This is a genomic window from Stappia taiwanensis, assembly GCF_014635285.1.
Classification (GTDB): domain Bacteria; phylum Pseudomonadota; class Alphaproteobacteria; order Rhizobiales; family Stappiaceae; genus Stappia; species Stappia taiwanensis.
In genome coordinates this window covers 504,178-615,137 of record NZ_BMCR01000002.1, presented here as the reverse complement: position 1 = coordinate 615,137, position 110,960 = coordinate 504,178, and the positions used below count along the sequence as shown (strand labels likewise).

The window sequence follows — 110,960 nt, the reverse complement described above, 5'->3', positions numbered from 1 at the left end:
GAGACCGGTCAGCACGGTCAGTTCCGCCGTGCCGGCAATGGCGCCAAGATCGGCGACGAACCGGGCGCTGCCCTCGCCGCCGATACCGTCCGACAGCCAGACGACGGCGGCGGGCGGGAGCTCGGCCGCCGCCTTGCGTAAGGACAGGGTGAGGGCACCGCGCGCGGTCGGCCAGGAGCGTGGCTCCAGCGCGCGCAGGCGGTCGAGCGCGACCGAGGCGGTGTCAGGCTGTAAGGGCTGGTCGGCCCCTTCGGCGGTGGCGGCAAGAAGCACCGGCCGGCCATTGGTCTCCGCATCCCGCAGCAGGCGTTCGGCGGCGGCGCGGCGCACGTCCCAGCTTCGCGCCGAGGCCCAGCCATTGTCGAAGAGGACCCAGAGCGGACCATCGCCGGCGGGCGGTGCACTGACCGGTCGCCAGACCGGCCCGGCAAGTGCCACGATCAGGCTTGCCGCCAGGAGCAGCCGCAACAGGGTCAGCCACCAGGGGCTCTTGTCCGGGGTCTCCTCATGCCGGTCGATATCGGCCAGAAGCCGGACCGGCGGAAAGGCGACCTGCTTGGGGCGCGGCGGGATCAGCCGCAGCAGCCACCAGATCACCGGAAGCGCCAGCAGCGCGGCGAGCATGAACGGGGCGGTGAAGCCCAGGGGCAAGAGGCCGCTCACCGGACAGCTCCGCCGGTTTCCCGCTCCATCCGGCCGCTGAGCCGGCTGTGCAGCACCAGAAGCGGCTCGGACGCCGGACGGTCGGTGTGATGCAGGATGAAGGTCCAGCCCGCCTTGCGCGCCTGGTCGCGGATCGCCTCCCGGTGCGCATCAAGCCGCAGGGTATAGGCCCGTTTCCACTCCTCCGCCTTGCCGCTGGTCAGCCGGAAGCCGCTTTCAGGGTCAAGGAACTCGGTGCGTCCGGTGAAGGGAAAGGTCTCCTCCGCCGGATCCAGCACCATGACCAGATGGGCGCGGGCGCCGGTGGCGGCGACACTGCGCATCCAGGCAAGGGTGTCCTCGATCGGGTCGAGCAGATCGCCGATCAGCACCACGTCACAGAAGCGGCGGATGTCATGACTGTCCGGCAGGGCAAGGGGCACATTGGCATGGGTCAGCGAGGCGGCGATCTTTTCCGCCGCATGCCGGTCGGCGACCGGCTTGCGCACGCCGGGAAGCCCGACCCGCTCGCCGGTTTCCCCAAGAAGATCGGCCAGCGCCAGCAGAAGCACCAGCGCCCGGTCGCGCTTGGGAACCGGCGCAAGCGGTGAGCGATAGAGCATGGAGGGCGAGAGGTCCGCCCAGAGCCAGACCGTGTGCGCGGCTTCCCACTCGCGCTCGCGCACATAAAGATGGTCGTCTCGGGCGGAGCGGCGCCAGTCGATCCGCTTGATCGGCTCACCGGCCAGGAACGGGCGGAACTGCCAGAAGTTTTCGCCCGAGCCGGCACGGCGGCGGCCATGCCAGCCGGCATTGATGGTGTTGGCGACCTGATTGGCCTCGACCAAGAGGTCGGGCAGGGCGTCGGCGAGGGTCCGGGCGGAGGCAATGGCGCGCGGCCAGTCCGTCGCCGTTTCCTCTGTGCCCGTCCAGCCGCGTTTTGCTCCGGTTCCAGCAAGCTTTGCCATTGCCGGCCCCTATCCGATCCGCGCCTTGACCTTGCCGATCAGCCCGCGAATGGTGTGCCCGTCGGCGCGGGCGGCGAAGGTCAGCGCCATGCGATGTTGCAGCACCGGCTCGGCGAGCGCGAGTACATCGTCGACCGAGGGCGCCAGCCGGCCATCGACCAGCGCACGGGCGCGCACCGTCAACATCAACGCCTGGCTGGCGCGCGGTCCCGGCCCCCAGGCGATCAGGCTGGAAAGCTCGTCATCGGTCTCGCCCTCGCCCGGACGGGCGGAGCGCACCAGATGCAGGATCGCCTCGACCACGCTTTCGCCCACCGGCATGCGGCGGACAAGCTGCTGACTGGCGGTCAGATCCTCGGCGCTCATGATGGTGCGGGCCGCGGTCTCCTCCGCGCCGGTGGTCTCCAGCAGGATGCGCCGTTCCGCCTCGCGGTCGGGATAGTGAACGTCGATCTGCATCAGGAAGCGGTCGAGCTGGGCTTCGGGCAGGGGGTAGGTGCCTTCCTGCTCCAGCGGGTTCTGGGTGGCGAGCACATGGAAGGGGCGCGGCAGGTCGTGGCGGTGGCCGGCGATGGTGACGTGATATTCCTGCATCGCCTGCAAGAGGGCCGATTGGGTGCGCGGGCTGGCGCGGTTGATCTCGTCGGCCATCAGGACTTGCGAGAACACCGGCCCCTGAATGAAGCGGAAGGAGCGGCTGCCATCGGGCGCCTGGTCCATCACCTCGGCGCCGAGAATGTCCGAGGGCATCAGGTCCGGGGTGAACTGGATGCGCCGGGCATCAAGGCCGAGCACGGTACCGAGGGTTTCCACCAGCTTGGTCTTGGCGAGGCCGGGAACGCCAACGAGGAGCCCATGCCCGCCGGAGAGGAGCGTGATCAACGCGCGCTCCACCACGCTTTCCTGCCCGAAGATGACCCGGGCGATCTCATCGCGCGCCGCGGCGATTTTCTCAACGGCGGCTTCGGTTTCGCGCAGCACCTCGTTCGGATCAGCCTGAGGGGGTGTGAGCGAGCTCATGGTCGGCCTGTCCTTCTTCCTGCTGCCTTGCCCGCCGGCCCGGACATGCGTCCGCCAGCGGAAGGGCGCTGTGCGCTCGCCCGGTTTGACAGCCTTGGCATCGAACCTTAAGCCGTTAGGACCTGGTGCCCGCGCATGTCGTGCGGCTGCCAGCGAAATTCCTGCTCGGCGGTCCTGGTTCGTGCGACACTGGTGTCGAACCGGATCGACTCATTGTCATGACAGGGTATGGGCCAAATCATGGCGGCGACAACGGATTTTAGTGAAAAAGACGGACAGGACCCGGCCGGACGGACCGGGGATGCGATGCCGGCCGGACTGGCGGCGCTGATCGCCCGCGCCGGCAAGAGCCGCTCGGCGCCGCCGGTGGAGCGCTGGAACCCGCCGTTTTGCGGCGACATCGACATGCGCATCGCCGCCGACGGGCGCTGGTACTACCTCGGCAGCCCGATCGGACGCGAGGCGTTGGTGCGGCTGTTTGCCTCCGTTCTGCGGCGCGAGGAAGATGGGCGCTTCCTGCTGGTGACGCCGGTGGAAAAACTCGGCATCACCGTTGAGGATGCACCGTTTCTCGGTGTCGAGCTGCATGCGGAGCAGGAAGAGGCAGGGGCAGACACGGGCCAGGTGCTGACCCTGCGCACCAATGTGGGCGATGTGGTGCGGATCGGCGCCGAGCATCCGCTGCGGTTCGAGCAGGAGGTGGGAACCGACGGCCTGAAGCCCTATGTGTTGGTGAGAGGGCGGCTGGAGGCCCTGTTCTCCCGGCCGCTGCTTTATCAGCTTGTCGAGCTTTTCGAGGAACGGGACGTGGACGGCATCAGGATGCTTGGAGTGATGAGCGACGGCATGTTCTTTCCCGCGATGGCGGTGGATTTCTTTCCCGCGATGGCGGTGGATGCCGCCAGCGAAGGCGAGGCGTGAGCATGTCCCTGTGTCCCGATGACCTGAGAGGCGGCGGCGCGGGCGACACACGCCGCGGCGCGCTCTCCCGGCTCGATGCCGGTCCCTTCATCGACCGGGCGCGGAGCCGGCTGGCCGAGCCGATCGAGGGCGAGGCGGGTGATCATATTCTCAATCCCGAACTGGGGCCGTTCGCCTTTGCCGCCCGCGCGCCGCGCGATGCGGCGGTGCTGATCCCGGTGGTGGAACGGACCGGCGGCGCACGGGTGATCCTGACCCTGCGTACCGATCATCTGCCCTCGCACGCGGGCCAGATCTCGTTGCCCGGCGGCAAGATCGATGCCGAGGACGCCGGACCGGTCGAAGCGGCGCTGCGCGAGGCGGATGAGGAGATCGGCCTGCAGCCGGATCTGGTGACGCCGATCGGTGTGCTGCCGCAGTATCTGACCGGCTCGGGCTACCGGGTCGCGCCGGTGCTGGGGCTGGTCGATTCGCGCGCCGGGCTGACGCCGAACCCGGGCGAAGTCGCGGATCTGTTCGAGGTGCCGCTCGGGTTCCTGATGGACACCGCCAATCACCAGCGGCAAAGCCGGATCTTCGCCGGCAAGCCGCGATACTTCTATGCCATGCCCTATGGCGAGCGCTACATCTGGGGGGTGACGGCCGGCATCCTGCGGCTGCTTTATGAAACGGTCTGGCGTTGAGCCTCAGGCGCGGAATGGCTTCGCGATGTCCTGAGGCTACACCTTAAGTTGATCGGATAGATTGCCCATGTTGCGTGTCATTTTAACTCAACTTCTGCTGTTTCTGCTCCCCTTCCTCGGTTTTGCCATCTGGCTCGCCATCAACAAGAAAGCGCAGACTTCCAAGAACTGGCGGGAGGGGCCGATGGTCTGGCTGGTGATCGCCGGCATGGGGCTGGTGATTGCCGGACTGGTGGGGCTGGCCACCATCGAGGGGCTGCCCGAGGGGCAGGTTTACAAGCCGGCGGAACTGCGCGACGGGGTGTTGATCCCGGGCCATTATGAATAGGCTTCTCCCATCGGCGGAATGACAATGAGCGCAAGGATAACGGATGACTGGCTGGTCGCGCCGAGCCTGCAGGCGGTGTTCGCCGCGCTGGAGACGGGCGACGACCGGGTGCGGGTGGTTGGCGGTGCGGTCCGCAACACCCTGCTCGGCCTGCCGGTGACCGACATCGACCTGTCGACCACCGCCGAACCCTCGGTGGTGATGGCGCGGGCAAAGGCGCATGGGCTGAAACCGGTGCCCACCGGCTTCGACCATGGCACGGTGACCATCGTCAGCGACGGGGTGCCCTATGAGGTGACCACCCTGCGCGAGGATGTGGAGACGCACGGACGCTCGGCGACGGTGCGGTTCGGCCGCAACTGGCAGCATGACGCGGAACGGCGCGACTTCACCATGAACGCGCTTTACGCCGACCGGGACGGTACGGTGTTCGATCCGGTCGGCGGGTTGCCCGATCTGAAGGCGCGGCATGTGCGCTTCATCGGCGATGCATCCCGGCGCATTGCCGAGGATTACCTGCGGATCCTGCGCTTCTTTCGCTTCCACGCCCAGTATGGGGTGGGGGAGCTGAATGCGGAGGGATTGCGGGCGGTGACCGAGGCCCGGGCCGGCCTCAGCCATCTGTCGGCGGAGCGCATCGGCATGGAACTGCGCAAGCTGGTCAGCGCGCCGGGGGCGGCCGATACGGTCGAGGTGATGCACGACGCCGGGATCTTGCAATATGTGCTGGCGACGCCAGCGGGCACCAAGCCATTCCGCGCGCTCAGGGCATTGGATGCCGTTGCCGCGGAGAGCCGGGATCCGGCGCTGTGCCTTGCCATCCTCAGCGATGGCGGCACCCGGGAATTGCAACAGCTCGCCGATCACCTGCGGCTGTCGAACGCCGAGCGCAAGCGGATGATTGCCAGCCTTGAAGCCGGGCGGGCGATCCGCGCGCGGTTGGAGGCGGGGGAACGGGGCGTGCTCGACGAGCTGGGGCTGGCCGAGTTGCTTTATCGCCATGGCCGGGCGCTGGCGGTCGACGGTCTGCTGTATGCCTGGGCGGAGGTGGATGCCGGGCCGGAGGATGCGGGCTTCCTGCGGGCGCTGGAACGGCTGCGGGTGATGCCGCTGCCGGTTCTGCCTGTCTCCGGGGCCGATCTGATTGCCGCCGGTGCCCGTCCAGGGCCGGATCTGGGCCGCCGTCTGAAACAGGCGGAGAGCCTGTGGCTTGCCAGCGGCTTCCGCAAGGACCGGGTGGCGCTGATCGCCGAGAGCGCCGAGAGGACCGGCGACTGATCCGCTTGGCCGAGCCTTAGTCCTCAATGAATTCCCCGGTGATCTTCAAGCCTTCGATGCCGGTGGCCCCGCCCGTCTTGTGAATGACGCGCGGGACCGCGCCGGCATGGCGGGCGAGATGGCCGGCAAACTCTTGCGAATGGGTGACGATCCAGATTTGCGCCCGCTCGCTGGCACGGGCCACCACCCGGGCCAGCGGCTCCAGAAGATCCGGATGCAGGCTGGCTTCGGGCTCGTTGAGGGCGATGAAGGCCGGTAGGCGGTAGGCCAGAAGCGCGCCGATCAGGGCGAGATAATTCAGCGTGCCGTCGGACAGCTCATGGGCGGCAAACGGCCGCTGGAGATCGGGAAAGCGCATGGCGAAGGCGCATTGTGCCTCCTCGATGAAGACGTCCAGATCGGAGCCGGGGAAGGCGTCGGCGACCGCGTTCCGGATGTCGGTCGGATCCTCCCGCACCTGCCAGAGCGTTGCCAGCACCGCCGCCAGATCGGCGCCATCGGCCGCAAGGGTCGGGGTGGTCAGCGCCAGGGCGGGGCGGCGCAAGGGCGAGGCGGCATCGGTGCGGAAGCCATGGTAAAAGCGCCAGTCCGTGAGGGTGCGGCGGAGGATGTCCAGTTCGGGAAAGCGGGCGCCATCGCGGAAGGCGAAGAGCGCGGTCTCCGATCCCAGCAGCTCGTTGTCATAGGTCAGCCGCTCGCCGCCCGCCGTGCGCAGCCAGGCGGTCGGTCCGGCCCGGTGCATCAAGGCCACCTCGCGCCGGCCGGCGGCAAGGGTCAGCTTCTCTTCCTTCACCAGCGGTTCCAGCGGCAGGGCGGCATCGCTGCCCTTGACCGGCAGGCCGATGGCGATCGCATAGGTGAGATCGCCAAGCCGGGCGGAAAGGCGAAGCTGAACCGGAGCGCGCTTGCGCTCGCCGGCCCACAGCACGCTCTCCACCCCGCCTTCTTCGGCGATGGCGCGGGTGATGCGCCCATGCGCCGCCTGCTGCAGCAAGGACAGGGCGCGATAAAGGTTGGTCTTGCCGGTGCCGTTGCGGCCGACGAAGACATTCAGCGCCCCGACCGGGCAATGCAGCGCCCGCACCGAGCGGTAATTCTCGATGGAGATGAAGCTGAGCGGCGGCAGGGACATGGGGCGCCTCGGAACGTCAAATCATTTGCGGCAGGTCACCGGGGGCAAGTCAGGGCCATTTGACCACCGGCGGCATGGAGGACAGGATCGAGGCGACATTGCCGCCGGTTTTCAGCCCGAAGATGGTGCCCCGGTCGTAGAGCAGGTTGTATTCGACGTAGCGGCCCCGGCGGATCAGTTGTTCCTCGCGCTCCGCCTCGCTCCACGGTTTGCCGAAATTGCCACGCACGAGCTTCGGGTAGATGTCGAGGAAGGCCAGGCCCACATCGCGGGTGAAGGCGAAGTCCTTCTCCCAGTCGCCGGAGTTCAGGTAGTCGTAGAAGATGCCACCGATGCCGCGCGCCTCGTTGCGGTGCTTGAGGAAGAAATACTCGTCGCACCAGGTCTTGTAGCGGTCGTAATCGGCGACCTCATGGCCCGCGCAGGCCGCCTTCATCGCCGCATGGAAGGCGATGGTGTCGGGATCGTCCTGGCTGCGCCGGGCGTCCAGCACCGGGGTCAGGTCGGCGCCGCCGCCAAACCACTGGCGGGTGGTGACCACCATGCGGGTGTTCATGTGCACCGCCGGCACATGCGGATTGTGCAGATGGGCGATCAGCGAAATGCCGGAGGCCCAGAAGCGCGGGTCCTCGCTGGCGCCGGGGATCTGGCCGCGAAACTCCGGCGAGAACTCGCCGTGCACCGTGGAGACATGCACCCCGACTTTCTCGAACACCCGGCCCTTCATCATCGACATGACGCCGCCGCCGCCCTTGGCGCCGGTGGAATCGGTCCGTTCCCAGGGGGTGCGCACGAAGCGCCCGGCGGGCACGTCGCGCAAGGCCGGCGGCAGCGCCGCATCGGTTGCCGCCTCGTCCTCGATGGCCTCGAAGGCCTTGCAGATCCGGTCGCGCAGGCTGGCGAACCAGGCGGTCGCGGTCTGCTTCTTGTCCTCGATGCCGTCGGGGATCGGGCCGCCCTTTACCGGGGGCTGCTTGGCCGTGGTGTCGTTCATGATCCGTCCCATGTTCATTCAGGTCGCGTTGTTCCTTGCCGCCTTCATGGCAGATGCGGGCGGGATGGAAAAGAGCCGGTCTGCCGCAGGGCCTCGCCCAGCACCATCGCCGCCGACACCGCGACGTTGAGCGAGCGCATGCCCTCGGCCATCGGGATGGTCAGCCGGGCATCGGCGCTCGCATGCACATCCGCCGGCACGCCAGCGGATTCGCGTCCGAGCATCAGGAGGTCGCCGGGCGCGAAGGCGAACTCCGCGTAGCTGCTGGCCGCGGCCGTCGTCAACAGCACCAGTCGGCGGCCCTGCGCGCGGCGCCAATCTTCGAAAACCGGCCAGTTGAGGTGGCGGACGAGGGCCGCACGCTCCAGATAATCCATGCCGGCCCGCTTCAGGGCGTGGTCGGACAGGGGAAAACCGGCGGGCTCGATCAGATGCACGCAGACATCCATGCAGGCGGCGAGCCGCAGGATGGTGCCGGTGTTCTGCGGAATGTCGGGCTGGAAGAGAACGAGGTCGGGCATCGGTGGTGAGGCGATCCTGGCAATGAGTGGAGCGGGTGCTGCCATGGGTGGTAAATGGATGGCTGTTTCCTGTCATCCCGATTCGGTGCGATGGTACGCGCGCCGCCGGTCGGCGCTGCGGAAGGTCCGATGGCCGTGATCGAGCGCATCTTCACCTGGTTCGAGGGGCGGATCGACCCGCTGGCGCCGCTGCCGGACCGTCCGGTGCCGCGCGGCGCACTCGGATATCTCTGGTTCTTCGTCTCCCAGGCACGCTGGGCCTTTCTCGCCATGCTGGTGCTCGGCGGCATCACCGCCGTGATCGAGGCATCGCTTTATGTCTTCGTCGGCGATCTGGTTGACCGGATGCAGGCGGGCGCGCGCGACAGTTTCCTGCGCGACAACGGCCTGGTCCTTGCCCTGATGGGGCTGACAATTCTGGTCTTGCGCCCGCTTGCCGCCTCGCTCACCGCGCTGGTGGAAGAGCAGATCGTCGTTCCCGGTTTCTTCAATCTGGTGCGGTTCCAGGGGCATGAACAGGTGACGGCCAAGTCGCTGGCGTTCTTTCAGGACGAGTTCGCCGGCCGGATCTCGCAAAAGGTCTGGCAGTCGGGGCAATCCGCTGGCGACTTCATGGTCAGCCTGCTGCAGATCATCTGGTTCATCGTCGTCTTCGCGCTGTTTACCCTGTCGCTGGCCTCTGGTCTCGATGGGGCGGTCGGGGTGGCGGTGTTGATCTGGCTGGTGCTCTTTGGCTCGGCGGCGTGGGTGTTCGTGCCGCGCATCCGCAAGGGGGCCAAGGCAAGCGCGCATGCCGCGTCGGGCGTGACCGGCCGGCTGGTCGACAGCTATGGCAACATCCAGACGCTGAAGCTGTTTTCCGATGCGGCGCATGAGGACGCGGGCACTCGCGCGGCCTATCGCGATTTTCTCGCCTCGATCCGCCGGTTCACCCGCACGCTCACGGGCATGCGGATCGCGGTCAATCTGCTCTCCGGGGTGATGCTGACGGTGATTGCCGTCTTGATCGTCTCCGCCTGGCAGGCGGGTACGGTGACAACCGGCGGCGTGGCGTTGGTGCTGGCACTGGTGCTGCGGCTTCAGGTGCTGCTCGGCCGGTTGATGGGGCAGCTCAACGGGCTGTTTCGCGCGCTGGGCTCCCTGCATGACAGCGCCGAGACGATCACTCGGCCGGTGACGGTGACCGACCGTCCGGACGCGCCGGCACTCACCGTGCACGAGGGCCGGATCGAATTTCGGAACGTCAGCTTCCATTATGGCAAGGATGGCGGGGTGATCGAGGGCCTGTCGGTGACCATAGCGCCGGGCGAGCGGGTGGGCATTGTCGGCCGCTCGGGCGCGGGCAAGTCGACCCTGGTCAACCTGCTGCTCAGGTTCTTCGATCTGGAATCCGGCCGCATCCTGATCGACGGGCAGGATATCGCCCTTGTGACCCAGTCGAGCCTGCGCGCCGCCATCGGTCTGGTGACCCAGGATACCGCGCTGCTGCACCGGTCGATTGCCGACAACATTGCCCTTGGCCGCCCGGAGGCGGGCGAGGAGGCGGTGCGCCTTGCCGCCGCCCGCGCCCACGCGGATGGGTTCATTCAGGAGCTTAGCGATGTGCGCGGCCGGCATGGCTTCGCCGCTCATGTGGGGGAACGCGGGGTCAAGCTCTCCGGCGGTCAGCGTCAGCGGATCGCCATTGCCCGGGTGCTGTTGAAGGATGCGCCGATCCTCATTCTGGACGAGGCGACCTCGGCACTCGATTCCGAAATCGAGGCGGCGATTCAGGATAGCCTCAACAGTTTGATGGCGGAGAAGACGGTGATCGCCATCGCCCACCGCCTGTCGACCATCGCCGAGATGGACCGGCTTCTGGTGATGGACAAGGGGCGGATCGTCGAGGACGGCTCGCATGAGGCTTTGCTGGCCCGGGGCGGGCTGTACGCGGAGCTGTGGCAGCGCCAGTCCGGCGGGTTCCTGGCGGCGGACACGTTTGCGGGCGAGGTGGCACCGGCATGATGGCAGCGGGTTAAGTTGTATTAACCGTTAAGACATTTTTAAGAGGTTAGGTCCGATATGAAATACGCCTTCTGGTTGTGACCTGCTGCCTTTAGGCCAGCAAAGCGGGGGAGTTTGCGATGTCGGTCCTTTCCATGCTCCAGACCGTCTCGGCGTTTGCCGGGCTTTCCGGGCGGTCCGGTCAGGATCGCAATGACCGGAACGCCGGCCTCTTCGCCCAGCAGGCGAACGCGACCCTCGACAAGCTGGCCGGCAGCGGCATCGCGCTGGACAAGGACGCCGTTAAGGAGATCAAGGACAGCGTCGAGATCAGTCAGAGCCTGCAGCGCATGACGGAGTCGATGAAGGACGGTGCGCGTTCCAATCGGGTGTCGGAGATCAAGCAGAAGATCGCCGAACTCAAGCAGCGCCTGCAGTTCGCTACGCCTCAGCAGGCCAAGGCCCTGCTGAGGGAACTCAAGCAGCTTGCCCAGGACTTCAAGGGGGCCGCCTCGCAGCTCGGTTCCGATGCATCGGGGCTTTCCGCCAGTGGAACCGGGGTTGCCGGAGCGCAGGCCATGGCCGGAGCCGGCGAGACAGGTGCCACAGTTGCTGCTGGTGCCGAGGGGCAGGCCGGCGAGGGCGGCGCGAACGCGGATACGGAAAGCGAAACCGTCACGCCGTTTGTCATGGTGTCCTCGCACGGGGGCGCCGGGAGCGAAGCCGGACCTGGCGATAACATTGGCTCGGGCGAGGGTGCGGCTCCGGGCGAGGAGACGGGCCCGAACCAGGAAGAGCTCAAGTCGGGTCTGCAGGCCTACATTGGCGAGCAGGAGGCCGAGGAACAGGCGGTAACACGGTCCCGTGCGGAGAGCATGAAGCGCGAGCGCGATACGCTGAAGGAGATCGGCGAGGAGCTCAAGCAACTCGCCGAAAAAATCGAGGCTCTCTCCCGCCGGGATCGGTCCGACGAGGCGGGCAAACAAAGCGACGCGCGGGCCATCGACCGGGCCATCGACGAGGGGGACCGGGCGCTCGACAATCCCGGTCTCGTGCAGGCGCTCTCCGGGCCGTCTCCAGAACCTGCGGGCGTTTCGTCACCCTCCGTTGCGGCCCCCGCCCCTTCGATGGCGCCGGGGCAGGCGAGCCTGGCCTATACTGCCAGCGCGCCGGTGCAGGTCGCCGTTCCCGGCTCGGTCCAGCCCGTCGCCGCGTTTGTTGTGTAGCGGAAAACGCCGCCCCTCAAAGCCACGGTATTGCGGGCCGGTACCGTATCTGTTGCGGTCGGGCCATACATGCGTGCAATCCGCCGGGCTGTGCAATTCCCCGGCTCCAAAAGCGGCGGTTTCCTGGCGGCGGAGGAGCCTGCCTGAAGCGGTGGTCGCCGTGCAGGCAGGACACAGGTTTGTTGCAGATGGGCAACAATGCGCGGCAAGGTTGGCTGCTGTGTCAAATCTCGCTGTTCTTTTATGAAAGCTTGGGTATTCTCCTCCCTGTCAACGCCCGTTGACGTTTGGCCGGGTCCGCTGCCCCCCCCTGCTTTTTCAGGTCGCTGCGGATGCCTTCATCAATCCGATTGCCGGTGCCTTGCCATCGGCTCACGCCAGGAAAGGGAGATCGCATGATAAATGCCTGTGCATTTCAGATCTGCATCGCTGTTCTCCCGGCATTCGCAGGGGCCACACCCCGCGCTGGCCACCGAGGATTGATGCCGCGCGTCGCGTGATGCGCCCCACCGGAATTCTTCCCTTCGACTGATCTCAGTGCGCTCGGCACGAGCGCCCAACATCATTGCCACGCGATAAATCCGCGACCCTCGCGGATGCAGGTGCATTGCCGCCTGTGCGATCCGTCCGGCACCCCCGTTCCGCAGGTTTTCTGCAGGAGTGACCGCTATGACTTCCCGTTTTCCGCTCGATCCGTTCGCGCGGCCCAAGCCGCCGTTTTCGGCGGCGTCTGACGATATAAGTGTGCCGCCGCCGGGCCGCTGGCGTCTTCGCGACGTTCTGCTGGTTGCCGCTGCCGGCATGGTCCTTACCTTCCTTCTGGCTGTCGTCCTGTTTCTGCCCGTGTTGGCGCATGAACTGGATACGCTCGATGCCGTGGTCGTTGCCGGGGTGCCGGAAACGGCGCCTGCGTTCTTCCGCCGCCTGACCGACCTGTTCCTCGGTCTGGTGGTGCTGGCGGCGGCGGTGTCGAGTTTCGTGCTGTCGTTGCTGCTCACCACGCCTTCCGCCCGTCCGCTGTTGCCGGCGCGGCGGCGCTGGTCCGTGGGCGGGGCGTTGCGGCAGGCTGGCATCCAAACCGCAGAGGTGCGCAATGTTCGCCCGCTTTGAAAAGATCATCGACCCCTTCCGTTCCGGTGAGGTCAAGGCGCCGCCGGCAACGCTGTTCGGCTTCTGTTGGTACTACACCAAGCCCGTCTGGCCGGTGCTGGCGGCGGTGTCCTTCCTGGGCGCCGTCGTCGCGATCTTCGAGGTGATGATCTTCTCGTTCCTCGGCGATCTGGTGAACTGGCTCTCCACCGCCGAGCGGGAGACCTTCTTTGCCGACAACGGCTGGTCACTCGTGTGGATGGGGGTGGTGATCCTCGTCATCATGCCGATCCTGTCGGTCCTGTGGGAGCTGGTGTTTCATCAGGGGTTGATGGGCAATTACCCGATGGTGATCCGCTGGCAGGTGCACCGCTACCTGCTGCGCCAGAGCATCGGCTTCTATCAGGACGATTTCGCTGGCCGTATCGCCACCAAGGTGATGCAGACCTCACTGGCGGTGCGTGAGGTGGTGACGCGGATCCTCGATGCCCTTGTCTATGTGGCGGTCTATTTCCTGTCGGCGCTGGCGCTGATCGGCGATGCCAGTCTGGAGCTGGCGGTGCCGCTGGTTCTGTGGCTCATCGCCTATATTGCCGTGCTGGTGGTGTTCGTGCCGCGGCTGAAGGTGGTGTCGAAGACCCAGGCAGATGCCCGCTCGCTGATGACCGGGCGGGTGGTCGATGCCTATACCAACATCGCCACGGTCAAGCTCTTCTCCCACACCGACCGGGAGGAGAGCTACGCCCGCGCCTCCATGTGGGAGTTCCTGAAGACGGTCTACCGGCAGATGCGGCTGGTGACGGTGCTCAACACGATCCTGCATGTCATCAACCTCCTGTTGCTGTTCACCACCGGCCTGCTGGCCATCCTGTTGTGGCAACAAGAGGTGGTGACCACCGGCGATATTGCCGTGGCAATGGCCCTGGTGCTGCGGCTGCATGGCATGTCGCAGTGGATCCTGTGGGAGGTCTCGGGCCTGTTTGAAAACATCGGCACGGTTCAGGACGGCATCTCCACCATCTCGCGCGAGCGCGATGTGACGGATATCGCCGGGGCCAGGCCGCTGGTGGTCGGGCGCGGCGGCATCCGCTTTGAGGATGTGCGCTTCCACTATGGCCGGGAGGCCGGGGTGATCGAGCGGCTTTCCCTGGACATTCGCCCGGGGGAAAAGGTCGGGCTCGTCGGCCCCTCGGGGGCGGGCAAGTCGACCCTGGTCAATCTCCTGCTCAGGTTCCACGACCTGGAGGGCGGGCGCATCCTGATCGACGATCAGGACATCGCCCGGGTGACCCAGTCGAGCCTCAGGGCGAACATCGGCATGGTCACCCAGGACACCTCGCTGCTGCATCGGTCGGTCCATGACAATCTCGTCTATGGCAAGCCGGATGCGGATGAGGCCGAGGCGATGGAGGCGCTGCGGCGTGCCCATGCGGCCGGTTTCGTCGCCGATCTGGAGGACCCGTCGGGCCGCAAGGGGCTGGAGGCCCATGTGGGCGAGCGCGGGGTGAAGCTCTCCGGCGGCCAGCGCCAGCGAATCGCCATTGCCCGGGTGCTTTTGAAGAACGCGCCGATTCTGGTGCTCGACGAGGCAACCTCGGCGCTGGACTCCGAGGTGGAGGCGGCCATTCAGGACAGCCTCAACACGTTGATGTCCGGCAAGACGGTGATCGCCATCGCCCACCGCCTGTCGACCATCGCGGCGATGGACCGGCTGGTGGTGATGGACAAGGGGCGGGTGGTCGAGGACGGTACCCATGAGGAGCTGCTTGCCCGTGGCGGCCTCTACGCCCGGCTTTGGAGCCGCCAATCCGGCGGTTTTATCGACAGTGTGCCGGGGGTGGCGTCGGCCGGTTGAGTCAAGAGTGGAAACGCGCCGGGCCGGGTTTCATCCGGTCCGGCGCACGTCCTGCCGTTGTGCCGCAGGGGCATCGGACAAGGGTAGCATACTGCTTTGGTCCCAGTTCGCGGAAAAACCGCGACAAAGCGTCGTTTCCCGCAAGGCTGATCTGGACAAGTCGCGCCAACGGTGCAAAAACACGCGCGCTTGGAAAAGTGCGAGAAGCCGCACTTGCCGCCCTGTCGATGCGCTCCGCCGGCCATTCCTCCCAAATCGGAATACGGTCGCAATCGGGCGCCGTCGCCGTTGGGCAGATGGTTTTGAAGAGGACGCGACCTTGGCACAGCAGGATACGGTCGAACCGACACGCCGCGATTTCCTCTATATCGCGACCGGTGCGATGGGTGCGGTTGGCGTGGGTGCGCTGGCCTGGCCCTTTATTCACCAGATGAATCCCGATGCGTCGGCGCTTGCGCTGGCGTCGATCGAAGTCGATGTCTCCTCGATCGAGGAAGGGCAGTCGATCAAGGTGATGTGGCGCGGCAAGCCGGTGTTCATCCGCTACCGCACCGAAAAGGAAGTGGGCGAGGCCAAGGAAGTGCCGATCGCCGACCTTCCGGACCCGATGGCCCGAAATCTGAACCTCGGGCCGGACGCGGATGCGAGTGATGTAAACCGTGGCGTCGAGGGCAACGAGGCCCTGATCGTCATGGTCGGCGTCTGCACCCATCTGGGATGCATTCCGCTGGGCGAGGCTGGTGATTTCGGCGGCTGGTTCTGCCCCTGTCACGGGTCGCACTACGACACCGCAGGACGAATTCGCAAGGGCCCCGCGCCCGAGAACCTGATGATCCCGCCGTTCGAGTTCATCTCGGACGATGTCATTCGGATCGGCTGATAGCGGCAGTTTAGAGGAGACAGCCATGGCTGGACATTCCAACTACGTGCCGCAGAGCGCGGCGGCGAAGTGGCTCGAGAGCCGCTTGCCGGTGATTTCGCTCGTTCGCGGCTCTTTCGTTGACTTTCCGACCCCGAAGAATCTGAACTACTGGTGGACCTTCGGTGGTATCCTGTTTTTCGTGCTGATCGCCCAGATCGTCACCGGCATCGTGCTGGTGATGCATTACACGGCCAGCACCACGGCGGCCTTTGCCTCGGTCGAACACATCATGCGCGATGTGAACTTCGGCTGGCTGATGCGCTACCTGCACGCCAACGGCGCGTCGATGTTCTTCATCGCCGTGTTCATCCATATGTTCCGCGGCATGTACTACGGCTCCTACAAGGCGCCCCGCGAGATTTCGTGGATCCTCGGTGTCGTGATCTTCCTTATCATGATGGCCACCGCCTTCATGGGTTACGTGCTTCCCTGGGGCCAGATGTCCTTCTGGGGCGCCACGGTGATCACCAACCTGTTCTCGGCGCTGCCGCTCGTCGGTGAGCCGATCGTCAACTGGCTGTGGGGCGGTTTCGCCGTCGACAATCCGACGCTGAACCGGTTCTTCTCGCTGCACTACCTGCTGCCGTTCATGATCTTCGGCGTGGTTCTGCTGCACGTGTGGGCCTTCCACACCAGCGGTAACAGCAACCCGACGGGCATCAATCCGAAGACGAAGCAGGACACGATCCCGTTCCATCCGTACTACACGGTCAAGGATCTGTTCGCGATTGTCGTGTTCATGATCTTCTTCGCGTATTTCGTCTTCTACATCCCGAACTTCCTCGGGCATGCGGACAACTACATCGAAGCCAACCCGCTGGTGACGCCGGCGCATATCGTTCCGGAATGGTACTTCCTGCCGTTCTACGCGATCCTGCGTGCGGTGCCGGACAAGCTCGGTGGCGTGATCCTGATGTTCGGTTCGATCGCGGTTCTGTTCGTGCTGCCGTGGCTCGACACCTCGAAGGTCCGTTCCGGTACCTACCGTCCGCTGTTCAAGCAGTTCTTCTGGATCTTTGCCGCCGTCTGCGTGGGTCTCGGCTATCTCGGCGCCATGCCGGCCGAGGGCATCTACGTGACGCTGGCCCGGATCCTGACGGCCTATTACTTCGCCCACTTCCTGATCATCCTGCCGCTGCTCGGCTTCCTGGAGAAGCCGAAGGCTCTGCCCGCGTCGATTTCCGAAGCGGTGCTGGCCGGATCGGGTGGCGGTCAGCCGGCCGGTGCGGTGTCCGCGCCGGAAACGAAGTGACCCACGAGCGAACTTGGGAGTTCTCATTGATGAAAACGATGATCAGATCCGCTCGTGGAGCCTTGCTGGCAGTGGCGGCGCTTGCCGTCGCCGCCCCGGCATTGGCTGCCGGCGAAGGCCCGCACATCGAACGCCAGCAGTGGTCGTTCAGCGGTCCGTTCGGATCCTATGACCAGGCGCAGTTGCAGCGCGGCTTCAAGGTGTTCAAGGAAGTCTGCGCGTCCTGTCATGGTGCGAAGTTCCTTGCTTTCCGCAACCTTGCGGAAGAGGGCGGACCCGGCTTCACCGAAGATCAGGTGAAGGTGATCGCGGCCGAGTACGAGGTGCTGAAGGGGCCGAATGACGACGGCGAGATGGAAGCGCTTCCGGCGATTCCGTCGGACCGGTTCCCGTCGCCGTTCCCGAACGAGCAGGCCGCCCGCGCCTCCAATGGCGGTGCCTATCCGCCGGACTTCTCGACCCTTGCCAAGGCACGGGCCGTGGCCAGTGGCTTCCCGGGCTTCGTGTTCGATATCTTCACCCAGTATCAGGAGCACGGTCCGGACTACATCTACAACCTGCTGACCGGCTATGAAGAACCGCCGGAGGGTGTCGAGGTTCCGGAAGGGCAGTACTACAACCCGAGCTTCATCGCCGGTAAGTCGCTGGCGATGGCTCCGCCGCTGTTCGAAGAGGCCGTTGAGTACACCGACGGTACGCCGATGACGGTCGAGCAGTACGCGCATGACGTTGCGGCGTTCATGATGTGGGTGGCCGAGCCGAAGCTCGAGGAGCGCAAGAACCTCGGTTTCCGGGTGATGATCTTCCTCGTCATTTTCGCCTCGCTGCTTTACTTCACCAAGAAGTCGGTGTGGCGCGACGTCGATCACTGATCGCGGCGACAGAGACGTTTGACATGGGCCGCCGGGGCAATCCGGCGGCCCTCTTTTTTGAGCACAGGCGGTTCAGGAGACACGTGACATGGGCAATGCGGTTCTTGGGGTGATCGGTGGGTCCGGCCTCTATGACCTGCCGGAACTGGTGGGCGCGGAATGGGTGACGGTGGACAGCCCCTGGGGCGAGCCGTCCGATGCGGTGCGGATCGGTGAGGTCGATGGCTTGAAGGTGGTGTTCCTGCCCCGGCATGGCCGTGGTCACCGCTATGCGCCGTCCGATATCAACTACCGGGCAAACATCGACGTGATGAAGCGCTGCGGCGTGACTTCGCTGGTCTCGGTCTCCGCCTGCGGCTCGCTGAAGGAAGAGATGGCGCCGGGCAGCTTCGTGCTCGTCGATCAGTTCATCGACCGGACCTTCGCCCGGGAAAAGAGCTTCTTCGGCAAGGGCTGCGTTGCCCATGTGTCGATGGCCGATCCGGTGTCGCCGCGGCTGGTGGAGCATATCGCGGCGGCGGGCGCGGCCGAGGGGCTGACCCTGCATCGCGGTGGCACCTACCTTGCCATGGAAGGGCCGCAGTTCTCCTCGCTGGCCGAAAGCAAGCTCTACCGGTCCTGGGACTGCGACGTGATCGGCATGACCAACATGCCGGAGGCGAAGCTCGCCCGCGAGGCTGAGATCTGCTACGCGACGGTGGCGATGGTGACCGATTACGACAGTTGGCATCCGCATCACGGAGCCGTCGACATTCAGGAAATCATCAAGGTGCTGCACGCCAACTCCGACAATGCGCGGCGACTGGTGGCGCGGCTGGCGAAGGATCTGCCGCGTCAGCATGAAGCCTGCCCGGTCGGCTCAGACACGGCGCTGGAATATGCGCTGATGACGGCACCGGAGATGCGCGATCCGGCGCTGGTGGCAAAGCTCGACGCGGTGGCCGGACGGATGCTGTCCCGCTAGGCGTCACGGACAGCCGGCGGCCGGCGAGGGGCCGCGGCGGCTCGCAAGACAAATCCCGGCACGGCGGAGACTCCGTTCTTCGCTCCGGATGACATCACAACAAAGGGCTGGAGCGGCGCCGGGTGTTCGTGACACCATGGAGCGCTCCGAGAAAGAGGCTGGGCAATGGTGGCAGAAACTGTTTCGGATGAATTGCTGGCGGCGATCCGCACGATTCCCGACTATCCGAAAAAGGGCATCCTGTTTCGCGACATCACCACGCTGCTGGGCAATGCGCGCGCGTTCCGCCGTGCGGTCGATGCGCTGGTGCAGCCCTGGGCGGGATCGAAGATCGATCAGGTCGCAGGGATCGAGGCGCGGGGCTTCATTCTCGGCGGTGCGGTCGCGCATCAGCTCTCCGCCGGCTTCGTGCCGATCCGCAAGAAGGGCAAGCTGCCGCACGAGACCGTGCGCATCGCCTATTCTCTGGAATACGGGCTCGACGAAATGGAGATCCACAAGGACGCGGTCAAACCCGGCGAGAAGGTCATTCTTGTCGATGACCTGATCGCCACCGGCGGCACGGCCGAAGCGGCGACCAAGCTGTTGCAGCAGATGGGCGCGGAGGTGGTTGCCGCCTGCTTCATCATCGACCTGCCGGATCTCGGCGGCCGTGCGCGGATCGAGGCACTGGACGTGCCGGTACGCACGCTCGTCGATTTCCCCGGACACTGAGGTTCGCGTGTCGGGGCCGGGCGAACCCTCCTTCGATGCGGGCTTTCAGGCTTGCTTCCTGGACCTGCTCGCCTGGCGCCGGGATGTGCGCCGCTTTCGCACCACGCCGCTCGAGCCGGCGCTGGTGGAAGATCTGCTGGCGGCGGCGCACATGGCACCCTCTGTCGGCAACAGCCAGCCCTGGCGTTTCGTGCTGGTCGGCGAACCTCAACGCCGTGACAGGGTGCGGGAAAGCTTCCTGCGCTGCAATCAGCGGGCGCTTGAGGCCTATGATGGCGAGGCGGCCGCGCGCTATGCCCGGTTGAAGCTGGAAGGGCTGGATGCGGCGCCGGTGCAATTGGCGGTGTTCTGCGACGAGGGCACGGATCAGGGGCGCGGGCTTGGCCGGCGGACCATGCCGGAGATGCTTGCCTACTCGGCGGTTTGTGCCATCAATACGTTGTGGCTGGCCGCCAGAATGCACGGTGTGGGTGTGGGCTGGGTGTCGATCCTGGAACCGGATGTGGTGACCGAAGCGCTCGACGTTCCGGCCTCTTGGCGCTTGATCGCCTATCTGTGTCTGGGATATCCGGTGGAGGAACATCGCGATCCGGAGCTGGAACGGTCCGGCTGGCAGGCACGGCGCGGGCTCAATGAGCGGATCCTGCGGCGCTAGGGCAAAGGGCTGCCCGGCGCAACGAGCGGGTCTTGCAGGGCAGCGCCCTGCGAATGAGAGATATGACAGCGCTATGCGGCCTGGGGTCGATCGCGCGGAAAAGGAGACGTCCATGGCGGTTAGCATTCGACCCACGCGGGAGGAGGATCACGCGGCGGTCGTTGATCTCCTGACGCGGCGCTGGACCAGCCCGGAAATCCTGATCGAAGGCGAGATGATCGACGGATCGCGCCTTCCGGGTTTCATCGCTGAAGATGATGGCGAAATGGTCGGGCTCGTGACCATCATCAAGCGGGAGAGCGAGTGGGAGATCCTGACGCTGGATTCGCTGAACCGCTGGGGCGGGGTCGGGACCTTGCTGCTCAATGCGGTGGTCGGCTCGGCGCTGGAAAACGGCATCCGCCGGCTGATGGTGCGCACCTCGAACGACAATCTGGATGCCTTCCGCTTCTATCAGCGGCGCGGCTTCCGGCTGGAAAAGGTGGTGTTCGGCGCGATCGACGAGGAGCGGCGGCTGAAGCCGGAAATCCCGCTCACTGGCGAGTACCGCATTCCCATTCATGACGAAGTGGTGTTTGCCCGCACGATCTGAGCCGATCAGAGGATGCCAGTCGTCCCCGGGTCGTCGGCCCGGGGGCGGGCGGCTGGCGTGATGGCGGGCCTCAGGCCTCGTCGGCGGGCTTGCGGGCGACGAAGACCTTGCCGATGAAGGAGAACACCAGAACTCCGTCCTGGTTGACGCCTTCGTTCCGGTGCTGCACCAAGCCCCATTTCGGCCGGCTGCGGATCTCCGTCTTCTCCACCAGCGTGGAGGAATAGGTGATGGTGTCGCCGGCAAACACCGGCTTGATCCACTTCAGGTCGGTGAAGCCGGGGGAGGGGCCCAGCCGGGCGCTCGGCCCGCCGCCGGCGTGCTCAAGATCGAGCGAGGCCACCATCAGCTTCATCCAGACCGAGGCGGTGTGCCAGCCGGAGGCACAAAGCCGTCCGAAATGGGTCTTGCGCGCTTCCTCGTCGGAAAGGTGGAACCGCTGCGGATCATAGGCCTTGGCGAAGCGGATGATATCCTCGGCGGTGAAGGTAAAGCTGCCGAGGTCCCGGCGCTCGCCGATCTGCATGTCTTCGAACCAGTTCATGCCGCAGCCTCGCGCCGTTCGAACAGGATGGTGTTTTCCTGGGTCATGACGGCATGCCCGTCCTGATTGACGAGGGTCATCAGGAAGGTGACGACGCCAAGGGTGGGGCGCGAGCGCAGCGCGCGGGTCGACATCACCCGGGCGGTGGCCGTCAGGGTGTCGCCGGGGCGCACCGGGCGCATCCAGCGAACTTCCTCCACGCCGGGAGAGCCGTTGCAGCTGGAGTGCAGCAACAGGCCGTCGCAGAGCATGCGCATCAGCATGGCGATGGTGTGCCAACCGGACGCGGCAAGCCCGCCCAGCAGCGATGTTTCGCCGGCGGTCTCGTCGAGATGAAAGGGCTGCGGGTCGAATTCGCGGGCAAAGGCGATAATCTCGTCCCGGGTGACGGTTTTCGATCCGAGCACAATGTCCTCGCCCGGATGGAAATCCTCGAAGCTGCGAAAATCACTCATGAGACTGGATGTATACGCTGCCCCGGCCTCCTGTCGAGCGCAAAGGCGGTGCCCGGCACATCGGGCGTCGGGTGAGCCGGAAACGGGGCGGCATGGGCCGCCCCGTCTCGTGTCGTCTTGCCATGTCCCGCCGCTGTGGGGCGAGGAGGCAAGGCAGATTACTTCTTGGTGTCGGCCGACATGAATTCGAACGGCTTGGCTTCCTCGAAATGCTCTGCCGCGTTGCCGGAGTAGTAGTGACCGCCGGCGATCTCCAGCTTCTTCGGCTTGGCTTCCTCGGAGAAATCGAGATCGGCGAAATCGACCCAGAAGGTGTTCGGGGTGGTTGCGGAATCGAAGAAGTAGACCAGGTTGGTCTGATCGGCGGCAACCCGCCACAGGGTCGAGGCGATGTTCGGCTCGCCCGGGGTGCTGATGCCGAGCGGGACGCTGACGCCGCGCATGATGGAGAGCGACTGGGCAACCGCCTGGTTGGCGTAGGTCTTGCCCGGGACAGCGTTGATGAAGTTCTTGTCGATCTTCTTGGTGGTCGCGTCCAGCAGGAAGGATGCCCGCACGAACCGGTCAGCCGCACTGACGGTGCCCGGCAGGAAGGCGTTGCCACCGATCTTGTCCCAATAGGTGTTGAGCGCCAGCTGCTGTTCGAAGACCGGCGAGTTGGTCATCACCTTGTAGTCCTTGCTGTGATGGATGACGAGTTCACCCTTCACATATTCGAAGATGGCCGAATCGCCGCTGGGATCGGACACCGACAGATGCAGGGCGGCCGCCGAGCCGTTCGGCAGCTTGGGGGCGATGATGTGCAGCGGCGTGTCCTGCAGCGCCTTCACCGTTTCGGCAACGGTCGCGAAATTGTCGAGCACATACTGTGCCCACAGGCCGATCACCATCGGCGGATGGCTGTTGTCGTTGCCGTAGTCGCTCTCCGCCAGATAGAGGAGATTGGCGACAAGGCCCTTCTCGTTCATGCCGTCGGCGCTGGCGGTGTTGTAGCCCGATGCGATGACGCTGCCGTATTTGGCGGTCCACTCCGGGGAACCGGGGCCGGCGTTGCCCGTGCGCTTCATGCCGCGCGGGAAGACCCACAGATCGGTCTGCATGTCCTCCATCCAGTCCATGTTGCGGCCGGTGATGACCGTGTTGTCAGCGCCGACATAGACGGTCCGGGTGCAGGCAAGCGCGGTCTGCGGCAGGACGCTGGCGCCGAGCATCACAGCGGCTGTGAGGGCGGAAAGGACTTTGGACTTGGACATACGAGGCGATCCTTGTTCACGTCTGGAAACGAAATGGATGCCTTCCGCTGTACCGGTCTTTTCTTAAGAAACGAAAAATGCTCAATGAAATTAAAGTGTTAACCAAGTTTCTGTTTGCGGCTCGATGCCGTAGCGGCAAGTTTTTTCTCCCGGACAGCAAAAAGCCCCGCCGAAGCGGGGCTTGAGGGAGGGCGCCCATGAGCGCTGGCGCCGGGCCGAAACCGGCGCCGCAAAGGCGCGGGCGGCCAACGTCAGGTGTTGAACTTGAACAGGAGAATATCACCGTCCTTGACGACGTATTCCTTGCCTTCGTCGCGGGCCTTGCCGGCTTCCTTGGCGCCGCTTTCCCCGCCAAGGGTGATGTAGTCCTCGAAGCCGATGGTCTGGGCGCGGATGAAGCCACGCTCGAAATCGGTATGGATCACACCGGCGGCCTGCGGTGCCTTGGTGCCCTTGCGGATGGTCCAGGCGCGGGCTTCCTTCGGGCCGGCGGTGAAATAGGTGATCAGGTCGAGAAGATCGTAGCCGGAGCGGATCAGCCGGTCGAGGCCCGGCTCTTCCAGACCAAGGGTCTCAAGGTATTCGGCCTGTTCGTCTTCCTCGAGCTGGGCGATTTCCGCCTCGATGGCGGCGGAAATGACGACGCAGGCCGCGCCCTGTTCCTCGGCCATGGCCTTGACCCGGTCGGACTGGCTGTTGCCGGTGGCCGCCGCGCTTTCCTCCACATTGCAGACATAGAGGATCGGCTTGGTGCTCAGAAGGTTGAGCCCGTCGAGGATCTTGCGCTCCTCCGGGGTGGAGACCTCCACCAGCCGGGCCGGCTTGCCCTCGCGCAGCAGTTCAAGGGCCGCCTCCATCACCGGGATCACGGCCTTGGCGTCCTTGTCGCCGCCGGTGGCCTTCTTCTTCAGCGGCGCCAGCCGCCGTTCCAGGCTTTCCAGGTCGGAGACCATCAGTTCCGTTTCCACGGTCTCCGCGTCGGCGATCGGATCGATGCGGCCGTCGACATGGGTGATGTCGTCATCCTCGAAGCAGCGCAGCACATGGGCGATGGCATCGACCTCGCGAATATTCGCCAGGAACTGGTTGCCAAGCCCTTCGCCCTTGGAGGCGCCACGCACCAGACCGGCGATGTCGACAAAGGTCAGCCGCGTCGGCACGATGTTCGCCGACTTGGAAACCTTGGTGATCTCCCGCAGGCGCGGATCGGGAACGGCAACCTCACCCGTGTTGGGCTCGATGGTGCAAAAGGGATAGTTGGCGGCCTGGGCGGCGGCCGTTTTCGTCAGTGCGTTGAAGAGCGTGGATTTGCCCACATTCGGCAAGCCGACGATGCCACATTGAAAGCCCATCTAGTCAGTTCCCTTTTTTCCAAGAAGTCGCGCCAAACCTTCCGCCAGCGGACCGGCCGGGCGGGGGGCTTGTGCGTTGGCGCCGCTCGCCGCAGCCTTTTGCGTTCGTGGCGAGGAAGACGCAGCCGGCGCGCCGGCTGACGGTCGTTTCGGGGCCTGTCCCTTGCCGCCAGCCGGTGCCAGCGCCAGGTGCAGGCGATTGCAGAACTCCGCCGGCTTGTCGGACAGGAGCAGGTCCGCTTCCCCCGCCAATGCGTCGAGTAGCGGTTCCAGCCATGGCTGGTCGGCCTTGGCGAAGTCGCCCAGCACATGGGCGGTCACCCGGTCCTTGTGGCCGGGGTGGCCGATGCCGAGGCGAACCCTCAGGTAGTCCTTGCCGATATGGGCGTCGAGCGAGCGGATGCCGTTGTGGCCGCCGCTGCCGCCGCCGGTCTTGAGGCGGACCTTGCCCGGCGCAAGATCGAGCTCATCGTAGAAGACGATGACGTCGGCCGGGGTCAGCTTGTAAAAGCGCAGCGCCTCACCAACGGCGCGGCCGGATTCGTTCATGTAGGTGGCCGGCTTCAGGAGAAGAACCTTCTCGCCGGCGAGCATCCCTTCGGCGACCTCCGCCTGGAACCGTTTGCGCCAGGGGCCGAAGCCGGGATGGCGGTCGTGGAGCGCATCCACGGCCATGAAACCGATGTTGTGTCGGTTGCGTGCGTAGCCTGATCCCGGATTTCCAAGACCGACGATGATCCGCATGGGGTTCCCCCGTCATCTCGTGATCCGGTTGTGATCCGGGCTGGCGGCGCCAGCCCGGACCGGGATCGAACAGGGCCGAACCGGCCCGGGCAGCGTGCGATTATTCCTCGCTCGCAGCCTCTTCTTCGCCTTCTGCAGCTTCCTCGTCCGCGCCGGCGCCACCGCCAGGAGCGGCGATCGTCGCGATCGTGAAGTCACGATCGGTGATCGTCGGGGCGCAGCCCTCGGGGATCTCGACCGCGGAAATGTGGATCGAGTCGCCGACATTCGCCTTGGCGAGGTCAATGACGAGCGCGTCCGGAATGGCCTCGGCCGGGACGGTCATCTCCACCGTGTGGCGGACGACGTTGAGCATGCCGCCGGCCTTGATGCCCGGGCAGGTCTCTTCGTTGAGGAACTGGACCGGAATCTCGACGGTCAGCTCCGAGCCCTTGGCAACGCGCAGGAAGTCAACGTGGATCAGGTCGTCACGGACCGGATCGAGCTGGTAGTCCTTGGCGATCACCAGGTGCGACGTGCCGTCGACGTCGATGGTGCCCAGGTGGGTCATGAAGCCGCCGCGATGCAGGGCGATCGTCGATTCCTTGGCCGGAATGGCGATCGGCAGGGCGGGTTGCTTGCCACCATAGATGACAGCGGGAACGAGGCCTTCGCGACGGAGTGAGCGAGCGGCCCCCTTGCCAACCCGATCTCTCGCCGATGCCTTCAGCACATAGCCTTCAGCCATGGCAATTCTCCTTCAAATGTTATGATGAAGGCTGGGGCTTCCGATCAAACGTTTTCGCGGAAACGGTCCAGCCCGGTTGCGCCTCCTCCAGGGGTGCAGGCACGCGCGTGCCGTATAGCCGAACCGGGCAAAAAGGGCAAGATGCCTGCGCTCCGGCCGGGTCAGGACGCTCGCGCGACAGGCGATCTTGCGGGAGATCCCACCGTCACAATGACAGGCGCGATTGACAATCGGCAGGCGGTGGGCTCACCTGCGGCGAATTTTTGACGCGAGAACAGCGTCTAGGCCCAGCGAAAGAGCAGCATCAGGAGACACGGCATGGGGAAGCGGACAGGAGCGGGTGCGCGCGATACGGGTGGAATCATGTCCCGATGGACGCGGCGTGGGTTCGCCAAGGCGGCCGTTCTTGCATCCCTGGCGCTGTCGTCGGCGGCGATGACGCCGACGGGCGTGCTGGCCGCCGACAAGGTTACGGTCGGCGCGCTGCGGTTTACCTCGCATGCGGCCAGCTTCGTTGCCTTTGAGCGCGGCTATTTCACCGAGGAAGGGCTGGAGGTCGAGTTCAAGTTCTTCCAGGCGGCCCAGCCGATGGCCGTGGCGATTGCTTCCGGAGATGTGGACTTCGGCGTGACGGCGATTTCCGGCGGGCTGATCAACCTGGCCGAGAAAGGTGCCATCAAGGTGGTCGGCGGCGCGCTGCAGGAAGAGCCGGGCGTCGATGGTCAGATGATTCTCGTCTCCAAGGGCGCCTATGACGCGGGCGTGACCACGCCGGCGGCGCTCAAGGGCCACAGCTTCGGCATCACCCAGGCCGGGTCTTCCTTCCATTACATGGCGCACAAGATCGCCGACAAGGAAGGGTTCGACCGTGCCGAAATCACCTTGCGTCCGCTGCAGAAGGTGGGGGCGGTGATCGGCGCGCTGAAGACCGGCCAGATCGACGCCTGGGCCATCGTGCCGCATATCGCCAAGGGCCTGGCCAAGGCGCCTGAGGTCGAGGTGATCGGCAAGATCGCCGATTACATCCCCGGCTATCAGGTGACCACCGTCTTCACCTCCACGCGCAATGCGAGCGAGCGGCCGGAGCTGGTCAAGCGCTTCCTTGCCGCCTTCTCCCGGGGCGCCGACGACTTCAACGCCGCCCTGGTCGACAAGACCCTGAGCGCGGAGGAGCAGGAGGCGATGGTGCGCCTGATCCACAAATACGTCTATGCGGACCGGCCGTTCGAGAAGGCCGAAGGCTCGATCCGCAATGGCGCCATGCGCATCAACAAGGGCGCGCGGCTCAATCTCGCCTCGGTCCAGGATCAGCTCGACTGGTTCAAGTCCGAGAAACTGGTCCCGGCCAGTGTGTCGATGGAAACGCTGGTGGACACCAGCTTCGTCGAAACCGACTGACCATGGACCTCTTGCTACGCGGTATTTCGCATCGCTACGGCGGGACCGAGGTGATGCGGGATATCAATCTTGATATCCGGCGGGGCGAGATCGTCTGCATCATCGGCCCGTCCGGCTGCGGCAAGTCGACCCTGTTGCGGTTCATCGGCGGGCTGGAACGGCCGGACGCGGGCGAGGTGCTGCTCTCCGGTCCCGAGCCGGAAGGTTCTCTCAACCCGCTGACCTATGTGTTTCAGGATTTCGCCCTGCTGCCCTGGCGGACCGTGGCCGGCAACATCTCGCTGGTGCTGGAAGACCATGGCCTTGGCAAGCAGCGTGTCGCGGCGATCATCGAGGACGTGTTGGCGCGTACGGGGCTTTCGGAGTTTCGCGAGGCGCTGCCACGTCAGCTTTCCGGCGGCATGCGGCAGCGGGTGGCGATTGCCCGGGCGCTGGCCGTGCGTCCGGCGGTGATGCTGATGGATGAGCCCCTGTCCGCCCTCGACAGCCAGACGCGGGAGCTCCTGATGGACGATCTGGTCTCGCTGTGGCAGCGGGAGCGGTTCACCGCCTGTTATGTGACGCACAATCTGGCCGAGGCGGTGCGCCTGGGGCATCGGGTCGTGGTGTTGTCGCGCCGTCCGGGGCAAATTCGCACGGTGGTGGAGATTGACATGGAGCTTTCCGAGCGGGGGCCGGGCCATCCGGAACTGGAGGCGATCCAGAGCCAGCTCTGGACGCTGCTGCGCGACGAGGCCCGGGCCGCGGACAGGGAGATTGCCGATGTCGCGGAGTGATGTGGCCGAACGGACGGACATGACCGAAGCGGCGAAGAACCTTCGCGCCGTCCCCTATCGGGGCGGTGGGTTCCGGCCGGGCCACTGGCGCTTTGTCGGGCCGCTGGTCTTCGCCGTGCTCCTGCTCGGCTGGGAAGCGGGCTCGCGCAGCGGCGTGATCAGCAATCTGGTATTGCCGGCGCCGAGCGAGGCGCTGGAGGCGCTCAGGCAACTGGTGGAGACCGGGCAGCTCTGGCTGCATCTCGGCGCGTCGTTGCAGCGGCTGGTGATCGGCTGGAGCCTCGGGGTGACGCTGGGCGTCGCCGTCGGGCTGATGGTGGGGCTGTTGCCGCTCGCCCGGGCGGGTCTCCTGCCGCTGGTGTCGGCGCTGTTTCCGATCCCGAAGATCGCGCTGCTGCCGCTGTTCGTCATCTGGTTCGGCATCGGCGAGGGCTCGAAGGTGGCAACCATCCTGTTCGGCTCGTTCTTTCCCACGGTGATCGCCACTTATGGCGGGGTCGACAACGTCGACCGCACGCTGGTGCGCATGGGTCAGTCCTTCGGGTTGGGCTGGTGGTCGATCGTGCGCAAGATCATCCTGCCGGGGGCGATGCCGGCGATCCTGTCCGGCTGCCGGATTTCCGCCTCCATCGCCATCATCCTGTTGGTGGCGGCGGAGATGATCGGCGCCGAATACGGCGTCGGTGCCTATGTGCTGATGGCCGGCAGCCTGTTCGCCACCGATCAGTTGCTGGCCGGCGTTGCCATGCTGTCCGTGCTGGGACTGGTGGTGAGCTGGTTGATCGGCCGGGCCGAACGTCGGCTGTTGCGCTGGCGCGGCTGAGGTTCGCCGGAGGGGCATGGTTATGCGATTGAACGACAAGATGCGTGCCGGTCGGAGCGGATGGCATCGGGCTTTGGCCTTTTGCCTGATGGTCGTTGCCGCAAGCTCGACCGGGCGGGCCGGAGACGACACGTCGGCAGATGGGCCGGTCCCCGGGCCGGATGCCTACGCCAGGGTACGCAGCCTGGGTGCGCCGCTTCTCAACCGGACGGGCGAGCGGCTTTATGCGGGGATCTACGATCCGGATCGCGGCGCTCATATCATTCGCTATGACCTTGCCAGCGACCGGATGACCTCGCTGTTTTCCATCGGCGCAGCCAAGGGCGACAACCTGCTGGTCGATGGCAATGAAACGCGCATGGCCTTCACGCTGGACGCGCAGGGTGACGAACAAACCAAGCTGCATATCGTCGATCTGGATACCGGCGCCTATCGGGTGCCGACGCCGCGCGACAAGCTCGACCTGCCTTGCGGGTTCTCGCCCGATGGGGCCGATCTCTACACTGCGCGCGGTGCGCATATGTGGGGCGAAAAGGCGATCTTCCGCATCGATGCGGAGACCGGCCGTTCCGAGATGCTCTATGCGGAGCCGGGGCGCTGGCTGCAATGCCTGGAGGCGACCCCGGATGGCAAGAAGCTGATCCTCCTGCGCTTCGTCACCAATGACGAGCAGCATCTGGGGCTACTGGATCTGGAAAGCGGCGAGACCGACTGGTTCCTGGAAGAGGCGAATGTGCGGGTGGTCGGTGCGCAGGCCTATCGCGGTGGCTACTACATTCTGGCGAACCGGGAAGGCGGACCGATGCGTCCCTGGATCTATGACGGGGCGGGCGGTTTCAGCGCGCTTGACGTTCCGGTCGCGGGGGAGCTTACCGGCTTTGGCATTGGCGAACCGGGTATGATGGCGCTGATCTACCGCGATGGGCTGAAACCGCGTGTCAGCCTTTATGCGGCGGATGAGGCGACGGGCACAAGCGGCTGGACACCGGTGGAGGTCGATCCCGCGGTGGGGGATGTCACCGCCTTCATCGTGCCGCGCGGGACCCGCGAGCGGTTCTATTTCCTCGCGGAGGATGGGCGTCCGCCGGTCCTCTATGTTCAGGAAAAGGGCAAGGCTCGTCCAGTGCTCGACACCAATGTCACCGGCTTGCCCGACAGTGCGTTCGCCCGGTATCGCTCCGAGTTGATCCTGAGCTTCGACGGCACGCCGATCCCGACCCACATCATGATTCCGGATGGGGCGAGCGCCGACAATCCAATGCCCATGGTGATGGTGATCCACGGCGGGCCGCAGGATCACGTGGATCCGCTCTATTCCTCCGGCAACCAGATGCTGGCAAGTCAGGGTTTCGTCGTGGTGCTGCCGAATGTGCGTGGATCGAGCGGCTTCGGCAAGGCGTTCATGGACATGGACAATGGCGACTGGGGTGGGGGGCATATCCGGGACATTCTGGCGGTCGCCGACCATGTGGCGAAGATGCCGGAGGTGAAGGCACGCCCACGCTTCATCATGGGCGGGTCGTTCGGTGGCTTCTCGGTCCTCTCCGCGATCACCCAATATCCGGACGCGTTCGACGGGGCGGTCGATATCTTCGGCATCAGCGATGTGACCACCTTCATCGAGGGCATGCCGGAACAGGTGCGTCCCTATTTCCTGGAGGAACTGGGGTTCGATCCGCGCAAGGATAGGGAACGGGCGCGGGCGCTGTCCCCGCTTTTTCAGGCGGAGCGGATCCGTGTGCCCTTACAGATCCACCAGGGCGCGAACGACCGGCGGGTGTTGCCGGAGCAATCGCGTCGGCTTGCTGAGACCCTGCGCAAGGCCGGGATCGAGGTGGAGTACTTCGAATACCCGGATGAGGGGCACGGGTTCGACCGGCAGCACAACAACAACCTGTCGCGCCAGCGGATGATGGAGTTCCTTGTGCGGCTGCGGGACCGACTCGCGCAGTAGGTTCCCTTCCGGTTGGTGGCCGATAAGCGGCCTCCTTCCGTCTTGCCTTTCCCGCCGATCCTTGGTCAGCTTGGAGCTGGTGGCATTTGCCGCCGGTTTCGCTCCATCCGCGTCCTTGCACCGGGAGAGATCATCATGCGTTTTCTGAAAGCGGTTACACTGTCCGCCGCGTTGCTTCTGCCTGCCGCAGCGCTTGGCAACGACATGCGCACGCCGGCGCCAGAGGGGGCGCGGGTCTATTTCATCACGCCGGCCGATGGCGATACGGTCAAGAGCCCGGTCTCCGTCCGCTTCGGGCTGGAGGGCATGGGTGTGGCGCCCGCAGGCGTGGAGAAGGAAAAGACCGGCCATCATCACCTGTTGGTGGATCAGGCGCTGGAGGATCCGGACAATCCGATCCCGGCGGATGAGCATCACCGCCACTTCGGCGGCGGCCAGACCGAGACGAGCATCGAGCTGGCGCCGGGCACGCACACGCTGCAACTGCTGCTGGCCGATCACAACCATATCCCGCACCAGCCGCCGGTCCTGTCGGAGGTGATCACCATCACCGTCGAGTAACGCCGGCCGGATACGAAAAAAAACCGGCGAGGGAGGCCCTCGCCGGTTCTTGTCAAAAGGCTGCGAGACGGGGGAACCCGTCCGCCTTGATCAGTTGAACAGGCTCGACACCGACTGCTCCAGCGCGGTGCGCGAGATGGCCTCGCCCATCAGCGGAGCGATCGACACGGTGCGGATGTTCGGGGCTGCAAGCACCGCCGCCGAGGGCTCGATGGAGTTGGTGATCACCAGTTCCTTGAGCTTGGAGGAGGTGACGCGGGCCACCGCGCCGCCGGACAGAACGCCATGGGTGATGTAGGCGGTGACCGAATTGGCGCCCTTGGCCAGCAGGGCTTCGGCGGCATTGCACAAGGTGCCGCCGGAATCGACGATGTCGTCGACGAGGATGCAGTCGCGGCCGCTCGGCTCGCCGATGATGTTCATGACTTCCGACTCGCCAGGCTTGTCGCGGCGCTTGTCGACGATCGCCAGCGGCGCGTCGATGCGCTTGGCCAGTGCGCGGGCGCGGACCACGCCGCCAACGTCGGGCGACACCACCATGACGTTTTCGGTCGAGTACCGCTCCTTGATGTCGCGGGTCATCACCGGTGCGGCAAACAGGTTGTCGGTCGGAATGTCGAAGAAGCCCTGGATCTGGCCGGCGTGCAGATCGAGCGTCAGCACCCGGTGGGCGCCGGCATGGGCGATCAGATTCGCCACCAGCTTGGCGGAAATCGGCGTCCGGCCGGAGGCGCGCCGGTCCTGTCGGGCATAGCCGAAATAGGGCATCACGGCGGTGATGCGCTTGGCCGAGGAGCGGCGCAGCGCATCAATGATGATGAGCAGTTCCATCAGGTGGTCATTTGCCGGGAAACTGGTGGACTGCAGGACGAAGACGTCCTCGCCACGTACGTTTTCCTGGATTTCGACGAAGATTTCCTGATCGGCAAAGCGGCGCACCTGGCATTTCGCCAGCGGAGCCCCGAGATAGTTGGAAATTTCTTCGGCAAGCGCGCGATTGGAATTGCCCGCGACGATCTTCATGGCCCGCAAGTCCTTTTTTGGTCCGTCGCCGTTCAGCAAAGGCAGCCCGGGCGAGGCAGGGTCACACGTGGTCTGTCCGTTGTTCATTCGTGGCCATGTCACGCGGCGCGTCCGGCGGGGGAGGTCTCCCGGGCCCGGCGCCTTGCGGCAGGCGGCGGCGTTTTAGCAACCGCACCGCCGAATAACAACCGGCCTGTGCCTCCGAAATGCCAATTTCGTTACCCGGCGCTCCTTGGGGGAGCTGCCGGACACGCTCTAATGCCTGACGACTAACGGCGAATCCAGGCTTTCAGCTCGGCGACGGCGCGCTTGGCCGCCCGTTCCAGCGTTTCGTCATCGACGCCTGCCCAAGGGTCGCCCGAGGCGCCGGGGGCGTCCTCCTGCCCGAGAATGCGGTGCACCCGCTGGCCGTTGGCGTCGACCACGTCGAAGACATAGAACATGGTGGTGGACGACTGATCGCCGGCGGCGGTCAGGTACCCGTTGATCCGGTAGGTCGCCGGGGCGCCGACGCGCCGCACGAGGGTCAGGTTCTGGGCGACGGCCTCGTTGCCGATCTGGCGGGACAGCGAATCGGCGATGTTGCCGGGCGCTCCGGTGAAGGGCTCGAAGGCCACGGTTACCTTGTCGGGGGAGACCCGTGGTGCGCTGGCGACCGGGGCGGCATTGTCCGAGACCAGTCCGGGCGGGACCGGGTCCCCGGCGCAGGCGGTCAGCAGGAAGGCCGCGACCAGGAGCGCGGTGCGGGGGAGACGCTGTCGGGAGGGGGCGAATACGCTCATCGGGCTTCGTCGGCCTTGTCTTGCTATCAGCTCTGGCGGTCTGCTCTTGCGGCTTGCGCGCGGCGCGAATGTGTCCCGTTCGTTTAGCCCGCCTTGACCGGAAGGTCGAGGGGAAGGTTGGAAAGGCATTCCGGTGCGCCATTGGTGGTGAGATAGGTCTGGCCGAGGGTCATGGCGGTGCCGCTGTCGGAATCCATCAGGATCATGTGCATGAAGATCACCATGTCGGGCACGATTTCGGCGCTGTTGCCGGAATAGGCCATCGGCCAATCCATCCAGCTGGGCGAGAACCGCGCGCCAAGGGAGTACCCGCAGGCATTGAGCCGGTGCGGCGTCAGCTTGTGCGCGTCGACCACGGCGGCATGAGCATCGAACACATGGCCGAAGGTGCAGCCGGGGCGCAAGTTGGCCTCTACCGCCGCCAGCGCCTCGCGCGCCGCCGTGTGCAGGGCGACATGCCGCGAGGTCGGTTCGCCGACCACCACCGTGCGCATCGCCGCCACGTGGTAGCGGCGATAGACGCCAGCCCATTCCAGGGTGATCTGGTCATTGGCCGCAAGGACGCGGCGGCCGGACTTGTAGCGGCACAGAAGGGCGTCCTGACCGGAGCCGATGATGAATTCATTGCCGGGGTAGTCGCCGCCGCCGGCAAAGACCGCCCCTTGCATGGCGGCGAGAATCTCGCCCTCGTCGGCGCCCGGCGCGATTTTCTCAAGGCCGGCGACAAAGGCGGCGTCGGTCAGTTCGGCGGCGCGGCGCACATGGGCGATTTCCGCCGGGCTCTTCACCGCCCGCAGCAGCGGCACCAGCGCCGAGGCATCCTGCAAGGTCGCGAAACTCGCCAGGTGCTGGTTGATGTCCAGCGCCACCTTCCCGGTCATGCCATGGGTGTCGTATTCCACCCCGATCCGTCCGCCGAGAAGATCGAGCTCGAACAGCAGTTCGCGCAGTTGCAGCACCGGCGAGGCGCCGGCCCGGTCCTCCCAGATCCGAATGTCGCCGACGACGGAGGTGTGCTGCGCCTGCCGCAGGTCGGCGGACCGGGTCAAGAGGACGATGCGTTCGTCGCGGGTGACCACCATGGTCTGGAAAAAGCAGAAGCCGAAGGTGTCGTAGCCGGTCAGCCAGTACATGCTTTCCTGGGCGAACAGCAGCATGGCGTCGAGCTTCTGCTCGGTCATCAGCGCGCAGAGGGCGTCGAGCCGGGCGCTGAATTCCTGACGTGTGAAGGGCAGCGGCATGGTCGACCCCATCGGCTTGAGGTGGGCGGGTGGTCTCCGGCGTTGTGCGTCAGCCTCCGGAAAGGGCGATGGCCGACATCAGCCGACCATAATCCGGCTCCCCGGCATGGGTCGTCCGGCGGTAGGAGTAGAACAGCTCCGGCTCCGCGTAGGTGCAGCGGCCGAGATCGCAGGCGCGGCCGACCCCGGCCCGGCGCAGCCGCTGGCCGATGAAGGCGGGCAGGTCGAAGCGGAAATGATCGGGCCGGTCGGAGGGCACGAAGAAGCGTTCGTTGTCGGCATCGGCGGCGGTGAACCGGTCGAGGAAGTCCCGCCCCACTTCGTAGTTCTTCTGTGAGATCGTCGGCCCGAGCACGGCGATCACCCGGGTGCGGTCGGCGCCGAGGGTCTCCATCTTCACCAGCACGGCCTCGAGAATACCGGTGAGGGCGCCGCGCCAGCCGGAATGGGCGGCGGCGATCACCCGCGCCTGCGGATCGGCGAACAGCACCGGTCCGCAATCGGCGGTGGCAATGCCAAGGGCGAGACCCGGGCGGTCCGTGACCAGGGCATCGCCCTTCGGCTGGGCGTCGGCGGTCCAGGGCACGGAGACGGGAATGGCGTCCGCCGAATGATGCTGATGCGGCGAGACCAGCATCCCGGGCACCACCCCGAGCATGGTGGCGATGCGGGTGCGGTTCTCGATCACCGCTGCACGATCGTCGTCGGAGCCGAGACCGACGTTGAGCGAGGCATAGATGCCGCGCGAGACCCCGCCTTCGCGGGTGAAGAAGCCGTGGACGATGCCATCCAGCGCGGCAAGGTCGGGAGATGTGAGCATGTGATTCCGATCAGCTTTCGTACTGCGGTGATGGTGGGCGCGGCGCTGTCGGCTGTCAAATGCCGGCGTCGAATGTCAGGTGTCGAATGCCGGCAAGGGAATATCCGCCCGAGCGACCGCCAGCACCTTGAACAGGGTGCCCATCTCCTCCGGCCCGGCAAGCCGTTCCACCTCGCCGCGGATCCGCTCCTGGGCGTCGGGGGACTTGCCGGCGCCAAGCCGTCCGGCCCGTTCCAGAAGTCCGAGCCGCAACAGGAAGTCGCCCTGGGTGATCGTGCCGCGCGGGGCGAGCGGGGCAATTTGCATGGCCCGGGCCAGCGCCTCGAAATTCACATGGGCGGTCAGGTCCGCCGTGCCGGGGTGGGCCAGCACCGGGTCGTAGGCGTGGCGGCGCACCGCCTGCAGGGTGTCGCCGACGGCGGTGCGGGTGGTGCCGTAGTCGATCACCAGCGCCGCGCCATCCTGCCGGGCGATGCGGGTTGCCAGCGTCTCGGCCAGGGCGTTCGACAGGGGCTGGGTCTCGATGATGGCGCCGAGGGGCGCGTTGCGCAGGTCAGCCGGCAGCGGGCGGATGTCGAGTTGGCCCGGCCCGGTGACGAAGGCCAGGTCCCCGGCCGCGTCGAGGCCCACGCAGCGCTCGCACCACGCCTTGCCGGTGTTGACATACTGATGGATCGGCAGGGCATCGAAGAACTCGTTGGCGACCACCAGCAGCGGCCCGTCCTGCGGCAGGCTGTCCAGGCTGTCGTGCCAGACCGGGGTCGCCCCGCTTTCGGCGAGCGTTTCGGCCTGTACCGCGCGCAGGCGCTGGCTGGTCTCCACCAGATGCAGCGTCAGCGCCTCGCGAAAGGCGGGCCTGAGGCCGGTGACCCGCAGGATGTCGCGGGACAGGGTGCCGCGCCCGGGGCCGAGCTCGACCAGATGCACGCGGGGCGGGGACTTCAGGGCGGTCCACACATGCAAGAGCCAGGCGCCGATGAGTTCGCCGAACATCTGGCTGACTTCCGGTGCGGTGATGAAATCGCCGGAGGCGCCGAACGGCTCGGCGGACATGTAATAGCCATGTTCCGGATCGGCGAGGCACCGGGCCATGTAGTCGGCAACGGTGATCGGGCCGTCGTTGGCGATCCGCTGCTTCAGCCGGTCGGCCAACGGTGTCGTGCCGGTATCGCTCACTTGGCCGTCTCCTTGCCTGCCTGGGCGTTCTCGGCGGGGAGGGGGGCTGCGGGGGCGTTGCGCAGGGCGCGGAGGATGGCGTAGAGCCCGGCCAGTACCATCGGCACCGACAAGATAATGCCCATGGTCAGGCCAGAGGCCAGGAAGCCGATATGCGCATCGGGCATGCGGAACAGCTCGGCCACCGAGCGGGCAAGGCCGTAGCCGAGCGCGAAGGTGCCGGCGATCAAGCCGGGCCGGCGCAAGCCCTTGAACCGCAGGGCGATCAGCAACACGATGGCGAACAGGACGATCCCTTCCAGTGCCGCCTCGTAGAGCTGGCTGGGGTGGCGCGGCTGCGGTCCGGCATCGGGAAACACCATCGCCCAGGGCACGTCGCTGACCCGGCCCCACAATTCGCCATTGATGAAGTTGGCGACGCGTCCGAAGAACAGGCCGATGGGCGCGACGATGCCGGCAAGGTCGAACAGGGTCCAGAGCGGCAGCCCGCGCCGCCAGGCAAACAGCACCATCGCCGCGACCACGCCGAGGAAACCGCCATGGAAGGACATGCCGCCGGACCAGACCGCCAGCGCATCGAGCGGGTTTTGCAGGTAATACTCCGGCGCGTAGAACAATACGTAGCCGAGCCGGCCGCCGAGAATCGTGCCAAGGGTAGCCCAGACGACGAAATCGTCGATGTCGATCAGCCCCGGCCGCTTTTGGGCGCCCCACAGGGCGTCCCGGGCGACGATCCGGCGCATCAGGCGCCAGCCGAGCAGCAGCCCGGCGATATAGGCCAGCGCGTACCAGCGGATCGCGAAGGGGCCGAACTCGATCAGCACCGGGTCGATCGTGGGAAAGGGGATGGCGAGGAACGGCATGGCTTCTCCGGGCGCGGGCGGCGGGGCGGGATTTCGCGCGGCGACGTTGACGATGTTTGCCCACATCCGTCAAGGCGGGGCGGGCGGACGCGGTGATTTGTCGGCGTTCGGGTGTTTCACCGAACGGCAAAGCGCATTAGTTAAGGTGGTGAGCGGGCACCCTCAAGGTGTTCGGGTTCGGCCGCGCGGGGACCGGCGCTCCGCCACCTGCGCAACAAATGACGAGGACAGGATGACACAGGGCCCCAATCGCGTTCTGGATGATTTCGCGAAGCTGATGACCGATGTCGCCGGCGTGGCGCAGGGCGCCCGCCGCGAGGTCGAAACCGCCTTCCGCGCACAAGCGGAGCATTTCCTCGCCGACATGGATCTGGTCAAGCGCGAGGATCACGACGTGGTCAAGGATATCGCCGTGAAGGCGCTCGACGCGGTCGAGGCGCTGGAAGCGCGCGTCGCCGAGCTGGAAAAGGCGGCTGGGAACGCGGGCAAGAGCGAGACGGCGACGGACGCCGGCACTGCCGGGGAGACGAAGGACGGGGCCTGAAGTCTCGTCAAAGACGAATGGCGTGCCGGCCAGCGGGAAAAGCCGGCGCGCCATCCACAGGTTCGAAAGCGTTAACGAAGTGTGAACGTATCTTCTTCGGGCGAACTGCCTATATACTGAAGTCAAGCGAAGATTCGCGGCTGGATGTCGATTTGTCCCTTGGGGACGTTCCGGCGCGCCAACTTCGCCAGCGGCAGGCCAGGCCTCCTGCGGACCGCTATGGGTGGAAGCGCCTCTCAGCCGAGGGGGCGAAGTCCCGCAAGCCGAGAGGAACGTTCATGAGCCTCATCGACATCGAATTCGAACGGCCCGCGAACCCGGTCGACACCATCGAGCATATCGCTGCCATCAACGATTGGTCGTTTGAACGCTCCTGCGACGAGGAGATCACCATCTCCGTCGCCGGTCACTGGTGCGACTACCATGTCTCCTTTTCCTGGATGGAAGATCTGGAGGCGCTGCATCTGGCCTGTGCCTTCGATCTGAAGGTTCCCGAGCCGCGCCGAACCGAGGTGGTCCGGCTGCTGGCGCTGGTCAACGAGCAGCTCTGGATGGGCCATTTCGATCTGTGGAACCGGGAGGGCGTGGTGATCTTCCGCCAGTCGCTGCTTCTGGCCGGCGGCGCGGAAGCCACCTCCAAGCAGATCGAGGGGCTGATGACCAACGCGCTGGAATCCTGCGAGCGCTACTATCAGGCGTTCCAGTTCGTGGTCTGGGCCGGCAAGTCCGCCTCCGAAGCCATCGACACGGCCCTGTTCGAAACCGCGGGGGAAGCATGACTTTTTCGCCCGAACGCCCGCTTGTGCTGATTGGCGCGGGCAAGATGGGAGGCGCGATGCTGGCCGGCTGGATGGCGCGCGGCGTCGATCCGGCAGCGGTGCTCGTCGTCGATCCCGGCCCTCCGCCCGAGATCCGGGAACTCCTGTTGCGCCATACGATTCGCCTTGAAAGCGCGGTGCCCGACGGGGTCAAGGCCGGCGTTCTGATGCTCGCGATCAAGCCGCAGATGATGGATGCGGTGTTGGGGGGGCTCGTCGGCGCCGTCGATGGCGACACCCTGGTGCTGTCGATTGCCGCCGGCACGCCGGTGGGCCGGTTCGAGCAGGCCTTCGGCCAAGTGGCCATCACCCGGGTGATGCCGAACACGCCCGCCCAGGTCGGGCGCGGCATGAGCGTTGCCTTTGCCAATGGCGCGACCAGCGCCGCGCAGCGGGCAACGGTCGATGACCTGCTCGCGGCGATCGGCGCCTCAGCCTGGATCGAGCGGGAAGAGCAGATGGACGCAGTGACGGCGGTCAGCGGTTCCGGTCCGGCCTATGTGTTCTATCTGGTCGAGGCGATGGCGGCGGCCGGTGAGCGGGCGGGTCTCGATGCGGATCTGGCGATGCGGCTGGCGCGGCAGACCGTGTGCGGCGCCGGCGAGTTGCTGTTCCAGTCGGAGCTGGAGGCGGCGGAGCTGCGGCGCAACGTGACCTCGCCGAAGGGCACCACCGAAGCGGCGCTCAAGGTTCTGATGGCGGAAGACGGCTTGCAGCCGGTGTTCGACCGGGCGGTCGCCGCCGCCAAGCGCCGCTCCGAGGAACTGGCCGGCTGACAGGCAAGCCGCCGGTTCCTCGCTTTCGCCGCGTTTCGCCCTAGGATCTTCAGTCAGGGGTCGCAAGGGCGACAAGACGTGGCAACAGCGGGGTGACAGGAATGGCGAGCCAGAAAATCCGGCAGAAGGTCGTCGCGGCCTTTCTCGATTTGCTGGGCGAGAAGGGATGGCATGGCTTCGAGATGGCCGAGCTTGCGCTGGCCGCCGATGTGAAGCTGTCGCTGCTGCGCACCGAATTCCCCTCCAAGGCAGCCTGTTTCAAGGCGTTTCTCGCCGAGATCGACCGTAAGGTGCTCGACGCGGTCGATCCGGACATGGCCGAAGAACCAGCCCGGGACCGCCTGTTCGATGTGCTGATGGCCCGGCTCGATGCGCTGTCGCCGCATCGGGACGCGGTGCGGGCGCTGAGACGCGCGGTGCGGCAGGATCCGCAACTGGCGGTCTGCCTCAACGGCTGCGCGCTCACCTCGCAGCGCTGGATGCTGACCGCCGCCGGCATCACCGCCTCCGGCCCGAAGGCCCAGGCGATGACGCAAGGGCTGGTGCTGGCCTTCGCCCGGGTCGTCGATGTCTGGCTTGATGACGAGGATCCGGGGCTGGCGCGCAGCATGGCGGCGCTCGACCGGGAACTGGACCGGGGCGAAGTCTGGCTGCTGCGGCTGGACCGGGTGGCGCGGTTCGTCCGGCCGTTCCTGAAACGTCGGCGATCCGGCTCCCGCCGCCGGCATGCGGCGCCGAGCGCCACCGGCGAGAGCGAGTCGCCTGCCACCTGAGCCCGGCCCCGGCCTGACCACTCAACCTGACCACTTGCGCCCATGGGCGCGCGACGACTGTGCTTTTGCAACCGCACCTGACACGGAAGCTGTGCCCGGATACGTCGGCGGCTTGCGCCGGACCGGGATGGGCGCCTATCGTTCGGCCCGAACAAGAGAAAGACAGGATCGGACGATCCGCCAGGGGAAGGCAGTGTGCGACGTGACGCAGGACGGCAACGGGCAGGATTTCATTTCATTCGGCGATTTTCTGAAGGTGGATATCCGGGTGGGCCGGATTGTCGAGGCGGAGCCCTTTCCGGAAGCGCGCAAGCCGGCGATCCGGCTGAAGATCGACTTCGGTCCGGAGATCGGCATCAAGAAATCCTCCGCCCAGATCACTCACCACTATGCGCCGGAAGATCTTGCGGGCCGCAAGGTGCTGGCGGTGGTGAACTTTCCGCCGCGCCAGATCGGACCGATGATGTCGGAGGTGCTGACCCTTGGCGTGCCGGACGCGAGCGGCGAAGTGGTGCTGCTGCGCCCGGATCTGGAGGATGTGCCGGTCGGCGGCCGGCTGTTCTGAGCCTTCGGGCCGGGCCGGGTGGCCGCACGGCTGCCGGTCAGACCGGGATGCGGACCCGCACCTTGAGACCGCCAAGGTCGACGCTGTCGTCGAGTACGATGTCGCCGCCATGGGCGCGGGCGATGTCCCGGGCGATGGCCAGGCCCAGGCCGCTGCCGCCGGCGTCCTGATTGCGCGCCTGATCGAGGCGGTAGAAGGGGCGGAAGACGTTTTCCCGCTCATCCTCGGCAATGCCGGGGCCATCGTCCTCGATGGTCACGGTCAGCCAGCCTTCCGCATGGCGGCCATCGATGCGCACGGTTGAGCCGTGCCGGGCGGCATTGCTGACCAGATTGGTCAGGCAGCGCTTGAAGGCAATCGGCTTCAGGGTCACCTCCGGCGCGCCCTGGAAGCTGGAGGAAACCTGCGCGTTGAGGATCTCCGCTTCGGCCTCAAGCTCCTCGAACAACAAGGCAATGTCGGTGACTTGCGCCTTCTCGTCGCCATCGCCGCGCGCGAAGGCGAGATAGTCGGCCAGCATGGTGTTCATTTCGGCAACATCATGCCGCAGGGCCCGCACTTCGTCGCTGTCGGGGAACAGCGCCAGTTGTAGGCGGAAGCGGGTGAGAATGGTGCGCAGGTCGTGGCTGACGCCTGCGAGCATGGCGGTGCGCTGTTCCATCTGTCGCTCGATTCGCCGCCGCATCTCGATGAAGGCCTGGGCCGCGCGGCGCACCTCCAGCGCGCCGCTGGGACGGAAATCGTCGATCGGCCGGCCCATGCCGAAGCTTTCCGCCGCGGTTGCCAGCCGCTCGACCGGGCGGATCTGATTGCGCAGGAAAATCAGGGCGATGACGATCAGCACCAGGGAGGTGGAGAGCATCCAGACGATGAAGATATGCGAGTTCGAGGCATAGGCCTGATTGCGCCGGGCAATCACCCGCAAGACATTGCGGTCGAGGCGAATGCGGATCTCGATGAAGCTGGACCGGCCAACCGTGTCGATCCAGAACGGCCGGCCGATGCGCTTGCCGATCTGTTCCGACAGGTAGCGGTCGAGAATGTCGAAGAACGGCTTGGGGCGCGGCGGCGGCAGCGGCTCGAGCGGCAGCACCGCCACCGAAAGGTCCAGGTCCTGCCGTGCCATTCGGGTGAACGTGTCGAAGTCTTCTTCCTGCGGGTAGGTGCCAAGCATATCCACCAGAAGCGCGACGTCGCGCACCACCGCCTCGGACAGGCGCCGGGTCACCAGTTCATAGTGACGTTCAAGAAAGACGAAGCCGAGTACCGCTTGCATGATGGCGATCGGCACGACGATGATCAAAAGGGTGCGGGCAAACAGGCCCTTGGGCATGCGCCGGTAGAGAAAGCGTGCGGTGGCGCGGTAGGGCGCGGCGGCGAGCCCGGCAAGGCGGGACAGCGGCGCCGGCAAAGCGGGTCGCCAGCGCAACAGGGCGCGCAGCCGGCCGGCAAGGGCGGCCATCAGTCGCAGACCAGCCGGTATCCGATGCCGCGAACCGTCTGCAGATAGAGCGGATTGCCCGGGTCGGTTTCGATCTTGCGCCGCAAGCGGTTGATCTGCACATCCACCGTGCGCTCGCCAAGGCCACTGTCGTCGCCGACGATCTCGTTGCGCGGGACGGTGTCATTGGGCTTTTCGGCGAACAGTGCCAGGATTTCCTTCTCCCGGTCGGTCAGGCGAATGATGTCGTCGCCGCGCTTCAACTCGCGCCGGGTGGAATCGAACAGATACGGGCCGAATCGCACATCCAGCGGCGGCGTGGTGTCGGGGGTCGCGCGGCGGCGCAGAATCGCCCGGATGCGCAGGAGCAGTTCGCGCGGCTCGAACGGTTTGCTAAGGTAATCGTCAACCCCCGCCTCCAGTCCGGCGATGCGGTCGGAGGCATCGGAACGGGCGGTCAGCATCAGAATCGGCACATCGGAGCCGGTCCGCATGTTGGCGGAGAAGGCCAGGCCGTCTTCCCCCGGCATCATCACATCGACGATCAACAGGTCGAATTGCAGACCGGCCAGCCGGCGGCGGGCCTCGGCCGCATTGGCCGCCGTGGAGATGCGGAAACCGTTTTCCGCCAGAAAGCGGCGCAGCAGCGTGCGAATCCGGTAGTCATCGTCAATCAGCAGCAGATGCGGGGCATCGTCCGTCGGTGGGGCGGGAAGGGGTTTGTCGGCTGTTTCGGGCATTCCGCGCGCAAGGCCTCAGCTCTGTTCGATCAGGCGCGCCACATCGCCGCGCTGATCGGGGTCGATCATATGATAGAGGAACTGGCGGGCAATCTCATGACTGCCTTCCGGCATGGCCGCGAGGGCGCGCTGGATCCGCCGTGCCTGCAATCGGGTCAGGCGCTCGGCGAGGTCCTGGCCGAGTGGGGTGGTGGTGAGCAGTCGCTCGCGCCGGTCCACCGGGCCTGGTTCCTGCAGGATGTAGCCCTCGTCGATCAACTGCTTGAGCACCCGGGCAAGGCTCTGCTTGGTGATGCGCAGGATGCCGAGAAGGTCGGTGACGCGCAGGCCCGGATTGCGGGAGACGAAATGCAGCACCCGGTGATGAGCCCGGCCGAAGCCGAATTCGGCCAGGATGGTATCCGGGTCGGAGGTGAAGTCCCGATAGGCGAAGAACAGGAGTTCGATCAGGTCGATCGGCATCCGGTCCTCCGCCGGGCCGCCCGGCGCGGTCAGGCTGGTTGAATCTGAGAAATTTACGTCAGTCATATTGACTTATTTTCGACCGATTGTTACACGATGTACGTCTCTGGCGAAATGATCGTACGTCCTGAGCCCGTTTCAAGGATTATTGACGATGGTTTCGCAGACTATGCCTGATGCGCCTGCTTCGGTTCGATTTCGCCGCAGGCCCATCAACATACAAACAGTTTCCCGGTAGCGCAAAGTTGCCGATTTTGCCGGGCAAGGACTGATACACCCCGTCGCGCTGCAAGGACGCAGTGCTGCGAAATTTCTTGAGAGCGGACTGATCCGCTGGTTGCCGCTGGAGTAGACGGTTATGGCGCATGTGCCTTTTGATCAATTGAATGGGGAAATCTGGTACGATGGTACCTTCGTGCCCTGGGCCGATGCCAAGCTGCATGTGCTGAGCCACGGCCTGCACTACGCCAGCAGCGTGTTCGAGGGCGAGCGCGCCTATGGCGGTGAGGTGTTCAAGCTCAACGAGCACACCGAGCGGCTGCACACCTCGGCGGAGATTCTCGGCTTCACCATTCCCTGGAGCGTTGAGGAGATCAACGACGCGACCCGCACCCTCTTGACGCGCATGAACCTGGTCGATGCCTATGTGCGTCCGATCGCCTGGCGCGGCAGCGAGATGATGGGGGTCGCGGCTCAGGCCAATTCGATCCATATGGCGATCGCCGCCTGGGAATGGCCGAGCTACTTCAAGCCGGAAGAGCGGTTGAAGGGCATCCGCCTCGACATGGCTACCTACCGCCGTCCGGATCCGGCGACGGCGCCGAGCCGGTCCAAGGCCGCCGGTCTTTACATGATCTGCACGCTGTCGAAGCACGAGGCCGAGCGCAAGGGCTTCGCCGATGCCTTGATGCTGGACTGGCGCGGCCAGGTGGCCGAGGCGACCGGTGCCAATGTGTTCTTCGTCAAGGACGGCAAGCTGCACACGCCGACGCCGGATTGCTTCCTCGATGGCATCACCCGGCGCACGGTGATGGGCCTGGCGCGCAAGCGCGGCATCGAGGTGGTCGAGCGGGCGATCATGCCGGAGGAGATGGAAGGCTTCGAACAGTGCTTCCTGACCGGTACCGCCGCCGAGGTGACGCCGGTGTCCGAGATCGGCCCCTACACCTTCCAGGTCGGCGACCTCACCAAGGCGCTGATGGAAGACTATACCGCCGAGGTGACCCCGAAGGCATCGGCCAAGGTCGCCGCTGCGGAATAAGCACCGCTTCGGTTCGCTTGTGACGAAAACACCCCGCCCGGCCTTGGCTTGGCGGGGTGTTTTGCATTTCAGGGGCTGGCGGCGTCAGCGCGGCGGCTGGGTTGTCTTGAACAATCGCCCCAGAGTGGGATGACGTCGCCTCACTCTCTGCGTCCTCCCGGACGCAGCAAAGCGGAGATCCGGGATCGGCGAGGCACGGCCTCTCGGTTACAACCTCATGAAAACGTGCGTCTCTTGGCTCTCCGATCCCGGGGCGCGCTAAAGCTTGCCCGGGATGACGCAGAAGGTGGGTCGGGGCGGCGTCAGCGCGGTGGCTGGGTCGTCCGGAACAGGCGGCCCTTTTCGGTGACGAAGATGATCCCGAGCGCAATGGCGCCGAAGGTGGCGAAGCCGAGGGAGAGCGGCACCACCGTGCCATCGTAGTGCTGGCCGACGATGAAGCCGCAAAACGCGCCGGCCAGGGTCGTCACGAACCCAAGCACCGACGAGCCGGTTCCCGCGATTTCGCCGAGCGGTTCCATGGCGATGGCGTTGAAGCTGGGGCCAATGAAGCCGAAGATGAACAGGGTGATCGCCAGCATGGCGGTGAACACATAAAGGTTCTCCGCGACCCAGAGGGCGGTGGCCGCCTGGAGGAGGCTGATCGCCACGAAAGCCACCAGCGCTCCATGGGACAGCGGACGCAGGCCGATGCGCTCCACCAGCGAGGCGTTGACGAAGGACGCCGCCGCCATGCAAAGGCCGATCAGGGCGAAGACCACCGGGAAGGCGGCGCCGATCCCGAAGGTTTCGACGAAGATCTGTTGGGCGGAGGCGATAAAGCCGAACAGGGCGCCGAAGATCAGGCCGCTGGCGCACATGTAGCCGAAGGTCACGCGGGTGGTGAGCGTCGTCACGTAGGCGGCAACGATCGAGCGGGCGGAAACCGGTTGCCGGCGGGCGGCGGGCAGGGTTTCCGGCAGGCGCCGGGCGCACCAGACCAGCATCACCACTCCGCCGAGGGTGAGGAACAGGAAGATGGCGCGCCAGGGCCCGACGAACAGGATGATCTGGCCGAGGGAGGGGGCGAAGATCGGCACCACCATGAACACCATCATCACCAGCGACATGACCCGGCCCATCTGCCGGCCGGAATAACTGTCGCGGACGATGGAGACGGCGACGACCCGGGGCGCGGCACAGCCGATCCCCTGCACCAGCCGCGCGGCCAGAAGATGGCTCATGTCATTGGCGAAAATGGAGAAGACGCCGGCAGCGGCGTAGAGCGCGAGCCCGCCAAGCAGCACCGGCCGGCGGCCATAGCGGTCGGACACCGGACCATAGAAAAGCTGGGCGCCGCCGAAGCCAATCAGATAGGCGATCAGCACCTTCTGGCTGTCGTTCTCGTTGAGCACCATCATGGCCGCGCCGATGTCCGGCAGCGCCGGCAGCATGATGTCGATGGCCAGCGAATTGAGCGCCATCAGCGAGGCGATCAGCGCGACGAACTCACGAAAGGAAATACCGGGATGTGGCACCGCTGTCGCGGTGCTGCCGGTAACCGGAGCATGCATGGGTGATCCTGGCAGGGCAAAGGGCCGCCAATGATTGCGGCCACGAAAACGGATTGCACGAATTGGTCATACAATTCGCTGAAAGGGGGGAGAAGGTCAAGCCAGGGATGCGGCCCCGGCAGATCTGGCGCCCTATGGATCCACCGGGCGCGCCGCGGTCCAGCGGTCGGCATCCCGTGTGTCGCTGTCACGTGCGTCGACCCAGCCGCCGTCGCCGCCGTCCCGCAGATGCTCCTTCTTCCAGAAGGGGGCGCGGGTCTTCAGATAGTCCATCAGGAACTCCGCCGCCTCGAAGGCGGCGCGGCGGTGGCGCGAGACCGCGACGACCAGCACGATATTGGCGCCGGGCACAATGCGGCCGTGCCGGTGGATCACGGTCAGCCCGCCAAGCGGCCAGCGCCGGCACGCTTCCTCGGCGATCCGGGTGATCTCGGCCTCGGCCATGCCCGGGTAGTGCTCCAGCTCCAGCGCCGCCAGCCGGCCATCCTCATCACGGCACAGGCCGGTAAAGGTGACGACGGCGCCGGCATTGCCATTGCCCTCGGTCAGCGCCGCGATTTCGCGGCCGGCGTCGAAATCCTCCGCCTGGATGCGCACGGTGATGCCGGCACTGTTGGTCCGGGTCTCGTCGCTGCCGATCGGGGAGGGGGAATGCGGGCTCATCCGCCGGTCATCGGCGGGAAGAATGCCGCCTCGCGGGCGCCGGTCAACGGGGCGTCGTGTTCGACATGCATCTGGTCGAGGGCGACCCGGATGGTGCCGCGATCGGCGAAGGCGGCGGCATGGGCGTCATCGCGGGCGGCCAGCCAGTCGAGCAGGCCGGCGACGGTGGTGACGGTCTCGGGAAGATCGATCTCTTCCGCATCGAAGCCGACCTTTTCGCGGACCCAGGCAAAATACCGCAATTGCATCCTGTCTCCCCCGTTTCCCGTGGTGCCGGTCTCTCAGTCGACCATCAGATGGCCGATGCCGGCGCGGAAGTAGTCGTAGCCGGTATATAGGGTCAGCATGGCGGCGAGCCAAAGCGCGACCAGACCGGCGATCTGCGTGCCCGGCAGCACCGCCTCACCGGCCGGACCGGCGAGCAGAAGCGCCATGGCGACAAGCTGAACGGTGGTCTTCCACTTGGCCAGCTTGGTGACCGGCACGCTGACCCGGAGGTCGGCGAGAAACTCGCGCAGGCCCGAGACCAGGATTTCCCGGCAGAGGATGATGGCGGCGGCGATCATCGACCAGCCTCCGATGTCGCCCTTGCCGGCGAGAAGCAGCAGGCAGACCGCGACCAGGAGCTTGTCGGCGATCGGGTCGAGCATCTGTCCCAGACGTGACTGCTGCTTCCAGGCCCGGGCCAGATAGCCGTCGAAGAAATCGGTCACCGCCGCGACAACGAAGATTGCGAGCGCCGTCCAGCGCGCGGTATTGCCGGGGAAATAGAAGCACAGCATGACTGCCGGGACGGCGAGAATCCGCCCATAGGTCAAGATGTTCGGTAGGCTCCAGACGAGAGATCGTGTCATTGCGCGAAAGGGTCTTGCATTCTGGAGGGACGAAAGAGCTCATGCCCTTCAAGCACGTGCGCCCGGTTACGTCAATGCGGCGGGCGGGCCCCGGCAGGCGGCCTCGTGTGCCCTCGCAGGGGCCGCCGAAGCGGGGCGGGCTGTTCGGTGAAATTGTCGGCAACCGGTCCTTTGCGGCGACGCACTTGCGCTGCACACCCGGATCACGCCAACAGTGACCCGGAACCGGGTGCGAGCAGGGAGAAGACGAATCATGACACAACGGGTCAATGCCCTCGGCCAGCCGATCGGACCGGCGGTGCCGGAGTGGACGCCGCGCCCGCGCCCGGACAAGGCGGCGATGATCGGTCGCACCTGTCGGCTGGAGCCGTTCGATGCCGCGCGGCATGTGAGCGATCTCCACGCCGCCTATGCGGCTGATGCGGAGGCCCGCAACTGGACCTACCTGCCCTATGGGCCTTTCGCCAGCGAAGCGGCGTTTCGGGACTTCGCCGAGGCGACCTTCACCGGCGAGGATCCGCAGTTCCATGTGGTGGTGGACCAGGAAAGCGGCCGGGCACTCGGGGTGGCCAGTTTCCTGCGGATTGATCCGGCAAACGGGGTGATCGAAGTCGGACATATCAACTTCGCGCCGGCGTTGCAGCGCACGGTGATGGCGAGCGAGGCGATGTTCCTGATGATGGTGCGGGTGTTCGACGAGCTGGGATACCGGCGCTACGAGTGGAAATGCGATGCGCTGAACGCCCCCTCCCGCGCGGCGGCGGAGCGGCTGGGCTTTGTCTACGAGGGCACGTTCCGGCAGGCGACGATTTACCGAGGCCGCAATCGCGACACCGCCTGGTTCTCGATCATCGACACGGAGTGGCCAGCACTGCGCCGGGCGTTCGAACGCTGGCTCGATCCTGCGAATTTCGACGGGGATGGACGGCAGTACCGGTCGCTGGCGGTGTTGCGCGCCGGCGCCGGGTAAGCACTAGCTCTGGAACGGGGCGGTGGGGCGGCCGGATCAGGAGAAGATCCGCTCGCCCTGCTCGTCGATGATCTGCCTGGCCTTGCGGATGCTGAATTCCGCCGCGTCCTCGACGGTGACCATGACGTCGGCGCGAATGAACTGATGCTCGCGCGGCGGCTCCCCCGGCTCGCCATCCTTGCTGATGGTGCCGGCGACCTGCCACTGCGGCCCGTTGGGCTGGGGCTTGGGGGTGATGCGGAAGCCCTTGTATTCGACCGAGGCAAGGGCCGGGGAGGCCGCGCTCTTCTTGTCGCCGCCGCCGCCGAACAGGCCGCCGAAAATCTTGCCGAACACCATGCCTTGCCTCCTGTCGCCTCCGGGTCCTCCGGAGATCAGTCCGTTGTTTCGTCGTCCCGCGCCGGTGCCTCGCCGAGCTGGCGTTTCGACCAGTGGCGCCGGCACAGGGAGACATAGCGGTCCTCGCCGCCGATCACCACCTGATCGCCTTCCTCGACGATCCGGCCATCTCCGTCCAGACGGGCCACCATGGTTGCCTTGCGGCCGCACCAGCAGATGGTCTTGACCTCGCGCAGGGTGTCGGCAATCGCCAGCAGCGCCCGGCTGCCGGGGAACAGCTTGCCCTGAAAATCGGTGCGCAGACCATAGCACATCACCGGAATGCCCAGCTCATCGGCCACCGCCGCCAGCTGCCACACCTGCGCTTCCTGAAGAAACTGCGCCTCGTCGATGAAAACGCAATCGACGGCAGCTTCGGCGCGGGCGGCGGTGACATGGGCCAGAAGGTCGGTGTCCTCGTCGAACAGGTCCGCCTGGGAGGCCAGACCGATGCGCGAGGCGATCCGCCCCTTACCAGCGCGCTCATCGACTGCGGCGGTCAGCAGCAGCGGTTCCATGCCCCGCTCCCGGTAGTTGTAGGCTGCCTGCAGGAGGATGGTCGATTTTCCCGCGTTCATCGAGGAATAGCTGAAGTAGAGCTTTGCCATGAGGTCCGGCCGCTGTTGTCGTGCCTGTCCGTCCTAGCCGGATTCGCGCCCGCGCCGGTCGGCGTGCCAGGCGTTTTTGCACAGGTTCCGGGCGCCGGCGCTCAGATCTATTCGTGGAAATGGTCGTAGATCGTCCGCGCCACGGTCTCGGACACGCCATCGACATTCATCAGATCGTCGATGCCGGCCTTGGACACGGCCTTGGCGGTGCCGAAATGACGCAAGAGCGCCCGCTTGCGGCTGGGGCCGATGCCGGCGATCTCGTCCAGCGGGCTGCGGGCGATGTCCTTCTTGCGCCGGGCGCGATGGGTGCCGATGGCGAAGCGGTGCGCCTCGTCGCGCAGGCGCTGGATGAAATACAGCACCGGATCGCGCGCCGGCAGCATGAAGGAGGGCCGGTCCGGCAGGAAGAATTTCTCCCGTCCGGCGTCCCGATCCGGCCCCTTGGCGATGCCGACGAGCGGTACGTCGTCCAGCCCGAGTTCGTGCAGCGTCTCGCGCACGGCGTTCAACTGGCCAAGACCGCCGTCGATCACCACAAGATCGGGCCAGGCGGGCATGCCGGTGTCGGTCTCCGCGCTCTCCGTCTCGGCTGTCTCCGCCAGTGCGGCGTCGTCGCTCCGGGCGTTTGCGGGCGCGGTGTCGGGCGCTGGTCCCGTGGGCGCGGCATAGTCGGGCCGTTCCGCGCTGTGCTCCTTCAGCAGGCGGGAAAAGCGCCGGGTCAGCACCTCGCGCATCATGCCGTAGTCGTCGCCCGGCACCAGATCCTGCGACTTGATGTTGAACTTGCGATATTGCCCCTTGGCGAAGCCCTCGGGCCCGGCGACGATCATGCCGCCGACCGCGTTGGTGCCCATGATGTGGGAGTTGTCGTAGACCTCGATGCGGCGCGGCGGAGCGGGCAGGGAAAAGGCCTCGGCCAGCCCGGCGAGCAGGCGGGTCTGGCTGCTGGTTTCGGCCAGCCGCCGCCCCAGCGCCTCGCGGGCGTTCTGGGCCGCATGGTCCACCAACTCGCGCTTCTCGCCGCGCTTGGGAACGGCGACCTCGACCTTGCGGTCGCTGCGTTCGCTCAGGGCGGCGGCCAGCAGCTCCCGTTCCTCGATGTCATGGGACAGCAGAATGAGACGCGGCGCCGGCTTGTCGTCATAGAACTGGGCGAGGAAGCTTTCCAGCACCTCCGCCTCGGACAGGGTCTTGTCGGCGCGCGGGAACTGGGCGTAGTTGCCCCAGTTCTGGCCGGTGCGGAAAAAGAACACCTGAATGCAGGTCTGGCCGCCGTCCTGATGAATGGCGAAGACGTCCGCTTCCTCCACCGTCTGTGGATTGATGCCCTGATGCGACTGCACATGGGAAAGGGCGGCGAGCCGGTCGCGGCAGACGGCGGCACGCTCGAAATCGAGGGCCTCGGAGGCCTCTTCCATTTGCCGGGCTAGATCCTTCTTCACCATCTGGCTGCGACCGGAGAGGAAGGCCTTGGCCTCGGCGACCAGCCCGGCGTAATCCTCCGGCGAAATCTCGCCGGTGCAGGGCGCGGCGCAGCGTTTGATCTGATGCAGCAGGCAGGGGCGCGAGCGGTTGGCGTAGTAGCTGTCGGAGCAGTTGCGCACCAGGAACGCCTTTTGCAGGGCGTTGATGGTGCGGTTGACCGCGCCGGCGGAGGCGAAGGGGCCGAAGTAGCTGCCCTTGCGCCGGCGCGCGCCGCGATGCTTGACCAGCGCCGGCGCCTCGTGATCACCGGTGACGAGGATATAGGGGAAGGATTTGTCGTCACGCAGCAGAACGTTGAAACGCGGCCGCAGGCGCTTGATCAGGTTCGCTTCCAGCAGCAGCGCCTCGGTTTCCGTGCGCGTGGTCACGAATTCCATCGAGGCGGTGGCCAGGATCATCCGCATGATGCGGTTCGACTGCCCTTGCAGACGGGTGTAGCTGGTGACCCGCTTCTTCAGCGAACGGGCCTTGCCGACGTAAAGCACCTCGCCGTCGCCGTCGAGCATCCGGTAGACGCCGGGGCCGAGCGGCAACTGGCGCACGAAATGAGCGATCACCTCGACACCGCGCGCATCCGGGCCAAGCGGGGTCGCCGCCGTCTCGAACGCCGGTTCGGGACCGGTGGAGGTGACCGTCTCTTCCGCCTGCTGCGGACGGTCGCCGGATGGTCCGCCAGAAGTCATCGTCATTCGCGCATGCCTGCCACGTCCGGGGTTTCCCAGGCCAGATGCTGGCCGCCATCAAGGGCGATCATCTGGCCGGTGATCGAGGGGGTTGCCCAGAGATAGCTGATGGTGCGGCCGAAATCGTCAAGGTCCGGCCCGCGTCCGAGCGGCACCGCTGCTGCTTGCCGCTCGAAATCCTCTTGCGTCTGGCGGATGTTGGCAAGGGTCGGTCCCGGTCCAATGGCGTTGACGCGAATGCGCGGGGCAAGCCCTTGTGCCAGCGTCTGGGTGGCGGCCCAGAGCGCGGATTTCGACAGGGTGTAGGAGAGGAACTGCGGGGTCAGCTTCCAGACCCGCTGGTCGATGATGTTGACGATCAGCGCATCGCCTTCCACTGGCACCTGCGCGGCGAAGGCGCTGGCAAGAAACACCGGTGCCCGCGCATGGATGGCGAAATGGGCGTCATAGCGGTCCGGCGACAGGGTGCTGATGTCGTCGTTCTGGAAGATCGAGGCGCTGTTGACGAGAAGCCGCAAGGGGCCAAGGGTCGCGCCAATCTCGCCAATCAGCCGGGCCGGGGCTTCCGGGTCGGTGAGATCCGCGGACACCACCTCGGCTTTCCCCCCTTCGGCGCGGATGTCCGAGACGACGGCTTCAGCCTCCGCGCCGGAGCGGTGGGCGTGGACGGCCACCGCAAACCCCTGGCGGGCGAGGTCTCGGGCAATCGCCTTGCCGATCCGACGCGCTGCGCCGGTCACCAGAGCGATCGGGGCATCGGAAGACACACGTGAGGGGGAGGAGGGGGAAGGGGAAGGGGAAGGGGAGGGCATTGGCATGTCCTTCATCCGCGCGGTCGGTGGAACGTCCCCCGGCAAGCAGGCGAAAGAGCGCAGCAGGTCGCCTCTCGCCGTCTTGTCTTGTCAGGGGCGGCCCGGGCCGCTTCTTTTGTGATCAGCCCACCTGGCCGAACTGGAAGACCACGAAGATATACAGACAATAGAGCAGGGACAAAATCGCGCCCGATGGCCGGCGGATGGTGACATGCATCGCCGCGAAGGCAAGGACCAGCAGAGCGCTTGCGAGCATCACCCAGAGATCGAGGACCAGCACCTCCGCTGGCACGCCCAAGGGCACCACGACGGCGGTGATGCCCATGATCGCCAGAAGGTTGAACACGTTCGAACCGATGACATTGCCCAGGGCAACGGCGGAATGGCCGCGAATGGCGGCCATCAGCGAGGTGGCCAGTTCCGGCAAAGAGGTGCCGAGCGCGACCACGGTCAGGCCGATCACCGCTTCCGTCACGCCCCAGGCGCTGGCAAGGGCCGAGGCGCCGGCGATGGTGAAATGGGCGCCAAGCGGCAGGCCGATCAGACCGAGCACGATGAACAGGATGGCCAGCGCCGGGCTTTCCGGAACGCCTTCCACCTCTTCAAAGAGTTCACCGGCCTCCTCTTCCTTCGCGTCCTCCTCGGGGCATTCGGCGTCAGTGCTCTTGTCGGCGCAATGGCCGTTTTCCCGGCGATGCTTGCGGGTGGCGCGCACCGAATCCCACAAGAACAGGCCGAGCAGCAAGAGCAGTACGATGCCGTCGAGGCGGGAGATCGGGCTGTGGAAGCACATGGCGATGAACACGACGGTGATCAGCACCATGAAGGCGGAATTGCGAATCGCGCCGGTCTCCCGGCAGGAGGTCACCGCGATGATGGCCGGCAGGCCGAGCACCAGCAGGACGTTGGCGATGTTCGAGCCGACCACATTGCCGATGGCGATGCCCGGCAGTCCGTCCATGGCCGCGCCAAGCGAAATCACCAATTCCGGCGCGCTGGTGCCGAAGGCGACAATGGTCAGGCCGATGACGAGGGCGGGAATGCCAAGGCGCTCGGCGATGCCGACGGCGCCGCGAACGAGCACATCGCCGGCGACGACGAGAACCACGAGCCCCCCGATCAGGCTGACATAATCAATGAGCATTGAGCGTAGCGGCCCGGAGGTTCTGGTTGGTCGGAAACAAGATGTTGGCGGAAGAAGCCGGTTGGCGCAGTCGTCAGGCAGCCACGGGGCCGCCGGCGATGCGCACCGCCCCTATATAAGCATTCGGGTTAGCGTGAAAAGCCCATTGAGGCGTCGGCAGCCACCTGGACGTACGGGAAAACCCGGAAAGGCGAGGAGACCGCAGCGTTAACGCGGCGCTAACCCTATCGTTAAAACTTCGCTCTCTGCCGCTGAATTTCCGCAATTCAGGAACCACAATGCCATATTCATTGCTCATACAACGCGGGTTGGGGGGCTGACGGCACACTGCCGTTCGCACAATCCTCTTGGGTAAATCTGGAGTTACAACATGAAGCGTCATGCTGCCGCCGGACTGACACTCGCTGCCGCGGTTGCGGTTGCCGCCCCGGCTCTTGCGGCCGACCTTCCGCAGCCGGTGGAGCCGATCCCCTATGCGGATCCGGTGCCGGCGGAACGATTCGATTGGTCGGGCTTCTACTTCGGTGGCCATCTCGGCTGGAACTGGACCGACTCGGAAACCCGCAACGCGGTGACCGGCAAGTTCAACACCAATGACAGCGGTATCGCTGGCGGTGTGCATGCCGGTTACAACTTCATGATGACGCCGAACCTGCTGCTCGGTGCGGAAGCCGACTTCAGCCTCAGCGACATCAACAAGCGCAAGACCGTTGCCGGTGTGAACTACCGCACGTCGAGCGACTGGAACGGTACCGTCCGGGCACGTGCCGGTTGGGCCTTCGACCGGTTCCTCGTGTTCGGTACCGGTGGTCTGGCGATCGCCGATCTTGACGTTGCCGCCAATGGCGTCAAGGACAGCGCAACGCGCGTTGGCTGGACGGCCGGTGCGGGTATCGAGGGTGCCGTCACGCAGAACGTGACCGCGCGGCTTGAGTACCAGTACCAGGATTACGGCAGCGAGACCTTCGCGCTTGGCGGCCAGTCCTACAAGACGGACCTGTCGAACAATCAGGTTCGCTTCGGTCTCAGCTACCAGTTCTGACGGCGTGCCGGCCACGGCCGGCATTCCCGCGAAGCATCGGAAAACCGGACCCGCCTCGGCAGGTCCGGTTTTTTGTTTTCGCCGATCTCCTGCCTTACGCCGCGATGCGGGTCGCGGGGAAGGAGGGAATCGCGGCCTCGAAAGCGGCGAGCCAATCCACCAGCGCCGGATGGTCGGCGCGCCAGGTGCCGGCAAAGCGCAGGTCGAGATAGCCAAGGGCGCAGGCAACGGCGATCTGGCCGATATGCGGTATGTCCCCGGCCGCGACAGGCGCCGGCGGGGTGGCCTCCAGATGCGCAAGCGCGCGGGCGACCTTGTCCGCCTGATACGCCAGCCACTGATCGTCGCGCTTTTCTTCCGGGCGGAACCGGGTCTCGTAGACCTGAAGCAGGGCCGCATCGAGCAGGCCGTCGGCCAGCGCCTGCATCCGCAGCACCGCGAACCGGTCTTCGCCCTTCGGGATCAGCCGCCCGCCGCCATCAAGGTGGTCGAGGTACTCGGCGATCACCCGGCTGTCGTAAAGCACGCTGCCGTCTTCCAGCACCAGAGCGGGAATCTTCCCCAGCGGGTTTTGCTGGCGCAGGCTGTCGGCGGGATCGGTGGTATCGGCGTTGACGATGGTGATCCGGTCGATCAGGCCGGTGACGCTGGCGGCGATCTTGACCTTGCGGCCGTAGGGGGAAGGCGGAGAGGAACGAACAACAAGCACGGCGGATGAACTCCCGAATGCGAAATGGTTCGGCCAGTTTGCGGGTTCGGGCCGCTGGCGCAAGTCCGCGATGGCATGTTCCACCCGTTTTGGGAGGGGCGTTGACGTCGGTGCGCGTTGCGGCGTCCATGGCAAGGCCACGTTAAGCGGCGCCTTCTACTCTGGTGGCCGCTACTTCTGAACGCTGACGATCACGGCACGGACGCAAGATGGCTTTCGGTTTGCATTCTCCGCTCAAGGCCGCCGGCAAGACCCTGTTCCTGCTGGCGGTGGTCTATGCGCTGGGGGCGCCCGTCCTGGCGCCGCTGCGGCCGGAGGTCATCGACCGGCCCTTGAGCGCATTTCACCAGGCGGTCAACGATGCCGTTCTCGACCCCGGCTGGGGGCTGGACACGATCAAGCGGGCGCTGCTGGACGGCCGTTCTTATCTCCAGCGGCAGCTCGATCTCCTGGGTGGCGGATAGTCGGCTCTGGACCCTAGGGATAAAACGTCGTCCATCGTTCGGGCGAGCCGCTTTGCGCGCAATCGGACGGGCCGCGAAAGCTCTGCAGCCGAAAGGCATACTCGGTCCAGCGCCAGGTCGCCCGATAGCCGCAATGCCGGTCGGAGCGACCGGTGAAGGCGGCGCTCAACGTGCCCTTCTGCGCATCGAAGGAGACGCCGGACAAGAGATCGCTGCCGATCCAGCCGAAGCGGGGATCGTGCAAGGCGAAATAGAGCGTTTCCACCCCACCGATCTCACCGGAATCGCGCAAGTAAAGCCGGTAGGTAACGCCGGTCGCGCCTGCCGTGCAGGGGATCGCGTAGACCGTGGAGGTGGGGGAGAGGACACCGACCACCAACTCGCGGCTGGCCATGTTTTCGCTTTCCAAGCTTTCACAATCGCCGGTCGTCGCATGACGATAAAGCACCGCCGGCGGGGTGCCGAGGCCGCGGACAGCCGCCGCGCGGGAGGGCGGCGGCCGGCGCTCAAGGCCGGAGGGGGCGGCAAGTGACGGCGTCGTGGTCGCCGGGCGCCCTTGTTTCTCGGCGAGAGTGGCCAGCCCGGCGGTCAGGCCGTTCAGAGAAAACACCGCATCATGAGGTTCGGCCAGGGCGTCGAGATAGGAGATGCGCAGCCGCTGCCCGCGCAGTAGGGCCGGCATCAGCGCCCGTCCGGCGGCCGGATCGGTGACGAAGAGATCGTTGCCGCTGCCAAAGCCAGCGAAGGCTTCCGGCCGCAGGACATGGATTAGCTGGCCATCCACTTCCCATTGCATGGCGCGGTTCGCGTCGGGCTGCGGTCCGTCGCTGCCGAGGCCCAGCGACAGGGCGGCATCGCCTTTCTTCGCCAGCAGGAACAACCGGTAGGCGGGCGCCTCGGTCTGTTCGCTGTGTCCGGGCGTTTCCAGCCGGCAGTGCGCTTCGGCACAGGCCAGCGTCCAGTCGCCCGTTTGCTGTGCCTGTGCAGGCGGCATCGTCACGATGGCCAGCAGCCACAGTGCGGCGAGCCGCGCCGGCAGGGCAAGGCGTGCGGTGGGACCGGGGCGGTGGCTATTGCGTGGGGGCGGGAACATGGATCTGCCTTTGCCGGCATCCGCGCCGGTCGACCGACCGGCAGGAGCGGAACTGGAGGTCTTTGGTGAAGCAGATCCGCACTTCGCTCAGCCGGCCGTTTTCACAGGTCACCGCCATGGCGGTGTCGCGCAGGCCCGGATTGGCGAGCCGGAAGGCGGTCTCTACCGCGTCGGGGGCGACACGGCCGCCCTGCTCGGTGGTGCGGAAGGCCGCCGGGATGCGCAGCTTGTCGAAGGCGGCGCGGGTCAGGTCGAAATAGGCGCGCGGGCTCAGGCCGGAGCATGTGCCATGCTTGCGCCACTGGTGGCGGATCAGGCCACGGCTCGGCATGATGTCGAGCATGGAGTTGACGGTGTCGCGGGCGGGTTGGCGCGGGCCGGCCCCGTCGCAGAAATCGGGGTAGCCACGATCGTATTGCGGCCAGAGGCCGTGGACGATGAAGCGGAACGGCTTGGTCGCCCGACACTGCAGCGGGTCGGCCTTGCGTCCGGCGCGCTGGCAATAGGAGGGCGACCAGGACAGCGCCAGGACATAATAGTCGAAGGCGCCAGGGCGCTCGGTCCGGGCCGAGAGCGCCGACCAGGGCGCGAGCGCCAGGAGCCCGGCGGTAAGGGCGGCACACAGGCGGCGCGGGAAAGCCATGGGGCGAGCCTTCAGCGGTGCACCCTAGGGGCGCACCGTCCGGCAGTTGGCATCATAGACATGCCAGGGGTCGAGGCCGGCGAGACAGGCGCGCAGGTTCCAACTCACGCCAACGAAGCCGCTGTGCTCCATGATGGCGTAGTAGATCCGCCGCTGCGACCCATCGTTCAAGGTGGCGCGGGCTTCGCAATAGCGACGGGCATAGGGGCTCGGCCGATCGACCCGGTAGCCGGTCTCCACGATCCGGTGCAGGTCGGTGATCCGCAAGCCGCCGTAGTAGTCGACATCCGCGCGAGCGATCTTCGCGGCGACCGCCCCTTGCACCGAGGCGTCTTCGCACATGGGAATGCGCGGCTCGCCGTTCCAGGAAAAATAGGGGCGCTCCTGCGCGGAGGCGGGCGCTGCGAGCAGCATGATGGCACAAAAGGCGGTCAAGAGAGCGCCAAGGGCATGATGGGCGGTTGCGCGCATTCGCGTTTCTCCTGCACGGGGTGGGACAGGCGGACGATGCGGCACTGCGGGCGCCGGGTCAAGGTTGCCGGCGCCGTCTTTGCCGAACTATTCGTCGGCAAGCGGGATCAACCGCCAGTTTGCATCCGGTCCGCGTGCCAGCGTCTGGGTCAGCCAGGGCAGGGCGCATTCCAGCGAGTTCGCCAGGGTCCAGGGCGGATTGATGGCCAGCAGTCCGCTGCCGCGCATCGGTCCGTTCGGCTCCGGCGAGCCGGCGAACAGCTCCGCAGACAGCATGCGGCCGATGCCGGCCTCGCGCAGGCGGGTGTAGAACCGGTTGACGGTCTTGCGGTCCTTGATCGGAAACCACACCAGATAGACGCCGGTCGGCCAGCGCTTCCAGCCGCGGATCAGCCCATCGGCGAGCGTGTCGAATTCGTCGGTCGCCTCGAATGGCGGGTCGATCAGCACGAGGCCGCGCCGCTCCTTCGGCGGCAGAAAGCCGCGCAGGGCAAGCCAGCCGTCGAGTTCGATCACCTTCACCTGCCGGTCCCCGGCGAAAAGCGCGGCAAGGGTGGCGTGGTCCTCAGGGTGCAGTTCGGTCGCCGTCAACCGGTCCTGCGCGCGCAGCATCATGCGGGCGAGCAGGGGCGAGCCGGGGTAGGTCCGCAGTTCGTCGCCTGCGCCGGCATTGACCGCCAGCACCGTCTCCAGCCAGGGGGCGAGTTCGGTGGCCACAGCCTCCGGAATGTCCGCCGCCAGCACCCGGCCGATGCCGTCGCGCCATTCGCCGGTGCGCTGGGCTTCGTCGCCGGACAGGTCATAGCGGCCGATGCCGGCATGGGTGTCGATGACGCGGAACGCGCCGGGCTTCTTTTTCAGGTACTCGATGACGAGGGCCAGCACCATGTGCTTCAACACATCGCCGATGTTGCCCGCATGAAAGGCGTGGCGATAGTTCACGGCGCGGTTCCTTCCGTGCTGTCCGCGCCGACGGGGCGTGCCAGGTAGACCACCGCCTTGCCGTCGCCGAAGGTCTGGGTGCCGATCTCGCGAAAGCCCAGCCTTGCGTGAAAGCGTAAGGAACCGGGGTTGGCCGGCTCGGTGTTGACCTCGCAGGCAAGGGGCAGGTCACGCTGCGACGGGGTGTCGGCAAGGCGGCCGATCAGGGTTTCATAGAGCGCCTGGCCAAGGGCGCGTCCGCGCGCATTCGGGTCAAGGGCGATGCGGTCGACATAGAAGAAGCGGGGATAGCGCTGCTTCAGCCACAGGAAGTTGGGGCTGTCATAATCGGCGGTCTCGTCGAGGCAGACCAGCAGCCCGGCCGGCCCCTCCGGTCCGAGTGCCACCAGGGTGGTCAGGCTGGTGGCGACAAGGGCGCGTAGCCGGTCGAGGGTCACGCTGCCGACATTCGGAACGCTGGCCTGGTTGATCCGGTGAAGGGCGTCGAGATCCGTCGGTTCGAACGGGCGGATGACGGGCGCTGCGGTGGTCATGGGCGGTCTGGCCTGAGGGTCGGGCGACAAGGGCGCGTGTGTGGGAAAGGGCATCTTCCGGCAGGCGCTTGCCCGCACCAACAGGCCCTGCGGCGGCGTGGGCACGTCCGCAAGGCCTCTTGTGTCATTGCCGGATTTGTCGTTGCCGGGTTCGTAAAAACGGTCAGGCCCCCACGGTGCCTTGCCGCTGCTGCGACAGGTGCGCGGGGGCCTGGTATTTTCGGACCTCAGGTCAGCGCTCGCCGCCGTCCTCGATCTTCAGCTCGACGGCCTTCGGTCCCTTGCCGTGCCGGTCTGGCTCGGTCTCGAAGGTCACCCGCTGGTCGCTTTCCAGCGTGGTCAGCCCGGACCGCTCGACCGCCGAGATGTGCACGAACACATCCGGCTCGCCGCTGTCGGGCATGATGAAGCCGAAACCCTTGTCCGCCTTGAAGAACTTGACCGTACCTCCCTGGCGCGGGCCACGTTCGACCGCAGGCGGGGGACCGCGCCGGGGGCCGCGATCGGCAAAGCCGCCACCGCCACCGCGTGGACCGCCGTCGCCACCGCCGCGTGGGCCGCCATAGCCGCCACCGCGTGGGCCGCCGTCGCCGCCATCGCGCTGGCCGCCATAGCCGCCGCGCTGGCCGCCATAACCGCCACCGCCCGGGCCACGCCGGCCTTCGCCGCCGCGATCACCGCCACCAAAGGGACGAGGGCCGCGACCACCCGTTGCCGGGCGTCCCTCCGTGGGGAAGGCGCCGTCCGGAATCGGCGGCTGCTCGGCCCAGCCTGCATCACTGAACGCATCCCGGCGTCCGCCACGCTCCGGCTTGTTGCGCTTGCCGTGATTGGAGCCGCCGCCAAAGTCGTCGTAATCGTCACCAAAGTCCTTCGAACCGCCGCGCCGTTTGCCCTGCCGACGATTGTCCGAACGCCAGTCATTCATATCAAAATCACCTTGTTTGAGCCTGCTGGTCCGGTAGGCTCGCTGTTCAATCTCATGGCCTGCTGCAAGGTTCCACCACCACGAACATTGCAACGCCTGGTTTTGTTTGCGGTCGACGCCCACTGTTCGCGACCGGAGTTTCTGCCACTGACCATACTATTCGCCGAGACGTACAACCCCATTTCGTCCGGTACACAGGAAATCGTTCCGGAGCCGCCAACCGCGCGCGTATCATATGGTCGGAACCGGCTTCCGGGCAAGAAAAACCGAGAGAAACCATGTGCCGATTGTCGGCTCCGCTACGGGATGCCCGGCGGGTCCGCTGAGTATCCGCCAATTTGCGGAGGAGCAAACGAGGCGTTGCGCGCTGGCGGTTGTCACCTTGTGGCGGACTGGGTAAGACGCTTTTGCGGTCGTGCCGACACGGTTGCAATCGACGGGCGGCGTTTGCGCGCCCGCACCAGCCAAGGGGAGATTCACATGTCCGACACAGCCGCAACCGAGCCGCCGATCCAGGTGGTCGTGATTCCCGTCACCGCGTTCCAGCAGAACTGCTCGCTGGTGTTCGACCGGGACAGCAAGGCGGGCGCGGTGATCGATCCGGGCGGCGACGTGGAGCGGATCCTTCAGGCGATTGCGGAGCACGGGGTGGCGGTCGAGAAGATCGTCCTGACCCACGGGCATATCGATCACATCGGCGGCGCCGCGGATCTGGCCGAGCGGCTCGGCGTTCCGGTTGTCGGGCCGCATCGGGCGGACCAGATGCTGATCGATCAAGTCGAGGCGCAGGCGCGCCAGTTCGGCGTGGAGGGGGTACGTGCGGTGACGCCGGATCAGTGGCTCGACGAAGGGGACGATCTGTCGATTGCCGGGCGTGCGTTTCAGGTGCTGCATTGCCCGGGACATGCGCCGGGGCATCTCGTCTATTTCGATCCGGAGCTGAAGTTTGCCCTGTCCGGCGATGTGCTGTTTGCCGGATCGGTGGGACGGACCGACCTGCCGGGTGGGGATCATGACACCTTGATCCGCTCGATCCGTGAAAAGCTCTTGCCGCTCGGCGACGATGTCACCTTCCTGCCGGGCCATGGTCCGGCCTCCAGCCTCGGTCACGAGCGCAAGACCAACCCGTTCCTGCGGTAACCTGCCGAACGCACTCTGTCGGCGGCCTGCGGTATGCCCCGCCGGCCGCCGGCGCGGCGTTCCTCAGAGCAGGCTCCTGAGCACATCGAGGCGGGAATTGACCAGCCAGCCGTAGTAGTTTTCCGAGGGCCAGCGGGCCTTGCCGGCGGCCTTGCGGCGGCGGTACTGGCTGGCGCGCGCCCAGGGGTTGCCGAGATTGTAGAGCGTCGCGGTCAATCCCGGATTGCCGGAGATGTCGACGCCGCCCACGGAACGGTAGGCGTCGATTGAGTCGCGCAGCACGGCAGCCATGTAGTGCAGCGATTTGTTCGGGTCCATCGCCGCGCGGTAGATCGCCTGGGCATCGCGGGCCGTCAGCTTGCTGAAGCCGCTGGTGCTGGCGACCGCATCGCTCATCTTCAGCACGGTGAGGGGCGAGAGCTGACCGAGACCAAAGCTCTGGCCGGCAAACAGCGGCTGGAAGAATGCCTCGTTGAAATTCTTGTTGGGAAAGCGCGTGCCGTCGACGGTCTTGCCGCGAAAGCGTGACTGCCAGTAGCGCTGGTAGCAGCTCCACAGGGTGTTGCTGTCCTTCTTGCCCTTGTTGCAGCGGTCGAACTGCGGACGCTTGACGAAATCGAGCACATGCTCGCCGCCCAGCGAAAATTCGATCCGCACGCCGGTATAGGCCAGTGCCTTCATGTAATAGGACTGGGCGCTGTCGAGGCTGTCGTAATTGTAGGTGTGCTCGCCGACGATGGCCCCGAGCATGTGAACCGGGTCGATCTTGTAGCGCTTGGACACCTTCTTGATGTTGCGGATCAGGCTGGTGTCCCGACGCAGCACCGCGACGACGCGATCGAACTTGGCGTCATAGCTGGATTTGCCGGCCGCCGTGCGGCGGGCCGAGGCATAGGGGATCTTCGGTTGTTTCTTGTTTCGGTTTCCCGCCGGAACGGCGGTGGCCGCCTGGGCCGCTTCCACGCCCACGAGCGGCAGGGTGCCGGCCGGCAAGGCACAGGCGGTGGAAATCGCCAGACAGGTCAGGGCGGTCCGGGGTGCCGCGCGCCAACGTGAAACAAGGGAAACGAAGAAGGCCATCCAAGGCTCCTGCCAATTTTCTAAAGCAGATACACATTCTTTCCGTGGCGGGGCAAGTCCCGCGAGGGGGACTTGGCCGCTTTGGAAGGTTTGACGCCCATGCTTCGCGGCGAAATTCGTGGCGTTGATTTGCCGGCCAAAGAAAACGCACGGGACGTTGAAGACATTGCGCCGGTCAGGCGGCGGAGCGGGTCGGGTGCAGCCGGCCTCCGGGCAAGGGCCGGGCAACGCCAGTGGTCAGCGGAAAGCTGATCGGTAATTCGCGCAGGCTGCGCATCGCCAGAAAGGCGAAGCACTCCGCCTCGATGGCGTCGCCGCGCCAGCCGACCTCCTCGGCCGGGATCGCGCGCACCCCGGCGCGCTTGCCGATGGCGCGCATCAGCTCCGGATTGCGGCGCCCGCCGCCGCAGACGATCAGCCGGTTCGGGCGCCGGGGCAGAAGATCGAGCGCCCGTCCGACGGCGGCGGCGGAAAAGGCGGTCAGGGTGGCGGCGCCGTCGGCGGCGCCCAGCCCGTCGGCCATGGCGTGGCGGAAGTCGTTCCGGTCGAGCGACTTGGGATAGGGGGCGCTGAGATAGGGATGGGTCAGCAGCTCGGCGAGCCGCGCCTCGTCGACGGTGCCGGAGGCGGCAATCAGCCCGTCCCGGTCCATGTCGCCGAGCCCGTGGCGCACCACCCAGTCGTTGATCGGGGCATTCGCCGGTCCGGTGTCGAAGGCGACCAGGGTGCCATTGCCGTCGCACCAGGTGATGTTGGCCACGCCGCCGAGATTGAGCACGGCGGTGTCGCCATCGGCCTCGCTCCGGCGCAGCAGGGCGGCGTGATAGACCGCCGACAGCGGCGCGCCCTGTCCGCCCGCGGCCATGTCGTCGTCGCGGAAGCGGTTGACCACCGGAATGCCCAGATGGCGTGCCATGGCGGCGCCGTCGCCCAGTTGCCGGGTCTGGCCGGGGCACCCGGGAGCGGGCGCGCGGTGCAGCACCGTCTGTCCGTGGAACCCGATGGCGGCGATATCGGCGGGGCGGATGCCCTCCCGCTCAAAGAAGGCGGCGACCGCTTCCGATTGCGCCAGGGTCAGGGCCTGTTCCGCCTCGGCGAAGATCGCCGGATCGGGACCATCGAAGGCCCATTTTCCGGCCTCGCGCAGGGTCTCGATCAAGAGGGCGCGCAGCTCCGCAGGGTAGGGGGCAAGGGTCCAGGGGCCGAACTCGGCGATGGTCTCGCCGTCGGTGCGGATCATGGCGATATCGATCTGACCGTCGAGGACCGTTCCGGTCATCAATCCGATCGCCCAACCAGGCTGCATGTCAGGTCTCCTCAAGAAGCGATGGGGTTCGCGCTCAGTTCCGCGCGAAGAAATCGAGCTTGCCGACATCGACGCCGTGCAGGCGCAGGATCGAATAGGCGGCGGTGGCGTGAAACAGGAAATTCGGCATGGTGAACTTGGCAATCAGGGTGGCGCCGCTGGAAAACCGGCGGGTTTCGTTGTTGGCGCCAAGGGTGACCGGCCGGTCTGCGGCCGCGTCGATCGCCGCCGTGTCGGCGGCGGCGAGATAGGCAAGCGTGCGCTCGATGCGCGCATGCAGATCGGCGACGCTGGCCGCGCCGAAGCCCCAGGCGGGCAACGCGCTGTCCTGCAGCCGGGCGATGCCGCGCACCGCATAGTCGCAGGCCACCTCCACCTGGCGGGCATAGTCATACATGTCCGGTGCCAGACGCATGGGCAGAAACAGCGCTGGATCGAACCCGGCGTGGGCGGCATGGGCCTCGGCCTTCCTCAGGCACTGGCCCATCCCGGTGACATGGCGGGTGAACACGGGCAGGGTGGTCAGGGACAGGGCAATGGTCACGATCGGTCTCTCTCCTGGCCGGCCCACGCGCACGGCGTTGGTCAGGGCGTTTGTCGGTGTGACGGGTATCCGCGAGCGGGGAAGGTGCCGGACAAGAATTCAAGGTCGGCAGAACCTGCCCCAGTCTAGCGGTTTCCTGCCGGGCGTGTCGATGCCGATGGGCGCATGGCAGTGCGCATTTCAGCAGTCGTGGCTATAGGTGAAGACCAGCGTGTCCGTGGTGCGCTTGCCGGTCGGCCATCAGCCGTTGCCGCTTGTTGGATGTGGTCATGGTCAGCCCCCTGCCGGTCTCGATCTGGCTGCACGATAGCGCAACTTGCCGTCGCAGGACTGTGATGCCGGTCACGCGATGTCACGTCCTGCCATGAAAGGGCGTTTCACGGCGTGCGGGCCAGTTCATCCCGGTGGCAAATGCCGAAACGGGCCTGCATCTCACGGGTCAGGGCCGGGTCGGTGGGCGATTGCAGCAGTGCGGTCCAGGTGCCGTCGCTGCGCAGCGCTTCCAGGGTACAGGCGCAGATACGCTGGCAGGCGGCTTCCTCCAGAGTGAAGGTGCAGGAGAGCTCGCATTCTTCGACGAAGTCCCGGGCGGTGCGGTCCGGCGTCAGGCCGGTTGCGACGACCAGCCAGACCGAGGCGTAGAGCACCGGCTGATGCACGAGATAAACGATGAGCGAATGCCGCCCGGCGAAGGCCGCCAGCCGGGACCAGCGGGCGTGTGTCTGCCAGCGGCCCAGATTGTCGATCAGGGTCGGGCGGGCAAGCGCAAGGCGCGCGGCGACGATCCCGAGAAGCACCGGCGCAAGCCAGGGCAGCAGCGGTACGTAATCGACGGCGGCGGGCGGCGAGCGGGTCAGGCCGGTCCACAGCAGCCAGGGGCTGTCGCCCAAAACGCCCGGCAGCAGTCGGGGGAGGGCGGCGGCGAATGCGGCAGCGCCTAGGGTGACCGGCACGGGCAGGCGGACGAAGGGCAGCGCGATCAGCGAGCTGGCGGCGATGGCGTGCAGAATGCCGAAGCGGACATATTGATCGCCAAGGGCCAGATGGGTTGCAAGGGAGATCGCTGCCGCCGCGAGGGCGATGCGGGCCAGGCGGATCATGGCCTTGCGCCACTGGATCTTGCGCCGATGCGCGAGCACCAACCCGACGCCGACCAGAAACAGGAAGCTGCCGGCGATCAGCGCTGCGAACAGGCGCCAGCCGGTGCCGGAGGAAACCGGCCAGTCGACCAGCCGGAACCAGGATAGATCCCAGGACAGGTGATAGACCGCCATCGTCAGCAGGGCGAGCCCGCGCGCGACATCGAGAAGGTCCAGCCGGGGCGTCGCGGCTGACTTGCTCTCGGGGACCGACTGGTCGGCGGAATGGAGTGTCAGCCTCATTTATGAGTCCAGACCCTAGCTGCCGAACCGCAGGCGCAGGCGGCGCCAGCCGAGCAGCGGCACGAGTTGCACCGCCAGAATGGCGAGGAAAATCAGGGCGCAGCCGACCAACCCAAGTGGCGACAGGCGCTCGCCCAGGACGATGGCACCGAACAGGGCGGCGAACAAGGCCTCGGAGGACAGCAGGATGGCCGCGTCGCCGGCACGGGTCCAGCGCTGGCCGATGGCCTGCAGGGTGAAGGCGAGGCCGCCGGAAATCACACTGGTGTAGAAGAGCTCAAGGCCGGCCGCCTGAATGCCCTGCCAACTCACCTCTTCGATCGCGAAGCCGGCGACCAGCGCCAGGACCGCGACGACCGAAAATTGCCAGACCGACAGCGCCAGCGGGCGGCCGGAGGTGGACGCGACACGGCCCAGCAGGCCGACGTGGATGGCCCAGAACACGGCGCAGACAATCATCAGCCCGTCGCCGTAGTTCAGCGCCGAGAGCGAGCCGCCGCCCAGCAGCCAAATGCCGCCAAGGGTGACCGGCGAGGCCGGCCAGACCACCGGGTGTGGGTGTTCGCGAAAGACGAGCAGACCGAGGATCGGCGTCAGCACCACATAGACGCCGGTCAGGAAGCCGGCATTGGTGACGGTGGTGACGACGAGGCCGGCCTGCTGCAGGCTGATGGCGAAAAAGAACACCACACCGATCAGGGTGAACTGCAGCATGTGGCCGCGCGCCAGTGGTCGGGCCGTTGGTTGCCGTCCCTCGCGATAGGCAAAGGGCAGGACGACGGCGGCGGCGATGAGAAAGCGCAGGCCGGTGAAGGTGAGGGGACCGAGGTCCTGCATCGCCGTCGATTGGGCGACGAAGGCGGATCCCCAGATCAGGGCGGCCAGCAGCAGAAGGGTATTGGCGAGAAGTCGGCTCATTCTGTCCCGCTATCGGAAGTTTTTCGTCGCAGCAAGCGGGAAAAGCCGGTCAGGGCGAAGGATCAGCCGTTGGGAAACGCAAAGCAGAGCGCCAGCAGCAGGGCGGAGGCGGTCAGAGTGACCCGAAAGGCGAAGGGCCAGGGGGAGATGCGCTCGATTGAAAACCCGTCTGACTCGGTTCGGTTCGTCATGCTCATGCGCTCGTCTCCGTCGCGACAATCGAACCCTGAAATTTAGGCTTTATGGTTAACAAAAAGTAAACCGGCGCGCCCTGGGCGTCGCCGGTTATCCAAAGGTTTCGCCGCGAATGGGCGGAATGCTGGCGTTTTTGCCCTCAGACGTCGAGTGCGTCGAGCCCGGCTTCCAGATGGTCGGCGAAGAGCGGCATGCCGATCAGATAGGTCGCGGTGGAGCCGACGGCCCGCTCGCGCGCCTGCTCGACGGCCTGCTCGAAGTCGGATTGATCGTAGTCGCCGCGCCCGATCCAGACGATGGCGACAAGCTCGGCGGCCTCATCGACGTTGAGGTCCTCGATCAGCTCACGCAGTTCCTCGCCGGAGAGATCTTCGCTTTCCTCTTCCGCAAGGCCGTCATGGGCATGACTGTCCTCAAGCGTGTCGACGTCGAACTCGACCTCGTGGTCCCGTCCATCCTCAAACCCGTCATTGTCGCTGGACGCAGCCGCGCGGGCTTTTTGCACGAACATGCGCATCGTGTCTGGGGACAGGGATAAATCGACCGGCATGGTCTGGCTCTCCACCTCGAATGGCGCGGCAATCCATCGTTGCGCGTTGATCTGGACCGCGCGGCACAGGAAACCGCTGGCGCGCGGGACGAGAGGAATTTGTCCATCCGTCCGCCTGCTTATCGCGGCTTTTTCGAGGAACTGCAAGACCGGCCTGCCCGGCGGCGGCGGCGACGCCGGGCCGGGCACAGGGTGGCATGAGTGGAGATCGTGGCCGATAGGCTTACTTCTCAGGCGAAGGGGTATGGACGATCTGTTGGCTGGGCGCGTCCGTCTCGATGCTCTTCAGCGATGCGGCCAGGGGGCCGCCAAACAGGGTCAGTGCGCCGGCGAACAGGAGGCCAATGGCCACGGCGAGGCCGAGCAGGGCGGCCGCGTCGCGGTCGCTGGGCATCTCACGGCCGGCGACGCCGGCCAGTTGCTGGATCAGTTTCATTGCGGGGCATCTCCGTTCAGTCGGCGTGCCGCCTCGATGCGGGCGCGCATCCCGGCCTGGAAGTTGCGCGACATCTGTCCGGCCAGAATCGTCAGGACGACCAGCATGGCGCCGAAGGTGAGGCTCAGGAGACCGATGGTCCAGTCGTCGGCGACGCTGGTTCCGGCGGCTCGGGCGCTGGAGGCGAACAGCGCCGGCGGCACCGCGCCGATCAGGGCCAGGCCGATCGCGCGGACGATCTGCCGGCGGGGTGTCTGCTTCGATGAAGTCCGGATACGCATGGCAATCTTCCCGGTTTCAGTTCGTTGCGATGAGATCAGACTGACGGGGGAAAGGGGCCGGTGCGGGCCGGCTTTCGGGCGCTTCCGGTGTCATTTCGCGGCACTTTCAAGGCGAGCGGGGAGAGTGCGCTCCCTTTTGCCGCGTGAATTGCGGCGTGCGCATTTACCGAGTTTTCAGGAGCGCTTTGGCATATTAAACGTAAGGTCCTGTGCCGGATTGTGCCTTCAGGGCAAGGCGCGACAGACAGGACGAGGGTCACGTCTTCACGCTCGGGAAGCGCCGGTGAAAGTGACAGTGTTCCATCCAGGGATGCCGATCGGTCCAGGACCTTGATCGGGGCGGATGGCTTGAGACATGGCGGGGCACTGGCGTGCCGTCGCCGCAATATGGATGTTTGGCATGGGCGCAGCGGACCGGGATGATCAGCTTCCCGCACGGCAGGATTTGATGCAGGAGGGCGGCACCGCCCTGGTCCCGACTGCCGTGGGCGGCGAGCCTGCCCTGTCGCTGGCCGGCCTGTCGTTCTTCATGGTCGATATCCAGGCAAAGCGCATTGTCTGGCTTGAGTCTCCGGTGCTGGATTTTGCCGAAACGGCGGGGCTGAACGAGGCGCCTTTGTCCAACGCCTTGCGCCATCTGGCGCAGAACGATCAGCGGCAGATCCTGTCGCTGGTGCAGCAGGCCGTCAGGAGCGGCAAGGCGGGGCCGGCGGAACTGGGCGGCGGGGAGCCCGGCAATGGCCTGTCGCTGCTTGCCTCGCGCTATCAGGCGGAAGGGGGGCGCACCTTCGTCACCGTGGTTGCCTGTCCCGATGGCGAGGAGGACGCGGGCGGCACCGCCGTGCGCGGCGTCGCGCCGCTGATCCGCCATCTGGTGGAAGGCTCCGAGAAGGCGGTTCTGGTGGTCGACAGCTTCGGCTACCTGCGCTACGCCAACGAGGCGCTGTTCGATCTGTTTCACATTGCCGATCCCACCCTGTGCATCGGCCGCAACGTGGCGCATATTCCAAACCGTGTCGGCAAGACGCTGACGTCGGTGCTGCTGACGACGCTTGCCCGGCGCGCACCCATGGAGGCCAAGAAGCGCTTCTTCCTCGCCAGCGGCGATTCCATGACGCTGACCTACGAGATGATGCCGTTCAAGGTCTCCGCCGGGCTGGGCGGCGTGGTGTTCACGGCGGAGAAGGTCAACGACTGTTCGGTCGATTACCAGCAATTGTTCAACGCGGTGCACGCGCCGCTGCTGGTCGTCGATCTCAAGACCCGAATGCTGGTCTCGGCCAATGCGGCGGCCCGCAAGACCTTCGCCATCACCGAGCAGCTGATGGAATCGGCACCGATCACCGAGACCATGCTGCATCCCCGGACCTTCATGTCGCTGATCGACCATGCGCGCAAGGAGGGGGCGACGCCCTTTCAGGCGACCGTCAGCGGTTTCGATGGGGTGTCGCGCAGCAAGCGCCTGCGCGCCACGCTGATCGATTCGGGCAACGGGCGGCATCTGATGATCGAGAGCAAGCATTGACGGGAACGCCGCTTCGCGTTATCTGCGGTTGAGGCTGCGGACGCCCGCCACCCGCTGACATGTTGTCCCGGTGAAGTTCCGTATCAGAGTGTCCATGTGATCCTCCACGCATGTCGCGCGGATGGCAATGCGGGTTCCCGTCCTTGTCTTGCGCGATTTTTGCACGAGGAGTACGGGACCTTGCCTGATGCCCCCACCTCCGGCGCGCCCGCGCCAGATGGTTCAATGTCCGACGCCGTCGCGTCCGGGCCTCCCACCAACATGTTTCTCGATGGGCCGCTCGGCTCCATCTACGCCAGGACCGCGCTGCCGATCATCTTCGTGATGGGGATGAACGGGTTGCTTGCCGTCGCCGATGCCCTGTTCCTCGGGCACTATGTCGGCCCGCAGGCGCTGGCGGCGGTCACCTTGATGTTTCCGATCTACATGCTGATCGTGGCGCTCTCGACCCTGGTGTCGAGCGGCATGTCCAGCCTGCTGGCCCGGCACCTCGGCGGCCGGCGTCTGACCGAAGCGCGCATGGTCTTCGCCGGCGCCCATGGTCTGGCGCTGGTGATCGCGGCGGTGCTGATTCTGCTGTTTGCCGGCTTCGGCCGTCAGCTCACCGAGCTGGCCGCCGGCGGGTCGCCGGAGCTGGCGCGGATGGGGCTGATCTATCTGCGGATCACGGTGCTGTTTTCGCCGCTGCTCTTCGTCCTCTCCGTCAATTCCGACACGTTGCGCAATGAGGGGCGGGTCGGTTTCATGGCGGCGATGAGCCTTCTGGTTTCGCTGGCGAACATCGGCTTCAACTATGTGCTGATCGCGCTGCTTGAGTTGGGCGTCGCCGGATCGGCCTATGGCACGGCCATGGCGCAGGCGCTGGCCTTCGCCATCATTCTGGCCTTCCGGTTTCGCGGGAGAACGGCCCTTCGCCCGAGCGCGCTCCTTCAGCATGGCGTGTTTCACGGCTGGGGGCGCATTCTGGCGCTCGGAGCGCCGCAGAGCCTGAACTTCATCGGCCTGGCGCTGGGCTCCGCGGCCATCATGATGGCGCTGCAGATCCTTACCAGTCCCGGCTATGCGGAGACGGTCTCGGCCTATGGCATCATCACGCGGGTCATGACCTTTGCCTTCCTGCCGCTGCTTGGCCTGTCCCATGCGATGCAGACGATCACCGGCAACAATTTCGGTGCGCGGCAATGGCGACGCTCGGACAACAGCCTGAAGCTCGCGGTGAGCATCGCCTTTGCCTATTGCGCGGCGCTGCAAGTCATCATGACGCTGTTCGCGCAAGGCATCGGCGGCGCCTTTGTCGATGATCCCGCCGTTGTCGCCGAGGTTGCCCGCATCCTGCCCGTCGTCGTGACCCTGTTTGTTCTCGCCGGCCCGCTGATGATGATCGCCACCTATTTCCAGGCGATTGGCGAGGCCGCCCGCGCTGCCCTTCTCGGTCTGGCCAAGCCGTATCTCTTCGCGATCCCGCTAACGTTCATCCTGTCGGCGCAGTTCGGGGAAATCGGCATCTGGAGCGCCGGGCCGGTCGCCGAGGCTCTGCTGCTGGCGCTTACCTTGCTGGTGCTGACACGCAACGCACGGCGCCACGCGCTCCGCCTGGGGCTGTTTCGGGCAACGGCGGAGGACGCGGCATGAGCGGACAGCTTCCCACCGTCGCCGAGGCGAAGCGGCTGGCCAAACGGCTGCGCGCGCAGCTTGACGCGCAAGGCACGCCGGTCAGCCATGGCAATGCCCTTGAGCTGGTGGCCCATCAACATGGCTTTCGCGATTGGAACGCCTTCCACGCGGCGATGGGCAACCGGCCGCCGGAGAGCTGGTCGCCCGGCGGCCGGGTCGAGGGCAGCTATCTGTCGCAAGCCTTCTCGGCGACCATCGTCGCGGTGGAGATGGTGCGCCCTGGCTGGTTCCGCCTGGTGCTCGATCTGGATGAGGCGGTCGATGTGGTCACCTTCGACAGCTTTTCGAATTTCCGAACGCGAATCCGGGGTGTCGTCGGGCCGGACGGGCATTCGCGCGAGCGGACCTCGGACGGGCTGCCGCAGCTGCGGCTCGACGTCTAACCGTCTGAAGACGGGGGGGCGGAAGATGTCCGGCCCGGCCTGGGGGGCCAAAGGTGGAGGAATTCCCCTTGGGCGGGCGCGATGGCCTTGCATGGATACTGGGCCGGAAGTAGGCTCGCGCGCCTGCACCTCATGTGCCACACCGGGAGAATATCATGGGCTTCATCGCTGACGCGCTGGCGCGCGTCAAACCGTCCGCCACCATTGCCGTTACCAACAAGGCGAGAGAACTCAAGGCCGCTGGCCGCGACGTCATCGGCCTTGGCGCTGGCGAGCCGGATTTCGATACGCCGGAGAACATCAAGGCCGCCGCGATCCAGGCTATCCGCGATGGCAAGACGAAATACACCGCCGTCGACGGCATTCCGGAGCTGAAGGAAGCGATCGTCGGCAAGTTCGCCCGTGAGAACGGTCTGACCTACGCCACCAATCAGGTGACGGTCGGCACTGGCGGCAAGCAGGTGCTCTACAATGCGCTGGTGGCCACGCTCAACGGCGGCGATGAGGTGATCATCCCGACGCCGTACTGGGTCAGCTACCCGGACATGGTGCTGATGGCCGGCGGCGCGCCGGTGATCGTCGAGGCGGATCAGACCACGTTCAAGGTGACGCCCGAGGCCCTGGAAGCGGCGATCACGCCGAAGACCAAGTGGATCATCTTCAACTCGCCGTCGAACCCGTCGGGCGCGGCCTATACCCGGGCGGAACTGGCGGCGATCGCCGAGGTGCTGATGCGGCATCCCCATGTCTGGGTGATGACCGACGACATGTACGAGCATCTCGTCTATGACGATTTCGAGTTCACCACCCTGGCGCAGGTCGAGCCGGGCCTGATGGACCGCACGCTGACGGTCAACGGTGTCTCCAAGGCCTATGCCATGACCGGTTGGCGGATCGGCTATGCCGGCGGCCCGGCCGAACTGATCAAGGCCATGGCCAAGGTGCAGTCCCAGTCGACCTCCAACCCCTGTTCCGTCGCCCAGTGGGCCGCGGTCGAGGCGTTGAACGGTCCGCAGGACTTCATCCCGCGCAACAACGAGGTCTTCAAGGGCCGGCGCGATCTTGTCGTGTCGATGCTCAACCAGGCCGCCGGGCTGACCTGCCCGACGCCGGAGGGCGCGTTCTACGTGTTCCCCTCCTGCGCCGGAGCCATTGGCAAGACCGCGCCGTCCGGCAAGGTGATCGAGACCGACGAGGATTTCGTCACCGAGCTTCTGGAAACGGAAGGCGTGGCGGTGGTGCAGGGCTCGGCCTTTGGCCTTGGCCCGAACTTCCGCATTTCCTACGCGACCTCGACCGAGGCGCTGGAAAACGCCTGCACCCGCATCCAGCGGTTCTGCGGCAACCTGCGCTGATCCGCACGGGTTTTCCGACAAATTGCCAGAATTCGGGGCGGCCTTGGCCGCCCCGTTTTCGTTTGGCTGCGCCGCTTGACCGCAGTCCTCGTGCTGCGCTGCGGGAACGGTTTCCCTTGCGTTCCTTGATCCAGTGGCGCGACCATGATCATCCGCTCGCCGTCGGCGGGCGGGGGTGCCGTGCGCGGCGCCGGTCTGGTTCCGCCGTGCCCGGTCCCTCCTGTTGATGCAAGGCAAGGGAGTTGCGGTCATGGGCGCGGACAGCGGATCCGGAGGCGGTGGTTTCAACGGCGGCAGGGAAACGGGGCCCCGGTGCATCGGCATCGTCGGGCCGTTCGGCAGCGGCAAGACGACCTTGCTCGAAGCGCTTCTGGCGCGCACGGGGGCCATTCAGCGGCAGGGAACGATCGCGGCGGGAAACACCGTCGGCGACGGGGCGCCGGAGGCGCGCGCCCATTCCATGAGCGTTGAGGTGAACATCGCCGAGGCAGCGTATCTCGGTGAGCGCATCACCTTTCTCGATTGCCCCGGTGCCGTCGATTTTCTCGGCGAGAGCGCCGGCGTTCTGCCGGGGATCGATCTGGCCGTGGTCGTCGTCGAAGCGGATGAAAAGAAGGTCGCGGCGCTGCAGGTGATCCTGAAGCAGCTTGAGGACCACGGCATTCCGCATGTTCTGTTCCTCAACAAGATCGACAAGGCCTCCTTGCGCATGCGTGAGGTGCTGCAGATGCTGCAGCCGGCCTCCAGCGTGCCCTTGGTTCTGCGCCAGATCCCGATCTGGTCGGAGGGGGTTGCCACCGGCTACATCGACCTGGCGCTGGAGCGGGCGCATGTCTACCGCGAGCAGGCCGAAAGCGAGGTGATCGAGATCCCCGGCGAGGAGGTGGCGCGCGAGATCGAGGCGCGGTTCTCCATGCTGGAAACGCTGGCCGATCATGACGATGTGCTGATGGAGGCGCTTCTGGAGGATACCGCGCCGGAGCGGGAGCGGGTGTTCGCGGATCTGTCCGGGGAAATGCGCGAGGGCATGATCCTGCCGGTCCTGTTCGGATCGGCCGAGCATGGCCATGGCATCGGCCGCTTGCTGAAGGCGATCCGCCACGAGGCGCCGGGGATTGGCGCCACCGCCGCCCGCCTCGGGCTGGAGGAGCGCGGCGACACGGTGCTTCAGATTCTCAAGACCGTGCACACGCTGCATGCGGGCAAGCTGTCGGTGGCGCGGGTGCTGGCCGGGTCGGTTGGCGATGCGGATACCTTGCAGCGCGCCGATGGCAGCCCGGCGCGGGTGTCTGGTCTCTACACGGTGATGGGGCAGCAGGCGCTCAAGTGCGATCGGGCGGAGGTCGGCGATACGGTGGCGCTTGGCAAGCTGGAAGGGGTGCTGACCGGCGAGACGCTCGGGCTGCTACACCCGGCGCCGCAACTGGCGCCCCTGGCGCCGGCGCAGCCGGTGCTGGCGCTTGCGGTGCGGCCGAAGGAGCGCCGGGACGAGGTCAAGCTGACCAGCGCACTGGCCAAGCTGGTGGAGGAGGATCCGTCGCTGGTGGTCACCCAGTTGCAGGACGCGACGGAAACCCTGGTCGAAGGGCAGGGCGAAATGCATCTGCGCGTTGCCCTGGAGCGGCTCACGGGCAAATACGGCCTGTCGGTGGAAACCGGCGATCCGGCGGTGCCTTATCGGGAGACCATCCGTGCCACGGCGGCGGTCCGCTCGCGCTACAAGAAACAGTCGGGCGGCCACGGGCAGTTCGGCGATGTGGCGCTGGAGATCCGCCCGCTCGGGCGCGGCGATGGGTTCGTCTTCACGGACACCATCACCGGCGGGGTGGTGCCGAAACAGTATATCTCGGCGGTGCGGGCCGGGGTGGAGGAGGCCTTGCAGAGGGGAACCCTCGGCTTTCCCACGGTCGATCTGGCGGTGACGCTGACCGATGGCTCCTACCACAGCGTCGATTCCTCCGATCAGGCGTTCCGCATGGCGGCGATCCAGGCCATGCGCGAGGGGCTTCCCATGTGCAAGCCGGTGCTGCTGGAGCCGGTGCATGAGGTGACGGTCTATTGTCCAAGCGATGCGACGGCGCGGATCAACGGCATCGTTTCGGCGCGGCGCGGGCAGTTGCTCGGGTTCGATGCACGCGCCGGCTGGCCCGGCTGGGATGAGGTGCGGGCGATGATGCCGGAAGCGGAGATCGGCGGGCTGATCATTGAGCTGCGTTCGGCGACCGCTGGCGTGGCGAGCTACAGCAAGCGGTTCGATCACCTGGCGGAGCTCGGCGGCAAGGCGGCCGATCAGGTGTTGGCGCGCCATGGCCGCAAGGCCGCCTGAAGGGGCGATGGGGCACGGCGGGACGGGGCGGAAGGGCTCCGTCCTGCCCGCCCGATCAACCGGGCTTGATTTGCACGCGAGGTCGCGGAGCGCTAGCCAGAAGGAGACATGTGATCTGACTGGAAAGGGACTGCCGATGCACATCCTGCGCAAACGCGGGTGGGAACTGCCGGAAGCGACTGCAACGCCAGAGGCGGTATTTCTCAATCGGCGCCAGCTGCTTGCCGGGTTCGGCCTTACAGCCGGAGGGGTGGCTGCTGGAGCGATTGCCGCCGGAGGAATTGCGGGCAGCGCCCTCTTGCCGGGCGGGGCGCTGGCGGCGGAGGGTGACCCGAGCGCCGGGCTCTATCCCGTGCCGCGCAACGAGGCGTACACGGCGGGCCGGCCGCTGACGCCGGAGGCGATCACCTCCACCTACAACAACTTCTATGAATTTGGCTCGCACAAGCAGATCGCCAGCGCCGCCCAGGCGCTGAAGATCCGCCCCTGGGAGCTGCGGATCGACGGGCTGTGCGACAATCCCCAGACCATTGCCATTGACGATCTCCTGAAGAAAATGCCGCTTGAGGAGCGGCTTTACCGGCATCGCTGTGTCGAGGCCTGGTCGATGACGGTGCCCTGGTCCGGCTTCGCGCTGGCCGAGCTGGTGCGGCTGGCCGCGCCGAGTTCGGATGCGAAATACCTGCGCATGGAGACCTTTCTCGATCCGGATGTGGCCACCGGGCAGCGGGCGTCCTGGTATCCCTGGCCCTATGTGGAGGGGTTGACCCTGGCCGAGGCGACCAACGAGCTGGCGTTCATCGCCACCGGGGTCTACGGCAAGCCGCTGGCGAAGCAGTTCGGCGCGCCGCTGCGGCTGGCGGTGCCGTGGAAATACGGCTTCAAGTCGATCAAGTCGATCGTGCGGATCAGCTTCACCGACACGCGGCCGGTCAGTTTCTGGGAACAGATCGCCGCGTCCGAATATGGCTTCTGGGCGAATGTGAACCCTGAGGTGCCGCATCCGCGCTGGAGCCAGGCGAGCGAGCGGCTGCTCGCCACCGGCGAGCGGATACCGACCCGGCTCTTCAACGGTTATGGCGAACAGGTGGCCGGGCTCTACACGGGGCTGGAGGGCGAGGCGCTCTATATGTGAGGGGCGCCCGTCCGCGAAGGGGCAAAAAAAATGCCGGGCACAGGGCCCGGCAGTTATTCGATTTTGCCACCTAGGTGGCGCAATCACCTTCCAGAGGGAACAACTGGTCGCATCAGACGTCGCTGGGAGGAGATAGCGACGAAGCAAACCAGAAGCCTGTTGCTTATATGCAGTGCACAACGTGGCTATGCAAGAGGCAGCGCTGCATTCCAGCCATGCAAAATGAGAGGGGGGGGGCGTTTGGCGCTGCCTGTTTCGGTGGCACGGTCAGAAAAGTGATTGCCTGCAAGCTCATGAGGGCAAAAAAAATGCCGGGCACAGGGCCCGGCAGTTATTCGATTTTGCCACCTAAGTGGCGCAATCACCTTCCAGAGGGAACAGCTGGTCGCATCAGACGTCGCTGGGAGGAGATAGCGACGAAGCAAACCAACAGCCTGTTGCTTATATGCACTGCACAACGTGCCTATGCAAGAAGCGCCTTTGCATTGCAGCTATGCAGAATTGGTGGGGCGTTGCCATTGAAATGGGCAACGGCGACCCTATGAGGCCAATTCGTGCCCAGTCGGGCGGCCCGGCGCCCCTCCCTTGCCAGGAGAGGGCGCCGGAATGGCTCAGAAGGTCCAGCGTTCGGCGTTCGCCAGCAGGAAGTCGCGGAAGGCGGTGATGCGGGCGGTGTTCTTCAACTCGGACGGATAGACGAAGAAGGTGTCGAAGCTCGGCACTTCGGCTTCGGGGATCAACTGGACGAGGCCGGAGCCTTCCTCGTTGATGTAGTCGGGCAGGATGGCGATGCCGGTTCCCTGCTGCACGGCGCGCTTGATCGCCACCACATTGTTTATGCGCAGGACGCTGCGCCGGCGCTGCCCGGCGGGAAGCCCGGCGGTCTCCAGCCAGTTCATGTCGCGCAAATAGGGCGGGGCCTGCTCGCCGAAGGTGATGATCCGGTGCGAATCGAGATCCGCCACGCTTTTCGGTGCGCCAAAGCGCTTGAGATAGGACGGGGCGGCGTAGAGATGGAAATGGACCGTGAACAGCTTGCGCTGGATCAGGTCGGGCTGGGTCGGTTGGCGCAGACGGATCGCCGCATCGGCCTCGCGCATGCCAAGATCGAGCTCTTCGTCGTCGAAGATCAGCCTGAGTTCCATGTCCGGGTAGAGGTCGATGAACTCATGCAGGCGCTGGGCCAGCCAGGTCGAGCCGAGGCCGACCGTGGTGGTGATCCGCAGCACGCCGCTCGGTTTCTCGCGGCTGTCGGTGAGGCGGGTCTGGGCCGCCTCCAGCTTCATCAGCACTTCCCGCGCGGTGCGGTAGAGCACTTCGCCCTGTTCCGTCAGCAGCAAGCCGCGGGCGTGGCGGTGAAACAGGGGCACCTTCAGGTCATGCTCCAGGGCGCTGACCTGTCGGCTGACAGCGGATTGGCTCATGTTGAGGGCTTCACCGGCGTGGGTGAAGCTCCCGGCCTGTGCCGCTGCGTGGAAAATGCGAAGTTTGTCCCAGTCCAACGGCACAGTGATATCCGCCAGTTTCTTGTTTGGTGATACGGGGCGCGAACGGCAGGTTATTCCGCCGCTTCCGCCTCCGCAATGTCGTGTTCGGCAAGAAAGCGTTCCGCTTCGAGCGCGGCCATGCAGCCCATGCCGGCGGCGGTCACCGCCTGCCGGTAGATCTCATCGGTGACATCGCCGGCGGCGAAGACGCCGGGGATGGAGGTCACGGTGCTGTCCGCCGCCGTCCAGATGTAGCCGGTGGGCGTCATCTTGAGTTGCTCCTTGAACAGCTCGGTCGCCGGCGCATGGCCGATCGCCACGAAGAAGCCATCGGCCGGCACGTCGCGGGTCTCGCCGGTCTTGACGTTCTTCAGCCGGGCGCCGGTGACGGCCTTGGGGGTGCCGCCGCCAAGGACTTCCTCCACGGTGCTGTCCCAGATCACCTCGATCTTGTCGTTGCGCGCGAGCCGGTCCTGCAGGATCTTTTCCGCGCGGAAGCTGTCGCGGCGATGGACGATGGTCACCTTCGAGGCAAGGTTGGCCAGATAAAGCGCTTCTTCCACTGCGGTGTTGCCACCGCCGACAACGATCACCTCCTTGCCCCGGTAGAAGAAACCGTCACAGGTGGCGCAGGCGGACACGCCCGCTCCCATGAACTCTTCCTCGGTGGGCAGGCCCAGCCACTTGGCCTGGGCGCCTGTGGCGATCACCAGCGCATCGGCGGTGTAGACCGTTCCGCTGTCGCCGGTCAGGGTGAACGGGCGGGTGGACAGGTCGGCGCTGAGGATGGTGTCGTAGATCATCTGGGTGCCGACGTTTTCCGCCTGCTTGCGCATCTCCTCCATCAGCCACGGGCCCTGGATCGGATCGGCAAAACCCGGGTAGTTCTCCACCTCGGTGGTGATGGTGAGCTGGCCGCCGGGCTGGATGCCGGTGACGAGCGCCGGGGTCAGCATGGCGCGGGCCGCATAGACCGCCGCCGTGTAGCCGGCCGGGCCGGATCCGACAATCAGGAGCTTGTGATGCTGTTGCGTCATGGTCGCGCTTCCTCGGAGCTTTGCGTGTCCGGCGATCGGGGTCAGCCGATCCGGGATTTGTGGGCGGCATAGCGCCACTGGATCGCCGCGGCGATGCGCGGCGTTGAATCAATCGGGTCGTAGGTAATGGTTTTCAAGGGGCCGGGGAAGGGGTGGACCAGATCAAGCCGGGCCAAAGCCTCCAGAAACTGGTCAAACTTTCTGTGACCGCCGGAAGGGTGGAACACATGCAGCGCCCGGCCGCTGGCCAGCGCCTCGCCGATCATGTTGCTGGAATCGGCGGTGGCCACCACCGCATCCGCATTGGCCAGATACTGAAGCAGCGGGTTTTCCCCGCTTCCGTCCCACATCAGGTGGCGCGGATCGCGCCCGAACCGGGCAATGGCATCGTGCAGCGGCTGCGGCGTGCGGCGCGATCCGGTGATCATCATATGCGCGCCTTCCGCCTGCAACCGCTCGATGCCGGCCAGGAAGCGGGTGATGTCGGTGTCGTTGAACCGGTAGTGGCGGCTGTCGCCGCCGACCAGAACGGCAACGCGCGGGTGCGGCAGGGCGGCGATGTCCGGCAGCGGATCGCGCCTTGCGGCGGAAAGGCGCTCCTGAGAAAAGCGGTGCGGCGCGGTGGCGGTCACCAGCACGTTCTCGCCGCGCAACTCGTCGTGTTCGGCGACCCAGATCAGGTCCGCCGCCTTGGTGCCGATCCGTGGGTCCTTGAGAAAGACGGTGAAGGTGCGGTCGCCGCTGTCGCGCTTGATCCGCCGCAGATAGGCCACCGCGCGGCGGCCCGAGGCAATGGCGATGTCGGGGAACGGCGGGGCGATCGGGCTGCCGGGGCGAGAGGGGGCATCGCGCGGGTCGATATCGCCCCAGGGCATCAGCCAGCGCCAGGGCGCGCGCGGGGCGACCTGGCGCAGCTCCCAGCCACATTGCAAGGCATCGGCAACCCCGATGCACTGGGCCTCGTCGCCTGCCTTGCCGTCGGTGACGATCCAGACGCGTGCATCGGTCATCGCGGGCGCGCTTTCGTGATGTTTCTCGATCATGCCGTCCGTTGTCACAGTATTGCAGACTTACGCAAAAAACACTAAGGCGCTAAGACATGAGCGCCCGATCCGAACCGGGATTCGCGGGGGGCGCGCGCCAGGACAGCCCCGCCGCGCCCCAGCGAGAGACTCGCAAGGATGGCTGTGCCATTGATCTGCGAAGGAGACCAGAGTGAAAATCCGCCTCGATGCGATTGATTGGCATATCCTTAAGGAATTGCAGGCCGATGGCCGCATCACCAACGTCGAGCTGGCGCGCCGGGTCGGCATTTCCGCGCCCCCCTGCCTCAGACGGGTGCGCGCCCTTGAGGAAGCCGGCCTCATTCGCGGCTATCGCACCTTGCTGGATGAAAAGCAGCTCGGCTTCGACGTCACGGCCTTCGCCATGGTCGGATTGCACAGCCAGACGGAAGCGGATCTGCTTGCCTTCGAGACGCAGGTTGAAGCCTGGCCGGAGGTGCGCGAGAGCTACATGCTGTCCGGTGAGGTGGATTTCCTGTTGAAATGCGTGGTTCCGGATCTGCAAAGCTTCCAGAACTTCATCATCCGCGATCTGACGGCCGCGCCGAACGTGGACAATGTGCGCACGGCGCTGACCATCCGCCAGACCAAGAACGAGGCCGCCGTGCCGGTCGAGCATATCGACTGACAACGGCGGCCCTTCGATCCATCGCGCAAGGGTCCGTCGCGCTGGGACGTATTCGCGGAAGGTTTTTCCTGGAGAGGGACCGCGCCGCTCAGCGGTATAGAGGGCCGTGCGGCGATCGGTCGCGTGCGCAATCCGGGCTGGCTGAAGCCGGCCGGTGCTTATCCGAAGGTGATCTTGATGATCTCGTAGGCGTGGGCACCTCCGGGCGCCGCGACCTCGACGCTGTCGCCCGTCGACTTGCCGATCAGCGCGCGGGCGATCGGCGAGGAAATCGAAATACGGCCTGCCTTCACGTCGGCTTCCACATCGCCAACGATCGTGTAGGTCTTTTCTTCCTCGGTGTCCTCGTCCACCAGCGTGACCGTCGCACCGAACTTGACCGTGTCGCCGGACAGCTTGGTGACGTCGATCACCTCGGCCCGGCCGAGCTTGTCTTCCAGCTCGTTGATGCGGCCTTCATTGTGGCTCTGCTGCTCCTTGGCAGCATGATACTCCGCATTCTCCGACAGATCGCCATGGGCGCGCGCTTCGGCGATCGCCTGGATGATCCGCGGCCGTTCTTCCGACGTCCGCTGTTTGAGTTCCCGTTCCAGCATCGCATGGCCGGCGGATGTCATAGGAACTTTTTCCATAGGTCCTGGACCCTTTCCCTACACGCGTCCCTGCTCTTTCAAGGAGCGCGCGGACAACAGTTTTATGGCCCGGCCGGGTTCACCCCGAACGGGCCGATCTCACATCAGGCCTTCGTGAAGTAGGCCTGCAACGGAAAGACTTCAAGGTTGCCCGAAGCGTAGGCTTCGATCCCCTTTGCTGCAGCAATCGCGCCGGCCAAGGTCGTGTAATAGGGGACCTTGTGCAGCAGTGCGGCCCGGCGCAGCGACCGGCTGTCTGTCAGGGCCTGCGCGCCTTCCGTTGTGTTGAAGACAAGCTGCACCCCTCCATTCTTGATAGCATCAACGATGTGGGGCCGGCCTTCAAGCACCTTGTTCACCCGGTCGCAGGAAATCCCCCGCTCCTCCAGGAAGGTCTGGGTGCCGTGGGTGGCGATGATCTTGAACCCGGCCCGGGCCAGGCGCCGGATCGGGTCGTACACCCGCTCCTTGTCCGCATCGCGCACGGAGACGAACACGGTTCCTTCGGTGGGCAGGTGGCTGCCAGCGCCGAGCTGGGATTTGGCGAAGGCGACCTCGAAGGTGCCGTTCAGCCCCATCACCTCGCCGGTGGAGCGCATCTCCGGGCCCAGGATCGTGTCGACGCCGGGGAAGCGGGCGAAGGGGAACACCGCTTCCTTGACCGCGACATGGTTGAGCTGGGGCCGGCTCAGGCCGAAGCTGGCCAGCGGCTCGCCGGCCATCACCCGCGAGGCGATCTTGGCCACCGGATGACCGATGGTCTTGGCAACGAAGGGCACGGTGCGCGAGGCGCGCGGATTGACCTCAAGGACGAAGATGTCCTCGCCGCGCACCGCGTATTGCACGTTCATCAACCCGCCGACGTTGAGCGCCAGCGCCATGGCGACGGTCTGCCGCTCCAGCTCGGCGATCATCTCCTCGGAGAGCGAGTAGGGCGGCAGCGAGCAGGCGCTGTCGCCGGAGTGGATGCCGGCTTCCTCGATGTGCTCCATGATGCCGCAGATGAACACGTCCTTGCCGTCGGCGAGGGCGTCCACATCCACCTCGATGGCATTGTCGAGATAGCGGTCGAACAGAAGCGGGTTCTTGCCAAGAACGGTGTTGATCTGCCCGGTCTTGTCATTGGGGTACTTGGCCCGCACGTCGCCCGGGACCAGTTCCGGCAGGGTGTCGAGCAGATAGGCGTTGAGCGCGTTCTCGTCGCGAATGATCTGCATCGCCCGGCCGCCAAGCACGTAGGACGGGCGCACCACCAGCGGCAGACCGAGATCGGCGACCACCAGCCGCGCCTGCTCAACCGAATAGGCGATGCCGTTCTGCGGCTGTTTCAGGCCCAGCTTGTGCAACAGCTTCTGGAACCGGTCGCGGTCCTCGGCCAGATCGATCATGTCCGGCGCGGTACCCAGGATCGGCACCTCGTCGTCGACCAGCGCCTGGGCGAGCTTCAGCGGCGTCTGGCCGCCGAACTGGACGATCACCCCGTGCAGCGTGCCCTTGGAGCGTTCGAGACGCAGGATCTCCAGCACGTCCTCAGCCGTCAGCGGCTCGAAATAGAGCCGGTCGGAGGTGTCGTAGTCGGTCGACACCGTTTCCGGGTTGCAGTTGACCATGATGGTTTCGTAGCCGGCGTCCTGCAGCGCGAAGGCGGCGTGACAGCAGCAATAGTCGAACTCGATGCCCTGGCCGATCCGGTTCGGACCGCCGCCAAGGATCACCACCTTCTTCGCATCGCTCGGGTTGGCCTCATCGGCGAGGGTGCCGGCGAAGGGCGTCTCATAGGTGGAGTACATATAGGCCGTGGGCGAGGCGAACTCGGCCGCGCAGGTGTCGATACGCTTGTAGACCGGGTGGACATCCAGCGAGCGACGCAGCGCCTTGACCTCGGTCTCCTCGCAATCGGCCAGCGCCGCCAGGCGCATGTCGGAAAAGCCCATGCCCTTGAGCTGGCGCAGCGCGTCGGCCTGCTGCGGCAGACCGTGGGTGCGCACCTTGGCTTCCATGTCGACGATGGCCTTGAGCTGGTGCAGGAACCAGGGGTCGATGTGGCAGGCGCGGTGGACTTCCTCGATGCTGGCGCCCAGCCGCAGGGCCTGGGCGACATTGAGCAGGCGCGCCGGCGTCGGCGCGGCCAGCGCTGCGCGAATGGCATTCTTGTCGTCGTCCTGGCCAAGGCCCGGGATTTCCACCTCGTCGAGACCGGACAGGCCGGTTTCCAGGCCGCGCAGGGCCTTTTGCAGGGATTCGGCAAAGGTCCGGCCGATGGCCATCACCTCGCCGACCGACTTCATGGCGGTGGTCAGGGTCGGTTCGGCGCCGGGGAACTTCTCGAAGGCAAAGCGCGGGATCTTGGTGACCACGTAGTCGATGCTCGGCTCGAACGAGGCCGGGGTGGCGCCGCCGGTGATGTCGTTCTCCAGCTCGTCGAGGGTGTAGCCGACGGCGAGCTTGGCCGCGATCTTGGCGATCGGGAAGCCGGTCGCCTTGGAGGCGAGCGCGGAGGAGCGCGACACGCGCGGGTTCATCTCAATGACGATCAGCCGGCCGTTTTCCGGATTGACCGCGAACTGCACATTCGACCCGCCGGTTTCCACGCCGATCTCGCGCAGCACCGCCAGCGAGGCGTCGCGCATGATCTGGTATTCCTTGTCGGTCAGGGTCAGGGCCGGGGCAACGGTGATCGAATCGCCCGTGTGCACGCCCATCGGATCGATGTTCTCGATCGAGCAGATGATGATGCAGTTGTCCGCCTTGTCGCGGACGACCTCCATTTCATATTCCTTCCAGCCGATCACCGATTCCTCGACCAGCACTTCGGTGGTCGGGGAGGCGTCCAGGCCGCTCTCGATGATGTCGAGATATTCCTCGCGGTTGTAGGCGATGCCGCCGCCGGTGCCGCCGAGGGTGAAGGAGGGGCGGATGATCGCCGGCAGGCCGATCTCGTCAAGCGCCTCGAGTGCCTCGGCGATCGAATGGGCCAGGCACGAGCGCGGCGTCTCCAGGCCGATCTTGGCCATGGCCTCGCGGAACAGCTCCCGGTCCTCGGCCTTGTCGATCGCCTCGGCGGTGGCGCCGATCATCTGCACGCCGAATTTCTCCAGAACGCCCATCTTGCGCAAGGAAAGCGCGCAGTTGAGCGCGGTCTGGCCGCCCATGGTCGGCAGCAGCGCGTCGGGGCGCTCCTTCTCGATGATCTGGGCGACGATTTCCGGCGTGATCGGCTCGATATAGGTCGCATCGGCCAGATCCGGGTCGGTCATGATCGTCGCCGGATTGGAGTTGACCAGAATGATTCGGTAGCCTTCCTCACGCAGCGCCTTGCAGGCTTGCGTTCCGGAATAATCGAACTCGCAGGCCTGGCCGATGACGATCGGGCCAGCGCCGATGATCATGATGGAGGAGATATCGGTGCGTTTGGGCATATCGGGCTCGCAAGAATACGGCGCTTCCGCCGTGAGGAAACGGAGGCGGTGAGGCCACGGTCTGTCATTGTGTATGTCGGCTGAACGCGGCTTATAGGGAAAAAGCGCGCGTCGGGGAACCCCGTCTTGTGGTATCGGCTCTATGTGGCCGCTTCAGAGCTCCTGTTCACAAGGGAGGGTGTCGGTCTGAGGGGCGGTTGTCTCCAGCTCGGTCACCGGGAAAACGCCGGATCCATCGAAGTCGCCGATGCCGCTGGAGATGGCGAAGCAGGCCAGGCGAACCGACTTCGGGATTTCCACCGGTCGTCCGTCACGGTCGCCCTTTTCATAGTACTGGATCATCCGTTTCTTCAACCCGAGCCGGTCGGCGGCATCCTTCTGCTTGAGGCCGAGGGATTTGCGCCAATGGCGGAACTGGTCGGATGTCATGGTCCGGTGGCGGGTCCGAGGTTGGTCTGGTTCTTTCACGTTCCGTTTCATGGTCCGTCCCGATTTCGGCGGATGCGTTCGTGCCACCAGGGCGGCTTTTCGTCATGTGTTCAATCGGTTCCCGTCGACCCGGCGGGATTTCATGAATCCGGCTTCTTGCCGGAAAAGTCAAACCCGCGTGCCGGCGAGCGCTTCGTTTACTTTGTGCGTGCCGAGTGGTGGGGATTGGTGGACCTCCGCAGAAGTTGTTGATACTGTTGTTTATCTCCTTGATGGCTCATGCAACGAAGCGAGCGGCGCCTTGCCGGTCGGATCCTCCCCCTCGCAGGTTTCGTCTTAATGTTCGTCTGTCCCGACGGTCCTGCTTCGACCGAAACACTGCTGATACACGCAAGGGCCCAATGCGGGCTTGAAGAATACTGCCGTGTCCGCAAAGTGCCGTTCGAAGCGGTGATGCGTGAGTGCGGTCTCGACCGGGCGCGCCGGGAGATGTCCTTTTCCGGCTATATCAGCCTCAGGGCGCATGCGCGGATGCTGGAGGCTTGCGCCCGTCATTGCGACGATGAGCTGTTCGCGCTGCGCTGGACACGGATGCTTGGGGCGGGGGCGGAAAACACGGTGTCGCTTGCCGTGCGTCATGCCCCGGACCTGCGCAGCGGGTTCGATGTGGCCGCCCGCTTCCTGCGGATCGCCGTCGATCTGGACGCGGCGGGAGCCGAGGTGGAGGGACGCACGGCGTCGCTGCATTTTGCCTTTTCGCCGGAACTGGTTTGTCGCAACCAATTGGTGGACAGGACCGTCAGCAAGACGCTTTCGCTCCTGATGCGTTCGGCGGGGCCCGATGCCCGGCTGGTGGAGGTGGAGCTGTCTCGTGATGCTCCGGCGAACACGGCTGAGCATGAGGCGTTTTTCGGGGTTCCGGTCCGGTATGGGACGCGGGCGTGCCGGATCACCATTCATACGGGCGATGCCGATGTGTCCAACCCGTTCTACGATGCGGATCTGTTCGCTGCGCTGTGCGAGCTCAACCAGCGCCGGCTGGCCGACCGGCGCCGCGCCGACGATTTCATTGCCGTGGTGAGCGATGCGATCGCCGCGCGCATTCAGGAGCCCGGGTTGACCATCGGCGATGTGGCCAATGCGGTGGCGACCAGTGTCCGGGTTCTGCAGCGCCGGCTGGCGGGACGGGGGCTCACCTTCAATCAGTTGCATGACAGTGTGCGCCGGCGCATGGCCGAGGACCTGTTGGCGCACACGGATTTTCCCGTCTCGGAAATTGCCTTCCGGCTTGGCTTCTCGGCGGTGGGCAATTTCACCCGCGCGGCCCGGCGCTGGTTCGGCTGTCCGCCCAGCGAATGGCGCCGCGCGGATAGCCGCGACGGCCGCTAGCGCGGAAGCGGTCCGAGGGGCCGGCTCGGGTGGATGCATGTCCCTAGGGTATTTGCACTTGAAGTAATCGAGGCGGTGTTGTGTTTTGTATTCAGAAATCCGAAATCTTTGTATTATAGAAATATAATTTACATTAAAATTCATGTATTATGTATTTTTTATGATGTATTCGGAATTTTGTTTCACTTGGATCACCTTCTTTCTTAAGTAATTGTAATTTTCATCTTTTGTGGTTGAGATATTTCAAAAATATCTAATAATGGCTCCGTATGCCTACGTGCCAACGTTTGGGAAGATAAAAAAATGGCGCGTTGAGAGAAGGTTGTCGGACGCCGGTGGTGGCATAATTCCCGGTGGCCGCAAGCGGTGGGGCTGTGGCCGGCAACCACTCTCTCGAACGATGCCGCCGTCTGGCTCCTTGGTGCACGGGGAGCGTGCGGGCTGACATCTTGCTCTAGAAGATGGTGCGCGGGGTTGGGAATAATGAACGGGACTATGGTGGAAGTGACGATGGAAGCGATCTCTGTGCCGGATTTGGCCGGGCCTATTCAGGTGGATGCCAATGACACGACCAAGCTGTCGATCGCCGAGATGTCGGAAACCTTCGGCGTAACCTTGCGGGCCTTGCGCTTCTATGAGGAAAAGGGCCTGCTGCGGCCTGAGCGTCGGGGCGCGCGTCGGTTCTATGGCGCTCGCGATATCGGCCGGATGCGGGTGATCCTGCAGGCCAAGCGCATCGGGCTGACGCTGATCGAGATCCGCGAGGTCATCTCGCTCGTGGAGGGCAAGATGGGGCGCGCGGCGCAATTGCAGGCCCTGCGCGAGATCTGTGCCCGTCAGGAGGAAATCCTGAAGGAGCAGCAGGCGCAGTTGAGCGACCAGGTGCAGGAAATGAGCGGTGTGCTCGCCGCACTCGACGGCCTGCTGCAAACGCGGGCGAATGCCTGAGGCCAAGCCAGACCGGCAAATACGAAGTCAACGCAAAACGCCCACGTCCGGAAGGACGTGGGCGTTTTGCGTTGGATGGGTCGGGCCGTGCCTGAGGGCCGCCTCCGGGTCAGGCGGCGGCGGGCGCTGCCTTCTCCGGCAGCTCCGTATCGCCGCGCCGGGCGCGCATCAGGTTGGTGAAGCGCCGGAACAGATAGTGGCTGTCGCGCGGGCCGGGTGAGGCTTCCGGGTGATATTGCACCGAGAACACCGGCTGGCCGGAGATCCTGAGGCCGCAGTTGGAGCCGTCGAACAGGGAGACATGGGTCTCCTCGACCGTCTCCGGCAGGCTGGCGGCATCGACCGCGAAGCCATGGTTCATCGAGGTGATCTCCACCTTGCCGGTGGTGCGGTCGTAGACCGGATGATTGGCGCCGTGGTGCCCTTGATGCATCTTCACGGTCTCGCCGCCGAGGGCGAGGGCCAGCATCTGGTGGCCGAGGCAGATGCCGAACAGCGGCAGGCCGCTGGCCACCAGCTCGCGAATCACCGGAACCGCGTATTCGCCGGTCGCCGCCGGGTCGCCCGGGCCGTTCGACAGGAAAATGCCATCCGGTTCGCGCGACAGCACATCCTCGGCGCTGGCGCTGGCCGGCAGGACGGTCACCTTGCAGCCGGCATCAGCGAGCAGCCGCAGGATGTTGCGCTTGATGCCGTAGTCGATGGCGACCACGTGGAAGCTGTCGTCCTGGCGCTGACCGTAGCCGTCGTTCCAGACCCAGGAGGTCTCGTCCCAGGTGAAGCTCTGGCCCGCGGTGACGTCCTTGGCCAGGTCCATGCCGACGAGGCCGGGCCAGTTCGCCGCCGCCGCCTTCAGCGCGTCCAGGTCGAAGATCCCTTCGGGGGAGTGGGCGATGATCGCGTTCTGCGCACCGCGTTCGCGGATCAGCGCGGTCAGCGCGCGGGTGTCGATGCCCGACAGGCCGATGATGTCACGCGCCTTCAGCCAGGCATCCAGATGCCGGCTTGAGCGATAGTTCGACGGGTCGGTGACGTCCGCGCGCAGGATCGCGCCGCGCACGCCCGATGCGGAGGCCATGTTGACGGTCTCGACATCCTCGTCATTGGTGCCGACATTGCCGATATGCGGGAAGGTGAAGGTCACGATCTGCCCGGCGTAGGACGGGTCCGTGAGGATTTCCTCGTAGCCGGTGATCGCGGTGTTGAAGCACACTTCGGCGCAGGCTTGGCCGGTTGCGCCGAAGCCCTGGCCCTCGATCACGGTTCCATCGGCCAAAACGAGGACGGCCGTTACCGGCGTCGCGGACCATGCGTCTGCGGTCGTCATGTGCTTGCTTTCTCGTTCTACTCGGTGACATCATGTTTGGGTCGCGCGCCTTGACGATCAATGGGGAAGATGTCAACGGTGCGTCCAGCGCGGCAATGTAGGGGAAGCCAGCGAAAGGGTCAACTCTCGGCTGGACAAGAAAATAGCGATAAAAATCAATCGTATAATTGATAGGGCTGACGGATAGGCCGCCGCTGCGGAGGCCATCCGGCGCCGTGGCGGTGCAGACAACGGGGCAGGTCATGCGTGACAGGATCAACACGGCACTGCGCGAAGCGGTCGATCGTGACGACAAGCGACGGGCGGCGACCCTGCGGCTCGTGCAAGCGGCGATCAAGGATCGGGACGCGCGGGCGCGTGAGCTTGGACAGGACGGCGTGCCGGAAGACGAGGTGCTGGATATCCTCAACAAGATGGTGGGCCAGCGCGATCGGTCGATCCGCGACTATGAGGAAGCCGGCCAGCTCGATCTCGCCGAGCAGGAGCGCGAGGAGGCTGCCATCATCCGGGAGTTTCTCCCCAAGCAATTCGACGAGGCGGCGATGAAAACCGCCTGCGAGGACGTGGTCCGCGATATCAAGGCCAAGGGACTGCGTGACATGGGGCGGTGCATGTCGGCGCTGAAGGAACGGTACCCGGGGCAGATGGATTTCGTGCGCGCCAGCTGCGTCGTGAAGGATCTTCTGCGGGCCGACTGACGGGTCTCGCCCGCCGTTCCGGAAGATCGGATACAGGATATCATGCGTTTTTCACCCGGATTGCTCGACGAAATTCGTGCAAGGCTGCCCCTGTCGGAGGTGGTTGCCCGGCGGGTCAGCTGGGACCGGCGCAAGACCCAGGTCGCCCGTGGCGACTTCTGGGCCTGCTGCCCGTTTCACCAGGAAAAGACCCCGAGCTTTCATGTTGACGACCGGCGCGGGCGCTACAAGTGCTTTGGCTGCGGCGCCTCCGGCGATCATTTCCGGTTTCTGACCGAGACCGAGGGGCTGTCCTTTCCCGAAGCGGTGGAGCGGCTGGCGGAACAGTCCGGTGTGCCGTTGCCTGCGCCCGACCCGCGCGCGGCGGAGCGGGCGGAGATGCGCGCCAGTCTTGCCGATGTCTGCGAGATGGCCGCCCGGTATTTTCAGGCAGAGCTGACGACCTCCGGCGGCGAGGCGGCCCGCGCCTATGTGACCCGGCGCCGGCTGAAGCCGGAAACCGTGCGCGAGTTCCGCATCGGCTTTGCGCCGAACGGGCGTGACGGGCTGAAGCGCCATCTGCTTGGCAAGGGGGTGGACGAGGCGGCGATGGTCGAGGCGGGGCTTCTGATCCGCCCCGACGATGGCCGGGCCTCCTATGACCGGTTCCGCAACCGGCTGATCATCCCGATCCAGGATGACCGGGGGCGGGTGGTCGCCTTTGGCGGGCGGACGCTCGATCCCGATGGCCAGCCGAAGTACCTCAATTCGCCGGAAACGCCGCTGTTTCACAAAGGCACGATGGTGTTCAACTTCCACCGGGCGCGGGAGCCGGCCTATCGGCTCGGCCAGGCGCTGGTGGTGGAAGGCTACATGGATGCCATTGCGCTGTGGCAGGCCGGGTTTACCCATGTGGTCGCCTCCCTTGGCACCGCCTTCACCGAGGAGCAGGTGGGTCGGCTGTGGCGGCTGGCGCCTGAACCGGTGATCTGCTTCGACGGCGATGCCGCGGGTGTGGCGGCGGCCCATCGGGCGGTCGACCGCATCCTGCCGGTGCTGCGCAGCGGCCATTCCTTCGGGTTCGTCTTTCTGCCCGATGGCAAGGATCCGGACGATCTGGTCGCCGAGGGCGGTGCGGCGGCGGTGTCCGCCCAGCTCGACCGGGCGATGCCGCTGATCGACGTGTTGTGGTCGCGCGAGGTGGAGAGCGCGCGGATCGACACGCCGGAGCGGAAGGCGGCGCTGGAGAAAAGCCTCGACGATCTTGTGCGCTCGATTGCCGATGAGCGGGTGAAGCGGGGCTATCAGCTCGATATTCGGCTGCGGCTGTCCAACCTGTTCTACCGCCAGGCGCGGGCCATGCGCGATCAAGCCGGGCCGGGCGGTGCGAGCGGTGGCAAGCGCGCGGGCCGGGCTGGCGGCGCGCCCGATGCTCCGCCCTCGCTCAGCCGCGCCGAAGCGCCGGCCGGCCCACTGTTCGGCAGTGAGCGGACCTTGTGCGGTCTGTGCCTAAAATATCCCGAATTGCTGGAACGCTACGTGGAGCGCATCAGCCTTGCCGGGATCAGCGATGCGCTGCACGCCCGGTTTCGCGATGAATTGTGCCGGATCGCTACGGAATTGCAGGATGTTCCGGTCAGCAGCTTCTTCGAGACGCTGGACGAGCGCTTCTATCAGATCCTCTCCGAGGTGCTTGAGGGGGAAGAGCGCGGCGCGCGCGGCGGACGGCTGCAGCCCCGGTTCCAGGACCTGATGCAGCGCCTGCCGATCCTGCGGCACGATCCGCCCGCCGATTTCATCGAGGATCTGTTCTGCCACTACCTTGACACGCTGGAAATTCGAGGCCTGGAACAGGAGCTTGAGGCGGAACTGGATGCCCTGGGGGAGGCGGTGGACGAGGAGGCCTGGCAGCGATTCCGGGCACAGTCGCAGGATCTGGCCCGCCGCCGCGAGGAATGCGCGCGGGACGAACAGGACCTGGCCGACCGTGGCCGGGTCTTGCGCAACGCGCGGCCGGCGACGGCGGTCGCGGCGATGACCGCGCAGAGCGGGCAGGGACACTAGGGTCTGGACCCTGGGCGAGGCCCGGGCTTTTCACGGGGCGGGCGAAAAGACGGGGAACGGCCATTTGATTCGATTGACGGCTTCGAATCACTCTTGCGAATCTCTCGGCTTGCGCTAAATAACAACATTCGACAGCACCGGGGCACCGCATCAGGGCCATCACGACCATGGATGAGCCACACGCGCGGTATGAAATCAGGTGATGCTGTCCCATATCCTCTAAGGGTTTGCCGGACCGGGCAGCCTGAGATCGTGTGCGCGGGTGACTTTGGCAGGAGTGGCGCGCCGGTCTTTCGTGTCGCCAGCGGCAAGTCAGGGTTAAGTGGCACTTAACGGACACCGACTAAGAGTGATGACGAGATCGCGCCCGACCTGTTCATGACGGACGGCGCATGGGCTTATTGCTGTCGTTTTCTTTGACGGCCGGGACGCAACGGTTCGACAGCGACTGAAATGAAACGCGGCGACGCCGGATTGCGACGACGGCGGGGCGGAGAAAAGTATGGCAGCGAAAGCAACCCAGGCGGAAGACTCCCAGGAAACGGCAAGCGAAAACACCGACGGCCCCTTGCTGGACCTGTCGGACGCCGCCGTCAAGCGGATGATCAAGCTTGCGAAAAAACGCGGCTATGTGACCTATGAAGAGCTGAACGAAGTTCTTCCCTCCGAAGAAGTGACCTCCGAACAGATCGAGGACACGATGGCCATGTTGTCGGACATGGGCATCAATGTCATCGAGGAAGAGGAAGCGGAGGAGGCGGCTGCCGAAGAGGGCAGCGCTGCCGGGGGGGAACTCGTTGAGGCGGCGCCGCGCGCGGTGGCCAAGACCACGACCAAGGAGCCGACCGACCGGACCGATGATCCGGTGCGCATGTATTTGCGCGAGATGGGCTCGGTGGAGCTTCTGTCGCGCGAGGGCGAGATTGCCATCGCCAAGCGGATCGAGGCTGGCCGCGAGGCGATGATCGCGGGCTTGTGCGAAAGCCCGCTGACCTTTCAGGCGATCATCATCTGGCGTGACGAACTGAACGAGGGCAAGGTCCTCTTGCGCGACATCATCGACCTTGAGGCGACTTACTCCGGCCCGGATTTCAAGGCCGAGGCCGAAGAGGGCGACGACGAGGACGAGGACGGGGAGAGCGCCGCGCCGAAGAAGGACGCGGGCGATGGTGCCAGCGCCTCCGGGTCGGCATCCGATGAGGAAAGCTCCGAGGATGGCGACGACGACGACGAGTTCGAGGCCAATATCTCCCTCTCGGCGATGGAAGCGGAGCTGAAGCCGAAGGTTCTGGAGACCTTCGACAGCATCGCCGACGAATACAAGAAGCTGCGCCGGCTCCAGGATCAGCTTGTGGAGAACAAGCTGGCCAACAAGACGCTGTCGCCGAGCCAGGAGCGGCGCTACAAGAAGCTGAAGGAAGACATCGTCGTCGATGTGAAGAGCCTGTCGCTCAACCAGCAGCGTATCGACGCGCTGGTCGCTCAGCTCTACGACATCAACAAGCGGCTGATGGGCTATGAGGGACGGCTGTTGCGCCTGGCCGACCGCCATGGCGTTGATCGCGGCGACTTCCTCAAGCAGTATCAGGGCAATGAGCTGGATCCGAACTGGATCCGCAAGGTTGCCAACCTGTCCTCGCGCGGCTGGAAGAACTTCGTCGCCGGCGAGAAGGACATGATCCGCGAGTTGCGGCAGGAGATCCAGAATCTCGCCAGCGAGACCGGACTGGAGACCATCGAGTTCCGCCGTATCGTCTCGATGGTGCAGAAGGGCGAGCGCGAGGCGCGCATCGCCAAGAAGGAAATGGTGGAGGCGAACCTGCGTCTCGTCATTTCCATTGCCAAGAAATACACCAACCGCGGCCTGCAGTTCCTCGACCTCATTCAGGAAGGCAACATCGGCCTGATGAAGGCGGTGGACAAGTTCGAGTACCGGCGCGGCTACAAGTTCTCCACCTATGCCACCTGGTGGATCCGGCAGGCGATCACCCGCTCGATTGCCGACCAGGCACGCACCATCCGCATTCCGGTGCACATGATCGAGACGATCAACAAGATTGTGCGCACCTCGCGGCAGATGCTGCATGAGATCGGCCGCGAGCCGACGCCGGAAGAGCTGGCCGAAAAGCTGCAGATGCCGCTGGAGAAGGTTCGCAAGGTCCTGAAGATCGCCAAGGAGCCGATCAGCCTCGAAACGCCGATTGGCGACGAGGAGGATTCGCATCTCGGCGACTTCATCGAGGACAAGAACGCGGTGCTGCCGATCGACGCGGCGATCCAGTCGAACCTGCGCGAGACGACGACCCGGGTTCTGGCCTCGCTCACCCCGCGTGAGGAGCGCGTGCTGCGCATGCGCTTCGGCATCGGCATGAACACCGACCACACGCTGGAGGAAGTCGGCCAGCAGTTCTCGGTGACCCGTGAGCGTATCCGTCAGATCGAGGCCAAGGCGCTTCGCAAGCTGAAGCACCCGAGCCGGTCGCGCAAGCTGCGCTCGTTCCTCGATAGCTGAGCGCCTTGCAAGGACAGATAAAGTGGAAACCCGGCGGAGACGCCGGGTTTTCGCTGTCGACAAACCGCAAGGCCTCTCGTGGCATCATCCCGGGCAAGCGTCAGCGCGACCCGGGATCGGGGAGTCGAAAGACGCGCGTTTTCAGTCGACTAGACCCGACAGGCCGTGGCTCGCCGGTCCCGGATCTCCGCTTGGCGCTCCGTCCGGGAGGACGCCCTTAGGGGCGTTTGTCATCAGGCACAAAGCCCGGCGATCATCGCCGGGCTTTTTTATTTTGCCGTCCCCGTCGGCTGTCTTATTGACTTCGCCGGGCCGCTCCATGAGCCTTGCGGCCTCGCATTTCCCTGACCCGGCTTTTTGCCAGAAGGTGCCGTCTCCGTGGATTTCACGCCCTCCGACTTGCCCCAGATCGTGCCCACGTCGGCGCCCGCGCGCGATGCAGGCCGGGCCGGCGGTCAGCTGTTCTGGGTGGGCGTGGCCGTATCGCTTCTATTGCACGGGCTGATCGGTCTGATGTTCCTCGATACAGCGGCTCGGAAGATGGCGGCGCCGGAAGCGGCGGAACCGGTCGAGGTGGTGCTGGTGCCGCCGCCCCAGGCGCCCGCGCCCGAGGAGGGGCCGGAGGAAGAGCCGGCCCCCGAAGAACCAGCGCCGGAACCTGAGCCCGAACCGGAACCTGAAGAGGAACAGGAGCCGGAACAGGAACAGGAAGAGCGCGCCCCCGAGCCCGAACCCGAACCGGAGGAGGTTGAGGAAACGCCACAGCCCGAACCGGAACCGGACGTCACGCCGCCGTCGGCACCGGACGCAGGCAGCCTGCCGGTGCTGCAGCCGGTGGAGGAATTCGCGGAAGAGACAACGGAGGCTGCGAGCGGGGAAGACGGCGAGCCGCTTGACGGCACGTCCATGCCGGCCGAGGACGAACCGTCCGCCGAAGAGCCCGCCGGCGAGAACGGCGAGGCCGAACGCGCCGAGCTGCCGCAGGCGGAAGAAACCGACGATGCGGCGACGGACATGCCCCCTGAGGCGGAAAGCGATACCGCCGCAACCGACAGGCCGGCGTCGGAAGACGCGACCTCTGAGGAAGCCCCGACCGAGGAACAGGCGGTCGACGACGAAACCGTCGAGGATGCGCCGGTTACGGAGCCGGCGCCCGAGGAGGCTTCGCCGGACACCGATATCGTCGCCGGGCCGGAGGCAGAGGGCGAGACGGCGCCGGTCGGCGAGACGGCTGTGGACGAGGCTTCGGCAAGCGCGCCCGAGGCGGAGGGCCTTTCTGGGGCAATCGCGACCGCCTTGCCCCGCGCCAAGCCGACCCCGCCGCCGGCAGCCGTGCGGGCCGCCGAGCAGGATGGCCTTCCGCCGGGCGTGCGGCTGCCCGGTGGGGCGAACGAACCGGCGCGCCGTCCAGGCGCGCCGCGGCTTGCCCGCGCGCGGGAGCTTTTCTCAAGCCGCATTCTGGGGGATTCGCGGGCCCGCACGGCGATGGCGGGCCTCTCCGGGCCGCAGCGGCTCAATCTTCTGTGCGTGACGGAGCTGCGCGCGCAGATCCGCGACCTTTATCCCGACCGGCCGCCGGAAATCCTGCCCTCCTTCCGCCCGCAGGCCGGTACGGTGCTGGCGCCGGTGCGGGCGGCCTATCGCTCGCGGGGGATGTGGTATGACCTCGATTTCCGCTGCGAGACCGATCCGGCCGTGACCCGGGTGGAGCGCTTCAGCTTTCGGGTCGGTGCCCCGGTCCCGCGCAGCCAATGGGCGGCGCGCGGCTTTCCGCGCAATTGAGCGGTCGTCCCCCGGTGATCGGGGACGGTTGATGTGGGTGCGCGCCGGATTGCGGTTCCGGGGCGCGCGTGCGTAGGGTAGAGCTTGGTCGCGCGCCGTCCGGCATCCGGGCGGCGCACCCGGGCAAGACGGTCGCCGCGACGGGCGGCCCAAGGAGATCGACGTGACCTTTCTGAAGCCTTATTCGGCCCTGTTTCTCAGTGTCTTCCGCATCATGGCGGGATTGTTGTTCCTGCAGCATGGCACCACCAAGTATCTCAGCGTTCCGGCCAGCCAGATGTCCGGCGTCTCGCCGATGACCATGGGCGGCGCGGCGGGGCTGATCGAGCTGGTGTGCGGCGCGCTGATCGTCATCGGTCTGTTCACCCGGCTGGCGGCGTTTCTCGCCTCGGGCACCATGGCGGTCGCCTATTTCATGGTGCATGCGCCGCAGGGGACCTATCCGCTGCTGAACGGCGGCGAATTGGCGGTGCTTTACTGCTTCTCCTTCCTCTATCTGGCAGCCGCAGGCCCCGGCCCGCTCAGCATCGATCGCATGCGCGGCGCCGGCTGAGAGCAGCGGTCACTGTCTGCCGTCCGGAAGCTGCCCGTGTGCGGCTTTGTCCCGCTAGGGTCTGGACTCATGAATGAGGCCGGACCCTAGACCCTCTCAGAATGGATTTCACACCATGTCGCATGACACGACCCGGGCGTTGATCGACGCCTATTACGCCGCCTTCAATGCCGGTGACACCGATGCCATGCTGGCGCTGGTCAACGATGACATCGCTCATGATGTCAATCAGGGCGCACGGCGCGTCGGCAAGGAGAAGTTCGCCGAATTCAACGCGCATATGACCCGCTGCTACAAGGAGACCCTGTCGGACATTGAGGTGTTCGTCTCCGAAGACGGCAGCCGGGCGGCGGCCGAGTTCATTGTCTCGGGCACCTATCTGGTGAGCGATGAAGGGCTGCCGGAGGCGGCGGGCCAGACCTACCGCCTGCCGGCGGGCACCTTCTTCGATATTCGCGATGGCCGGATCGCGCGGATCACCACCTATTACAATCTGCAGGACTGGATCGCCCAGGTCGGTGCCTGACTTTGGAGCTTTGAAGCGGCGCGGGGTGGCTTGCGAGACACCCCGCGCCGATTCCTTTTTTATGACGGCCGGGCGGAAAGCATCCGGCGCAGCGTGTCGTCCTTGCGTATCAGGCTGTGCCAGACGGTGGCCGCCACATGCAGGCCGATCAGCACGATGAAGACCGGCTTTACCTTTTCGTGGATCTCGCCGATGTCATGGATGCCGAGGTACCAGGCGATGGCGCCGCTGACCGGCGCGGCGATCAGCAGGCCGTAGAACAGCAGATAGACCGCCTTCATCACGAACAGGCTCGCGCGGGTTCCCTCAGGTGCGGGCGGCGCGCCGCGGGTCATCCGCAGCGCCAGACGCCAGAGGGTCAGGCCAAGAATCGCGAAACCGAACCAGATGTGCAGATTGCCCGGCAGGGCCTGGAAGAAATCCGGGGTCTGGCCATCGCGCAGGGCGCGGCCGAGGTCCTTGATGTCATGGCCGAACACGAGCTGGTAGATCACCAGCGCGGCGATGGTCCAGTGAAGCAGGATCTGGGTGCGGCTGTAGGCCGTGGGGGAGGAGGGACGTGCCATGGGTCACCTTCGTTCGGTGTCTTGTCGGATGTGCTGGTGCCGATGATCGTGCCAGCAGCATGGGGTTAGGCTTTGGAGCCTAGCTTGTGACTATCCCTGAGCTATGTCGGGCCTGTCGCAAAATGTAACCGGCGGTTCTCCTCCGGACATCGCCCCATACTCCGCTCGGCCCATGAAAAAGGGCGGCTCACTGGCCGCCCCTTGTCAGATCGTCACGTTTCGGCGCGTGGCCCGATGGGGATCAGCCCTTGTCGCCGCGTCCTTCGGCCACCGCATCGCCGATGAAGCGCGGCAGGGCGAAGGCGGCCTGATGCACGTCTGGCGTATAATAGCGGGTGTCGAAATCCGCCTCGGCGAAACGCTGCTGCAGCACATCCAGCGGTGTCTTGCGCGCTTCGACGTTGTCGGTGGCCCAACCAAACGCCATGTGCCCGCCGAAATAGGTCGGGATCGCGGCGATATAGGCTGCGGCATCCTTGTAGATGCCCGAGAAATGGCGGACCGAGATGACCAGTTCCTCGCGCTGCAGGAACGGAACGCCGTTCTGCGTGACGAGAATGCCGCCGGGGGTCAGGCAACGATGAACGCCGCGATAGAACTCTTCGGTGAAGAGCACCGCGCCGGGACCGTGCGGATCGGTGGAATCCACCAGCACGATATCGAACCGTTCGTCCGTCTCCGCGACGAAACGCGCCCCATCGGCAATCACCAGGTCGAACCGCGGGTCATCGAACACCGGGGCGTTGAAGTCGGCGAAGTTCTCCTTGGAGAAATCGACCACGGAGCGGTCGATTTCCACCTGGGTGAGCTTCTCCACGCCCTTGTGCTTCAGCACTTCCTCGGCCATGCCGCAGTCGCCGCCGCCGATGATCAGCACCTTGCGCGCCGCGCCATGGGCCAGGATCGGCACATGCGCCATCATCTCGTGATAGATGAACTCGTCGGCGCTGGTGACCTGGGTCACGCCATCGAGCATCAGCACCTTGCCGAACACCGGGTTCTCGAACAGGACGAGATCCTGATGCTCGGAGCGATCCTGGAAGATCACCGTGTCGCAGGTGTATTTCACCTCGACGCCCGGATAGAGCGTCTCGTTGAAGACCAGCCCACCGTTCATGCGACCTCCTTGCCGCGCAGCAGTTCGCTCACCTGCGACCGTCCGGGCGTGAAGGCGCGTTCCAGAACGGCAACGCACTTTTCCGGTTCCGCATCGCCGCACATGAAGACGTCGAAAGCCGCATAGCCGGCCTCCGGCCATGTGTGGACAGAAATATGACTCTCCGCCAGCACCGCCACACCGCTGACGCCCGTCGGCTCGAACGGATGCAGGTGAATGTGCAACAGCGTTGCGCCCGCTTCCTCGATACAGGTCTTCAGCGTTTCCTCGATATAGGGCAGGTCGTCGAGACGCTCGGCATCATACAGATCGATGATCAGATGCGAGCCGGCGTATCGAACCCCTTCCTTCTCGATGAAGTGGTCCAAACGTTCGTCTTGCCCGTTGGAGGCGGGCGCTACAGTGATGTTGTCTTCCGTATGGGTGGTGCTTCTTGGCTCGTCAAAGGCGGGCATGCGCAAGCCTTCATAATCACGAGCCTCCAAGTCCATCCCCAATTGGAAGAGGCCGTCGTCAGACATGGCGGTCTCCCCAACCAGTAGATGAAACCCGGGTTCAATCCCGAACAGGCACCCTATAAGCTGCCCGACGCGCCGGTACAATGCATTTTTCGCATCTCGGCCATGCGCGAACGGATAAAAAAGAAAAAAAGATCAAATGAGGCGGATGACGTGGCGGTCACGATCAATACTTTGACGGGTAATGAAATAGAGGCGGTTCTGGAGCCCCTGGCGCGCCTGCGCGTGGAGGTATTCAGAGAGTGGCCCTATTTGTACGATGGATCGGCGGCCTATGAGGCGGAATACCTCTCCCGTTACCTTCAGTCACCAGGTGCTGTGGTGGTCGGCGCGTTTGACGGAGGGAAGTTGATCGGCGCCGCCACCGGGCAGCCGCTGCGGGATGAGGTCGACGATATTCGCACACCTTACGAGGCGGCGGGGCTCGATCCGGCCGAGATCTACTATTTCGCGGAATCGGTGCTCACCCGTGCCTATCGCGGGCGGGGCATCGGCCATGCCTTCTTCGAAGGGCGGGAGGCACGCGCCCGGGCGCTCGGCTTCGACGCGGCCACCTTTTGCGCCGTCATCCGGCCGGAGAATCACCCGCGCCGCCCGGACGGCCACCGCTCGCTCGACCCGTTCTGGCGAAAACGCGGGTTCGCGCCGGTGGACGGATTGACGGTCGGTTTCGACTGGCCGGATGTGGGCGAGACGGGCAGCAGCCGCAAGGCGCTTCAGGTCTGGCTGCGCCGGGGCCTGTTGTGCTGAAACGCACCGGTCCCGGCGTGCTGTCGGAAAGCGTTGGCGCCCTTACTGGCTGAGCTGCCAGGTGACGTTGATGCGCACTTCGAGGGTTTCCTCGCCGGCTTCGATCGGCGCGGCCCCGGAATCGGCCATCGCCATTTCGGCGCGGGCCATCATCATCTTCGGACGCGGGCCGAAGTCCTGTTCGTTGATCGACAGCACCCGGCCGAGCGAGACGCCGGCGGCTTCGGCATAGAGCTTGGCCTTGCGCATGGCATCGGCCATGGCCGCCTTGCGGGCCTCGTCTTTCAGCTCTTCGGCGTTGCTGACCTCAAAGGCGATGCCGTCGATGCGGTTGGCGCCGTCACGGACCATCGCGTCGAGCAGCTTGCCGAGGCCGTCGAGTTCGCGCACCCGCACCCGCACACCATTGCTGACCCGGTAGCCGATGACCGTGTTGTAGTCCTGCTGGTTCGACTTGGGATCGACCCGCTTGTAGCGCGGCATCACGGAAAAGCCGCTGGTCTGGATGTCGCGGCCTTCGATGCCGGCGGATTTGATCCGCTCGATCACCGCCGTCATCGCCGCGTTGTTGGCGGTCAAGGCTTCGGCGGCGGTCTTGGCGTCGCTGACCACACCGCTGCTGACCCAGGCAAGATCCGGGGCGGCGGTGACCGTGCCACGCCCGGTCATGTCGATGGTGGCGATGCGCGGTTCCTCAGCCCGGGCGGCCGGGACGGCCAGCATTGCCGACAGGGCAAGGGCAAGGGCAGCGGTGTGAAAACGGTTGCTGTGCGAAAGGCGCATACGCGAATCTCCTGAACGCTCCAATTGGATGGCGCGACCTTTGGTGGCAATTGCGGCGCGGAAATGGCGCTGGGGTTGTCGTCTCACTCCGTGTCGTCGGCAACGGTGATCGGCGCGCCCACCTCGCCGTCGGCGGACAGCAGAACGGCAAACGGCCGGGAGGCTTCGAACTGGGCGCAGATGATCAGCACCATCACGGTGAGCGGCACGCACAGCACCATGCCGGTCACCCCCCAGATCGCGCCCCAGAAGGACAGCGACAGCATGATCACAAGGCCGGACAGGTTGAGGCTGTTGCCCATCAGGCGCGGCTCCAGAAGGTTGCCGATCAGGAACTGGATGGTGCCAAGGCCGAGACTGATGATCAGGAACGGGGTGAGCGTGTCGAAATAGACCAGCGCGAGCAGGCTGGGGAAAATCACGGCGGTGAGCGAGCCGATGGTCGGGATGTAGTTGAGCAGGAAGGCGATGAAGCCGAACAGCGCCGCATAGGGCAGGCCGAGCACGGTCAAAAGCGCGCTGGTCAGCATTCCGGTCAGGACGCTGACGCCGGTCTTGATGCCGAGGTAGTGGCGCAGCGCGTCAGTGATGCGGCCGCGCACCTTGAAGGCGAAATCCGCCCGGCCCGGCGAGGTGAAGGCTCGCGCCAGCTTGCGGTCGAAGGTCGACTGTTCCAGCAAGAGGAACAGCACGTAGATGAACACCAGCGAGGCGGAGCCTGCGATGGTGGTGATGGCGTTGGCGCCGGCGGCGATCAGCCGGTTGAGGCCGCCGGCGGGCATCAGATCGGAGAGCTCGATCGGGTCCTTCAGACCGAAGCGGGTGGAATAACTGTCGAACAGCCGTTCCAGCCGCGCCTGATACACCGGCGCGTCGCGGGCAAGATCGGTGAGATTGGCGGTCACCACGTCGACCACCACCACCGAGGCGCCGAAGATCAGCGCCAGCGCCGCCGGCAGGGTGATGGCGCGGGGCAGGTGTCGGCCGATCAGCGGGATGCCGTTGACGCCGGCGGCGAGTGCGTTGATCAGGTACCAGACCAGAAGGGCGATGATGAAGGGCAGCAGGAGCGCCCGCCCGACCACCAGCAGCCAGCCGGTCAGCGAGACGGAAAGAAGCACCATCGTGATCAGCGTCGGGGTACGGGGCATCAGGGTCGGTCCGTCGGAATGGAAATGGGGCGTGGCCAGCCGCGCGGGTGGCCGGCCAGTCGTTGGCCGCAACTCTAGATGATTGACCGGCCTTGGGAAACCGGCTCCCGGAGGGTTGCTCCGGGAAATTGGTGCGGGAGCCTGGCGGTGGCGCATGCGGGAGCCTGGCGGTGGCGCATAAGGTCCGGAGCTTCGCTCAGGGCACCGGCAGCGCTGTCTCCTCCTTGCCGGTCTGGGTCACGAACATGGTCTTGAAGCGGGCGACATTGGTGGCATCGCGGAACAGCCGTTCGCAGATTTGGTGAAACTCGGCCATGTCCACCAGCCGCAGCATCAGGATCACGTCGATTTCCCCGGTCACCGCATAGGCGTGGGTGACCGCCGTCTCGCCCCGCGCTCGCTCCAGGAAGCGGCGCAGATGCTGTTCGCCATGCCGGTCGAGTTCCACCTCGACGATCGCCGAGAGCGTCCGTCCGAGCGCAGCCGGGGCGACCAGCGTGACGGTCTTCAGGAGAACCCCCTCGGCCTTCAGGCGCTGGAGGCGGCGCAGGCAGCTTGATGGGGACAAGCCGATTTCCTCGGCAAGGGCGGCGTTGGTGCGCGCGGCGTCCTTTTGCACGGCGGCGAGAAGTTTCCGGTCGAGGCGGTCAAGGCCGGTGCGCTGGGTCATGGAGAGGCTCGCTGAGGATCGTGCGGTCAGTATGGCTTGAGCTTGTTTTTGCAATTTTATTGCACAAAGACGCAAAATTTGACCGCAAATTTCGCCGAGTTGGTTTTAAGACCTGAGGACGTTTTCCAGCCATTCGGGACCATCGACATGCGGTTTCTTCCTCCTGCCCTGGCGCTGTTGCGCGATGCTCTCTCGCTTTATTGGGTGCTCGTCAGGATCGTGCTGCCGGTCATGGTGCTGACGCGGGTGGCGATCGAACTCGGCGTGGTGGAGCTGCTGGCGCCGCTGTTTTCCCCGCTGATGGCGCTTCTCGGTCTGCCGCCGGAGCTTGGAATCGCCTGGGCCACCGGGGTTTTGACCGGGGTCTGGGGCGGGGCGGTCGCGCTGTTCGCCCTGGTGCCGGCGGACCAGCTGACCACCGCGCAGGTGACCGTGTTCTCGACGCTGATTCTCTTCGCCCATGCCCTGCCGATCGAACAGCGCATTGTCCAGAAAGCCGGGCCGGGCCTTGTCGTCACCAGCCTGTCGCGGCTGCTTGGCGGGTTCCTGTGCGGGTTGATCCTGCACCTGATTTTCCAGGCGACCGGCTGGCTGCAGGACCCGGTGGTGCCCCATTGGGTGCCGGCGGGCTCGGAGACCGGATGGGGCGCCTTCGCGCTGGAAACCGCGGAAGCGCTCGGCTGGATGTTCGTGATCCTGCTCGCCCTCGTTATCCTGATGCGCCTTATGGAGAAAATCGGCGTGATGCGCTGGCTTACCAAGGCGTTGTCGCCGGTCCTGCGGCTGACGGGCATCGGTCCGGATGCCGCGCCGCTGACCATGGTCGGCCTGCTGCTTGGCCTGTCCTATGGCGGCGGGCTGATCATTCGCGAGGCGAGAAAAGGTCACCTCGGCGCGCGGGATGTGTTCCTCGCCGCCATGTTCATGGGGCTTTGCCACAGCGTGATCGAAGACACGCTGATCGTCGTGGCGCTGGGCGCGGATCTGACCAGCGTGCTCGTCGGCCGGGTGGTGTTCTCCATCCTTGCGGTTGCGGTGATCGCCAAATGCCTGGCGCTGGTGCCCGACCGCCGCTTCTTCCGCTATCTGTTCAATGCGGCGTGAGGGGGTGAGGTTCTCTTGGGCAGAAGATGAGTTCGGTGCGTCCCATGCACGATAAATCTATTTCATCCCCTCAGACTCTGAGTGGGACATCTGATATCTCGACTTTGGCGCTGGCGTTCTTTACCCCCTTTTTCTCGAGGGTTCTGATGAACTCTCTTTTTAGATGATCGGAAGACTTGCTTGGTCCGATCAAGAGCTTGCGAAAGAGGTCAGGTAGCGTAGCTCCATAGAAACCCTCCTCAGGTACATCTTTTAGCGGGATTTTGAAAATACGTTGAGGGGCATGAGAGATGACAACCTGGTCCTCTATCAAGCGTCGGGACAGTTCGAATGTGGGTTGATAAATAATTCTCCATTCTCGTTCTTCGTAGAAGCTGGGGTGTTTTGTGCAAATAATTGCATAACGGTATGCGGAGAAAAGATATGAGAGGACATGATTCCGTCCTCTTTCTTTCAGGTAATCTATATTATTTATTATATTTCGTGCGACCCTTTCATATTCCTCGCAGAATTCCTTCTTTGAAAGGTAGGCGACTGGGCTGGTGTAGGCGTTGAGTGCACTGGAAGGGCGAAGAAATGGGCCGTTACTTACAGAAATCGCTACAGGATTAGCGTCCCCGCCATAGGCTCTCCACATGGAAAGCCTTCCCATCAGCTCTTCATTTGGTAACTGTTCAGTCAAGCAGGTTATGTATGTTTCTTGCGCGAAATGCGGGGTCCATGCACTTGTTAATTCATTAATGTCATTGACGATTCCTGGGAAATTAATTTCAAGTATATTATTTAATTCTTTTGCTGCTTCGCTAGACAGTGCGCTGTCTAGGCATTTTATTCCGTATCTTATTTCCGAGGTATCGTTCATCCAAGTCGCATTTCGCATCCATACATTTTCGGTGTCGAACATGGATGCGGCAGCGGCGCTGGTGCAATAGTGGACGAACGGATGGGGTCTTTCAATTGCATTTATAGTTTTCTCAAATGCATAAGGATGAAAAATTTCGAAGTTGCGGATTTCATCTTCATTTATAAGATTTTTTAATGTTTTATTCATTTTTCTATTTCTTTTTTGTTGTCAGGTCGCGGCGCGTTCTGGTCGGCGGTTCGAGGCGGGAAAATGATACTCTCCTGAGCCTAATTACAGGTATTGATCATCCGATTCTGGCATAAGGATAAAGCCCGCAACCGATGCACAACAAAGTTACGCACTTGTTTTCTTTTTTTGGGGGAATCTCAATACGCTACCAGTGATGCTGTTGGGACTTCTTGGATATCTCGTTTCATCTTGCTGATTGCACGAGACAGGTGCAATGCTTTTCGGGATGCAAGGCTCGGGGAATGGGCCCGCAAGCGACAACAGGCGCCATGTCCGGACCGTTGCGGATAGGACTGATTGAGATCGTCTGTGGCTTCCTTGCGTGGACCACTTGCGTGATCGTCGCACCAGATGGTTGATTTTAAGGGGAAATGGTGGGCCCGGAGGGACTCGAACCCCCAACCAATCCGTTATGAGCGGACGGCTCTAACCAATTGAGCTACAGGCCCCGGCTGCCGGATGTCGCTGGGGGCCTTGGCACCCCGGATCCGGAAGCGGGTTCTTCCTACACCACCTGATTTATGCCGCGCAAGCGGCACGGTGCGCGTGAAATGCATCAAGGGTTCGCAGCCGGTTCGCCCATTCGCCGCATGCGGCTCACAGCGACCGGACCGGTCAGCTCCGGTCCGCCGTTGCTGCTTGGGACTGTCCTTCGGCAAGGCGCTCCAGCGCCGCATGGGCCGCCAGCAGACTGGCCTGGGACAGGGCTTCGCTCTCCCGGGTCCGCTCCGCCGTGCCGGACGGCGCGGCTTGACGCACAACCGGTTGCGCGGACAGGGTTTCCTTGCAGCCCGACCAGTGATCCACCCACAACAACGACCAGGACATCTCCGTCTCCCTCAGAAAGCGGCAGGCCCGGGAACGCCCGGCCGCCACACTCTTTTGCCTAGCGGGTCAGCGTGAAATCCACGTGACGTGCAATCTGGGAGGATATCCTAGTGGAGTGAACTCTTGGGTTGCAATCATGCTTTCGGCCATACCAGCGCGCTGACGCGCGCAGGGATGGCGTCTGGTAAAAATAGGGAAAGGCGAAAAAGCCAGAAGGCGCCGCAGGCGGCGCGCGTCAGCAGTTGTTCGGGCGCTGCGGGCCGAGGTCGATCTGGCATTCGTTGGTCAGGGCGCCGATGGCCGCACCGCCAACCGCACCCGCCGCCGCGCCGACAAGCACGGGACCACCGGCAATGGCCAGAACGCCGGCACCCGCAGCGGTGCCGATGGCCCCGCCCGTGACACCGCGTTCAAACCGGTTGGAGCCGCAGGCACCAAGGGCCAGGGTGAGTGCGAGAACGCCGACAAGTCCGACGGATCGCGCGATACGCATGTGATACATCCTTTTACAACATCCAGCCCGCGGGCAGCTTGCCGCGCCATGATGAATCGACGGTAAACACATCGGGCAATCGCGCACTTGCCCCGGCAGCGGCCATCGACTAAGACAACGGCCAGTTCCCCCTCATTGTTACCAGCGGAGCGACAGGCACCTATGGCGCGCCAGTTCATCTATCATATGCACGGTCTGTCGAAGGCTTATAACGGCAAGAAGGTCCTCGACGACATTCACCTGTCCTTCTACCCGGACGCCAAGATCGGTATTCTCGGACCGAATGGTGCGGGTAAGTCGACCCTTCTCAAGATCATGGCCGGCCTCGACAAGGAATACTCCGGCGAGGCCTGGGCTGCCGAGGGCGCCAAGATCGGCTACCTGCCGCAGGAGCCGCAGCTCGATCCGTCCAAGACGGTGCGCGAGAACGTGTTGGAAGGCGTTGCCCACAAGCAGGCCATCGTCGACCGCTACAACGAACTGATGATGAACTACTCCGACGAAACGGCGGAGGAGGGCGCCAAGCTCCAGGACATCATCGACGCGGAAGACCTGTGGAACCTTGACAGCAAGGTCGAGATGGCGATGGAGGCCCTGCGCTGCCCGCCGTCCGATGCGGCCGTCGACAACCTGTCGGGCGGTGAGCGCCGCCGCGTGGCGCTGTGTCAGCTTCTCCTGTCCGAGCCGGACCTCCTGCTGCTCGACGAGCCGACCAACCATCTCGATGCGGAGACGGTGCACTGGCTGGAGCGGCACCTGCGCGAGTTCAAGGGCTCGGTGCTGATCATCACCCACGACCGCTACTTCCTCGACAATGTCACGGGCTGGATCCTTGAGCTCGACCGTGGTCGCGGCATCCCCTATGAGGGCAACTACTCGGTCTATCTGGAAAAGAAGACCAAGCGCATGGAGCAGGAGGGTCGCGAGGACATGGCCCGCTCCCGTGCGATTGCCCGCGAGCGTGAGTGGATGGGCATGTCGCCCAAGGGCCGCCAGACCAAGTCCAAGGCCCGTATCCGCGCTTACGAGGACCTGCTTTCCAAGCAGGAAGAGCGGATGCCGACCATCGAGCAGATCCTTATCCCGGTGGGCGAGCGGCTCGGCAACAACGTCATCGACCTGGACGGCGTGTCGAAGGGCTTCGGCGACCGGCTCCTGATCGAGAACCTGTCCTTCAAGCTGCCGCGTGGCGGCATCGTCGGTGTCATCGGTCCGAACGGCGCGGGCAAGTCGACCCTGTTCAAGCTGCTGACCGGTCAGGAGAAGCCCGATTCGGGTGAAATCACCGTCGGCGACAGCGTGCATCTGGGCTATGTCGACCAGTCGCGCGACACGCTCGACCCGAACAAGACCGTGTGGGAAGAGATTTCCGATGGCAACGAGATCATTTATCTCGATGGCAAGGAGATCAACAGCCGCGCCTATTGCTCGTCCTTCAACTTCAAGGGCCCGGCCCAGCAGGCGAAGGTGGGCGATCTTTCCGGCGGTCAGCGCAACCGGGTGCACCTTGCCAAGGTGCTGAAGCAGGGCGCCAATGTGCTGCTGCTCGATGAGCCGACCAACGACCTGGACACCGAAACGCTGGCGGCGCTGGAAGACGCGCTGGAGAACTACGCCGGCTGCGCCGTGGTGATCAGCCACGATCGTATGTTCCTTGACCGGCTCGCCACGCATATGCTTGCCTTCGAGGGCGACAGCCATGTGGAGTGGTTCGAAGGCAACTTCGAGGACTACGAGAAGGACAAGGTGCGCCGGCTCGGTGCCCATGCGGCCGATCCGCGCCGGATCAAGTACAAGCCGCTGACGCGGTAAGTACGATTGGCAGAACTGTCAGGAGGGCGGCGAACCGGTGGGTTCGCCGCCTTTTTTGTTTGCGTGCATGGGTGTTGGGTCTCAACCTAAGGGGTGGGTGGGCCGTTGGCCCGAACGAGACAAAAGGGGGACGGCATGGCTGCGGATATGACCGGAAACAGGGTGCTGGACAGGGGAGACAGGGTCGCCGCGCAAAGGGTGACCGGGGCCGTGGTGCGGGTCTATGCCACATCCGCTCCAGAGGATTTTCGCACCAGCCGCGTGCCCGCGCTGAAACTGGGGTTCGAGGGTATTGCCGGCGATCGCCATGGCGGGTTCACCCGCCGGTCCAGCGGGCGCGAGCCCTGGTATCCGCGCGGCACGGAAATGTGCAACGAACGGCAGATCTCAATCCTGTCCTGCGAGGAGCTGGCAGAGGTTGCGGCGGAAATGGATCTGCCGGAGATCGAGGCTGGCTGGATCGGCGCCAACCTGCTCATGGAGGGGATTGCGCGGCTGACGCGGATCCCGCCGCGCACCCGGCTGGTGTTTGCCGGGGGAGCGGTGCTGCGGGTGGATGGCGACAATGCGCCCTGCCGCATCGCCGGTCGGGCGATTGCCGAGCAGTTTCCAGAAAGAGATGGTCTCGACTTGCAGTTTGCCCTGGCGGCGCGGGGCAAGCGCGGGCTGGTCGGCTACGTGGAGCGGCCGGGGGTGATCCGGCCGGGCGAGGAGGTGACCGCCCATATCCCCGAGCACTGGCTCTATCGTTCGGACTGATCGCCAGTGGGGGTGTCCGCCTCGTCGTCCGGCTCGACCCGGCGGGCACATCCCCAGCCTTGCAGGACGGCATTCATCGCCTCGATGACGAAGAAGCGGGCGGCATCCTGGTCATAGCCTTCGGCGAGCAGGGTGTCATAGTCGGTGTGCCCATGCCGGGCATGGCTGGTGGCTGCCTGCCAGAGGGCGATGGAGGGCGGCAGGTGACGCAGATGCCGGGCGTTGGCGGCGGCAAGGATCGGCTCCGCATCGCTGAGGGGGACGCGCGGCAGCATCTGCCGCAGGATCTTGCGGAGCTCCTTCTGGCGCTTCGTGCCGCCGGTCTGTCGCTGCATGACGGCTGTCCTCTTATGTGTTTGCCGATGCGGCCCGCTTGTAACCGGTCTCAGCCGAGCGCTTTTTGGGGCGCCTGTCCGGATGTCGCGTGGCTTTGGCGCACCGCATAGGGGATGCGCGATGCCGGAATGGCCTTGCCGAACAGGAACCCTTGCGCCTGGGTGCAGCCGCAGGCGCGCAAGGCATTGGCCTGAGCCTCGGTTTCAACCCCTTCGGCGACGACGCTCAGGTTGAGGTTGCGCCCCAGGGCGACCATTGAGCGGACGATTTCCGCATCCTCCGGCACATCCAGCATGGTGCGGACGAAGGACATGTCGATCTTCAGGCCCGCGGCCTTCAGCTTGCGCAGATGGATCAGCGAGGCATGGCCGGTGCCGAAATCATCGAGCGCGATCCGGAAGCCAAGCTGTGCCAGCGCATCAAGGGTCCGGGAGACGGTGCCGTTGCCATGGTCGATGGCAATGGTCTCGGTGGCCTCAAGGGTCAGATCGCGGGGCGAGAGGCCCTTCGACAGAAGGATCTCCAGCAAGTCCTCGGCGAAGCCGTCACGGCCCAGTTCGGCCGCCGAAATATTGACCGCAACCGGCAAGCGAAGGCCGGCCTCGTCACGCAGGCGCCGGATATCGCTGGTCACCGCGTCGATCATGCGTTCGCCGAGGTGGGACACCAGCTCAAGATTGCTGAAGGCTTCCGCGAAATGGCCCGCGGACACCAGCCCGAGCTCCGGGTGCGCCCATCGGGCCAGGGCCTCGAAGCTGCAGATGCGGCCGGTCGCCAGCGAAATGATCGGCTGGTAGTGGGGCACGATCTCGTCGCGCTCCAGCGCGCCGCCGAGCACGGAACACAGATCGATCCGCCGCTGCATGACCTCGCGCATCGACTGGTTGAAGACGGTGGTGCGTCGGCGGCCGTTGTTCTTCGACTGGTAAAGGGCGATATCCGCGTTCTGCGCCAGCTCCTCGGGGGTGATGCCATGCTTCGGCGAGACGGCAATGCCGACGCTGATGCGCAGGTTGATGCTGCAATCCTCTGTCGTCACCGGTTGCGCATCGATCCGGGCAATGCGTTTGCCAAGCGCGGTGGCGGCCTCCGCGCTTTCGGTATTGACGACAATGGCGAACTCATCGCCGCCAAGCCGGGCGACGCAGGCGCTTCCGCCCACCGCCTGCCGCAACCGGTCGGCGGTTTCCCGCAAGACCGCATCCCCGGCGGCATGGCCGAGCGTGTCGTTGATCTCCTTGAAGTGATCGACGTCGATCATGAACAGGCCGACGCAACCGGCATTGCTTCGGGCGTGTTCGAACGCCTGTTTCAGGCGGGTCTCGAACTGTCCCCGATTGGGCAGGCCCGTCAGGTCGTCGTGATGGGCCATGTGCAGGATGCGGGCTTCGTTGCGTTTCTGCTCGGTCACGTCGATCACCGTGACGAGACGGGCGTCGACGCCCTCATAGGAAATGCACTGGCAGACCGGCATCACCTCGATCTCCGCCCCGTCCGCGCATTTGTGTCGCCACAGGGTGTCGCCGTCATACGGGTTCGGCGGGGCACTTGCGGAGGCAATGGAGGGCTGGAGCAGGAAGGCGCGTTCGATGGCGAGCGCCTCGTCGGCGACATGAAGGTCGGGCAGGCGCATCTTCGGCACGTTCTGCTGGTCGAGCCCGTAGTGCGAACGCGCCGCGTCATTGGCGGAGAGAAGCTGCAGGGTTTGCGCATCGACCACGACCATCGGAACGGGATTGCTGTCATAGAGGGCGCGAAAGGTCTCCTGGCGCTGCTTCAGGTCGGTGATGTCGATGCGCACGCTGACCGTGCTGC

The 110,960-nt window shown here is 65.3% G+C and carries 113 protein-coding genes and 1 tRNA gene (2 of these 114 only partly in view); 49 read left to right on the top strand and 65 right to left on the bottom strand.

The window, feature by feature from the left end; translation table 11 throughout:
• The 3 genes in view from IEV83_RS06690 to IEV83_RS06680 are tightly spaced (at most 9 nt apart) and all read right to left on the bottom strand, a layout consistent with a single transcriptional unit that may run on beyond the window.
• A protein-coding gene (locus tag IEV83_RS06690) for a DUF4159 domain-containing protein (RefSeq protein WP_181759436.1) crosses the window boundary here: on the bottom strand, positions 1–663 show its 5' portion. It extends 2,184 nt beyond the left edge of the window; the window shows 663 of its 2,847 coding nt (coding positions 1–663); it begins with the start codon at positions 661–663; its stop codon lies beyond the left edge, outside the window.
• The gene (locus IEV83_RS06685) at positions 660–1,610 is read right to left on the bottom strand and encodes a DUF58 domain-containing protein (RefSeq protein ID WP_181759435.1); all 951 of its coding nucleotides are present in this window, start codon (positions 1,608–1,610) and stop codon (positions 660–662) included. Before IEV83_RS06685 ends, IEV83_RS06690 begins: the two co-directional genes overlap by 4 nt.
• A gap of 9 nt (positions 1,611–1,619) precedes the next feature.
• A complete protein-coding gene (locus tag IEV83_RS06680) occupies positions 1,620–2,630 on the bottom strand; it encodes an AAA family ATPase (protein ID WP_181759434.1) in 1,011 nt (336 codons plus the stop codon).
• A gap of 306 nt (positions 2,631–2,936) precedes the next feature.
• Between IEV83_RS06680 and IEV83_RS06675 the strand changes: the two genes are divergently transcribed.
• From IEV83_RS06675 to IEV83_RS06660, 4 genes are all read left to right on the top strand, one after another.
• Positions 2,937–3,551, top strand: a complete 615-nt coding sequence (locus IEV83_RS06675) for a DUF1285 domain-containing protein (protein ID WP_244628102.1) — start codon at positions 2,937–2,939, stop codon at positions 3,549–3,551.
• Between the two features lie 2 nt (positions 3,552–3,553).
• Entirely contained in the window at positions 3,554–4,234 is a 681-nt protein-coding gene (locus tag IEV83_RS06670) for a CoA pyrophosphatase (RefSeq protein ID WP_181759432.1), read from the top strand.
• 67 nt (positions 4,235–4,301) lie between these two features.
• Positions 4,302–4,562: a DUF6111 family protein gene (locus IEV83_RS06665; RefSeq protein WP_181759431.1), complete on the top strand. Its 261-nt coding sequence runs from the start codon at positions 4,302–4,304 to the stop codon at positions 4,560–4,562.
• Positions 4,563–4,586: 24 nt separating this feature from the next.
• Positions 4,587–5,840 (top strand): CCA tRNA nucleotidyltransferase, encoded by a 1,254-nt coding sequence (locus tag IEV83_RS06660; protein ID WP_209003006.1) that lies wholly within the window; start codon positions 4,587–4,589, stop codon positions 5,838–5,840.
• A 16-nt stretch (positions 5,841–5,856) separates the two neighbouring features.
• On the opposite strand, the gene IEV83_RS06655 is transcribed toward IEV83_RS06660, so the two are convergent.
• The 3 genes from IEV83_RS06655 to IEV83_RS06645 are packed head-to-tail and all read right to left on the bottom strand — an operon-like array spanning position 5,857 to position 8,487.
• Entirely contained in the window at positions 5,857–6,972 is a 1,116-nt protein-coding gene (locus tag IEV83_RS06655; RefSeq protein WP_181759429.1) for an AAA family ATPase, read from the bottom strand.
• A gap of 49 nt (positions 6,973–7,021) precedes the next feature.
• Positions 7,022–7,966: an oxygen-dependent coproporphyrinogen oxidase gene (hemF, locus tag IEV83_RS06650; RefSeq protein ID WP_181759537.1), complete on the bottom strand. Its 945-nt coding sequence runs from the start codon at positions 7,964–7,966 to the stop codon at positions 7,022–7,024.
• 44 nt (positions 7,967–8,010) lie between these two features.
• On the bottom strand, positions 8,011–8,487 hold the full coding sequence (locus IEV83_RS06645; protein WP_181759428.1) for a tRNA (cytidine(34)-2'-O)-methyltransferase: 477 nt from the start codon (positions 8,485–8,487) through the stop codon (positions 8,011–8,013).
• A 129-nt stretch (positions 8,488–8,616) separates the two neighbouring features.
• Between IEV83_RS06645 and IEV83_RS06640 the strand changes: the two genes are divergently transcribed.
• From IEV83_RS06640 to IEV83_RS06590, 11 genes are all read left to right on the top strand, one after another.
• Complete coding sequence (locus tag IEV83_RS06640; RefSeq protein ID WP_181759427.1) at positions 8,617–10,491, top strand: ABC transporter ATP-binding protein; 1,875 nt, start codon at positions 8,617–8,619, stop codon at positions 10,489–10,491.
• Positions 10,492–10,610: 119 nt separating this feature from the next.
• Positions 10,611–11,696 (top strand): hypothetical protein, encoded by a 1,086-nt coding sequence (locus IEV83_RS06635; protein WP_181759426.1) that lies wholly within the window; start codon positions 10,611–10,613, stop codon positions 11,694–11,696.
• Positions 11,697–12,365: 669 nt separating this feature from the next.
• Positions 12,366–12,806 (top strand): hypothetical protein, encoded by a 441-nt coding sequence (locus IEV83_RS06630; RefSeq protein WP_181759425.1) that lies wholly within the window; start codon positions 12,366–12,368, stop codon positions 12,804–12,806.
• Entirely contained in the window at positions 12,790–14,640 is a 1,851-nt protein-coding gene (locus tag IEV83_RS06625; protein WP_181759424.1) for an ABC transporter ATP-binding protein, read from the top strand. The genes IEV83_RS06630 and IEV83_RS06625 overlap by 17 nt, the downstream gene beginning before the upstream one ends.
• Positions 14,641–14,959: 319 nt before the next feature.
• Complete coding sequence (gene petA, locus IEV83_RS20190; protein ID WP_181759423.1) at positions 14,960–15,520, top strand: ubiquinol-cytochrome c reductase iron-sulfur subunit; 561 nt, start codon at positions 14,960–14,962, stop codon at positions 15,518–15,520.
• Positions 15,521–15,545: 25 nt separating this feature from the next.
• Positions 15,546–16,814, top strand: a complete 1,269-nt coding sequence (locus IEV83_RS06615; protein ID WP_181759422.1) for a cytochrome b — start codon at positions 15,546–15,548, stop codon at positions 16,812–16,814.
• A 29-nt stretch (positions 16,815–16,843) separates the two neighbouring features.
• Positions 16,844–17,686: a cytochrome c1 gene (locus IEV83_RS06610; protein WP_181759421.1), complete on the top strand. Its 843-nt coding sequence runs from the start codon at positions 16,844–16,846 to the stop codon at positions 17,684–17,686.
• 88 nt (positions 17,687–17,774) lie between these two features.
• Positions 17,775–18,650 (top strand): S-methyl-5'-thioadenosine phosphorylase, encoded by an 876-nt coding sequence (locus tag IEV83_RS06605; RefSeq protein ID WP_181759420.1) that lies wholly within the window; start codon positions 17,775–17,777, stop codon positions 18,648–18,650.
• Between the two features lie 165 nt (positions 18,651–18,815).
• The gene (locus IEV83_RS06600; protein WP_209003312.1) at positions 18,816–19,364 is read left to right on the top strand and encodes an adenine phosphoribosyltransferase; all 549 of its coding nucleotides are present in this window, start codon (positions 18,816–18,818) and stop codon (positions 19,362–19,364) included.
• 7 nt (positions 19,365–19,371) lie between these two features.
• Positions 19,372–20,019, top strand: coding sequence for a 5,6-dimethylbenzimidazole synthase (gene bluB, locus IEV83_RS06595; protein WP_181759419.1), 648 nt, complete (start codon positions 19,372–19,374; stop codon positions 20,017–20,019).
• Positions 20,020–20,131: 112 nt separating this feature from the next.
• A complete protein-coding gene (locus IEV83_RS06590; RefSeq protein ID WP_181759418.1) occupies positions 20,132–20,611 on the top strand; it encodes a GNAT family N-acetyltransferase in 480 nt (159 codons plus the stop codon).
• Between the two features lie 70 nt (positions 20,612–20,681).
• Here IEV83_RS06590 and IEV83_RS06585 read toward each other — a convergent pair whose 3' ends face one another.
• From IEV83_RS06585 to IEV83_RS06560, 6 genes are all read right to left on the bottom strand, one after another.
• Positions 20,682–21,155: a MaoC family dehydratase gene (locus IEV83_RS06585; protein WP_181759417.1), complete on the bottom strand. Its 474-nt coding sequence runs from the start codon at positions 21,153–21,155 to the stop codon at positions 20,682–20,684.
• A complete protein-coding gene (locus IEV83_RS06580) occupies positions 21,152–21,610 on the bottom strand; it encodes a MaoC family dehydratase (RefSeq protein WP_181759416.1) in 459 nt (152 codons plus the stop codon). Before IEV83_RS06580 ends, IEV83_RS06585 begins: the two co-directional genes overlap by 4 nt.
• 158 nt (positions 21,611–21,768) lie before the next feature.
• On the bottom strand, positions 21,769–22,821 hold the full coding sequence (locus IEV83_RS06575) for a linear amide C-N hydrolase (RefSeq protein WP_371873419.1): 1,053 nt from the start codon (positions 22,819–22,821) through the stop codon (positions 21,769–21,771).
• Between the two features lie 293 nt (positions 22,822–23,114).
• On the bottom strand, positions 23,115–24,215 hold the full coding sequence (gene ychF / locus IEV83_RS06570; protein WP_181759414.1) for a redox-regulated ATPase YchF: 1,101 nt from the start codon (positions 24,213–24,215) through the stop codon (positions 23,115–23,117).
• Positions 24,216–24,959: an aminoacyl-tRNA hydrolase gene (gene pth, locus IEV83_RS06565; RefSeq protein ID WP_181759413.1), complete on the bottom strand. Its 744-nt coding sequence runs from the start codon at positions 24,957–24,959 to the stop codon at positions 24,216–24,218.
• Between the two features lie 100 nt (positions 24,960–25,059).
• Positions 25,060–25,686 (bottom strand): 50S ribosomal protein L25/general stress protein Ctc, encoded by a 627-nt coding sequence (locus IEV83_RS06560; protein ID WP_181759412.1) that lies wholly within the window; start codon positions 25,684–25,686, stop codon positions 25,060–25,062.
• Between the two features lie 363 nt (positions 25,687–26,049).
• Between IEV83_RS06560 and IEV83_RS06555 the strand changes: the two genes are divergently transcribed.
• The 5 genes from IEV83_RS06555 to IEV83_RS06535 all read left to right on the top strand — a co-directional run bounded on the left by IEV83_RS06555 (position 26,050) and on the right by IEV83_RS06535 (position 31,198).
• The gene (locus IEV83_RS06555) at positions 26,050–27,084 is read left to right on the top strand and encodes an ABC transporter substrate-binding protein (RefSeq protein WP_181759411.1); all 1,035 of its coding nucleotides are present in this window, start codon (positions 26,050–26,052) and stop codon (positions 27,082–27,084) included.
• Positions 27,085–27,086: 2 nt separating this feature from the next.
• On the top strand, positions 27,087–27,860 hold the full coding sequence (locus tag IEV83_RS06550) for an ABC transporter ATP-binding protein (RefSeq protein WP_181759410.1): 774 nt from the start codon (positions 27,087–27,089) through the stop codon (positions 27,858–27,860).
• Complete coding sequence (locus tag IEV83_RS06545; RefSeq protein WP_209003004.1) at positions 27,847–28,683, top strand: ABC transporter permease; 837 nt, start codon at positions 27,847–27,849, stop codon at positions 28,681–28,683. The genes IEV83_RS06550 and IEV83_RS06545 overlap by 14 nt, the downstream gene beginning before the upstream one ends.
• A gap of 88 nt (positions 28,684–28,771) precedes the next feature.
• Positions 28,772–30,637: a S9 family peptidase gene (locus IEV83_RS06540; protein WP_181759409.1), complete on the top strand. Its 1,866-nt coding sequence runs from the start codon at positions 28,772–28,774 to the stop codon at positions 30,635–30,637.
• A 144-nt stretch (positions 30,638–30,781) separates the two neighbouring features.
• Entirely contained in the window at positions 30,782–31,198 is a 417-nt protein-coding gene (locus IEV83_RS06535; RefSeq protein WP_244628100.1) for a DUF4399 domain-containing protein, read from the top strand.
• A 90-nt stretch (positions 31,199–31,288) separates the two neighbouring features.
• On the opposite strand, the gene IEV83_RS06530 is transcribed toward IEV83_RS06535, so the two are convergent.
• The 6 genes from IEV83_RS06530 to lgt form a co-directional block, all read right to left on the bottom strand.
• Complete coding sequence (locus IEV83_RS06530; RefSeq protein ID WP_181759407.1) at positions 31,289–32,221, bottom strand: ribose-phosphate pyrophosphokinase; 933 nt, start codon at positions 32,219–32,221, stop codon at positions 31,289–31,291.
• A 269-nt stretch (positions 32,222–32,490) separates the two neighbouring features.
• Positions 32,491–33,003 (bottom strand): hypothetical protein, encoded by a 513-nt coding sequence (locus tag IEV83_RS06525; RefSeq protein WP_209003003.1) that lies wholly within the window; start codon positions 33,001–33,003, stop codon positions 32,491–32,493.
• Positions 33,004–33,086: 83 nt separating this feature from the next.
• Positions 33,087–34,244, bottom strand: coding sequence for a M24 family metallopeptidase (locus tag IEV83_RS06520; RefSeq protein WP_181759406.1), 1,158 nt, complete (start codon positions 34,242–34,244; stop codon positions 33,087–33,089).
• A 49-nt stretch (positions 34,245–34,293) separates the two neighbouring features.
• On the bottom strand, positions 34,294–35,064 hold the full coding sequence (gene pgeF, locus IEV83_RS06515; RefSeq protein WP_181759405.1) for a peptidoglycan editing factor PgeF: 771 nt from the start codon (positions 35,062–35,064) through the stop codon (positions 34,294–34,296).
• A 75-nt stretch (positions 35,065–35,139) separates the two neighbouring features.
• On the bottom strand, positions 35,140–36,240 hold the full coding sequence (locus IEV83_RS06510; RefSeq protein ID WP_244628075.1) for a class I SAM-dependent methyltransferase: 1,101 nt from the start codon (positions 36,238–36,240) through the stop codon (positions 35,140–35,142).
• Positions 36,237–37,103, bottom strand: a complete 867-nt coding sequence (gene lgt, locus IEV83_RS06505; protein ID WP_181759404.1) for a prolipoprotein diacylglyceryl transferase — start codon at positions 37,101–37,103, stop codon at positions 36,237–36,239. Before lgt ends, IEV83_RS06510 begins: the two co-directional genes overlap by 4 nt.
• A 232-nt stretch (positions 37,104–37,335) precedes the next feature.
• Here lgt and IEV83_RS06500 point away from each other — a divergent pair, with 232 nt between their 5' ends.
• The 5 genes from IEV83_RS06500 to IEV83_RS06480 all read left to right on the top strand — a co-directional run bounded on the left by IEV83_RS06500 (position 37,336) and on the right by IEV83_RS06480 (position 40,579).
• Positions 37,336–37,647 carry an accessory factor UbiK family protein gene (locus IEV83_RS06500; protein WP_181759403.1) on the top strand — a complete coding sequence of 104 codons (312 nt, stop codon included), beginning with the start codon at positions 37,336–37,338 and terminating at the stop codon, positions 37,645–37,647.
• A gap of 278 nt (positions 37,648–37,925) precedes the next feature.
• A complete protein-coding gene (locus IEV83_RS06495; RefSeq protein ID WP_181759402.1) occupies positions 37,926–38,426 on the top strand; it encodes a type III secretion system chaperone family protein in 501 nt (166 codons plus the stop codon).
• Positions 38,423–39,241 carry a pyrroline-5-carboxylate reductase gene (gene proC, locus IEV83_RS06490; RefSeq protein WP_181759401.1) on the top strand — a complete coding sequence of 273 codons (819 nt, stop codon included), beginning with the start codon at positions 38,423–38,425 and terminating at the stop codon, positions 39,239–39,241. The genes IEV83_RS06495 and proC overlap by 4 nt, the downstream gene beginning before the upstream one ends.
• 101 nt (positions 39,242–39,342) lie before the next feature.
• Positions 39,343–40,014: a TetR family transcriptional regulator gene (locus tag IEV83_RS06485; protein ID WP_181759400.1), complete on the top strand. Its 672-nt coding sequence runs from the start codon at positions 39,343–39,345 to the stop codon at positions 40,012–40,014.
• Between the two features lie 202 nt (positions 40,015–40,216).
• On the top strand, positions 40,217–40,579 hold the full coding sequence (locus IEV83_RS06480; protein WP_244628099.1) for a tRNA-binding protein: 363 nt from the start codon (positions 40,217–40,219) through the stop codon (positions 40,577–40,579).
• A 37-nt stretch (positions 40,580–40,616) separates the two neighbouring features.
• On the opposite strand, the gene IEV83_RS06475 is transcribed toward IEV83_RS06480, so the two are convergent.
• From IEV83_RS06475 to IEV83_RS06465, 3 genes are all read right to left on the bottom strand, one after another.
• The gene (locus tag IEV83_RS06475; RefSeq protein WP_244628098.1) at positions 40,617–41,912 is read right to left on the bottom strand and encodes an ATP-binding protein; all 1,296 of its coding nucleotides are present in this window, start codon (positions 41,910–41,912) and stop codon (positions 40,617–40,619) included.
• 128 nt (positions 41,913–42,040) lie between these two features.
• Positions 42,041–42,760 carry a response regulator gene (locus tag IEV83_RS06470; protein ID WP_181759398.1) on the bottom strand — a complete coding sequence of 240 codons (720 nt, stop codon included), beginning with the start codon at positions 42,758–42,760 and terminating at the stop codon, positions 42,041–42,043.
• A 15-nt stretch (positions 42,761–42,775) separates the two neighbouring features.
• Positions 42,776–43,288 carry a MarR family winged helix-turn-helix transcriptional regulator gene (locus IEV83_RS06465; RefSeq protein WP_181759397.1) on the bottom strand — a complete coding sequence of 171 codons (513 nt, stop codon included), beginning with the start codon at positions 43,286–43,288 and terminating at the stop codon, positions 42,776–42,778.
• A gap of 292 nt (positions 43,289–43,580) precedes the next feature.
• On the opposite strand from IEV83_RS06465, the gene IEV83_RS06460 reads away from it, so the two are divergent.
• Positions 43,581–44,483 carry a branched-chain amino acid aminotransferase gene (locus IEV83_RS06460; RefSeq protein ID WP_181759396.1) on the top strand — a complete coding sequence of 301 codons (903 nt, stop codon included), beginning with the start codon at positions 43,581–43,583 and terminating at the stop codon, positions 44,481–44,483.
• A 302-nt stretch (positions 44,484–44,785) separates the two neighbouring features.
• Here the strand turns inward: IEV83_RS06460 and IEV83_RS06455 are convergent, their stop codons facing one another.
• The 4 genes from IEV83_RS06455 to pgsA form a co-directional block, all read right to left on the bottom strand.
• The gene (locus IEV83_RS06455; RefSeq protein WP_181759395.1) at positions 44,786–46,036 is read right to left on the bottom strand and encodes a multidrug effflux MFS transporter; all 1,251 of its coding nucleotides are present in this window, start codon (positions 46,034–46,036) and stop codon (positions 44,786–44,788) included.
• 132 nt (positions 46,037–46,168) lie between these two features.
• Positions 46,169–46,699 (bottom strand): molybdenum cofactor biosynthesis protein MoaE, encoded by a 531-nt coding sequence (locus IEV83_RS06450; RefSeq protein ID WP_181759394.1) that lies wholly within the window; start codon positions 46,697–46,699, stop codon positions 46,169–46,171.
• Positions 46,696–46,947 (bottom strand): molybdopterin converting factor subunit 1, encoded by a 252-nt coding sequence (moaD, locus tag IEV83_RS06445; protein ID WP_181759393.1) that lies wholly within the window; start codon positions 46,945–46,947, stop codon positions 46,696–46,698. The genes IEV83_RS06450 and moaD overlap by 4 nt, the downstream gene beginning before the upstream one ends.
• A gap of 33 nt (positions 46,948–46,980) precedes the next feature.
• Complete coding sequence (gene pgsA / locus IEV83_RS06440; protein WP_181759392.1) at positions 46,981–47,553, bottom strand: CDP-diacylglycerol--glycerol-3-phosphate 3-phosphatidyltransferase; 573 nt, start codon at positions 47,551–47,553, stop codon at positions 46,981–46,983.
• A 253-nt stretch (positions 47,554–47,806) separates the two neighbouring features.
• On the opposite strand from pgsA, the gene IEV83_RS06435 reads away from it, so the two are divergent.
• Complete coding sequence (locus tag IEV83_RS06435) at positions 47,807–48,523, top strand: GNAT family N-acetyltransferase (RefSeq protein WP_181759391.1); 717 nt, start codon at positions 47,807–47,809, stop codon at positions 48,521–48,523.
• A 36-nt stretch (positions 48,524–48,559) separates the two neighbouring features.
• Here IEV83_RS06435 and IEV83_RS06430 read toward each other — a convergent pair whose 3' ends face one another.
• The 5 genes from IEV83_RS06430 to IEV83_RS06410 form a co-directional block, all read right to left on the bottom strand.
• The gene (locus IEV83_RS06430) at positions 48,560–48,862 is read right to left on the bottom strand and encodes an HlyU family transcriptional regulator (RefSeq protein WP_181759390.1); all 303 of its coding nucleotides are present in this window, start codon (positions 48,860–48,862) and stop codon (positions 48,560–48,562) included.
• Positions 48,863–48,897: 35 nt separating this feature from the next.
• Positions 48,898–49,509, bottom strand: a complete 612-nt coding sequence (locus IEV83_RS06425; protein WP_181759389.1) for a thymidine kinase — start codon at positions 49,507–49,509, stop codon at positions 48,898–48,900.
• Positions 49,510–49,616: 107 nt separating this feature from the next.
• Positions 49,617–51,686, bottom strand: a complete 2,070-nt coding sequence (gene uvrC, locus IEV83_RS06420; RefSeq protein ID WP_181759388.1) for an excinuclease ABC subunit UvrC — start codon at positions 51,684–51,686, stop codon at positions 49,617–49,619.
• Entirely contained in the window at positions 51,683–52,447 is a 765-nt protein-coding gene (locus IEV83_RS06415) for an SDR family oxidoreductase (protein ID WP_371873418.1), read from the bottom strand. The genes uvrC and IEV83_RS06415 overlap by 4 nt, the downstream gene beginning before the upstream one ends.
• Positions 52,448–52,613: 166 nt before the next feature.
• Positions 52,614–53,636: a calcium/sodium antiporter gene (locus IEV83_RS06410; protein ID WP_181759386.1), complete on the bottom strand. Its 1,023-nt coding sequence runs from the start codon at positions 53,634–53,636 to the stop codon at positions 52,614–52,616.
• A 370-nt stretch (positions 53,637–54,006) separates the two neighbouring features.
• Between IEV83_RS06410 and IEV83_RS06405 the strand changes: the two genes are divergently transcribed.
• Complete coding sequence (locus IEV83_RS06405) at positions 54,007–54,678, top strand: outer membrane protein (RefSeq protein WP_181759385.1); 672 nt, start codon at positions 54,007–54,009, stop codon at positions 54,676–54,678.
• Between the two features lie 94 nt (positions 54,679–54,772).
• Here IEV83_RS06405 and IEV83_RS06400 read toward each other — a convergent pair whose 3' ends face one another.
• Positions 54,773–55,387 (bottom strand): glutathione S-transferase family protein, encoded by a 615-nt coding sequence (locus IEV83_RS06400; RefSeq protein WP_181759384.1) that lies wholly within the window; start codon positions 55,385–55,387, stop codon positions 54,773–54,775.
• 209 nt (positions 55,388–55,596) lie between these two features.
• On the opposite strand from IEV83_RS06400, the gene IEV83_RS06395 reads away from it, so the two are divergent.
• Entirely contained in the window at positions 55,597–55,851 is a 255-nt protein-coding gene (locus IEV83_RS06395; RefSeq protein WP_181759383.1) for a hypothetical protein, read from the top strand.
• 13 nt (positions 55,852–55,864) lie between these two features.
• Here IEV83_RS06395 and IEV83_RS06390 read toward each other — a convergent pair whose 3' ends face one another.
• The 6 genes from IEV83_RS06390 to IEV83_RS20350 all read right to left on the bottom strand — a co-directional run bounded on the left by IEV83_RS06390 (position 55,865) and on the right by IEV83_RS20350 (position 60,461).
• Positions 55,865–56,944: a DUF1176 domain-containing protein gene (locus IEV83_RS06390; RefSeq protein ID WP_181759382.1), complete on the bottom strand. Its 1,080-nt coding sequence runs from the start codon at positions 56,942–56,944 to the stop codon at positions 55,865–55,867.
• A complete protein-coding gene (locus IEV83_RS06385; RefSeq protein WP_181759381.1) occupies positions 56,922–57,587 on the bottom strand; it encodes a ribonuclease T2 family protein in 666 nt (221 codons plus the stop codon). Before IEV83_RS06385 ends, IEV83_RS06390 begins: the two co-directional genes overlap by 23 nt.
• Positions 57,588–57,611: 24 nt before the next feature.
• The gene (locus IEV83_RS06380; protein ID WP_209003002.1) at positions 57,612–58,058 is read right to left on the bottom strand and encodes a hypothetical protein; all 447 of its coding nucleotides are present in this window, start codon (positions 58,056–58,058) and stop codon (positions 57,612–57,614) included.
• Between the two features lie 87 nt (positions 58,059–58,145).
• Positions 58,146–59,000 carry a 23S rRNA (adenine(2030)-N(6))-methyltransferase RlmJ gene (locus IEV83_RS06375; protein WP_181759380.1) on the bottom strand — a complete coding sequence of 285 codons (855 nt, stop codon included), beginning with the start codon at positions 58,998–59,000 and terminating at the stop codon, positions 58,146–58,148.
• Positions 58,997–59,533, bottom strand: coding sequence for a GNAT family N-acetyltransferase (locus IEV83_RS06370; protein WP_181759379.1), 537 nt, complete (start codon positions 59,531–59,533; stop codon positions 58,997–58,999). The genes IEV83_RS06375 and IEV83_RS06370 overlap by 4 nt, the downstream gene beginning before the upstream one ends.
• A gap of 232 nt (positions 59,534–59,765) precedes the next feature.
• Positions 59,766–60,461, bottom strand: a complete 696-nt coding sequence (locus tag IEV83_RS20350; protein WP_181759378.1) for a cold-shock protein — start codon at positions 60,459–60,461, stop codon at positions 59,766–59,768.
• A 480-nt stretch (positions 60,462–60,941) separates the two neighbouring features.
• On the opposite strand from IEV83_RS20350, the gene IEV83_RS06360 reads away from it, so the two are divergent.
• A complete protein-coding gene (locus IEV83_RS06360) occupies positions 60,942–61,601 on the top strand; it encodes an MBL fold metallo-hydrolase (protein WP_209003001.1) in 660 nt (219 codons plus the stop codon).
• A gap of 63 nt (positions 61,602–61,664) precedes the next feature.
• On the opposite strand, the gene IEV83_RS06355 is transcribed toward IEV83_RS06360, so the two are convergent.
• The 9 genes from IEV83_RS06355 to IEV83_RS06320 form a co-directional block, all read right to left on the bottom strand.
• Positions 61,665–62,681 (bottom strand): DUF1402 family protein, encoded by a 1,017-nt coding sequence (locus IEV83_RS06355; protein WP_181759377.1) that lies wholly within the window; start codon positions 62,679–62,681, stop codon positions 61,665–61,667.
• A 175-nt stretch (positions 62,682–62,856) separates the two neighbouring features.
• Positions 62,857–63,987, bottom strand: coding sequence for an anhydro-N-acetylmuramic acid kinase (locus IEV83_RS06350; protein WP_181759376.1), 1,131 nt, complete (start codon positions 63,985–63,987; stop codon positions 62,857–62,859).
• Between the two features lie 34 nt (positions 63,988–64,021).
• Complete coding sequence (locus tag IEV83_RS06345) at positions 64,022–64,531, bottom strand: DUF1993 family protein (protein ID WP_181759375.1); 510 nt, start codon at positions 64,529–64,531, stop codon at positions 64,022–64,024.
• Positions 64,532–64,908: 377 nt separating this feature from the next.
• Positions 64,909–65,913 (bottom strand): acetyltransferase domain-containing protein, encoded by a 1,005-nt coding sequence (locus IEV83_RS06340; RefSeq protein WP_181759374.1) that lies wholly within the window; start codon positions 65,911–65,913, stop codon positions 64,909–64,911.
• A gap of 15 nt (positions 65,914–65,928) precedes the next feature.
• Complete coding sequence (locus IEV83_RS06335; RefSeq protein ID WP_181759373.1) at positions 65,929–66,831, bottom strand: DMT family transporter; 903 nt, start codon at positions 66,829–66,831, stop codon at positions 65,929–65,931.
• 62 nt (positions 66,832–66,893) lie between these two features.
• Complete coding sequence (locus tag IEV83_RS20345; RefSeq protein WP_280513987.1) at positions 66,894–67,028, bottom strand: hypothetical protein; 135 nt, start codon at positions 67,026–67,028, stop codon at positions 66,894–66,896.
• Positions 67,029–67,165: 137 nt separating this feature from the next.
• Positions 67,166–67,576: a DUF3775 domain-containing protein gene (locus tag IEV83_RS06330; RefSeq protein ID WP_181759372.1), complete on the bottom strand. Its 411-nt coding sequence runs from the start codon at positions 67,574–67,576 to the stop codon at positions 67,166–67,168.
• Positions 67,577–67,799: 223 nt separating this feature from the next.
• Positions 67,800–68,012, bottom strand: coding sequence for a hypothetical protein (locus IEV83_RS06325; RefSeq protein ID WP_181759371.1), 213 nt, complete (start codon positions 68,010–68,012; stop codon positions 67,800–67,802).
• Positions 68,009–68,293 carry a hypothetical protein gene (locus IEV83_RS06320; protein ID WP_181759370.1) on the bottom strand — a complete coding sequence of 95 codons (285 nt, stop codon included), beginning with the start codon at positions 68,291–68,293 and terminating at the stop codon, positions 68,009–68,011. The genes IEV83_RS06325 and IEV83_RS06320 overlap by 4 nt, the downstream gene beginning before the upstream one ends.
• Positions 68,294–68,693: 400 nt before the next feature.
• Between IEV83_RS06320 and IEV83_RS06315 the strand changes: the two genes are divergently transcribed.
• From IEV83_RS06315 to msrP, 6 genes are all read left to right on the top strand, one after another.
• Positions 68,694–69,818, top strand: a complete 1,125-nt coding sequence (locus IEV83_RS06315) for a PAS domain-containing protein (protein ID WP_181759369.1) — start codon at positions 68,694–68,696, stop codon at positions 69,816–69,818.
• Between the two features lie 225 nt (positions 69,819–70,043).
• The gene (locus tag IEV83_RS06310; protein WP_181759368.1) at positions 70,044–71,450 is read left to right on the top strand and encodes an MATE family efflux transporter; all 1,407 of its coding nucleotides are present in this window, start codon (positions 70,044–70,046) and stop codon (positions 71,448–71,450) included.
• Positions 71,447–71,875, top strand: a complete 429-nt coding sequence (locus IEV83_RS06305) for a glyoxalase superfamily protein (protein WP_181759367.1) — start codon at positions 71,447–71,449, stop codon at positions 71,873–71,875. Before IEV83_RS06310 ends, IEV83_RS06305 begins: the two co-directional genes overlap by 4 nt.
• A gap of 155 nt (positions 71,876–72,030) precedes the next feature.
• Positions 72,031–73,230: a pyridoxal phosphate-dependent aminotransferase gene (locus tag IEV83_RS06300; protein WP_181759366.1), complete on the top strand. Its 1,200-nt coding sequence runs from the start codon at positions 72,031–72,033 to the stop codon at positions 73,228–73,230.
• Positions 73,231–73,480: 250 nt separating this feature from the next.
• Positions 73,481–75,556 (top strand): elongation factor G, encoded by a 2,076-nt coding sequence (locus IEV83_RS06295; protein ID WP_181759365.1) that lies wholly within the window; start codon positions 73,481–73,483, stop codon positions 75,554–75,556.
• 136 nt (positions 75,557–75,692) lie between these two features.
• Complete coding sequence (gene msrP, locus IEV83_RS06290; protein WP_181759364.1) at positions 75,693–76,691, top strand: protein-methionine-sulfoxide reductase catalytic subunit MsrP; 999 nt, start codon at positions 75,693–75,695, stop codon at positions 76,689–76,691.
• Positions 76,692–77,302: 611 nt separating this feature from the next.
• Here msrP and IEV83_RS06285 read toward each other — a convergent pair.
• The 3 genes from IEV83_RS06285 to IEV83_RS06275 are packed head-to-tail and all read right to left on the bottom strand — an operon-like array spanning position 77,303 to position 80,225.
• A complete protein-coding gene (locus tag IEV83_RS06285; protein ID WP_181759363.1) occupies positions 77,303–78,193 on the bottom strand; it encodes a LysR family transcriptional regulator in 891 nt (296 codons plus the stop codon).
• 56 nt (positions 78,194–78,249) lie between these two features.
• Positions 78,250–79,215: a thioredoxin-disulfide reductase gene (trxB, locus tag IEV83_RS06280; RefSeq protein WP_181759362.1), complete on the bottom strand. Its 966-nt coding sequence runs from the start codon at positions 79,213–79,215 to the stop codon at positions 78,250–78,252.
• 41 nt (positions 79,216–79,256) lie between these two features.
• Complete coding sequence (locus IEV83_RS06275) at positions 79,257–80,225, bottom strand: mitochondrial fission ELM1 family protein (RefSeq protein WP_209003000.1); 969 nt, start codon at positions 80,223–80,225, stop codon at positions 79,257–79,259.
• A 205-nt stretch (positions 80,226–80,430) separates the two neighbouring features.
• On the opposite strand from IEV83_RS06275, the gene IEV83_RS06270 reads away from it, so the two are divergent.
• Positions 80,431–80,907, top strand: a complete 477-nt coding sequence (locus IEV83_RS06270; protein WP_181759360.1) for an Lrp/AsnC family transcriptional regulator — start codon at positions 80,431–80,433, stop codon at positions 80,905–80,907.
• Between the two features lie 158 nt (positions 80,908–81,065).
• Here the strand turns inward: IEV83_RS06270 and greA are convergent, their stop codons facing one another.
• The 3 genes from greA to IEV83_RS06255 all read right to left on the bottom strand — a co-directional run bounded on the left by greA (position 81,066) and on the right by IEV83_RS06255 (position 85,387).
• The gene (greA, locus tag IEV83_RS06265) at positions 81,066–81,539 is read right to left on the bottom strand and encodes a transcription elongation factor GreA (protein WP_181759359.1); all 474 of its coding nucleotides are present in this window, start codon (positions 81,537–81,539) and stop codon (positions 81,066–81,068) included.
• 104 nt (positions 81,540–81,643) lie between these two features.
• Complete coding sequence (carB, locus tag IEV83_RS06260; protein WP_181759358.1) at positions 81,644–84,958, bottom strand: carbamoyl-phosphate synthase large subunit; 3,315 nt, start codon at positions 84,956–84,958, stop codon at positions 81,644–81,646.
• Between the two features lie 153 nt (positions 84,959–85,111).
• On the bottom strand, positions 85,112–85,387 hold the full coding sequence (locus IEV83_RS06255; RefSeq protein WP_181759357.1) for a helix-turn-helix domain-containing protein: 276 nt from the start codon (positions 85,385–85,387) through the stop codon (positions 85,112–85,114).
• A 453-nt stretch (positions 85,388–85,840) separates the two neighbouring features.
• Between IEV83_RS06255 and IEV83_RS06250 the strand changes: the two genes are divergently transcribed.
• On the top strand, positions 85,841–86,776 hold the full coding sequence (locus IEV83_RS06250) for an AraC family transcriptional regulator (protein WP_181759356.1): 936 nt from the start codon (positions 85,841–85,843) through the stop codon (positions 86,774–86,776).
• 510 nt (positions 86,777–87,286) lie between these two features.
• Complete coding sequence (locus IEV83_RS06245; protein WP_209002999.1) at positions 87,287–87,724, top strand: MerR family transcriptional regulator; 438 nt, start codon at positions 87,287–87,289, stop codon at positions 87,722–87,724.
• A 109-nt stretch (positions 87,725–87,833) separates the two neighbouring features.
• Here the strand turns inward: IEV83_RS06245 and carA are convergent, their stop codons facing one another.
• Complete coding sequence (gene carA / locus IEV83_RS06240) at positions 87,834–89,051, bottom strand: glutamine-hydrolyzing carbamoyl-phosphate synthase small subunit (RefSeq protein WP_181759355.1); 1,218 nt, start codon at positions 89,049–89,051, stop codon at positions 87,834–87,836.
• A 242-nt stretch (positions 89,052–89,293) separates the two neighbouring features.
• On the opposite strand from carA, the gene IEV83_RS06235 reads away from it, so the two are divergent.
• From IEV83_RS06235 to IEV83_RS06210, 6 genes are all read left to right on the top strand, one after another.
• Positions 89,294–89,749, top strand: coding sequence for a GatB/YqeY domain-containing protein (locus tag IEV83_RS06235; protein WP_181759354.1), 456 nt, complete (start codon positions 89,294–89,296; stop codon positions 89,747–89,749).
• 42 nt (positions 89,750–89,791) lie between these two features.
• Entirely contained in the window at positions 89,792–91,792 is a 2,001-nt protein-coding gene (gene dnaG / locus IEV83_RS06230) for a DNA primase (RefSeq protein ID WP_181759353.1), read from the top strand.
• 502 nt (positions 91,793–92,294) lie between these two features.
• Positions 92,295–94,304 (top strand): RNA polymerase sigma factor RpoD, encoded by a 2,010-nt coding sequence (rpoD, locus tag IEV83_RS06225; protein ID WP_181759352.1) that lies wholly within the window; start codon positions 92,295–92,297, stop codon positions 94,302–94,304.
• 378 nt (positions 94,305–94,682) lie between these two features.
• Positions 94,683–96,086, top strand: coding sequence for a DUF930 domain-containing protein (locus IEV83_RS06220; RefSeq protein WP_181759351.1), 1,404 nt, complete (start codon positions 94,683–94,685; stop codon positions 96,084–96,086).
• A 163-nt stretch (positions 96,087–96,249) separates the two neighbouring features.
• Positions 96,250–96,639 (top strand): DoxX family protein, encoded by a 390-nt coding sequence (locus IEV83_RS06215; protein ID WP_181759350.1) that lies wholly within the window; start codon positions 96,250–96,252, stop codon positions 96,637–96,639.
• A gap of 115 nt (positions 96,640–96,754) precedes the next feature.
• Positions 96,755–97,165: a ketosteroid isomerase-related protein gene (locus tag IEV83_RS06210; protein ID WP_181759349.1), complete on the top strand. Its 411-nt coding sequence runs from the start codon at positions 96,755–96,757 to the stop codon at positions 97,163–97,165.
• 59 nt (positions 97,166–97,224) lie between these two features.
• On the opposite strand, the gene IEV83_RS06205 is transcribed toward IEV83_RS06210, so the two are convergent.
• The 3 genes from IEV83_RS06205 to speD all read right to left on the bottom strand — a co-directional run bounded on the left by IEV83_RS06205 (position 97,225) and on the right by speD (position 99,369).
• Positions 97,225–97,731, bottom strand: coding sequence for a cytochrome b (locus tag IEV83_RS06205; RefSeq protein WP_181759348.1), 507 nt, complete (start codon positions 97,729–97,731; stop codon positions 97,225–97,227).
• Positions 97,732–97,972: 241 nt separating this feature from the next.
• Positions 97,973–98,848 (bottom strand): polyamine aminopropyltransferase, encoded by an 876-nt coding sequence (gene speE, locus IEV83_RS06200; protein WP_181759347.1) that lies wholly within the window; start codon positions 98,846–98,848, stop codon positions 97,973–97,975.
• Complete coding sequence (gene speD, locus IEV83_RS06195) at positions 98,845–99,369, bottom strand: adenosylmethionine decarboxylase (protein ID WP_181759346.1); 525 nt, start codon at positions 99,367–99,369, stop codon at positions 98,845–98,847. The genes speE and speD overlap by 4 nt, the downstream gene beginning before the upstream one ends.
• Before the next feature lie 21 nt (positions 99,370–99,390).
• Here speD and IEV83_RS06190 point away from each other — a divergent pair, with 21 nt between their 5' ends.
• On the top strand, positions 99,391–100,116 hold the full coding sequence (locus IEV83_RS06190) for a GNAT family N-acetyltransferase (protein WP_244628074.1): 726 nt from the start codon (positions 99,391–99,393) through the stop codon (positions 100,114–100,116).
• A gap of 42 nt (positions 100,117–100,158) precedes the next feature.
• Here the strand turns inward: IEV83_RS06190 and IEV83_RS06185 are convergent, their stop codons facing one another.
• The 3 genes from IEV83_RS06185 to IEV83_RS06175 all read right to left on the bottom strand — a co-directional run bounded on the left by IEV83_RS06185 (position 100,159) and on the right by IEV83_RS06175 (position 102,720).
• The gene (locus IEV83_RS06185; protein ID WP_181759344.1) at positions 100,159–100,899 is read right to left on the bottom strand and encodes an SIMPL domain-containing protein; all 741 of its coding nucleotides are present in this window, start codon (positions 100,897–100,899) and stop codon (positions 100,159–100,161) included.
• An 83-nt stretch (positions 100,900–100,982) separates the two neighbouring features.
• The gene (locus IEV83_RS06180) at positions 100,983–102,050 is read right to left on the bottom strand and encodes an AI-2E family transporter (RefSeq protein ID WP_181759343.1); all 1,068 of its coding nucleotides are present in this window, start codon (positions 102,048–102,050) and stop codon (positions 100,983–100,985) included.
• 196 nt (positions 102,051–102,246) lie between these two features.
• Positions 102,247–102,720 (bottom strand): Lrp/AsnC family transcriptional regulator, encoded by a 474-nt coding sequence (locus tag IEV83_RS06175; RefSeq protein WP_181759342.1) that lies wholly within the window; start codon positions 102,718–102,720, stop codon positions 102,247–102,249.
• Positions 102,721–102,867: 147 nt separating this feature from the next.
• Here IEV83_RS06175 and IEV83_RS06170 point away from each other — a divergent pair, with 147 nt between their 5' ends.
• Positions 102,868–103,824 carry a nucleoside recognition domain-containing protein gene (locus IEV83_RS06170; RefSeq protein ID WP_181759341.1) on the top strand — a complete coding sequence of 319 codons (957 nt, stop codon included), beginning with the start codon at positions 102,868–102,870 and terminating at the stop codon, positions 103,822–103,824.
• 70 nt (positions 103,825–103,894) lie between these two features.
• On the opposite strand, the gene IEV83_RS06165 is transcribed toward IEV83_RS06170, so the two are convergent.
• The 4 genes from IEV83_RS06165 to IEV83_RS06150 all read right to left on the bottom strand — a co-directional run bounded on the left by IEV83_RS06165 (position 103,895) and on the right by IEV83_RS06150 (position 106,238).
• Complete coding sequence (locus IEV83_RS06165) at positions 103,895–104,875, bottom strand: DUF2971 domain-containing protein (RefSeq protein WP_181759340.1); 981 nt, start codon at positions 104,873–104,875, stop codon at positions 103,895–103,897.
• 414 nt (positions 104,876–105,289) lie between these two features.
• A tRNA-Ile gene (locus tag IEV83_RS06160) sits at positions 105,290–105,366 on the bottom strand.
• A gap of 166 nt (positions 105,367–105,532) precedes the next feature.
• A complete protein-coding gene (locus IEV83_RS06155) occupies positions 105,533–105,745 on the bottom strand; it encodes a hypothetical protein (RefSeq protein ID WP_181759339.1) in 213 nt (70 codons plus the stop codon).
• 235 nt (positions 105,746–105,980) lie between these two features.
• On the bottom strand, positions 105,981–106,238 hold the full coding sequence (locus IEV83_RS06150; protein ID WP_209002998.1) for a hypothetical protein: 258 nt from the start codon (positions 106,236–106,238) through the stop codon (positions 105,981–105,983).
• Positions 106,239–106,400: 162 nt separating this feature from the next.
• Between IEV83_RS06150 and ettA the strand changes: the two genes are divergently transcribed.
• Positions 106,401–108,050: an energy-dependent translational throttle protein EttA gene (gene ettA / locus IEV83_RS06145; protein ID WP_181759337.1), complete on the top strand. Its 1,650-nt coding sequence runs from the start codon at positions 106,401–106,403 to the stop codon at positions 108,048–108,050.
• Between the two features lie 135 nt (positions 108,051–108,185).
• Positions 108,186–108,809: an MOSC domain-containing protein gene (locus IEV83_RS06140; RefSeq protein WP_181759336.1), complete on the top strand. Its 624-nt coding sequence runs from the start codon at positions 108,186–108,188 to the stop codon at positions 108,807–108,809.
• Here IEV83_RS06140 and IEV83_RS06135 read toward each other — a convergent pair.
• On the bottom strand, positions 108,794–109,144 hold the full coding sequence (locus IEV83_RS06135) for a DUF2293 domain-containing protein (RefSeq protein WP_181759335.1): 351 nt from the start codon (positions 109,142–109,144) through the stop codon (positions 108,794–108,796). The two genes, IEV83_RS06140 and IEV83_RS06135, sit on opposite strands and share 16 nt — an antisense overlap.
• A 50-nt stretch (positions 109,145–109,194) precedes the next feature.
• Positions 109,195–110,960, bottom strand: partial view of a sensor domain-containing phosphodiesterase gene (locus IEV83_RS06130; protein WP_181759334.1) — the 3' portion only. The gene runs 883 nt beyond the window's last position; only the last 1,766 of its 2,649 coding nucleotides appear in the window; its start codon lies off the right edge, out of view — the gene reads right to left on this strand; its stop codon occupies positions 109,195–109,197.

Bases quoted from the DNA above. Each gene is read 5' to 3' on its own strand.
- IEV83_RS06435 (WP_181759391.1), top strand. From the start codon at position 47,807: ATGACACAACGGGTCAATGCCCTCGGCCAGCCGATCGGACCGGCGGTG.
- IEV83_RS06550 (WP_181759410.1), top strand. From the start codon at position 27,087: ATGGACCTCTTGCTACGCGGTATTTCGCATCGCTACGGCGGGACCGAG.
- IEV83_RS06675 (WP_244628102.1), top strand. From the start codon at position 2,937: ATGCCGGCCGGACTGGCGGCGCTGATCGCCCGCGCCGGCAAGAGCCGC.
- IEV83_RS06175 (WP_181759342.1), bottom strand. From the start codon at position 102,720: ATGACCCAGCGCACCGGCCTTGACCGCCTCGACCGGAAACTTCTCGCC.
- IEV83_RS06545 (WP_209003004.1), top strand. From the start codon at position 27,847: ATGTCGCGGAGTGATGTGGCCGAACGGACGGACATGACCGAAGCGGCG.
- IEV83_RS06310 (WP_181759368.1), top strand. From the start codon at position 70,044: ATGTCCGACGCCGTCGCGTCCGGGCCTCCCACCAACATGTTTCTCGAT.
- IEV83_RS06320 (WP_181759370.1), bottom strand. From the start codon at position 68,293: ATGCGTATCCGGACTTCATCGAAGCAGACACCCCGCCGGCAGATCGTC.
- IEV83_RS06165 (WP_181759340.1), bottom strand. From the start codon at position 104,875: ATGAATAAAACATTAAAAAATCTTATAAATGAAGATGAAATCCGCAAC.
- IEV83_RS06405 (WP_181759385.1), top strand. From the start codon at position 54,007: ATGAAGCGTCATGCTGCCGCCGGACTGACACTCGCTGCCGCGGTTGCG.
- IEV83_RS06335 (WP_181759373.1), bottom strand. From the start codon at position 66,831: ATGAGCCGACTTCTCGCCAATACCCTTCTGCTGCTGGCCGCCCTGATC.
- greA (WP_181759359.1), bottom strand. From the start codon at position 81,539: ATGGAAAAAGTTCCTATGACATCCGCCGGCCATGCGATGCTGGAACGG.
- IEV83_RS06465 (WP_181759397.1), bottom strand. From the start codon at position 43,288: ATGACTGACGTAAATTTCTCAGATTCAACCAGCCTGACCGCGCCGGGC.
- IEV83_RS06590 (WP_181759418.1), top strand. From the start codon at position 20,132: ATGGCGGTTAGCATTCGACCCACGCGGGAGGAGGATCACGCGGCGGTC.
- IEV83_RS06640 (WP_181759427.1), top strand. From the start codon at position 8,617: ATGGCCGTGATCGAGCGCATCTTCACCTGGTTCGAGGGGCGGATCGAC.
- IEV83_RS06155 (WP_181759339.1), bottom strand. From the start codon at position 105,745: ATGTCCTGGTCGTTGTTGTGGGTGGATCACTGGTCGGGCTGCAAGGAA.
- dnaG (WP_181759353.1), top strand. From the start codon at position 89,792: ATGCGTTTTTCACCCGGATTGCTCGACGAAATTCGTGCAAGGCTGCCC.
- IEV83_RS06190 (WP_244628074.1), top strand. From the start codon at position 99,391: ATGAAACCCGGGTTCAATCCCGAACAGGCACCCTATAAGCTGCCCGAC.
- IEV83_RS06360 (WP_209003001.1), top strand. From the start codon at position 60,942: ATGTCCGACACAGCCGCAACCGAGCCGCCGATCCAGGTGGTCGTGATT.
- rpoD (WP_181759352.1), top strand. From the start codon at position 92,295: ATGGCAGCGAAAGCAACCCAGGCGGAAGACTCCCAGGAAACGGCAAGC.
- pgeF (WP_181759405.1), bottom strand. From the start codon at position 35,064: ATGCTCACATCTCCCGACCTTGCCGCGCTGGATGGCATCGTCCACGGC.
- IEV83_RS06235 (WP_181759354.1), top strand. From the start codon at position 89,294: ATGCGTGACAGGATCAACACGGCACTGCGCGAAGCGGTCGATCGTGAC.
- IEV83_RS06305 (WP_181759367.1), top strand. From the start codon at position 71,447: ATGAGCGGACAGCTTCCCACCGTCGCCGAGGCGAAGCGGCTGGCCAAA.
- IEV83_RS06390 (WP_181759382.1), bottom strand. From the start codon at position 56,944: ATGTTCCCGCCCCCACGCAATAGCCACCGCCCCGGTCCCACCGCACGC.
- IEV83_RS06485 (WP_181759400.1), top strand. From the start codon at position 39,343: ATGGCGAGCCAGAAAATCCGGCAGAAGGTCGTCGCGGCCTTTCTCGAT.
- IEV83_RS06170 (WP_181759341.1), top strand. From the start codon at position 102,868: ATGCGGTTTCTTCCTCCTGCCCTGGCGCTGTTGCGCGATGCTCTCTCG.
- IEV83_RS06630 (WP_181759425.1), top strand. From the start codon at position 12,366: ATGACTTCCCGTTTTCCGCTCGATCCGTTCGCGCGGCCCAAGCCGCCG.
- IEV83_RS20345 (WP_280513987.1), bottom strand. From the start codon at position 67,028: ATGAGCATGACGAACCGAACCGAGTCAGACGGGTTTTCAATCGAGCGC.
- IEV83_RS06580 (WP_181759416.1), bottom strand. From the start codon at position 21,610: ATGAGTGATTTTCGCAGCTTCGAGGATTTCCATCCGGGCGAGGACATT.
- IEV83_RS20350 (WP_181759378.1), bottom strand. From the start codon at position 60,461: ATGAATGACTGGCGTTCGGACAATCGTCGGCAGGGCAAACGGCGCGGC.
- IEV83_RS06430 (WP_181759390.1), bottom strand. From the start codon at position 48,862: ATGGTGTTCGGCAAGATTTTCGGCGGCCTGTTCGGCGGCGGCGGCGAC.
- IEV83_RS06135 (WP_181759335.1), bottom strand. From the start codon at position 109,144: ATGCAGCGACAGACCGGCGGCACGAAGCGCCAGAAGGAGCTCCGCAAG.
- ychF (WP_181759414.1), bottom strand. From the start codon at position 24,215: ATGGGCTTTCAATGTGGCATCGTCGGCTTGCCGAATGTGGGCAAATCC.
- trxB (WP_181759362.1), bottom strand. From the start codon at position 79,215: ATGACGCAACAGCATCACAAGCTCCTGATTGTCGGATCCGGCCCGGCC.
- IEV83_RS06525 (WP_209003003.1), bottom strand. From the start codon at position 33,003: ATGAGCGTATTCGCCCCCTCCCGACAGCGTCTCCCCCGCACCGCGCTC.
- IEV83_RS06560 (WP_181759412.1), bottom strand. From the start codon at position 25,686: ATGGCTGAAGGCTATGTGCTGAAGGCATCGGCGAGAGATCGGGTTGGC.
- IEV83_RS06355 (WP_181759377.1), bottom strand. From the start codon at position 62,681: ATGGCCTTCTTCGTTTCCCTTGTTTCACGTTGGCGCGCGGCACCCCGG.
- IEV83_RS06495 (WP_181759402.1), top strand. From the start codon at position 37,926: ATGAGCCTCATCGACATCGAATTCGAACGGCCCGCGAACCCGGTCGAC.
- IEV83_RS06605 (WP_181759420.1), top strand. From the start codon at position 17,775: ATGGGCAATGCGGTTCTTGGGGTGATCGGTGGGTCCGGCCTCTATGAC.
- IEV83_RS06530 (WP_181759407.1), bottom strand. From the start codon at position 32,221: ATGAAGATCGTCGCGGGCAATTCCAATCGCGCGCTTGCCGAAGAAATT.
- IEV83_RS06600 (WP_209003312.1), top strand. From the start codon at position 18,816: ATGGTGGCAGAAACTGTTTCGGATGAATTGCTGGCGGCGATCCGCACG.
- msrP (WP_181759364.1), top strand. From the start codon at position 75,693: ATGCACATCCTGCGCAAACGCGGGTGGGAACTGCCGGAAGCGACTGCA.
- IEV83_RS06370 (WP_181759379.1), bottom strand. From the start codon at position 59,533: ATGACCACCGCAGCGCCCGTCATCCGCCCGTTCGAACCGACGGATCTC.
- IEV83_RS06615 (WP_181759422.1), top strand. From the start codon at position 15,546: ATGGCTGGACATTCCAACTACGTGCCGCAGAGCGCGGCGGCGAAGTGG.
- IEV83_RS06685 (WP_181759435.1), bottom strand. From the start codon at position 1,610: ATGGCAAAGCTTGCTGGAACCGGAGCAAAACGCGGCTGGACGGGCACA.
- IEV83_RS06680 (WP_181759434.1), bottom strand. From the start codon at position 2,630: ATGAGCTCGCTCACACCCCCTCAGGCTGATCCGAACGAGGTGCTGCGC.
- IEV83_RS06470 (WP_181759398.1), bottom strand. From the start codon at position 42,760: ATGCCCGAAACAGCCGACAAACCCCTTCCCGCCCCACCGACGGACGAT.
- IEV83_RS06585 (WP_181759417.1), bottom strand. From the start codon at position 21,155: ATGAACTGGTTCGAAGACATGCAGATCGGCGAGCGCCGGGACCTCGGC.
- IEV83_RS06150 (WP_209002998.1), bottom strand. From the start codon at position 106,238: ATGCGTATCGCGCGATCCGTCGGACTTGTCGGCGTTCTCGCACTCACC.
- IEV83_RS06655 (WP_181759429.1), bottom strand. From the start codon at position 6,972: ATGTCCCTGCCGCCGCTCAGCTTCATCTCCATCGAGAATTACCGCTCG.
- IEV83_RS06180 (WP_181759343.1), bottom strand. From the start codon at position 102,050: ATGCCCCGTACCCCGACGCTGATCACGATGGTGCTTCTTTCCGTCTCG.
- IEV83_RS06575 (WP_371873419.1), bottom strand. From the start codon at position 22,821: ATGCTCGGCGCCAGCGTCCTGCCGCAGACCGCGCTTGCCTGCACCCGG.
- hemF (WP_181759537.1), bottom strand. From the start codon at position 7,966: ATGAACGACACCACGGCCAAGCAGCCCCCGGTAAAGGGCGGCCCGATC.
- IEV83_RS06645 (WP_181759428.1), bottom strand. From the start codon at position 8,487: ATGCCCGACCTCGTTCTCTTCCAGCCCGACATTCCGCAGAACACCGGC.
- IEV83_RS06555 (WP_181759411.1), top strand. From the start codon at position 26,050: ATGTCCCGATGGACGCGGCGTGGGTTCGCCAAGGCGGCCGTTCTTGCA.
- IEV83_RS06460 (WP_181759396.1), top strand. From the start codon at position 43,581: ATGGCGCATGTGCCTTTTGATCAATTGAATGGGGAAATCTGGTACGAT.
- IEV83_RS06425 (WP_181759389.1), bottom strand. From the start codon at position 49,509: ATGGCAAAGCTCTACTTCAGCTATTCCTCGATGAACGCGGGAAAATCG.
- proC (WP_181759401.1), top strand. From the start codon at position 38,423: ATGACTTTTTCGCCCGAACGCCCGCTTGTGCTGATTGGCGCGGGCAAG.
- IEV83_RS06475 (WP_244628098.1), bottom strand. From the start codon at position 41,912: ATGCCCAAGGGCCTGTTTGCCCGCACCCTTTTGATCATCGTCGTGCCG.
- IEV83_RS06625 (WP_181759424.1), top strand. From the start codon at position 12,790: ATGTTCGCCCGCTTTGAAAAGATCATCGACCCCTTCCGTTCCGGTGAG.
- IEV83_RS06295 (WP_181759365.1), top strand. From the start codon at position 73,481: ATGGGCGCGGACAGCGGATCCGGAGGCGGTGGTTTCAACGGCGGCAGG.
- IEV83_RS06315 (WP_181759369.1), top strand. From the start codon at position 68,694: ATGGGCGCAGCGGACCGGGATGATCAGCTTCCCGCACGGCAGGATTTG.
- IEV83_RS06635 (WP_181759426.1), top strand. From the start codon at position 10,611: ATGTCGGTCCTTTCCATGCTCCAGACCGTCTCGGCGTTTGCCGGGCTT.
- carA (WP_181759355.1), bottom strand. From the start codon at position 89,051: ATGACGACCGCAGACGCATGGTCCGCGACGCCGGTAACGGCCGTCCTC.
- uvrC (WP_181759388.1), bottom strand. From the start codon at position 51,686: ATGACGATGACTTCTGGCGGACCATCCGGCGACCGTCCGCAGCAGGCG.
- IEV83_RS06140 (WP_181759336.1), top strand. From the start codon at position 108,186: ATGGCTGCGGATATGACCGGAAACAGGGTGCTGGACAGGGGAGACAGG.
- IEV83_RS06250 (WP_181759356.1), top strand. From the start codon at position 85,841: ATGCGTGAGTGCGGTCTCGACCGGGCGCGCCGGGAGATGTCCTTTTCC.
- IEV83_RS06210 (WP_181759349.1), top strand. From the start codon at position 96,755: ATGTCGCATGACACGACCCGGGCGTTGATCGACGCCTATTACGCCGCC.
- IEV83_RS06330 (WP_181759372.1), bottom strand. From the start codon at position 67,576: ATGCCGGTCGATTTATCCCTGTCCCCAGACACGATGCGCATGTTCGTG.
- IEV83_RS06275 (WP_209003000.1), bottom strand. From the start codon at position 80,225: ATGACCGATGCACGCGTCTGGATCGTCACCGACGGCAAGGCAGGCGAC.
- IEV83_RS06540 (WP_181759409.1), top strand. From the start codon at position 28,772: ATGGTCGTTGCCGCAAGCTCGACCGGGCGGGCCGGAGACGACACGTCG.
- IEV83_RS06340 (WP_181759374.1), bottom strand. From the start codon at position 65,913: ATGAGGCTGACACTCCATTCCGCCGACCAGTCGGTCCCCGAGAGCAAG.
- lgt (WP_181759404.1), bottom strand. From the start codon at position 37,103: ATGCCGTTCCTCGCCATCCCCTTTCCCACGATCGACCCGGTGCTGATC.
- IEV83_RS06450 (WP_181759394.1), bottom strand. From the start codon at position 46,699: ATGAGCCCGCATTCCCCCTCCCCGATCGGCAGCGACGAGACCCGGACC.
- IEV83_RS06455 (WP_181759395.1), bottom strand. From the start codon at position 46,036: ATGCATGCTCCGGTTACCGGCAGCACCGCGACAGCGGTGCCACATCCC.
- IEV83_RS06205 (WP_181759348.1), bottom strand. From the start codon at position 97,731: ATGGCACGTCCCTCCTCCCCCACGGCCTACAGCCGCACCCAGATCCTG.
- IEV83_RS06245 (WP_209002999.1), top strand. From the start codon at position 87,287: ATGGAAGCGATCTCTGTGCCGGATTTGGCCGGGCCTATTCAGGTGGAT.
- IEV83_RS06325 (WP_181759371.1), bottom strand. From the start codon at position 68,012: ATGAAACTGATCCAGCAACTGGCCGGCGTCGCCGGCCGTGAGATGCCC.
- IEV83_RS06300 (WP_181759366.1), top strand. From the start codon at position 72,031: ATGGGCTTCATCGCTGACGCGCTGGCGCGCGTCAAACCGTCCGCCACC.
- IEV83_RS06185 (WP_181759344.1), bottom strand. From the start codon at position 100,899: ATGCGCCTTTCGCACAGCAACCGTTTTCACACCGCTGCCCTTGCCCTT.
- IEV83_RS06385 (WP_181759381.1), bottom strand. From the start codon at position 57,587: ATGGCTTTCCCGCGCCGCCTGTGTGCCGCCCTTACCGCCGGGCTCCTG.
- IEV83_RS06660 (WP_209003006.1), top strand. From the start codon at position 4,587: ATGAGCGCAAGGATAACGGATGACTGGCTGGTCGCGCCGAGCCTGCAG.
- IEV83_RS06500 (WP_181759403.1), top strand. From the start codon at position 37,336: ATGACACAGGGCCCCAATCGCGTTCTGGATGATTTCGCGAAGCTGATG.
- IEV83_RS06350 (WP_181759376.1), bottom strand. From the start codon at position 63,987: ATGCAGCCTGGTTGGGCGATCGGATTGATGACCGGAACGGTCCTCGAC.
- IEV83_RS06665 (WP_181759431.1), top strand. From the start codon at position 4,302: ATGTTGCGTGTCATTTTAACTCAACTTCTGCTGTTTCTGCTCCCCTTC.
- IEV83_RS06410 (WP_181759386.1), bottom strand. From the start codon at position 53,636: ATGCTCATTGATTATGTCAGCCTGATCGGGGGGCTCGTGGTTCTCGTC.
- speD (WP_181759346.1), bottom strand. From the start codon at position 99,369: ATGTCTGACGACGGCCTCTTCCAATTGGGGATGGACTTGGAGGCTCGT.
- pth (WP_181759413.1), bottom strand. From the start codon at position 24,959: ATGCGGATCATCGTCGGTCTTGGAAATCCGGGATCAGGCTACGCACGC.
- IEV83_RS06380 (WP_209003002.1), bottom strand. From the start codon at position 58,058: ATGCGCGCAACCGCCCATCATGCCCTTGGCGCTCTCTTGACCGCCTTT.
- speE (WP_181759347.1), bottom strand. From the start codon at position 98,848: ATGAACGGTGGGCTGGTCTTCAACGAGACGCTCTATCCGGGCGTCGAG.
- IEV83_RS06520 (WP_181759406.1), bottom strand. From the start codon at position 34,244: ATGCCGCTGCCCTTCACACGTCAGGAATTCAGCGCCCGGCTCGACGCC.
- ettA (WP_181759337.1), top strand. From the start codon at position 106,401: ATGGCGCGCCAGTTCATCTATCATATGCACGGTCTGTCGAAGGCTTAT.
- pgsA (WP_181759392.1), bottom strand. From the start codon at position 47,553: ATGACACGATCTCTCGTCTGGAGCCTACCGAACATCTTGACCTATGGG.
- IEV83_RS06610 (WP_181759421.1), top strand. From the start codon at position 16,844: ATGAAAACGATGATCAGATCCGCTCGTGGAGCCTTGCTGGCAGTGGCG.
- IEV83_RS06670 (WP_181759432.1), top strand. From the start codon at position 3,554: ATGTCCCTGTGTCCCGATGACCTGAGAGGCGGCGGCGCGGGCGACACA.
- IEV83_RS06255 (WP_181759357.1), bottom strand. From the start codon at position 85,387: ATGACATCCGACCAGTTCCGCCATTGGCGCAAATCCCTCGGCCTCAAG.
- moaD (WP_181759393.1), bottom strand. From the start codon at position 46,947: ATGCAATTGCGGTATTTTGCCTGGGTCCGCGAAAAGGTCGGCTTCGAT.
- IEV83_RS06395 (WP_181759383.1), top strand. From the start codon at position 55,597: ATGGCTTTCGGTTTGCATTCTCCGCTCAAGGCCGCCGGCAAGACCCTG.
- carB (WP_181759358.1), bottom strand. From the start codon at position 84,958: ATGCCCAAACGCACCGATATCTCCTCCATCATGATCATCGGCGCTGGC.